General features: G+C 50.7%; 99 protein-coding genes and 1 tRNA gene (1 of these 100 running past the window's edge). 46 read left to right on the top strand and 54 right to left on the bottom strand.

All coding sequences use genetic code 11. The features are described from left to right. Positions 1–170, top strand: partial view of a hypothetical protein gene (locus A0G03_RS03210; RefSeq protein ID WP_048260745.1) — the 3' end only. 772 nt of this gene lie to the left of the window's left edge; 170 of the gene's 942 nt are visible here — the last part of the coding sequence; its start codon lies off the left edge, out of view; the stop codon is at positions 168–170. Between the two features lie 801 nt (positions 171–971). Here the strand turns inward: A0G03_RS03210 and A0G03_RS03205 are convergent. The 9 genes from A0G03_RS03205 to A0G03_RS03170 form a co-directional block, all read right to left on the bottom strand. After that, on the bottom strand, positions 972–3,578 hold the full coding sequence (locus A0G03_RS03205) for a TOPRIM and DUF927 domain-containing protein (RefSeq protein ID WP_048260743.1): 2,607 nt from the start codon (positions 3,576–3,578) through the stop codon (positions 972–974). Then, positions 3,575–3,742, bottom strand: a complete 168-nt coding sequence (locus tag A0G03_RS21835; RefSeq protein ID WP_167389291.1) for a hypothetical protein — start codon at positions 3,740–3,742, stop codon at positions 3,575–3,577. Before A0G03_RS21835 ends, A0G03_RS03205 begins: the two co-directional genes overlap by 4 nt. Continuing rightward, positions 3,735–3,932, bottom strand: a complete 198-nt coding sequence (locus A0G03_RS03200; RefSeq protein WP_072062040.1) for a host cell division inhibitor Icd-like protein — start codon at positions 3,930–3,932, stop codon at positions 3,735–3,737. Before A0G03_RS03200 ends, A0G03_RS21835 begins: the two co-directional genes overlap by 8 nt. A 475-nt stretch (positions 3,933–4,407) precedes the next feature. Next, complete coding sequence (locus A0G03_RS03195; RefSeq protein WP_010286533.1) at positions 4,408–4,623, bottom strand: helix-turn-helix transcriptional regulator; 216 nt, start codon at positions 4,621–4,623, stop codon at positions 4,408–4,410. 105 nt (positions 4,624–4,728) lie between these two features. After that, positions 4,729–5,613 (bottom strand): hypothetical protein, encoded by an 885-nt coding sequence (locus A0G03_RS03190; protein ID WP_048260739.1) that lies wholly within the window; start codon positions 5,611–5,613, stop codon positions 4,729–4,731. 147 nt (positions 5,614–5,760) lie between these two features. Next, on the bottom strand, positions 5,761–7,011 hold the full coding sequence (locus tag A0G03_RS03185; protein WP_048260737.1) for an integrase domain-containing protein: 1,251 nt from the start codon (positions 7,009–7,011) through the stop codon (positions 5,761–5,763). 187 nt (positions 7,012–7,198) lie between these two features. Beyond that, a tRNA-Pro gene (locus A0G03_RS03180) sits at positions 7,199–7,275 on the bottom strand. Between the two features lie 78 nt (positions 7,276–7,353). Further along, positions 7,354–9,102, bottom strand: coding sequence for an LPS biosynthesis-modulating metalloenzyme YejM (gene yejM, locus A0G03_RS03175; protein WP_048260736.1), 1,749 nt, complete (start codon positions 9,100–9,102; stop codon positions 7,354–7,356). A gap of 14 nt (positions 9,103–9,116) precedes the next feature. Continuing rightward, positions 9,117–9,347 (bottom strand): YejL family protein, encoded by a 231-nt coding sequence (locus A0G03_RS03170; RefSeq protein WP_039300958.1) that lies wholly within the window; start codon positions 9,345–9,347, stop codon positions 9,117–9,119. Positions 9,348–9,564: 217 nt separating this feature from the next. Here A0G03_RS03170 and yejK point away from each other — a divergent pair, with 217 nt between their 5' ends. Beyond that, the gene (gene yejK / locus A0G03_RS03165) at positions 9,565–10,575 is read left to right on the top strand and encodes a nucleoid-associated protein YejK (protein WP_048260734.1); all 1,011 of its coding nucleotides are present in this window, start codon (positions 9,565–9,567) and stop codon (positions 10,573–10,575) included. 83 nt (positions 10,576–10,658) lie between these two features. Here the strand turns inward: yejK and A0G03_RS03160 are convergent, their stop codons facing one another. From A0G03_RS03160 to A0G03_RS03145, 4 genes are all read right to left on the bottom strand, one after another. Next, positions 10,659–11,807 (bottom strand): acetyltransferase domain-containing protein, encoded by a 1,149-nt coding sequence (locus tag A0G03_RS03160; RefSeq protein ID WP_048260732.1) that lies wholly within the window; start codon positions 11,805–11,807, stop codon positions 10,659–10,661. A 99-nt stretch (positions 11,808–11,906) separates the two neighbouring features. Next, positions 11,907–12,191, bottom strand: coding sequence for a 50S ribosomal protein L25 (gene rplY / locus A0G03_RS03155; RefSeq protein WP_048260731.1), 285 nt, complete (start codon positions 12,189–12,191; stop codon positions 11,907–11,909). 135 nt (positions 12,192–12,326) lie between these two features. Next, entirely contained in the window at positions 12,327–14,087 is a 1,761-nt protein-coding gene (gene radD / locus A0G03_RS03150; protein ID WP_048260730.1) for a DNA repair helicase RadD, read from the bottom strand. 2 nt (positions 14,088–14,089) lie between these two features. Next, entirely contained in the window at positions 14,090–14,329 is a 240-nt protein-coding gene (locus tag A0G03_RS03145; RefSeq protein ID WP_048260728.1) for a YecH family metal-binding protein, read from the bottom strand. Positions 14,330–14,554: 225 nt separating this feature from the next. Between A0G03_RS03145 and rsuA the strand changes: the two genes are divergently transcribed. The 3 genes from rsuA (at position 14,555) to A0G03_RS03130 (ending at position 17,211) form a co-directional block, all read left to right on the top strand. After that, positions 14,555–15,250 carry a 16S rRNA pseudouridine(516) synthase RsuA gene (gene rsuA, locus A0G03_RS03140; RefSeq protein ID WP_048260726.1) on the top strand — a complete coding sequence of 232 codons (696 nt, stop codon included), beginning with the start codon at positions 14,555–14,557 and terminating at the stop codon, positions 15,248–15,250. Between the two features lie 41 nt (positions 15,251–15,291). Continuing rightward, entirely contained in the window at positions 15,292–16,482 is a 1,191-nt protein-coding gene (locus A0G03_RS03135; protein ID WP_048260724.1) for a Bcr/CflA family multidrug efflux MFS transporter, read from the top strand. Between the two features lie 384 nt (positions 16,483–16,866). Beyond that, positions 16,867–17,211: a YejG family protein gene (locus A0G03_RS03130; RefSeq protein ID WP_048260722.1), complete on the top strand. Its 345-nt coding sequence runs from the start codon at positions 16,867–16,869 to the stop codon at positions 17,209–17,211. A gap of 40 nt (positions 17,212–17,251) precedes the next feature. Here the strand turns inward: A0G03_RS03130 and yejF are convergent, their stop codons facing one another. From yejF to yeiP, 8 genes are all read right to left on the bottom strand, one after another. Further along, entirely contained in the window at positions 17,252–18,868 is a 1,617-nt protein-coding gene (gene yejF, locus A0G03_RS03125) for a microcin C ABC transporter ATP-binding protein YejF (RefSeq protein ID WP_048260719.1), read from the bottom strand. Position 18,869: 1 nt separating this feature from the next. Beyond that, a complete protein-coding gene (locus tag A0G03_RS03120) occupies positions 18,870–19,895 on the bottom strand; it encodes an ABC transporter permease (protein WP_048260717.1) in 1,026 nt (341 codons plus the stop codon). Then, positions 19,892–20,989, bottom strand: a complete 1,098-nt coding sequence (locus A0G03_RS03115; RefSeq protein ID WP_048260715.1) for a microcin C ABC transporter permease YejB — start codon at positions 20,987–20,989, stop codon at positions 19,892–19,894. The genes A0G03_RS03120 and A0G03_RS03115 overlap by 4 nt, the downstream gene beginning before the upstream one ends. A 9-nt stretch (positions 20,990–20,998) precedes the next feature. Then, positions 20,999–22,807 carry an extracellular solute-binding protein gene (locus tag A0G03_RS03110; protein WP_048260713.1) on the bottom strand — a complete coding sequence of 603 codons (1,809 nt, stop codon included), beginning with the start codon at positions 22,805–22,807 and terminating at the stop codon, positions 20,999–21,001. A 369-nt stretch (positions 22,808–23,176) separates the two neighbouring features. After that, positions 23,177–23,758: a bifunctional murein DD-endopeptidase/murein LD-carboxypeptidase gene (mepS, locus tag A0G03_RS03105; protein ID WP_005967268.1), complete on the bottom strand. Its 582-nt coding sequence runs from the start codon at positions 23,756–23,758 to the stop codon at positions 23,177–23,179. 325 nt (positions 23,759–24,083) lie between these two features. Then, positions 24,084–24,785: a phosphatase PAP2 family protein gene (locus A0G03_RS03100; RefSeq protein ID WP_048260711.1), complete on the bottom strand. Its 702-nt coding sequence runs from the start codon at positions 24,783–24,785 to the stop codon at positions 24,084–24,086. 34 nt (positions 24,786–24,819) lie between these two features. Next, positions 24,820–25,806: a CobW family GTP-binding protein gene (locus A0G03_RS03095; RefSeq protein ID WP_048260710.1), complete on the bottom strand. Its 987-nt coding sequence runs from the start codon at positions 25,804–25,806 to the stop codon at positions 24,820–24,822. An 88-nt stretch (positions 25,807–25,894) separates the two neighbouring features. Further along, positions 25,895–26,467, bottom strand: a complete 573-nt coding sequence (gene yeiP, locus A0G03_RS03090) for an elongation factor P-like protein YeiP (RefSeq protein WP_039291233.1) — start codon at positions 26,465–26,467, stop codon at positions 25,895–25,897. 284 nt (positions 26,468–26,751) lie between these two features. On the opposite strand from yeiP, the gene A0G03_RS03085 reads away from it, so the two are divergent. Continuing rightward, positions 26,752–27,006, top strand: coding sequence for a hypothetical protein (locus tag A0G03_RS03085; protein ID WP_005967276.1), 255 nt, complete (start codon positions 26,752–26,754; stop codon positions 27,004–27,006). Between the two features lie 10 nt (positions 27,007–27,016). On the opposite strand, the gene setB is transcribed toward A0G03_RS03085, so the two are convergent. After that, positions 27,017–28,195: a sugar efflux transporter SetB gene (gene setB / locus A0G03_RS03080; RefSeq protein WP_048261139.1), complete on the bottom strand. Its 1,179-nt coding sequence runs from the start codon at positions 28,193–28,195 to the stop codon at positions 27,017–27,019. 333 nt (positions 28,196–28,528) lie between these two features. On the opposite strand from setB, the gene fruB reads away from it, so the two are divergent. From fruB to fruA, 3 genes are read left to right on the top strand one after another with little or no spacing between them, the layout of a single operon-like run. Further along, on the top strand, positions 28,529–29,662 hold the full coding sequence (fruB, locus tag A0G03_RS03075) for a fused PTS fructose transporter subunit IIA/HPr protein (protein WP_048260708.1): 1,134 nt from the start codon (positions 28,529–28,531) through the stop codon (positions 29,660–29,662). Then, positions 29,659–30,597 carry a 1-phosphofructokinase gene (gene fruK, locus A0G03_RS03070; RefSeq protein ID WP_005967280.1) on the top strand — a complete coding sequence of 313 codons (939 nt, stop codon included), beginning with the start codon at positions 29,659–29,661 and terminating at the stop codon, positions 30,595–30,597. Before fruB ends, fruK begins: the two co-directional genes overlap by 4 nt. Positions 30,598–30,615: 18 nt before the next feature. Then, the gene (gene fruA, locus A0G03_RS03065) at positions 30,616–32,307 is read left to right on the top strand and encodes a PTS fructose transporter subunit IIBC (RefSeq protein WP_048260706.1); all 1,692 of its coding nucleotides are present in this window, start codon (positions 30,616–30,618) and stop codon (positions 32,305–32,307) included. Between the two features lie 428 nt (positions 32,308–32,735). Here the strand turns inward: fruA and nfo are convergent, their stop codons facing one another. Beyond that, complete coding sequence (gene nfo / locus A0G03_RS03060) at positions 32,736–33,581, bottom strand: deoxyribonuclease IV (protein WP_048260704.1); 846 nt, start codon at positions 33,579–33,581, stop codon at positions 32,736–32,738. 78 nt (positions 33,582–33,659) lie between these two features. After that, positions 33,660–34,733 carry a YeiH family protein gene (locus A0G03_RS03055; protein WP_048261137.1) on the bottom strand — a complete coding sequence of 358 codons (1,074 nt, stop codon included), beginning with the start codon at positions 34,731–34,733 and terminating at the stop codon, positions 33,660–33,662. 118 nt (positions 34,734–34,851) lie between these two features. Between A0G03_RS03055 and yieE the strand changes: the two genes are divergently transcribed. From yieE to A0G03_RS03035, 4 genes are all read left to right on the top strand, one after another. Then, positions 34,852–35,724 (top strand): DNA-binding transcriptional regulator YeiE, encoded by an 873-nt coding sequence (yieE, locus tag A0G03_RS03050; protein WP_048260703.1) that lies wholly within the window; start codon positions 34,852–34,854, stop codon positions 35,722–35,724. 135 nt (positions 35,725–35,859) lie between these two features. After that, entirely contained in the window at positions 35,860–37,335 is a 1,476-nt protein-coding gene (locus A0G03_RS03045; RefSeq protein ID WP_048260700.1) for an amino acid permease, read from the top strand. Positions 37,336–37,675: 340 nt separating this feature from the next. Further along, positions 37,676–39,787, top strand: coding sequence for a TonB-dependent receptor domain-containing protein (locus A0G03_RS03040; RefSeq protein ID WP_048260698.1), 2,112 nt, complete (start codon positions 37,676–37,678; stop codon positions 39,785–39,787). A gap of 470 nt (positions 39,788–40,257) precedes the next feature. Continuing rightward, positions 40,258–41,247, top strand: a complete 990-nt coding sequence (locus A0G03_RS03035; protein WP_048260697.1) for a 2-hydroxyacid dehydrogenase — start codon at positions 40,258–40,260, stop codon at positions 41,245–41,247. 385 nt (positions 41,248–41,632) lie between these two features. On the opposite strand, the gene A0G03_RS03030 is transcribed toward A0G03_RS03035, so the two are convergent. Both A0G03_RS03030 and A0G03_RS03025 read right to left on the bottom strand, forming a co-directional pair. Next, positions 41,633–42,553, bottom strand: coding sequence for an ABC transporter permease (locus A0G03_RS03030; RefSeq protein ID WP_207193806.1), 921 nt, complete (start codon positions 42,551–42,553; stop codon positions 41,633–41,635). 71 nt (positions 42,554–42,624) lie between these two features. After that, entirely contained in the window at positions 42,625–44,136 is a 1,512-nt protein-coding gene (locus tag A0G03_RS03025) for a sugar ABC transporter ATP-binding protein (protein WP_048260696.1), read from the bottom strand. A gap of 266 nt (positions 44,137–44,402) precedes the next feature. On the opposite strand from A0G03_RS03025, the gene A0G03_RS03020 reads away from it, so the two are divergent. Further along, a complete protein-coding gene (locus A0G03_RS03020) occupies positions 44,403–45,491 on the top strand; it encodes an oxidoreductase (RefSeq protein ID WP_048261134.1) in 1,089 nt (362 codons plus the stop codon). A gap of 61 nt (positions 45,492–45,552) precedes the next feature. Here A0G03_RS03020 and A0G03_RS03015 read toward each other — a convergent pair whose 3' ends face one another. The 5 genes from A0G03_RS03015 to ptrR form a co-directional block, all read right to left on the bottom strand. Beyond that, entirely contained in the window at positions 45,553–45,765 is a 213-nt protein-coding gene (locus A0G03_RS03015; RefSeq protein WP_048260694.1) for a KTSC domain-containing protein, read from the bottom strand. A 361-nt stretch (positions 45,766–46,126) separates the two neighbouring features. After that, entirely contained in the window at positions 46,127–46,771 is a 645-nt protein-coding gene (locus A0G03_RS03010; RefSeq protein WP_048260692.1) for a glutathione S-transferase family protein, read from the bottom strand. 164 nt (positions 46,772–46,935) lie between these two features. Continuing rightward, entirely contained in the window at positions 46,936–47,796 is an 861-nt protein-coding gene (gene fghA / locus A0G03_RS03005) for an S-formylglutathione hydrolase (protein ID WP_048260691.1), read from the bottom strand. Between the two features lie 39 nt (positions 47,797–47,835). Beyond that, positions 47,836–48,957 (bottom strand): S-(hydroxymethyl)glutathione dehydrogenase/class III alcohol dehydrogenase, encoded by a 1,122-nt coding sequence (locus A0G03_RS03000; RefSeq protein ID WP_048260689.1) that lies wholly within the window; start codon positions 48,955–48,957, stop codon positions 47,836–47,838. Between the two features lie 110 nt (positions 48,958–49,067). Continuing rightward, complete coding sequence (ptrR, locus tag A0G03_RS02995; protein WP_048260687.1) at positions 49,068–49,940, bottom strand: putrescine utilization regulator PtrR; 873 nt, start codon at positions 49,938–49,940, stop codon at positions 49,068–49,070. A 703-nt stretch (positions 49,941–50,643) separates the two neighbouring features. Here ptrR and A0G03_RS02990 point away from each other — a divergent pair. The 3 genes from A0G03_RS02990 (at position 50,644) to yeiB (ending at position 54,657) form a co-directional block, all read left to right on the top strand. Continuing rightward, the gene (locus A0G03_RS02990) at positions 50,644–52,326 is read left to right on the top strand and encodes a methyl-accepting chemotaxis protein (protein ID WP_048260686.1); all 1,683 of its coding nucleotides are present in this window, start codon (positions 50,644–50,646) and stop codon (positions 52,324–52,326) included. 355 nt (positions 52,327–52,681) lie between these two features. Beyond that, positions 52,682–53,344: a GTP cyclohydrolase I FolE gene (gene folE, locus A0G03_RS02985; RefSeq protein WP_011094252.1), complete on the top strand. Its 663-nt coding sequence runs from the start codon at positions 52,682–52,684 to the stop codon at positions 53,342–53,344. Between the two features lie 137 nt (positions 53,345–53,481). Then, the gene (gene yeiB / locus A0G03_RS02980; protein ID WP_048260684.1) at positions 53,482–54,657 is read left to right on the top strand and encodes a DUF418 domain-containing protein YeiB; all 1,176 of its coding nucleotides are present in this window, start codon (positions 53,482–53,484) and stop codon (positions 54,655–54,657) included. A 9-nt stretch (positions 54,658–54,666) separates the two neighbouring features. Here the strand turns inward: yeiB and sanA are convergent, their stop codons facing one another. Next, positions 54,667–55,446 carry an outer membrane permeability protein SanA gene (gene sanA, locus A0G03_RS02975; RefSeq protein ID WP_048260682.1) on the bottom strand — a complete coding sequence of 260 codons (780 nt, stop codon included), beginning with the start codon at positions 55,444–55,446 and terminating at the stop codon, positions 54,667–54,669. A 182-nt stretch (positions 55,447–55,628) separates the two neighbouring features. Continuing rightward, positions 55,629–56,942, bottom strand: coding sequence for a 30S ribosomal protein S12 methylthiotransferase RimO (gene rimO / locus A0G03_RS02970; RefSeq protein WP_048260680.1), 1,314 nt, complete (start codon positions 56,940–56,942; stop codon positions 55,629–55,631). Between the two features lie 222 nt (positions 56,943–57,164). Between rimO and A0G03_RS02965 the strand changes: the two genes are divergently transcribed. Further along, positions 57,165–58,331 carry a PQQ-dependent sugar dehydrogenase gene (locus A0G03_RS02965; RefSeq protein ID WP_048260678.1) on the top strand — a complete coding sequence of 389 codons (1,167 nt, stop codon included), beginning with the start codon at positions 57,165–57,167 and terminating at the stop codon, positions 58,329–58,331. 208 nt (positions 58,332–58,539) lie between these two features. Here A0G03_RS02965 and A0G03_RS02960 read toward each other — a convergent pair whose 3' ends face one another. Beyond that, positions 58,540–59,157, bottom strand: a complete 618-nt coding sequence (locus A0G03_RS02960) for a glutathione S-transferase family protein (protein WP_048260677.1) — start codon at positions 59,155–59,157, stop codon at positions 58,540–58,542. Between the two features lie 141 nt (positions 59,158–59,298). Between A0G03_RS02960 and A0G03_RS02955 the strand changes: the two genes are divergently transcribed. From A0G03_RS02955 to A0G03_RS02940, 4 genes are all read left to right on the top strand, one after another. Next, on the top strand, positions 59,299–60,144 hold the full coding sequence (locus A0G03_RS02955) for a MetQ/NlpA family ABC transporter substrate-binding protein (protein ID WP_048260676.1): 846 nt from the start codon (positions 59,299–59,301) through the stop codon (positions 60,142–60,144). Between the two features lie 81 nt (positions 60,145–60,225). Continuing rightward, on the top strand, positions 60,226–61,242 hold the full coding sequence (locus A0G03_RS02950) for a methionine ABC transporter ATP-binding protein (protein WP_048260675.1): 1,017 nt from the start codon (positions 60,226–60,228) through the stop codon (positions 61,240–61,242). Further along, complete coding sequence (locus A0G03_RS02945; protein WP_048260674.1) at positions 61,235–61,894, top strand: methionine ABC transporter permease; 660 nt, start codon at positions 61,235–61,237, stop codon at positions 61,892–61,894. Before A0G03_RS02950 ends, A0G03_RS02945 begins: the two co-directional genes overlap by 8 nt. Positions 61,895–62,179: 285 nt before the next feature. After that, positions 62,180–63,385 carry a serine hydrolase gene (locus A0G03_RS02940; protein ID WP_048260672.1) on the top strand — a complete coding sequence of 402 codons (1,206 nt, stop codon included), beginning with the start codon at positions 62,180–62,182 and terminating at the stop codon, positions 63,383–63,385. A 48-nt stretch (positions 63,386–63,433) separates the two neighbouring features. Here A0G03_RS02940 and deoR read toward each other — a convergent pair whose 3' ends face one another. The 3 genes from deoR to A0G03_RS02920 all read right to left on the bottom strand — a co-directional run bounded on the left by deoR (position 63,434) and on the right by A0G03_RS02920 (position 67,194). Beyond that, the gene (deoR, locus tag A0G03_RS02935; protein ID WP_048260670.1) at positions 63,434–64,207 is read right to left on the bottom strand and encodes a DNA-binding transcriptional repressor DeoR; all 774 of its coding nucleotides are present in this window, start codon (positions 64,205–64,207) and stop codon (positions 63,434–63,436) included. 32 nt (positions 64,208–64,239) lie between these two features. Then, positions 64,240–64,908, bottom strand: a complete 669-nt coding sequence (gene deoC / locus A0G03_RS02930; protein WP_048260667.1) for a deoxyribose-phosphate aldolase — start codon at positions 64,906–64,908, stop codon at positions 64,240–64,242. A gap of 597 nt (positions 64,909–65,505) precedes the next feature. Further along, positions 65,506–67,194, bottom strand: coding sequence for an aspartate:alanine antiporter (locus tag A0G03_RS02920; RefSeq protein ID WP_048261133.1), 1,689 nt, complete (start codon positions 67,192–67,194; stop codon positions 65,506–65,508). Positions 67,195–67,569: 375 nt separating this feature from the next. Between A0G03_RS02920 and A0G03_RS02915 the strand changes: the two genes are divergently transcribed. Continuing rightward, positions 67,570–67,941, top strand: coding sequence for an inner membrane protein YbjM (locus tag A0G03_RS02915; protein ID WP_048260665.1), 372 nt, complete (start codon positions 67,570–67,572; stop codon positions 67,939–67,941). Between the two features lie 71 nt (positions 67,942–68,012). Here A0G03_RS02915 and A0G03_RS02910 read toward each other — a convergent pair whose 3' ends face one another. Further along, positions 68,013–68,279 carry a GrxA family glutaredoxin gene (locus tag A0G03_RS02910; RefSeq protein WP_010277298.1) on the bottom strand — a complete coding sequence of 89 codons (267 nt, stop codon included), beginning with the start codon at positions 68,277–68,279 and terminating at the stop codon, positions 68,013–68,015. 367 nt (positions 68,280–68,646) lie between these two features. Between A0G03_RS02910 and nfsA the strand changes: the two genes are divergently transcribed. From nfsA to rlmC, 9 genes are all read left to right on the top strand, one after another. After that, positions 68,647–69,366, top strand: a complete 720-nt coding sequence (nfsA, locus tag A0G03_RS02905) for an oxygen-insensitive NADPH nitroreductase (protein WP_048260664.1) — start codon at positions 68,647–68,649, stop codon at positions 69,364–69,366. A 16-nt stretch (positions 69,367–69,382) separates the two neighbouring features. Continuing rightward, the gene (rimK, locus tag A0G03_RS02900; RefSeq protein ID WP_048260662.1) at positions 69,383–70,294 is read left to right on the top strand and encodes a 30S ribosomal protein S6--L-glutamate ligase; all 912 of its coding nucleotides are present in this window, start codon (positions 69,383–69,385) and stop codon (positions 70,292–70,294) included. A gap of 246 nt (positions 70,295–70,540) precedes the next feature. Then, positions 70,541–71,020 (top strand): type III secretion system chaperone family protein, encoded by a 480-nt coding sequence (locus tag A0G03_RS02895; protein ID WP_048261131.1) that lies wholly within the window; start codon positions 70,541–70,543, stop codon positions 71,018–71,020. A 373-nt stretch (positions 71,021–71,393) separates the two neighbouring features. Continuing rightward, the gene (potF, locus tag A0G03_RS02890; RefSeq protein WP_048260660.1) at positions 71,394–72,503 is read left to right on the top strand and encodes a spermidine/putrescine ABC transporter substrate-binding protein PotF; all 1,110 of its coding nucleotides are present in this window, start codon (positions 71,394–71,396) and stop codon (positions 72,501–72,503) included. A gap of 270 nt (positions 72,504–72,773) precedes the next feature. After that, positions 72,774–73,907: a putrescine ABC transporter ATP-binding subunit PotG gene (gene potG, locus A0G03_RS02885; RefSeq protein WP_011094218.1), complete on the top strand. Its 1,134-nt coding sequence runs from the start codon at positions 72,774–72,776 to the stop codon at positions 73,905–73,907. Positions 73,908–73,921: 14 nt separating this feature from the next. Next, on the top strand, positions 73,922–74,887 hold the full coding sequence (gene potH / locus A0G03_RS02880; protein WP_048260659.1) for a putrescine ABC transporter permease PotH: 966 nt from the start codon (positions 73,922–73,924) through the stop codon (positions 74,885–74,887). Beyond that, the gene (gene potI, locus A0G03_RS02875; RefSeq protein ID WP_039300752.1) at positions 74,884–75,729 is read left to right on the top strand and encodes a putrescine ABC transporter permease PotI; all 846 of its coding nucleotides are present in this window, start codon (positions 74,884–74,886) and stop codon (positions 75,727–75,729) included. Before potH ends, potI begins: the two co-directional genes overlap by 4 nt. Positions 75,730–75,936: 207 nt before the next feature. After that, the gene (locus tag A0G03_RS02870; protein WP_048260658.1) at positions 75,937–76,389 is read left to right on the top strand and encodes a YbjO family protein; all 453 of its coding nucleotides are present in this window, start codon (positions 75,937–75,939) and stop codon (positions 76,387–76,389) included. A gap of 125 nt (positions 76,390–76,514) precedes the next feature. Beyond that, complete coding sequence (rlmC, locus tag A0G03_RS02865; RefSeq protein ID WP_048260657.1) at positions 76,515–77,657, top strand: 23S rRNA (uracil(747)-C(5))-methyltransferase RlmC; 1,143 nt, start codon at positions 76,515–76,517, stop codon at positions 77,655–77,657. Between the two features lie 291 nt (positions 77,658–77,948). On the opposite strand, the gene artJ (A0G03_RS02860) is transcribed toward rlmC, so the two are convergent. The 5 genes from artJ (A0G03_RS02860) to artP all read right to left on the bottom strand — a co-directional run bounded on the left by artJ (A0G03_RS02860) (position 77,949) and on the right by artP (position 81,959). Next, a complete protein-coding gene (gene artJ, locus A0G03_RS02860) occupies positions 77,949–78,680 on the bottom strand; it encodes an arginine ABC transporter substrate-binding protein (protein ID WP_048260656.1) in 732 nt (243 codons plus the stop codon). Between the two features lie 402 nt (positions 78,681–79,082). Beyond that, positions 79,083–79,751: an arginine ABC transporter permease ArtM gene (gene artM, locus A0G03_RS02855; protein WP_048260655.1), complete on the bottom strand. Its 669-nt coding sequence runs from the start codon at positions 79,749–79,751 to the stop codon at positions 79,083–79,085. Then, complete coding sequence (gene artQ / locus A0G03_RS02850) at positions 79,751–80,467, bottom strand: arginine ABC transporter permease ArtQ (protein WP_048260654.1); 717 nt, start codon at positions 80,465–80,467, stop codon at positions 79,751–79,753. The genes artM and artQ overlap by 1 nt, the downstream gene beginning before the upstream one ends. Before the next feature lie 11 nt (positions 80,468–80,478). Further along, positions 80,479–81,210 (bottom strand): arginine ABC transporter substrate-binding protein, encoded by a 732-nt coding sequence (artJ, locus tag A0G03_RS02845; protein ID WP_048260653.1) that lies wholly within the window; start codon positions 81,208–81,210, stop codon positions 80,479–80,481. Positions 81,211–81,230: 20 nt separating this feature from the next. Continuing rightward, positions 81,231–81,959, bottom strand: a complete 729-nt coding sequence (artP, locus tag A0G03_RS02840; protein ID WP_167389290.1) for an arginine ABC transporter ATP-binding protein ArtP — start codon at positions 81,957–81,959, stop codon at positions 81,231–81,233. Positions 81,960–82,116: 157 nt separating this feature from the next. On the opposite strand from artP, the gene A0G03_RS02835 reads away from it, so the two are divergent. Both A0G03_RS02835 and A0G03_RS02830 read left to right on the top strand, forming a co-directional pair. Beyond that, positions 82,117–82,440 carry a heavy metal-binding domain-containing protein gene (locus A0G03_RS02835; RefSeq protein ID WP_048260651.1) on the top strand — a complete coding sequence of 108 codons (324 nt, stop codon included), beginning with the start codon at positions 82,117–82,119 and terminating at the stop codon, positions 82,438–82,440. Between the two features lie 67 nt (positions 82,441–82,507). Beyond that, entirely contained in the window at positions 82,508–83,335 is an 828-nt protein-coding gene (locus tag A0G03_RS02830; protein WP_048261129.1) for an N-acetylmuramoyl-L-alanine amidase, read from the top strand. On the opposite strand, the gene A0G03_RS02825 is transcribed toward A0G03_RS02830, so the two are convergent. The 4 genes from A0G03_RS02825 to A0G03_RS02810 all read right to left on the bottom strand — a co-directional run bounded on the left by A0G03_RS02825 (position 83,332) and on the right by A0G03_RS02810 (position 88,832). Then, positions 83,332–84,768 (bottom strand): DUF2867 domain-containing protein, encoded by a 1,437-nt coding sequence (locus A0G03_RS02825; RefSeq protein ID WP_048260650.1) that lies wholly within the window; start codon positions 84,766–84,768, stop codon positions 83,332–83,334. The two genes, A0G03_RS02830 and A0G03_RS02825, sit on opposite strands and share 4 nt — an antisense overlap. 158 nt (positions 84,769–84,926) lie before the next feature. Then, positions 84,927–85,952 (bottom strand): NADH oxidoreductase, encoded by a 1,026-nt coding sequence (gene hcr / locus A0G03_RS02820; RefSeq protein WP_048260647.1) that lies wholly within the window; start codon positions 85,950–85,952, stop codon positions 84,927–84,929. Positions 85,953–86,091: 139 nt separating this feature from the next. Beyond that, positions 86,092–87,744, bottom strand: a complete 1,653-nt coding sequence (gene hcp / locus A0G03_RS02815; RefSeq protein WP_048260645.1) for a hydroxylamine reductase — start codon at positions 87,742–87,744, stop codon at positions 86,092–86,094. A gap of 188 nt (positions 87,745–87,932) precedes the next feature. After that, a complete protein-coding gene (locus A0G03_RS02810; RefSeq protein WP_048260643.1) occupies positions 87,933–88,832 on the bottom strand; it encodes a LysO family transporter in 900 nt (299 codons plus the stop codon). A 310-nt stretch (positions 88,833–89,142) separates the two neighbouring features. Here A0G03_RS02810 and A0G03_RS02805 point away from each other — a divergent pair, with 310 nt between their 5' ends. Further along, positions 89,143–90,807 (top strand): ATP-dependent endonuclease, encoded by a 1,665-nt coding sequence (locus tag A0G03_RS02805; protein ID WP_048260641.1) that lies wholly within the window; start codon positions 89,143–89,145, stop codon positions 90,805–90,807. 122 nt (positions 90,808–90,929) lie between these two features. Here the strand turns inward: A0G03_RS02805 and cspD are convergent, their stop codons facing one another. Continuing rightward, positions 90,930–91,151 carry a cold shock-like protein CspD gene (gene cspD, locus A0G03_RS02800; RefSeq protein ID WP_039300708.1) on the bottom strand — a complete coding sequence of 74 codons (222 nt, stop codon included), beginning with the start codon at positions 91,149–91,151 and terminating at the stop codon, positions 90,930–90,932. Between the two features lie 422 nt (positions 91,152–91,573). Between cspD and clpS the strand changes: the two genes are divergently transcribed. Both clpS and clpA read left to right on the top strand, forming a co-directional pair. Further along, the gene (gene clpS / locus A0G03_RS02790; RefSeq protein WP_048260639.1) at positions 91,574–91,894 is read left to right on the top strand and encodes an ATP-dependent Clp protease adapter ClpS; all 321 of its coding nucleotides are present in this window, start codon (positions 91,574–91,576) and stop codon (positions 91,892–91,894) included. Between the two features lie 29 nt (positions 91,895–91,923). Beyond that, positions 91,924–94,197 (top strand): ATP-dependent Clp protease ATP-binding subunit ClpA, encoded by a 2,274-nt coding sequence (gene clpA, locus A0G03_RS02785; RefSeq protein ID WP_048260637.1) that lies wholly within the window; start codon positions 91,924–91,926, stop codon positions 94,195–94,197. A gap of 157 nt (positions 94,198–94,354) precedes the next feature. On the opposite strand, the gene infA is transcribed toward clpA, so the two are convergent. The 5 genes from infA to trxB all read right to left on the bottom strand — a co-directional run bounded on the left by infA (position 94,355) and on the right by trxB (position 100,129). Next, positions 94,355–94,573 carry a translation initiation factor IF-1 gene (gene infA / locus A0G03_RS02780; protein WP_002211347.1) on the bottom strand — a complete coding sequence of 73 codons (219 nt, stop codon included), beginning with the start codon at positions 94,571–94,573 and terminating at the stop codon, positions 94,355–94,357. Positions 94,574–94,686: 113 nt separating this feature from the next. Beyond that, positions 94,687–95,391, bottom strand: a complete 705-nt coding sequence (gene aat / locus A0G03_RS02775; protein ID WP_048260635.1) for a leucyl/phenylalanyl-tRNA--protein transferase — start codon at positions 95,389–95,391, stop codon at positions 94,687–94,689. 33 nt (positions 95,392–95,424) lie between these two features. Next, positions 95,425–97,164 carry a heme ABC transporter ATP-binding protein/permease CydC gene (gene cydC, locus A0G03_RS02770; RefSeq protein WP_048260634.1) on the bottom strand — a complete coding sequence of 580 codons (1,740 nt, stop codon included), beginning with the start codon at positions 97,162–97,164 and terminating at the stop codon, positions 95,425–95,427. Continuing rightward, complete coding sequence (gene cydD, locus A0G03_RS02765) at positions 97,164–98,930, bottom strand: heme ABC transporter permease/ATP-binding protein CydD (protein WP_048260633.1); 1,767 nt, start codon at positions 98,928–98,930, stop codon at positions 97,164–97,166. Before cydD ends, cydC begins: the two co-directional genes overlap by 1 nt. Positions 98,931–99,166: 236 nt before the next feature. Next, a complete protein-coding gene (trxB, locus tag A0G03_RS02760; protein WP_048260631.1) occupies positions 99,167–100,129 on the bottom strand; it encodes a thioredoxin-disulfide reductase in 963 nt (320 codons plus the stop codon). A 590-nt stretch (positions 100,130–100,719) separates the two neighbouring features. Between trxB and lrp the strand changes: the two genes are divergently transcribed. The 6 genes from lrp (at position 100,720) to A0G03_RS02730 (ending at position 109,828) form a co-directional block, all read left to right on the top strand. Continuing rightward, on the top strand, positions 100,720–101,214 hold the full coding sequence (gene lrp, locus A0G03_RS02755) for a leucine-responsive transcriptional regulator Lrp (protein ID WP_005967536.1): 495 nt from the start codon (positions 100,720–100,722) through the stop codon (positions 101,212–101,214). Positions 101,215–101,328: 114 nt separating this feature from the next. After that, the gene (locus tag A0G03_RS02750) at positions 101,329–104,784 is read left to right on the top strand and encodes a DNA translocase FtsK 4TM domain-containing protein (RefSeq protein ID WP_048260629.1); all 3,456 of its coding nucleotides are present in this window, start codon (positions 101,329–101,331) and stop codon (positions 104,782–104,784) included. Between the two features lie 213 nt (positions 104,785–104,997). Beyond that, positions 104,998–105,609, top strand: coding sequence for an outer membrane lipoprotein periplasmic chaperone LolA (gene lolA / locus A0G03_RS02745; protein ID WP_048260627.1), 612 nt, complete (start codon positions 104,998–105,000; stop codon positions 105,607–105,609). Between the two features lie 7 nt (positions 105,610–105,616). After that, positions 105,617–106,960: a replication-associated recombination protein A gene (locus A0G03_RS02740; RefSeq protein WP_048260625.1), complete on the top strand. Its 1,344-nt coding sequence runs from the start codon at positions 105,617–105,619 to the stop codon at positions 106,958–106,960. A 103-nt stretch (positions 106,961–107,063) separates the two neighbouring features. Continuing rightward, a complete protein-coding gene (serS, locus tag A0G03_RS02735; RefSeq protein WP_048260623.1) occupies positions 107,064–108,359 on the top strand; it encodes a serine--tRNA ligase in 1,296 nt (431 codons plus the stop codon). A gap of 314 nt (positions 108,360–108,673) precedes the next feature. Next, positions 108,674–109,828 carry an MFS transporter gene (locus A0G03_RS02730; protein WP_048261127.1) on the top strand — a complete coding sequence of 385 codons (1,155 nt, stop codon included), beginning with the start codon at positions 108,674–108,676 and terminating at the stop codon, positions 109,826–109,828. Here A0G03_RS02730 and A0G03_RS02725 read toward each other — a convergent pair. Continuing rightward, positions 109,814–110,755, bottom strand: a complete 942-nt coding sequence (locus A0G03_RS02725; RefSeq protein WP_048260621.1) for a LysR family transcriptional regulator — start codon at positions 110,753–110,755, stop codon at positions 109,814–109,816. The genes A0G03_RS02730 and A0G03_RS02725 overlap by 15 nt on opposite strands. A gap of 273 nt (positions 110,756–111,028) precedes the next feature. On the opposite strand from A0G03_RS02725, the gene A0G03_RS02720 reads away from it, so the two are divergent. From A0G03_RS02720 to A0G03_RS02710, 3 genes are read left to right on the top strand one after another with little or no spacing between them, the layout of a single operon-like run. After that, positions 111,029–112,336: a cytosine permease gene (locus A0G03_RS02720; protein WP_048260619.1), complete on the top strand. Its 1,308-nt coding sequence runs from the start codon at positions 111,029–111,031 to the stop codon at positions 112,334–112,336. Positions 112,337–112,388: 52 nt separating this feature from the next. Next, the gene (locus A0G03_RS02715; protein WP_048260617.1) at positions 112,389–113,498 is read left to right on the top strand and encodes a DUF917 domain-containing protein; all 1,110 of its coding nucleotides are present in this window, start codon (positions 112,389–112,391) and stop codon (positions 113,496–113,498) included. A gap of 10 nt (positions 113,499–113,508) precedes the next feature. After that, the gene (locus A0G03_RS02710) at positions 113,509–115,077 is read left to right on the top strand and encodes a hydantoinase/oxoprolinase family protein (protein WP_048260615.1); all 1,569 of its coding nucleotides are present in this window, start codon (positions 113,509–113,511) and stop codon (positions 115,075–115,077) included. Positions 115,078–115,343: the final 266 nt, after the last annotated feature.

Genomic DNA, 115,343 nt, shown 5'->3' with positions numbered 1-115,343 from the left:
ATAGGGGGTGGACCGAAGAACGAATAGTTGGAAGAATAATTGTCTTCTACTCTACAATCCGAAGTGTTGGAACCGGTTATTGGACTCCGACTGATTTATGCTGGGGGGAGGTTGCCGTTCTTCCTAGAAAATATAATGAATTTATACTAAATACTCATAAATCTATATAAAATTATTTTCAGGAGCCTTGTCGATAAAGGCTCCTGAATAAGAACCGACAGATGCGATAATATCTATTACGACTCTCATTCACTTTGACCTGCTTCCTATTGATTAATGTGAGGTGAGCAATGTTCCCTTCTGGTACATAACTGAGTGTCATAGCTGGTTGTGGTCAGTATATTTAAAGAAACTCCAGCAAACTCTGATAATCGTTCATAGATAGAAATCACATCCCCAACTTACCATTTCAAGCAAATTCCCCATACCACTCCCCGCCGCGCCGACTGCGCAAAAAACCTTAGCATTTCTATACATGCGTACCGACCAAAAATTTGATTTCAAATTGAATAAAATGAGGTGTGGTACGGGTTTCAGCGAGGTACAAAGTTCGCACAGTAATGCGCACAACTGCGTACCATATTGCGCATTTTTCCGTACCTGTTCAGTGTCGTTTTGCGCACTTACTTGCTGGTAATGGTTTAACCCATCATGATTTTTGTGTGTGCAAATTCTTATAGATAAGCAAAAGTGGGTAGGTTCGGTAGGTTCAGTCGGTTCACGTAATCAACTGATTGATAGATAGGGTAATTATTTTCAGAATTGAACCGACCTATGGGTAGGTTCAGGAGGTATGTAAGTCGGTTCACCAAGCCAGCCAGAAAAGGGGCGTTTGGTTAGGTCGGTTCAAAATGGCTAAAGTCGGCTCAGGGTCGGTTCACTATTCAAATAAAAACAACCATAAATCAATGTATTAAAATAATGAACCGACTGAACCTACCGAACCGACCTTATTTTACCTTACGCGTGATTTACTCTTCCTCGTCGTCGAGCGTCATGAGCACCACAAAGCGCGGCTGCTTGCCGTCAATGCGCAGTGATTTACGTGTAATGCCTTTGGCTGGTTTATCCAGCATTCCGGCATCGGCCAGCACCTGCGCAAATGCTGCGGCATTCGCACCAGTGGCAATCTCGTTATTGAACACGGCGGGGAAGGTGTGAAACATCAGCGTATCGGCTCCCGGCTTTTTCACCCTATATCCTGCCAGATCCTTGATAGGTAAATCGCGTGGATCTGGATTGGGATGGGGTAAATAGCGGCTGTAGCCAAACTGGTGCAAAAAGGCGTCGGCCTGTTCTACCCAGGCTTTGGCTTCACGGTTGCCCATGCCAAATTCATTTACCCAGGCATAGAAGCTGTGTTGTAGCGCATCGTGGCATTCTTGCGCCGTCCAGCCGGTAAAAGAAGCAGAAAGTAATAAAGCGGCTTCCAGTACGGCAAAACGTGATGCCACCCGCCGCACTTGTTCGCTGGCATCATCGGGTAAGAGTGACAACCAGCGTCGCTCTGTTTCGCGGTAGGTTGCCAGTGCGTTTTCTTTCTGGCTGGCAAGGTAGGCGATCCACGCTCGACCGACCGCGCCATAATGGGCGTTGCTGGCATCACGGATCGCGTCGGCATGGGCTTTGCCGTCTTGATAGCCATGAAATACCGTCGCTTTGGTGATCGGGACGTTGAGCAAGCGCACCAACTGACCGGCATTCACTCGCCCGCCATCAGCGCGAATATAGCTTTCCAGGTCGATCTCGCCGGTACTGAACGCCATTGCCCGCCAGCGTTTTAGCTCTCGGTTGCCGCCTTCTCTGGCTCCCTGAATCTTACCCACGCCGTTAAACAGAGCATAGGCGGCATCGGCCACGGCTTTACGATTGCTGCCTTGCCCGATTTCATCCAACGGCATAAAGCCGTCATTGTGGGCGGCGGCTTCGTTTACCAGCCCTAGCGCGGTGGAATACCACGTTAGTTTAAGCGCGTTAGGATCGCCGTAAACGGAAGAGGCGATATTGCCGGTGGTGGTTTTGCCCGCAGACGAACCGCCAAACAGGTGGACGCCGAACCCGTCCGCGTTTACCAGCCCGATAAGTGGTGCGGCAAAGGCGCAGGCGATCCCCAGCATCATGGAGGAATTACCCTGTGCCAATGCTGCGACGTTTTCGCACCAGCTTTGCGCTGTTCCGCTGGTGGCATAACCTTTGGCCGCGCCCGATTTACCGTTGAACAAGACGGGAATGCTAGGTGTACCGATAACAGAACCGTCCGGCATCAGGTAAGCGCCATACTGCCAGCCGGTGGCGCTGGCGATTGCCCAGCGACAACCCGCATGACTGCGACACAAGTGATCGGCCAGTATTGCCCGTAATCCGCCTTTGGCCGTGACTGCCAGCCCACCCGCACGTAATCGCGCCCAGCCTTCACGTTCGCCAATATCTCGCATTGGAATGGCTTCGGTACGGGATTGGCTCTCACCACTTGGCGTCCAGCTTAAAACCAGATAACGCTCTGACTCATCCGATCCGATACCCGCTACCGTAATAGGATCAGACAGCCAGCTTTCACGCTCGATAATGTCGCCGCTGTCATGGTCAGTCTTCGGCTCTACCCAATACAGCCCACCATGACGAATATCTGCGTAAGGTTTTAAGGGGGAAGCGGAAGATGGCTGCTGTTTTTGTCCAGGTTGATAACGTGAGGCAGCAAAGGCCGATATGGATACCGCCGCGCCATGCTGCTGGTAGTAATCATTCCAGTCGGCTTTTTCAGTTGTCGGCGGGAGTGTCACCCAACCATTTACCGCCAGTGCCGCTTTTTCAGCCGCGATTTTTCCCGTGTTGTTACCGTCGGGTTTACGGTCATTGTCCGCAGCAAGGATGATTTTTGCGTCCGGCCAGACAGCACGGCAAGACCGCGCAACGTGAATCAGATTCCCGCTGTCTAACGCGCTGATAGCGACACCTTGCATCAGTAACGATGCCGTAACTGCCGTGGCGTAACCTTCGGCAATGATCACTGTATCCGTGTGTTCAGGTAGGGTACTAACGGGAATGAATGCGCCTTTCTTGCGGCTACCGGCAATCAGCTTTTTCTCACCATTAGGTTTGATAAGCTGTGCGCCGGTGGGAGTGCTGTCCATGTTTTGCAGCACTAGCAACAGGGAACCATCATCTAAGAGTAGTGAGGGGCGTTGCACCCCCTTATTCAGTAGATAGTCAGATTGGCCGGATACCGCTTTTGCCACCAGCGAATTTACTCGTTCGGTGATTAGACGATGATCAGGCTTTTCACTGGCAGGGGTAATGACGGGCAACGGAAGCGCCAGCACCTCGGCGACCTGTTCCGCTGCTTGCCACGCATCACACTTATTCACTTTCATCACCAGATCCAGTCCGGTTCCTGCGCCGCAGTGAGAACAAAAATAGGTGCCACGACCTTCTTTATCGTCAAAACGGTAGCGGGTATTCCCGCCACAGTTGGGGCATTCACTTTCCTGCCGATTGGTCGGGATGCCTAATCGCTGCAAAATCCCCTCCCAATGGCCGTTGGCTTTTGCCCGCACGTCTTGAATAAACGTGTTGCTCATGCGGCTTCGTCCTCCTGCGTACGATGCAGCGTATCAAGCCGTTCGGCAAGAATGAACATCAGGATCTCTTTTGCCTGTGGCTCCCTTAACTCCACGATGGCATAAGCCAGCGCACGACACTGATCGATCAGTTCTTCCTGTTCCAGCGGTGTGTTATCAAACATGGCGCACCTCCTGCACGGGAAGGCGACCAGCAAAGAACAGAATAAAATCAGGCTCAAAATACTGACGAGCGGATCGCTCATTTGGGGCAACAATGGCTTTACGGTGCGGTTTTTCGTGCGGCGTTGTGCGGTAGACCGCCAGAAAGAGAAAGGTGAAATGAGGGTGAGACGGGGTAGGGGTAGCAACCATAGCGGTGGCCTCTTGTACGGGTTTGAAAACCTCACCACACCGCTGTCAATCGGGGTGGTGAGACGTAACAGGGTTGACAGACCGGCGTACAAGAAACCGGCGAGCCCGAAGGCTCCCCCATTACGCCCCACCATAATTTGGGCATAACATGGTTTACGGACGTAAAAAAACCGCATGAAACTAAAGCGGTCGTCCGCTTGTACATTCAGGCTGTCAAACCTGGTCGCCGATTTTGCGGCAACGGCGAAACGATAAGCCAGATGCCCCGCCAGCGTCAATACGTTTTGTATTGGTTTTGCCAAGCGTTGCGCATTTTTATGAGTAATAAAAATAGACTTTCTATTGTGCATGAATAGGGCTGTTACCTGATTTTGGGCGTAATAATTCCCGTTCCAGCCAGTGCCAGATTTTTGGAACATCATATTTTTTGATTCCGATATGCCGCTATCGCGGCAATAAAAATGGATGTGTCGGCTTATGCGGTTTCGGTTTGCTGGTCACGTTCGGCAATACGTTGCCTTAACCAGTCGCTAACTTCATCCTCGAACCAGCCTACGCGCCGTAAGCCAACCCGAAACCCTTTGGGAAATTCTCCGGCATTGATCATTTCCTGAAAGCTGCTGTCCGAGCTAACGCGCAGAATGGCTTTCACTTCTTTCTTTAATAGGATTTTTCTGTCTAACAGGTTCATAGCGATATACCTCATCAATGACCGGTCGTATCCGGTCGATGAGGCTATTCAATAACAGAGTGAGGGAATTGGCATCGCAACGAAAAATTGATTTTCGCTGCAAACTTAACAGTTTGATTTATAGAACTTATTCGCTTCTGAAAAGTAGTTGTCCAGAGTGCGGTTTTTGATGTTCTCCGTATTCTCGACTATTTCCAGCTTCAGGCTATCTTGTGTCCATCTTTTTGATTTGGTCGATGTATTTTTTAGTGCATCAATAATCGCGCCAATGACGAAAAGGCTTTCATTCAGATTGAGATCGGTATATTCATCCAACTGCTGCTTTTCAAACTGCTCAATATTTACGCGCCGAAATACAAATTCGACATCATGTAATCCATCTGCGGGATAAAACGATGAGTGATAATTATCTGGTGTTACGAATTCTTTTCTTTTTTCATCAAATAATCTTAGCTTTCCTGCGTCATCCATTTTGTATCCAACAGCTTTCTCAATGAAAGGTTCGACTATGCTGATATATCGTTCGTCATCAATTAAAAACGGTCCATCCAGATTAATAAAGGTTGCTGGCTCTCTTCCTTGGTGAATAGAACAAAGGTGCAAAACATCTAATACTTCAGCCCCTATCATCGGTAGATCATAGATGCCTGTTTCAAGGCGAAACACTTCCCCATATCGAGACATGCGTATAGGCAGCCTATTTGATATTGCCTCAACTGCATCATCCAGCACGTGAGGATTTTCTTTAAGCATTCCTTTCTCTAATAAGAATTTGTTAAACCCAGCTAAAAGATCTTTGCTAAGAGGGCTCTTTTTTTCAGCCCACATACCATAGCGGTTTTTTTCTATTAGCGCTGAAATGATGATGTGACCATCAAGTGCAAGTTGAAGACAGTCTGCAATGGATACTTCTTCTTGAAAGCTGGTGGTCAACCTGCGGGCGGTTTCTTCTAATGTTAACCACTCTTTGAGCTTAAATAGCTTCTTCATGATTCTCCCTATCAGTGAATTTTGTGTCGGTTGACGGAGAAAAGCATTCAGGTATGGGGTTCTCGGTTCTGCCTGTTTTCACCGGATAAGTGCATTTTAGGAGGGCAACTAACAGGAATCAATAAATAACTGTATATAAATACAGCATTAACTATTGGCGATGCGTAATCCTCTGGCTCCTTCCGACGCCATCACTTTCCCCGTTGCGGCTGTTTCGACAAATTCACCCCACCAGCACATCAATACCTTGCGCTGTTCCAGATAGGTGGAGCGGTTATAGGCCCGTCGCACTTCGTTGGTGTCAACGTGGGCGAGGGCGGCTTCGATCACATCTGGCGGGAAGCCTTCTTCATTGGCGGCGGTACTGAATATGGCGCGTAGACCGTGGGATACCAGTACGCCTTTGTAACCCATACGGCGCAATGCGGCGTTAGCGGTTTGGCTGTTCATCGGCTGTTTCGGATCTTTACTGGATGGAAACAGGTATTCTCGATGGCCGCTAATGGGCTTCATAGCGTCCAGAATGGCTAATGCCTGCGGGGGCAGGGGAATAATGTGATCGCGGCGCATCTTCATGCGGCCAGCGGGGATCGTCCAGGTGTTATCTGTAAGGTTTATCTCGCTCCAGCGGGTTTCAGCCGCTTCGGCAGGGCGGGTAACGGTCAGTAGCTGCCATTCAATCAATAAGCGGGTCTGTAGCTCGATGCTGGCGACCGATAGCGTTTTCATCAAGCCAGGTAATGCCTCTGGCCGAATGGTCGGCATATGGGTTTTCACCGGCGTCTGAAAGGCTTTGCGGATCTTGGCGGCAGGGTTAGCGGGAATCAGGCCGGAGTTAACTGAATAATCCATTACCTCGTTGATTCGCTGGCTTACCCGTTTGACGGTTTCCAGTTTTCCGCTGGCCTGTATCGGTTCTAATGCGGTGATGAAGTGACGAGCGGTAAGCTGGGTGATCGGTAGGGTTCCGATGAACGGGAACACGTATTTTTCCAGCGAACGCCAGATATCTTTAATGGTGTTCTCGGCTAGCGGTTGAGACTTTTTTAATTCGTACCAATCAGCGGAGACTTTAGCGAATGTGTTTAGGTTGATGGCTTGTTCTTTTTCGCGCTGCTGTTGCTGGTGGAATTGTGGGTCGATACTTTTTTCTAAGAGTGCTTTGGCTGCTTCCCGCATTTGCCTGGCATCAGCCAAAGAAATTGCCGGATAGCTACCAAACGTCAACGTAGTGCGTTTTTTAGTTTGTGGCTGGTAATAGCGAAAACGCCATGTCTTTGTGCCGGAAGGTTTGACGAACAATAGCAGCCCGCCTCCATCATGCAGTGACAATTCTTTGTCTATTGCTTTAGCGGCTTTGACTTCCGTGTTTGTGAGGCGCTTTGTCTGAATTGCCATGATCGTTACCTTTGGGACTACGGTTTTATGGGACTACGCTAATATAGTCCCAAATGTAGTCCCAAAATTTCCGGCTGTAAACGGGGTATCCCGATAGATAACAGGCAACAAAAAACCCGCAGACTCAGTGAGAATGCGGGTTTATGTGGGATTTCCGGTAGTAAACGATACTTACCGAATAGGTATTTGGTCGGCACGAGAGGATTTGAACCTCCGACCCCCGACACCCCATGACGGTGCGCTACCAGGCTGCGCTACGTGCCGATACTATAAGCATTTATACTACATTTTCCTGACCTTATTGCAATAGCCAGCTAGAACGACTGCTTTAGATTTAGTCAGTTAGTTAGCAATAAAGCGCCTTTCGTTTGTTAGTACCTGCAAGAGCAGGGCAAGCTGCGGTTTTTCATCATTCAGCCGATTTCCCGCCATATCGTAAGCCCGGTAGTTGCCGTTGCTTTCCAATACGATGATTTGTTCCGGCGTTGTGATTAGCAATGTGCCGCCATTACCGTTAATCAACCACGGATAGCGTCGTTGGGCAGAGAACAGATCTTCACCTTGTGAATAATCATCCGTACCATTTTTAACATGAAGCAGGCGCTGCATCAGCGTGGTCATGACGTCTTTATTGTCCGTCATTTTCGTAATGGTCTGTGCCGGCGTATTCGGCCAGTGAACGATAAGCGGTGTTTGCCACTGCGTGCGAGTGAAACGTGCCGCGTTGCTGGTATTGGCATTCTGGTTTTGTGCGGTTGTCACGATGATGACCGTGTTATCCAGAATGTTCTTTTCCTGCAACGTACGAATGATTTGGCCAATCTGGCGGTCAACGTCCTGAATATTCATTCGGCTACTTGGCTCTGCATCTTTGCTGGAGGCATTTTTCGGCGCACTGCTCAACTCAACGTAAGAGAACCAAGGCGCGGGATTATTATCGCGATTGAGCCACTCTTGCCACTGCGCGATGATGGCATCACCGCTTTGCTGTTGTGGTGCGGGTAAGGAGAAATCAGAAAGCAGTGCCTGACGATAGAGCGGACTGTCGAAGCCGTTCGCTGAAAATAATCCGAACTGATAACCCTGCTGGCTTAATGCGGCAATCAACGTTGAGGGTTTACGTGCACTCAGGATGCCGTCCATATAGGTTGTCGAGAGGCCGTAAAACAGATTAAACAAGGCGGCATCTGGTTGAGAACCCGAATCGTAGTGATCGCTGAAGCGCACGTTTTCTGAGGCGAAACGCGACAGGTTTGGCATACGGTTTTGTATGGCATCAGGCTGCGTATCGTCGATCATCACCATCAGCAGGTTATAGCCGCTGCCGCTATCGCGGAAGGTGAGGTTATTGAGCGGATACTCTACCGTCATCGCCTCAGGATTACCCTGTTGCGTCAACCGGCGCTGATATTCTTGTGCATCCAGCAGGCCATGTTTTTCCAAAAACCGACGTGCTGTCATTGGATAAGATAGCGGTAGATTGGCGCGCTGCATGGTAATCGGGCGATAGAAGTTCGCATCGGCCCAGATGTACATCAGGTGTGAGGCAAAGAACGCTGAAATGAAAACGCTCGCCAGTGGTTTACCAAAGTTGCGGCGATTCAGGCTGCGTAATTTTTGCCAGCACCACGTGCCGAACAGCATCTCCGCCATGAAAATCAACGGAATACCGATAAACATCCACTGCCAGTCGCGGGCAATCTCCCCTTGTCCTGGGTTGACGACGAGCTCCCAAACGGTGCTGTTGAGGTGCAAGTGAAAACGCGTAAAGACTTCCACATCGACTAACAGTATCGTCAGCCCAGCTGTAGCCAGCGCCGCAGACAGGAACCGCAGCAGGCGTTGCGACATCACGATGAATGTTAGCGGGAAGATGACGAGCAGATAGGCCGCGAAAACGATAAAACTGAAATGGCCGAGCCAGCTAACCAGCGCGTAAATTCGACCGAACAGGGAGGTTGGCCAATCGGCAACAAACAGATAGCGGCTACCCAGCCCCAGAGTGAGCAAAATGTTGAATAAGGCGAACCAGTGTCCCCAACTGATCATCTGGGAGACTTTTTCGCGGTAGCGCTGACGGTTGGTTACCATACGTTGGTCAAAACTTAGTGAGCTTTATCGGCTTTTTTAATCGAAGCCTGTAGGGCTTCAGCGAAAGAACGCGCCAGAATCTGACGTTGAGTCGGTGCGACGCTGGTGTTAATCAAGTTCGTCACCATATTACCGAGCACCATCAAAGCAAGATCGGTCGGAGCGTGGTGCTTTTCCAGCACGTTGACCATCTCAGAAAGCAGTTGTTCAACGTGTTCGTCACTATAACGGGATGATTGTGGCATAAAATGGCGTATCTCAAGCTGATAAAGTCGCTTATCTTACCGTATAGGCTTATGCTTTTCCGCACTTTTATCATTAACGTACTTTTATCTCTGATGTGTTTTCATCAATAACTAGTGTAGACGCTCAGCGCGTACTGGTGCGAAGGGGCGGCTTTATGTATTGCGAGTGGTCCGTATCAGTGTTTGAATACGCGCCTTGCCAAAAGGAGAGTTTATCATGAGTCTGGATATTGCCCAGATTACCCTGCATCAGCTAATTAAATGTGACGAACAAACGCTGGAAATGGTGTTGCGTGATTCCCTATTGCCGACCAATGCGGCAGTAGAAGATATGATGGCTGAACTGCATCGCGTTTACAGCGCCAAGAGTAAGGCTTACGGGCTGTTTAATGAGCAAAGCGAGTTGGCGGATGCGCTGCGGGCTTGTCGCAAAGGGGATGAGGACTTTCTGAGTTTCTCACGCGCCGCGACTGGGCGTCTGCGTGACGAACTGGCTAAGTACCCTTTTGCCGAAGGTGGCATCGTGTTGTTCTGCCAGTACCGCTATCTTGCCGTCGAATATTTGCTGATATCGGTGCTTAATAGCTGCAACAGCATGCGGGTTAATGAGCAGTTGGATATCAGCACCACACACTATCTGGATATCAATCACGCGGATATCATTGCTCGTATCGATCTGACTGAATGGGAAACTAACCCTGAATCTACACGCTATCTGACGTTCCTGAAAGGACGCGTGGGGCGTAAAGTGTCTGACTTTTTCATGGATTTTCTGGCCGCGTCAGAAGGGCTGGATACCAAAGCACAAAACCGTGGCCTGCTGAAAGCGGTTGATGAGTATTGTGATGAGGCTCAGTTGGATAAAAACGAGCGCCAGAATTATCGCCAGCAGGTGCATAGCTACTGCACTGAGCAGTTACAGTCCGGTGAGGAAATCGAGCTGGCATCGCTGTCGCAGGAATTGCCACCACTGGGAGAGAAAACCTTTCAGCAGTTTTCAGCCGATCAGGGCTATGAGCTGGAAGAGAGCTTCCCCGCCGATCGCGGGACGCTGCGTCAGTTGACCAAATTTGCGGGCAGCGGTGGCGGCATTAGCCTGAACTTTGATGCGTTATTACTTGGCGAGCGGATTTTTTGGGATCCGGCGACAGACACGTTGACGATTAAAGGCACACCGCCGAATTTGCGCGATCAGCTACAGCGTCGGACGAGTAGCGGTAAGCAGTAGCAATTGCGTCAAAAGTCGATGTAGCCCTTTTTCTTATCGTCAGGAAAAGGGCTGCAATTGATCTCGCTTGGAAATGAGAATAATTAGAAGTATTTGAGCCAGCGGATGTCTCTGCGGCGAGCCTTTAAACGGGCAAACGCACGAACAGGCGAAAATAACACGACCATCAGGACCAAGGTACAAGCCCACAATTGCCAAACGGCGGAAAAGCCGAACCATTCACCTTGATTTTTCCCCCAGATCGCAACAGCGGTTAAATACATGCCTTTTAAAACATAAAGATGCAATAGGTAGAAAAACATCGGTGCGGCACCGAAACTCGCCAATATAACAAGCCAGCGCTTTTGTTGCTGACGCTCAAATAGGGCGAGCAGGCCAAACCCGATGCCAAGCGTCAGGCAGAGGAACAGCAGCGACGGCGGGTATTTCGTGATGTTGAAATAGCTCATGAGTGTCTGTGTGATGGTTTCACTCTGCTGCCAGGGTTTATCGCCATACAGATTGATGCTACGTAGTATGAAAAACAGCGTTAATGTGATTCCGGCGAGCACGAGCAAGACTTTCTGGCGCTGAAGTGGAAAGATGTCTTTTCGGTATAGTGCTCCTGCCGCGTAGCCAAGTGAAATGACACCAATCCAGGGAAGTACCGGATATGAAGTACGCATACGGAACGTTTCGCTGATTGCTATCCAACCGCGATCGTGCAGAACTGCCCAGGGAATGGACCAAATGGAACCTGCTGAAGCATGCAGAGGGTCCAGCAGATTATGTCCACCCACGATAACAATTCCCAATAGGAAAACCAGACTGGCAGGTAGCCAGATCAGCGCGCTGAGAGCGAGCATACTCATGCCAATTGCCCAAATCACCTGCAAATAGATGACCTGCGGTGGGAATTGGAACGTCCACGCAAAGTTGATCAACGTGACTTCAAGAAGAATGAGAATTAAGCCGCGTTGGAACAGGAAGAGGGTAGTTTGCCGACGATCTTGTACTTTCCGATGATAAAGTGCCGCAGAGAGCCCGGTTAAAAAGACAAACACGGGAGCACACAGGTGCGCCAGCGTGCGGTTGATGAATAGCATAGGATCGGTGCTGGTGACATCAATGGGATCGGCGAGTTGCAGGTGCAAATAAAAGGTTTCTCGCACATGATCTAGTAGCATAAGTACCATCACCAGACCGCGTAGAGCATCGATAGCGAGAAGTCGCTGAGAGATATCTCGAGACATGTTCACATTCCTTTGTGAATGAATAAATTTTTATAAAAAAAACGCCGCATAAGCGGCGTTCTTCTTTCCCGGCGTCCCGGAAAACGACTTCAGCGCAAACTAAACGCGAACGAAGTCGATATGAGTCAGTTTAGGCTTGTAAACGTGACGTTGTACAGCCTGAACTTTAACTTGAACTTCTTTGCCATCGATAGACAGGATCAGTGTTTCACCGTAGAAGCCTTCTTTCACTTCTTGGTTTTTTACTGAATCGTGTTCCAGTTCGATAGATACTGGTGCTTCTGAACCACCGTAAACGATGGCTGGGAATTTACCAGCGGAACGCAGGCGGCGGCTCGCACCCTTACCCTGATCTTGACGTGCTTCTGCTTTGATAGTAATCATTTTCTTCTCTACTTATATAAAGTAATCCTGCTACAGGCGACCCAGCAGCAGGTTGGGTTATTCAGCTTTTGCGAACAAAAGCGGGCTAAATTCTAGCGGAATATGGCTTCGTGGGCAAATGAATCCCAACATTACTTAGCCGCGGAGCTCATTGGCGCGGCGAAAGCGTCCCTGATAATCAAAGAGCTTTTCGCGTATTTGCCAGAATTTCCCGTTTTTACGAGCGACGACAAAGTCGGGTGCGCGTAATACGTCCTGTTGTGCGATGACGTCGGCGGCATTCTGCCAGTTAAACGGCGTTCCCGGTGCGCGCTGGTGAACACGTAAAAATTGTTGCAGGAAAACGTGGCGTTGTGCGGTGGAATGCAGGCGAAAACGTTCACTCACTTCGGCACCGTCTTCATCGTGGTAGGTGATTTTTAGCCACTCACCTTTTGCATCCTGCCCTCGTTCGAAGCTCATGCCGCTACAGCGAAAAACCAGCGAATCTTTCAGTTTCAGCGCGGCTTTCAACATGTCATCGGGATCGACTAATACCTCGTCACACTGGTGGCAGCGCCGCGCGGCAATGTCGTTTTCTGCCCCGCAGTGTGGGCAGACTTTAAACCGAAAGCGGAAATCACACTGTTGGCGTTGGCCGCTTTCCGTCATTTCCCAGCCCTGACAGCGGCGGCCATAGTGTTCGATGATATCGCCGTCCGGGGTGGTTTTTCCCCAGAACAGATTGGCAAAGCCGCACTCTGGGCAGAAAACCTGCACGGGCTGGCTACCAGCATGGGGTTTGCTGTTACCGACTTCTGGTGTGTAGAGGTCGTGTGGGTTACCCGCGTAATCTAGTATCAGACAGTCTGTTTTTCCGGGATATAAACGTAAACCGCGCCCGACAATTTGCTGATAGAGACTCACGGACTCCGTTGGTCGTAGAATGGCAATAAGGTCGACATGTGGTGCGTCGAAACCAGTTGTTAAGACCGCTACGTTGACCAGGTATCGCAATGACTGCTGCTTAAAGGCATCAATCAACGCATCACGCTCGGCTGGTGGCGTATCGGCGCTGACCAGCGCGGCCTGACCTGCGGGCAATAGCGCTGCAATTTCTTTGGCATGCTCGACGGTGGACGCAAAAATCATCACGCCGCGCCGCGTTTGTGCATAATCGACAACCTGGCTGATGATGTGGGGCGTGATGCGTTGCTGGCGTTTGAGTTCGAGATTCAGATCTGCTTCGCTAAATAGCCCGTTGCTGCGGGCGACCAGTTTACTGAAATCATATTGCACCACCGGCATATCCAGCCGATCTGGCGGCACCAGAAAACCATGCTTGATCATATAGCGCAGTGGTAGTTCATAGATGCAGTCGCGGAACAAACAACGCTCGTCGCCGCGCATCATGCCGTGATAGTGATACTGATATATCCAGCCTTTGCCAAGGCGATAGGGCGTTGCAGTCAGGCCGAGCAGCCGCAGCTGTGGATTCGTCTTTTGCAGATGCTGGATGATTTGTTGATATTGGCTGTTATCGTCGTCGCTAATACGGTGGCATTCATCGATGATCAGCAGGGAGAAAGCGTTATCAAACTGGTCGAGGTTTCGTGCGACGGATTGCACGCTGCCAAAGACTACTTTTCCCTGACTTTCGCGCTGTTGCAGTCCTGCGGCGAAGATATCCGCGTCCAAATCCCAGGCGCAGTATTTGGCGTGGTTTTGCGCGACCAGTTCCTTGACGTGCGCGAGCACCAGAACACGTCCACGAGCAAGCCGCGCCAGTTCGGCGATCACCAGACTTTTCCCTGCACCGGTAGGCAAGACGATGACGGCAGGTTGGGTATGTCGCCGGAAATAGTCGAGTGTGGCAGAAACAGCCTCACGCTGGTAAGGCCGTAGTGTGAATGACATCGCTAGTGCTGGCAGATTTTACTGGCGCTGGTGGTGAAACCAGCATCGTGTGGAATAAATTTCCCGCGTTCAGACAGAAATTGCACCAGCATTGACGCCGTCATGTTTTCGGCGGAGCAGGTATGAAAACGTGCTGCGCTGCCGAAGCGGGTTTCTATGGTGGTAACCAGCTGTTCGGTGGTAAATGATTCACCGGACGCGATCATCATTTGCAAAACTTCATGACCGTGAATAGATGACATAGGGTTGTCCTTAAAATGTAAAAAATTGCCCTTATTATGCCTGTTGATAATACCCAGTGCGAGGGATAAGCAAGGGGCGTTCAAGTTGACGGTCGGCTAAAAAGAGCAACTCACAGGCAGTGAATTGCAGGACGGGCGGACAAAGCCCCGTTATACTATCCTCCTCACAATTTAGGGCCTCACGATTTGAGACCGGCAGTTCTTTTAAATAGGTAGTCAGTTTTAATGCGATTGGACAAATTTTTATCCCAGCAGTTGGAAATTAGTCGTTCACTGGTGGCGCGCGAGCTCCACGCACAGCGTGTTACCGTAGATGGTGAAGTGGTAAAAAGCGGTGCGTTCAAGCTATCCCCCGAGCATAACGTTGAATTTGATGGTAACCCGTTGAAACAGCAAAACGGCCCACGTTATTTCATGTTGAATAAGCCTCAGGGCTACGTCTGTTCAACGGACGATCCCGATCATCCGACCATTCTTTATTTTATGGATGTGCCGGTGGCGTACAAGCTGCATGCGGCCGGGCGTTTGGATATCGATACCACGGGATTGGTGCTGTTAACTGACGATGGAAAATGGTCGCACCGTATTACTTCACCTAAACATGAGTGTGAAAAAACCTATCTGGTGACGTTGGAACTGCCGCTGGCCGAGGACACCGCAGCGCAATTTACGGTGGGCGTACAACTGCATAACGAGAAGAATCTTACTAAACCCGCTACGCTTGAGAAGATAACGGATCATGTCGTGCGACTGACGATTAGCGAAGGTCGTTATCATCAGGTGAAAAGGATGTTTGCGGCGGTGGGAAATCGCGTTGTGGAGCTACACCGCGAGCGTATCGGTGACATCTGTCTGGATAGCGAGCTGGAACCGGGGGAATTCCGGGAGTTAAATGCTGAAGAGGTCGCCAGCGTAAAATAATACCGTTCAGAACGACCTTATTTCTAATCTGGAGTTAGTTAGTGCAATTACGCCGTTCTTCTCATCTCGGGCTGATTTTTATTCTTGGCCTGATTTCGATGCTAATGCCGTTAGCTATCGATATGTATTTACCTGCGTTACCGACCATTGCCAACGAGTTTGGCGTAGGGGACGGGCATGTCCAAATGACGCTCAGCACCTATGTGCTGGGTTTTGCTATCGGTCAGATGTTCTACGGTCCGATGGCGGATAGTTTGGGGCGCAAACCTGTTATTCTCGGCGGCACGCTGGTTTTTGCGTTCGCAGGCGTGGCCTGTGCGCTGGCGCAAACGGTAGAGCAACTGATCTATATGCGTTTTCTGCACGGTGTTTCTGCCGCTGCTGCTGCGGTCGTTATTAATGCTCTGATGCGCGATATGTTCTCGCGGGATGATTTTTCTCGCATGATGTCGTTTGTCGTGCTGGTGATGACGGTTGCCCCCTTAATTGCACCGATTGCCGGTGGCTGGCTCTTGCTGTGGTTTAGCTGGCATTCCATTTTCTGGACGATCTCTGCCGCGGCTTTTTTGGCATCAGCGCTGATTTTCTTTTTTATCAAAGAAACCTTACCGCCAGCGAAGCGACAGAAATTTCATCTACGTACCACCATCGGAAATTTCGCCATACTTTTCCGCCACAAGCGCGTGTTTAGCTATATGGTGGCGAGCGGACTTTCGTTCTGCGGCATGTTTTCCTTCCTGAGTGCCGGGCCGTTTGTGTATATCAATCTGTATGGCGTTTCGCCTCAGAATTTTGGCTATTACTTTGCCCTGAACGTCGTTTTTCTGTTTGTGGTGACGCTGTTTAACAGCCGTAATGTACGGCGACTGGGTGCTATGGCGATGTTCCGCACCGGGCTGGTCATTCAGTTTGTGATGGGAATATGGCTGGTGATTGTCTGCCTGCTCGATCTCGGCTTCCTACCGCTGGTGTTCGGTGTAGCGCTGTTTGTCGGCTGTATTGCGATGGTCGCGTCGAATGCGATGGCGGTTATTCTCGATGATTTCCCTCACATGGCAGGGACAGCATCATCGTTGGCTGGCACGCTACGCTTTGGTCTTGGTGCGATTGTGGGTGTTGTCCTCTCACTGGTTTCATTCAACAGCGCCTGGCCGATGGTGCTATCGATGGCGCTCTGTTCGGTTGGTGCATTTCTGCTGTATCTGTACGCGCATCGCTCCCCCGCGTCATGATTTTTCCCTTCTTTCAGATGCAGGTAAGTGTGCCTGCATCTGAATCTGTTCTTCTCTTTCCGCATTTTCCATTTGATAACGATAGATAGCCTGCAATTCCTTTTTGTTTTGCTAATGTAAAATATTTGACCCAAAAGTGAATGGGTGGGCTAAAAATGGTTGAGATGTTGAATGGAAAAGGTTACATATAACCGGAAAAGAAGAGCGATTCGTGATCAATTTGGCATTAATAGCGCTTGCAATCAGGCTCTTTAGCCACTATCACGATGTGAAAAAGGTGTGTTTGTTGTTTTTTTGTTCGCGAAAAGTGGCGGGGAATGGTGTGAACACGCTACTATGATAAATATGTTACTATTTTGTGAATTATTACCTGAGGGAAGAGTAGTGGACAGTTTTCAACTTTCGGTAGTTCATCGTTTGCCGCAAAGTTATCGCTGGTTATCGGGTTTTACAGGTATCAATGTTGAACCGATTCCGCTGAGCGGCAGAGAAGAAGACAATAACCTGATTGGTCTCAAGCTATTGAGCCATGATGGCGATATCGCATGGGAAATCATGCGCCAGCTGAATCAATCCCTGTCTGAAATACAGGTTGATTGCGCCGTTCTGGAATGGGAAGGCGAACCGTGTCTGTTTTTGCATCGCAATGATGAAAGTACGGCAATGTGCCGTCTGAAGAATGTCGGTGTCGCTATCGCCGAATCCGTATCGGCACAGTACCCTTTTTAAACCGCAGCGTCAGCAAACTGGCGCTGCGGTACTTCCTCGTTTATGCCGATTGCGTTTCCGTCATTCCGGATGAAAACTGTAGCAACTCCCGCGTGTAATGCTCGGCAGGATGCGTGAATACCTGTTGACACTCTCCTTGTTCGACCACTTCACCCTGTCGTAACACAATAACCTGATGGCATAGCGAGCGGATAACCTGCAAATCATGGCTGATAAACAGGTAGGCGATTTTGTGCTTTTCTTGTAATGACTTCAGCAGCGTCAGGATTTGCGCCTGAACGGTTCTGTCCAGCGACGACGTTGGTTCATCGAGGATCAGCAGTTCCGGTTGCAGTATCAGTGCCCGAGCGATAGCGATACGCTGGCGCTGGCCACCGGAAAATTCGGATGGATAGCGGTAGCGGGTGGAGGGATCCAGTCCGACTTCCTGCATCACCGCCACCACGCGTTGCTCACGCGCCTCTTTGCTCAATTTGTGATGAACGGTCAGTCCTTCAGCAATAATTTGTTCCACATTCAGCCGTGGGTTCAACGCGGAGTTGGGATCCTGAAAGACAACCTGAATCCGATGACGGAAGGGCAGCATTTGCTTACGGGTTAGCCCTTGCAACGGCTGGCCGTCAAACCAAATATCGCCGCGCGATTGGATCAGGCGCAGTAGCGCTAACCCAGTTGTGCTTTTCCCTGAACCGGATTCCCCCACCAGACCCAGACTTTCACCGCGGCGTAAGGTGAAACTAATATTATTAACGACGTGTTTTTCGTCAATGGTACGACGCAAAAGACCGCGTTTGATAGGAAACGAAACGTGCAGTTGTTCTACCCGCAGGAGCGGTTCACCGTTATCCTCTACCGGAAGCGGCTCGCCTGACGGTTCTGCGTCCAGCAATTGGCGTGTGTAAGGATGCTGAGGTGCGCTGAAAAGCTGCTGACAGCTATTGTGTTCCACGGCCTTACCCGCCTTCATCACCGATACGTTATCTGCTAACTGACGGACGATATTCAGATCGTGGGTGATGAACAGTAAGCTCATCCCCAATTCCTGCTTCAGCTCGTTCAGCAATTTCAGGATTTGCGCCTGAACGGTAACGTCCAGCGCCGTTGTAGGCTCATCGGCAATCAGTAAGTCGGGTTGGGTCAGTAACGCCATGGCAATCATGACGCGCTGGCGTTCTCCACCTGAAAGCTGATGTGGGAAATCATTCAATCGACTTTTAGCCTGCCGAATACCCACGCGATCCAGACAGGTGATCACTTCGCTACGAGCGGCCTCAGTACGCATACCCCGATGCAGCGAAAGCACTTCAATCAGCTGTTTCTCAATGCTTTGCAGGGGATTGAGCGACACCATCGGTTCCTGAAAGATCATCGCAATTTGGTTGCCGCGTATCTGACGCAGCGTTTTTTCATCGGCATGCAGCAGCGATTGCCCCGCAAAGCGAATATCGCCTTCGGGATAAACCACGGGCGGGGAAGGGAGCAAGCGTAAAACTGATAGTGCGGTGACGCTTTTCCCCGAACCTGACTCACCAACCAGCGCCAGCGTCTCACCAGCGTTCACCGCCAGTGAAAGCTGGTCGACAACACGCTGCTCCTGATCGCCTTTGCGGAAGGCAATGCTGAGATTATCTATCTGCAATAAAGGTGAACTGGACATATTAATGCGCCTTGCTGGGGTCAAAGGCGTCGCGCACCGCTTCGCCGATAAAAATGAGTAAGGAAAGCACGATGGAAAGCACCATAAATACGGTAATACCCAGCCACGGTGCCTGAAGGTTATTTTTCCCTTCCAGCAATAAAGTGCCTAATGATGGTGAGCCCATCGGCAGACCAAAGCCGAGAAAATCCAGCGATGTCAGAGTGGTAATTGAGCCACAGAGAATAAAGGGCAGATAGGTCAGCGTCGCGACCATCGCATTTGGCAGCATGCAGCGGAACATAATGGCACGATCGCTGACGCCCATTGCCTGCGCGGCGCGAATATAGTCAAAGTTTCGCGTACGCAAAAATTCTGCCCGAACCACGCCAACCAGACTCATCCAGCCGAAAAGTACGGTAATGCCTAATAGCCACCAGAAGTCCGGTTGAATCACGCTCGACAGCAGAATAATGAGAAACAGCGTCGGCATGCCGGACCAGACTTCGATGAAGCGCTGGCCCCATAGGTCAAGGCGTCCGCCGTAATAGCCCTGTGTCGCCCCTACGATAATGCCAATCACGCTGGACAGAATGGTGAGCGCCAGACCGAACAGCAGTGAGATACGGAAGCCATAAAGTACCTGTGAGACTACGTCCTTCCCCTGGCTGTCCGTGCCCAGCCAGTTCTGCCAGGAGGGTGCCGACGGAAAGGATGCTGTGGTGGCATAGTTTATCGTGTCGTAGCTGTAGCGAATCAGTGGCCAAATAGCCCAACCGTTGCTGCTGATACGTTCGGCTATGTAAGGATCACGGAAGTCAGCGGCGGTATCTAACTGTCCACCGAACGTTCTTTCACTATGATCAATCAATACTGGCGTATAGAGCTGACCGTCATATTTCACCAGCAACGGTTTGTCATTGGCGATCAGTTCGGAAAATAGGCTGAGGATAAACAACACCATGAAAATCCACAGCGACCAGTAACCGCGACGATTACTTTTAAAACGCGCCCAGCGCGCCTGATTAATCGGGCTTAAGCGGCTCATTGGCGTCCCTCAAAATCGATACGCGGGTCAACCAGCGTATAGGTTATGTCGCTGACGATATTCAACAATAAACCGATCAGCGTGAAGATATACAGCGTGCCGAACATGACGGGATAATCACGTTGCAGTGTTGCGTCATAGCCCAACAGACCCAACCCGTTGAGGGAAAACATCACCTCAATCAGCAGCGAGCCGGTGAAGAACATGCTGATAAAGGTGGCGGGGAAGCCTGCAATCACCAGCAGCATGGCATTACGGAACACGTGGCGGTAGAGAATGCTTTTTTCATCCAGCCCTTTGGCGCGAGCGGTCACGACGTATTGTTTGCGAATCTCATCCATAAAGGAGTTCTTGGTGAGCATGGTGAGGGTAGCAAAACCGCCAATCACGGAAGCGATAACGGGCAGCGCGATATGCCACAAATAGTCGGTAATTTTGCTGTACCACGGCAGGGTGTCAAAATTGCTGGAGACCAGACCTCGAAGCGGGAACCAGTCCAGATAACTGCCGCCCGCGAATAGCACAATCAAAATAATCGCAAACAAAAATGCGGGAATAGCATAGCCGATAATGATTAGCGTGCTACTCCAGGTGTCGAACGGCGTGCCGTTCTTCACGGCCTTCTTGATGCCAAGCGGAATGGAAATCAGGTAGACAATCAGCGTACTCCACAGCCCCAGCGTAATCGAAACCGGCATGCTCTCTTTAATGAGCTGCATCACCGAAGAACCACGGAACAGGCTGTCGCCGAAGTCAAAGCGTACGTAATCCCACAGCAGTTTAAAATAGCGCTCATGGATCGGTTTATCGAAGCCATAGCGTTTAGTGATTTCCTCGATGACTTCAGGGTCAAGCCCGCGTGAGCCGCGGTAAGCGTTCTCGATATTGGGCGCGCCGCTGGTGCCCGTGCGCGCCATTCCTGCATCCATTCCGCTATTGGCGGTATAGCCGCTGCCGTGTCCCATTTCGATCGCTGCGATAGCTTGATCGACTGGGCCGCCGGGAGCAATTTGTACAATGAAGAAGTTAATCGTAATAATCGCCCACAGGGTTGGAATGACCAGCAAGAGGCGGCGTAACAGATACGTTCCCATTTTGATTCCTTAACGTCGCTCTGCGGGCAGCGTGGCCGCCTGTTTGGTATCGAACCACCAGCCATCAAAACCAAGTGAATAGGCTGGGCGTACCGCTGGCATGGCAAACTTGTTCCAATAGGCGAAACGGTCATGGTTGGAATACCACATCGGAATCATGAGCTGATTCCAGGTCAATACTCTGTCCAGCGCGCGGCCTAATGACAGCAGGGGGACTTTTTGCCCTTGATGCTTGACGATGTCTTCAATGAGCGAATCGATAGCGGGATCGCTGACTCCCGGCCTGTTGTAGGTTGAGTCTATATACTGCGAACTCCAGCGAATTTGCAGGTCAGCACTGGGGTAGAGAGACGCGCTGTATACTGTTGCCAGCATATCGAAATCCCGCTTACGGAGGCGGTTATTGAACTGCGTGCTGTCGATGTTACGCACGTTCATGGTGATGCCCAGTTTTTTCAAGCTCTGCTGGAAAGGTAAGACATATTGCGAATTACCAGCGCTTGGCAACAGCAATTCAAACATAAATGGTTGCCCGGTTTTGCGATTAACCAGCTTCTGATCTTTCAATTCCCAGCCAGCCTCTTCCAGCAGTTTGATCGCCTTAAGCCAGTTTTGTCGGTCATACCCGCTGCCGTCGGAGGAGGGCGGTTTGTAGGCCATGCCAAAGACTTCGGGGGGGACTTTGTCCTTCAGTGGCGTCAGCCAGGCCAGTTCCTCTGCGCTGGGTTCGCCTTTAGCGGCATACTCAGTATTCTGGAAATAGCTGTCGGTACGTTGATAGGCGTTGTAATACAGCGCCTTGTTCATCCAGTTGAAGTCAAATGCCAGAGATAACGCCTGACGAACGCGACGATCCTGAAACAGCGGTCGTTGGATATTGAACGCTAACCAACGCGTATCCTGAGCGGATTGATTGACCTGATCCTGCTTAATGATGTAGCCACGCCCAAAGTTGCCCCCCTGATATTGGGTTGCCCAATTTTTTGGCGATCCTTCTTCACGCAGATCGAAGGCGCCCGCTTTAAAGGCCTCGAGTGCGACGCTGTCGTCCAGATAATAGTCGTAGCGGATTTTATCGAAATTGTACTGGCCTTTATTGACTGGTAGATCGGCACCCCAATAATCGTTCACGCGAGAATAGGTGACATATTGCCCCGTTCTATAGGCAGTGATGCGGTAAGGACCACTGGCCGGTGGTGGATAGGATAGCGGCTCGCTGAACTTATGATTCTTCCAGAATTTTTCCGGCATGATGGGCAGGGTCAGCAGGCTGAACATGCGGTTTTTGTCGGACACGGGAAAATCGAAGCGCACGGTCAGCGGTGCAACGGCCTTGGCGGTAACATCTTTAAAATAGATGCGAAACTGCGGCACGCCTTGCGTCATAAACATATTGTAAGTGAACGCCACGTCGGCCGCTGTGATCGGGGTGCCGTCATGAAAGCGGGCTTTGGGGTTCATCTCTATTTCAATCCAGCGGAAATCTGCCGGATGGCGTGTCGTCAGCGCGACGAGTGGATAATAACTGCCGGGTTCGTCATCAGAGGAAGTGAAAAGCGAATCGTAGAGACGTTCAGTACGTGCCGCCGCCGTGCCACGTAGCGCGAAACGGTTGAAATTGTCAAAGGTACCCAGTGCGCTGAGGGTGATGCTGCCGCCCTTGGGGGCGTCAGGATTGACATAGTCAAAATGGCTGAAATTCTCGGCATATTTGGGTTCCCCCAACAGTGCGAAGCGGGTGCTGTTTTCAATCGTTTCGGCATGCAGCCCAAAATGGGTCGTGCAAAGCAATACGGCAGCGATAACGCGTTTTAACATCTGACGGCAATCTCCTGCGAGCGGACGTTATCTGATAGGCGACAGGTGTGGACATGCCATACCGTAACGTCGGCGATACCGATTTCTTCGGCATAAAGTTCTTGAAATAATTAACATTCCCATCGGGAAGTTACGTGTTTTCTTTTTATCATGAAATTAGGTGATAAACCTACCTTAATCACGGCCTGTTAATGTTTCAGGTTGTTGAGTCAGTCATATTTTGCGCAATATGCCGCAGAAGGGGAGGAGCGTAGTGGTATTCGGGGGAAGAGCAGGCATAAAAAAACGCCGCTTAGGTTATAAGCGGCGTTAGTGTCATCTCGTTTCGTCGGCTAACTAAACAGTATCACAGCAAGGGACAGATATTGTTTAGCTGGTTTTTCCTTTACTCAGAACGCGGCGTCCTTCTTGATAGCGCTTGTTCCAGTAGTCTTCTGTCATTTTGGAGATAATGACGCCACTGCTGGTTGATGCGTGGACGAACTGATCGTTGCCGAGGTAAATGCCAACGTGGCGCCCGGTTGAACCTGCACGGAACAGAACGAGATCGCCAACGCGCAGTTTGTTGCGCTGAATTTGTTGACCCATCTCTTGCTGTTCATAGGTTGAACGCGGTAAATCCATGCCAAATTGTTCGCGGAAGGTGCGCTGAACGAAAGCTGAGCAGTCAATGCCACGGCGACTATCACCGCCTAAACGGTAACGAACACCTTTCCAACTGGCATATTGGTTAAGCAACTTGGACTTGATGTCCACGTTACGGACCAGCGCTTCAAATTCATCCTGAGAGGCTTGCAGTAAAAGACCATCTTTATCATTAACTGCATGCATATCAGTTTGAGCTTTATGGTTATATGCACTATTACTTCCACATGCGGAGAGCATCATTGCTACCGCTACGGCAGGCACTGCCCGCCAGATATATCTCAGAATCGGTTGAGACTTGACCATTATTGTTATGTTCCCTTGCTGTCCTTAACGATAAATATCGCTATGTAGTGTCCCCATTTCACTGGGGCATAATAAATGCCAAACGAAAACGAGAGTCAGACTAAATCAGAGTTTCTTCCTAGCCAAATACTCATCAGCGAAAGTGTGCCAGAATGCACATTATTTCTCTTTCTGCTGCTAGTTCAGTATGCGCTAAAAAGCAAACCTGAACGAGACTACCGCAACAACAGCAGGATTGCGAGAAGTTTTAACTAATTTATTTATAAGATTTAATGATGTATTCAGCTAAAAAATGGCGATGTAAAAAATCTGAAATCATAGGGATTTATACTGTCGATTTCTTAGGTAATAGTCGGTTTAACAGCGTAATAGCGGCATCGCTTGCTGGTGTTAATAACCACCAACTCAGGCCGACCAGAACAACCGAGAGCGAACCAACAGCAATATCGGTAAACCAATGTGCGCCGATCATGATGCGAGGCAATGAGAAGATGATTGTGATGGCCACGCCGATAGCGAAAGCGGTGCGGGTAAAATAGCGGAGCATAAAGGCAGCGAAGATCATCAGCATCATGCCGTGGTCGCCGGGGAAACTGTCCGATGAAGCATCTTTGGTAGGAATACCCGTTAAGTCTGAAACGCGGTTGACGTCACTAAAATAGAGTGTCGGGCTGGCGTGTTGAACCGGCAGTAAATGTCCAGCCTGATTCAGCACCACGGCAGTTAACAGCATGATAAAGCCAATGATCAACAAGCGGCGGCGCTCTGTGGGAGTGGCTTTCAAATAAAACGACAAATATAGTAATCCCATCGCAATGAGCGCACAGCCGTCAAAAGCTCTGTTATTGGTAATGGCGACGACATGTAAAAATGCGGGGCTATCGACCAAAAGACGGTTGAAATAGAAAAAGATGTTACTGTCGAGCGTGAGCCAAAAACCATGATTTTCTGGCAGGTACCAGGATAAAAACAAGCCTATACCCAATACATTGAGCACTAAAATAGAAGAAAGACGAGCAAATGACATAAGGTAAAGCATCCAAATACGAAAAAACTCCAGTCTAGTCCACGTTAGCTAAACGAGCCTTTAACAGCGAGGCTTGCAACGTATTCCATTCTGCCGGCGTTTCATTGATGATTTCGATACGGCTATCAATCGGTGCCGCCGAACGCGTTTCTATATGAAGATCGTGTCCCTGACGGTTGACGACGAGCGTCCCTTCTTTTATACGCATCACCCCTTTAACCCGGTTCACGGGGGAAAGGCGGACCCAGTCCAGCAGGGCGGCGGTGTCAAAAGCGGTTTCAGGTTCAAATATCCAACCGCAGGCATGGTAGCCCTGTCCCTGATTAAGAGAGCGTCGCCAGGATTGCCCACCCGGTAGTTTCAGTGCGGCCAAACCATTTGTTGGTTTGTGTGAATGGTGATGGGCTCCATCAGGTAATTCGCGTACGTTATGTCGCGGTTGATCGAGCTGTTGTCGGTCAACATTTCCCTGACTGACTTCGATAATTTGTCGTCCCTCGCTGCTTACCTGTTGCCATTGTTGTAATGCCGCGAGATCGTCGGGGGCATAGGTATCACGCTTGTTGGCGATAATAATGTCAGCGGCGGCAAGTTGATCGCGGAAATTCTCATTTTCCGTGTAACGTGTGTCGCTTAACTGACGCGCATCCAGCAGACACAGTGTGGCCTGCAATGTCAGCCAAGGCTGATAGATGTCGCTCGTCAGCAATGAGAGAATTTGTTTCGGGTGGCCGAGCCCTGTGGGTTCGATGAGTAATCGATGGGGTTTTTTCTGTTGCAGCAGCATGTTCAGACCAACCTGCATAGGCAGGCCGTTCACGCAGCACATGCAGCCGCCGGGAATTTCTTTCAGGACGGCACCGGTGTCCGCCAATAAGGCGCCGTCAATGCCTACTTCGCCGAATTCATTGACCAGCACCGCCCAGACTTCGTCCTCAGGCTTTTGCGACAGAAGGTGGCGAATCGTAGTGGTTTTTCCACTACCCAGAAACCCCGTAATCAAATTGACTTTCGTTAGCATGGCAGGTTCCTATGTGAATGGAAGAGTAAGATGTGCCGGATATGTCATCCGGCGACAGGTATCGTGCCGATGGTGCAGAGGTATGTTGTTAGTCTGCGCGGCCCATGTAGCGGCGTTCTGGAATGTGAATGCGGATTTTTTCACCTGCGCTCAAGTATTCTGGAACTGGGATGACCAGACCGGTGCTCATGGTGGCGGGTTTGTTGCGTGAGCTGGCTGACGCGCCTTTAATGCCCGGTGCCGTCTCAATGATTTCAAGGTCTACCGTCTGTGGCAGTTCCAGCGCGATGATTTGGCCGTCCCAGCTTAATACCTGAATGCCTGGCATGCCACCTTCAGGGATAAACAGCAATTCATCTTCTATTTGATCTTTTTTGAAGAGGTAAGGCGCGTAGTCTTCATCATCCATAAAAACGTATTCGTCGCCGTCAATATAAGAGAAGGTGACGGTACGGCGCGTCAGCGTAATGGTATCGATGATGTCGTCGCCTTTAAAACGCTCTTCCACTTTCAAACCCGTGCGGACGTCAGAAAAACGCATTTTATACAATGTGCTGGCACCGCGGGCGCTGGGGCTCTGGACGTCGATGTCCTTTACCAGCAATAACTTGTCGTTATAGTTAACGACCATTCCGCGTTTAATCTCGTTCGCTCTTGCCATAAAAATTACCTGCTATAAGGAGTGTGATTTTTGTGGCGACACGTTACTCGCGCCGGAGAATTCAGGCAAGTAGATACTCGTCATACTTCAAATTTCATGTGCGTTGGCTGCGTTCAAATACTCGCCCTAAAGGGCTAACGCTTTGTGTTGTTCAAAACGAATACGTTTTGTCCTGAAACTCGAATTATTTAGAGTATAAGATGAATGGGTCTGATTGGTTTTTTGCTATCGGGCTGCTATCGTGGCGATCCCTATCTCTTGTCAGCCCACCGGAGAGCTTACTGATGGACTGTCGCCCCCACTGCGGTGCTTGCTGCATTGCAGCATCGATTTCAACGCCTATGCCGGGTTTGCCGCACGGCAAACCTGCAAACACACCCTGTATTCATCTTGATGAGGCGATGCGCTGTGGGTTATTCCATTCCCCTCTGCGACCTGCGGTTTGCGCGGGGCTAAAGCCGCGCGCGGATATGTGTTTCAGCCATCGAGATGAGGCGATGATTTACTTGCTCAAACTGGAAGCCGACACCGCGCCTTGAATTGCGGTGCTCAGACGTCTTTGATGCGCCACATACAATAGATAGAACCGACGATCATCAGCAGTGCGAAAAAGAAAACGGCGTGGTAGTCCCAAATTTCAGCAACAATCCCAGCCAGCGAGCCGGAGATGATCCAGCCAACGCGCGTGGTATTGGTAAACAGGGTCGTCGCAGCCCCTGCCTGTCCAGGCATTAAATCCTGAAAGTAGAGCATACCGATTCCAGCCAGAATCCCGATGAAAATGGCGTTCAGCACCTGTAACGCTAGCAGCGCGGCTTCTCCGTTGAAGAACAACAACCCACCGAAAAACAGCAGGCCAGATGCAACGGCAAGTCGCATCAGGAATCGCTTACCGAAGCGTTTGGCAACGTAACCAGCAATCAGCATCACCGGAATTTCCAGCCCAGCGGCAACACCCATCATGATACCCGCCAGTTTTTCCGGCAGATGGAGCTCATGCACCAGATACAGCGGCATATTAATGAGGTAAATCCCGTTGCAGGTCCACATCAAGGTACACGCGATGAATAGCAACAGCGTGTCACGACGGTTGCGACGAGGTGATTCCAGCGTGGAGGTGGTTTTTTCCACGGCTTTAGGCATGGAGGGCAGAAAGAATTTGACCAGGATGCCGCACAAGATAAAGACGACGGCGGCGGTCAGATACATTGTGGTGAAGCCGAATCCTAGTGCCAACGCAAAGGCGATGGGCGGGCCGACAACCCAAGCGAGAGAGATTTGGGCGCGGAGGATGGAGCTGAACATGGCCGCTTCACGACCGGTTTTATCCGCGTGCTCGCGTGCCAGCGCAAAAAGTTGCGGGTTTGCGGTTGAGCCAAAGCTGCTCAGCAAGACGCCGATAAAAAGCAGAATAAAGTAGTTACGGTTCCACGCAAACAGCATGCAGGCCAGTGCGCCTAGCAGACAGCAGACGAAGATCAGCGATTTACGATCGCCTTGACGGTCCGAGCGCGTTGCCAGCATTTGGCTGACGACGATACCAATAACCGCGCTGCCGGTATAAAACATGCCCACCATAAAAGGACGAGCCTGTACTTCGTTGGAAAGAAAGAGGCTGAGTGTGGGAAGTTGCAGGGCACCGGCCGTTCCAGTCAGAAAGGCAATAACCAAGAAGGCTGAGGATGTCAGGTCAAGTGGACGTCTAGTTGTGTTTGCAGGAGTGAACATAAATTGATAGCGCTTGGAAAATAGGCAGAGGCTGTCGAGCGCGACATAGTACTCGGGTTTATAATGAAACAGAAATCTTGTTTCATTATTTTTCGTCAGCACGGCTTCAGCCATTTGATGATTTTTGTTGGCGGGCAGTGTGCTATCCACGTTAAAATGTGCGTTATGTCAAAATTCTGTTACGTCAGCAGTGTAGAAAGCTTGCATAAATGACGTAATAGAATGAGACTTTTGAAACGTTTCAGCGGGATTTTTTTTGAAACGCCCTAATAATCGACACATTTTTTCTCATAAAAGCTGAAACGATTCAACATTCAGCAAGAGAGGAGAGCCATGTTCCAGTTGTCACAGCAAGATATTCATTTGGGCGCAGCGGCCAGTAATAAGCAGGAAGCTATCCAGCTTGTTGCTTCAGCACTGACCGATGCCGGGTGCGTTAACGCAGGGTATGTCGACGGCATGCTACAGCGCGAACAGCAAACATCTACCTATTTGGGAAGCGGCATTGCTATCCCTCACGGCACAACCGATACCCGCGATCTGGTATTGAAGACCGGTGTTCAAGTATTTCAGTTTCCTCAGGGTATCGCCTGGGGAGAAGATCAAACCGCTTATGTGGTGCTAGGTATTGCCGCTCGCTCTGACGAGCACTTGGCTTTGCTGCGTCAGCTGACTCACGTTTTGAGCGACGATCGCGTAGCGGCTCGTCTGGCAAGCACTAGCTCAGCAGAAGAGCTGCGTAGCTTGCTGATGGGCGAACAGCAATTGGCTGAATTCCGTTTTGACACCTCGTTGATTGCGCTGGATGTGGCGACCGATAATCTGCTGACACTTCAGGCGCTGAACGCCGGTCGTCTTCAGCAGGTCGGTGCGGCTGATGCCAGCTTTGTCAGCACGACCGTCAGCAATAAACCGCTGAATCTGGGACAAGGTGTGTGGTTCAGCGATAGCGCCGTCGGTAACCTCAGCAGCGCGGCTGCGGTGGCACGTCCGGCTGCGCCTTTCAGCGTTGACGGTGAAAACGTGGCCTTGTTGGTGACGGTCGCGGCGGCTGACGATCAGGCTTTTGCGCCTATCGATTACCTGAGCAACTTGCTGATTACGCAAAAAGCGGAACGCCTGCTGACAGCTGATGCTCCGACGCTGCTGGCGCTTTTGACCAGTGACGTACCGGAAGAAAGCGAAGTGCTGACGGCAGAATTTACCATTCGTAACGAACACGGTCTGCACGCTCGTCCGGGCACCATGCTGGTGAACGTGGTTAAACAGTTCACCAGTGAGATTACGGTGACCAATCTGGATGGCACAGGCAAACCGGCAAATGGCCGCAGCCTGATGAAAGTCGTCGCGCTGGGCGTGAAAAAAGGCCACAAACTGCGTTTCACCGCCAGCGGTAGCGATGCGGAGCAAGCACTTGCCGCTATTGGCGACGCGATTACGTCCGGTTTGGGCGAGGGGGCAGCATGAGCAGGAGAGTAGCCACAATCACCCTGAATCCAGCTTACGATCTGGTTGGCTATTGCCCGGAAGTTGAGAAAGGCGAAGTCAATCTGGTTCAGACAGCGGGTCTGCACGCCGCAGGTAAAGGTATCAACGTTGCCAAGGTGCTGAAAGATCTCGGGATTGATGTCACGGTAGGTGGCTTTCTGGGTAAAGACAATCAGGATGGTTTTCAGCAATTGTTCAGCGAGCTGGGCATTGCCAACCGTTTCCAGGTTGTGCCAGGACGTACGCGTATTAATGTCAAATTAACGGAAAAAGATGGTGACGTAACTGACTTCAACTTTTCCGGTTTTGAAGTGACACAGCAAGATTGGCAGCGCTTCGTCAATGATTCGCTGAGCTGGCTCGGGCAGTTCGACATGGTCGCGGTGAGCGGCAGTTTGCCTGCTGGCGTCGATCCTGATGCATTTACCGACTGGATGTCTCGTCTGCGCACGCAGTGTCCTTGCATTATTTTCGACAGCAGCCGTGAAGCGCTGGTGGCGGGACTGAAGGCCTCTCCTTGGTTGGTGAAACCAAACCGCCGGGAGCTGGAAATATGGGCTGGGCGTAAATTACCTACGCTGGCTGATGTGGTGGATGCCGCTCACGCACTGCGTGAACAGGGTATCGCGCACGTTGTGATCTCACTGGGCGCGGAAGGCGCACTGTGGGTGAATGCATCTGGCGCGTGGCTGGCAAAACCACCGGCCTGTGATGTGGTAAGTACGGTAGGGGCGGGCGACTCCATGGTTGGGGGGTTGATTTATGGCTTATTAATGCGTGAGTCCAGTGAGCACACTCTGCGTTTGGCTACGGCGGTTTCGGCTCTGGCCGTCAGCCAAAGTAATGTAGGTATTACCGATCGTCCTCAGTTGGCCGCAATGATGGCGCGTGTCGACCTGAAACCCTTTAACTGATACAGCAGGAGACAAACAATGAAAACGCTGCTGATTTTGGATAAATCACTGGGCCTGGCGAGAAGCCAACTGGTGAAGAACCTACTCGGCGCTGCCGCTGCGAAAGCAGGGGTGACGTTTACAGAACACGCTAACGACGCTGAACTGGCGATCGTTCTGGGTGCATCCGCCGCGGCGGACAGCGCACTGAATGGCAAGCAGGTTTATGTCGGTGATATCGAACTGGCTGCTTCACAGCCGGAAGCCTTTTTAGCGAAAGCGCAGGCTGAAGCAACAGCGTACCAAGCTGTCGCGTCAGCTTCCGTTCAGCAACCCGCGGCTGCCAAGCGCATTGTGGCGATAACGGCGTGCCCGACTGGCGTCGCGCACACGTTTATGGCAGCAGAAGCGATTGAAAGCGAAGCAAAAAAACGCGGCTGGTGGGTTAAGGTTGAAACACGTGGCTCCGTTGGCGCGGGCAATGCGATTACTCCAGAAGAAGTGGAACAGGCCGATCTGGTGATCGTCGCTGCGGATATTGAAGTCGATCTGGCGAAGTTTGCTGGTAAGAAGATGTATCGCACCTCGACTGGGCTGGCATTGAAGAAGACGGCGCAGGAGTTAGACAAGGCGCAGGCTGAGGCCAAAGTGTATCAGCCATCTGGACAATCCAGCGCGGCAAGCACGAGCGAGTCTGGTCAGAAAGGCGGAGCAGGCCCATATCGTCACCTGTTGACCGGCGTGTCTTACATGCTGCCGATGGTGGTAGCGGGTGGTTTGTGTATCGCACTGTCGTTTGTCTTTGGTATTGAAGCCTTTAAACAGGAAGGTACTCTGGCTGCTGCGCTGATGAAGATCGGCGGTGGTTCTGCCTTTGCGCTAATGGTGCCGGTGCTCGCGGGCTATATCGCTTTCTCCATTGCGGATCGTCCGGGTTTAACGCCGGGTCTGGTTGGCGGGATGTTGGCGGTAAGTACAGGGGCGGGCTTCCTTGGCGGGATTATCGCTGGTTTCCTGGCAGGTTATATTGCCAGAGCGATCAACAATAAACTGATTCTGCCGCAAAGTTTGACTGCGCTAAAACCGATCTTGATCATTCCGCTAGTTGCTACGTTGATCACTGGTCTTATCATGATTTACGTCGTCGGTACGCCGGTTGCGAAAATCCTGACTGGCCTGACAGGTTGGCTGCAATCCATGGGCACGGCGAATGCGGTGATTCTGGGGGCGATTCTGGGCGCGATGATGTGTACGGATATGGGCGGACCAGTTAACAAAGTTGCCTACGTATTCGGCACGACCTTGCTCAGTAGCCAGATTTACGCACCGATGGCCGCCGTCATGGCTGCGGGTATGGTGCCACCGTTGGCGATGGGTCTGGCAACCGTGCTGGCAAGCAAGAAATTTAACCCGACCGAGCGTGAAGGGGGCAAAGCAGCATTTGTGCTGGGCCTGTGCTTTATTTCCGAAGGGGCGATTCCTTACGCCGCGCGTGATCCAATGCGCGTTCTGCCTTGCTGTATCATTGGTGGGGCACTGACCGGTGCACTGTCTATGGCTGTGGGCGCTAAGTTAATGGCACCACACGGTGGTCTGTTCGTACTGTTGATTCCTGGTGCGATTACCCCGGTCATCGGCTATCTGTTAGCGATCATTGCGGGAACGGCGGTAGCTGGCGTGCTGTACGCCTTGCTGAAGCGCTCTGATGAACAACTGGCGAAAGCCGCGTAAGTCTGATTATCGTTATAAATTTCACGATGCAGGCGGGGCGGGAAAGTTAACCGTCATGCCTACAAATTGAAGAAAGCGTAATGCCATACCACAAGGATGTGGATGAGATAGCGCCAGTTGGTATTCACCAATTGGCGCTTTTTTTATGGGCTCTACCCCAGACGCAAGAAAAGCGATCCGAGGAACTGAAACGGGGGAATGGGATAGAAGAGTAAAGCGTTTGCGCCATGGACAAAAGCGTCAGGAACGCTTTTGAACGTCGCTTGCGACGGCCCGGTAGGGTGAATCATCAGGGATGAGATTCATATCTGCGCAATCCGAGCGTACAAGGATGTATTCACAGCGTCTTTACGATCTACCCATTATCCCCGTCCAGCACACTCTACTAGTAACGTTAAAAACACACCTGCGCTTGGGATAAAAACTAATTAGCATAGGGCTTCGGATTTGAGCCAGGCGATTTCGTCGGCCCAGATGTCGGGATTGACCGTTTCCAGAATCATCGGTATACCGTTAAAGCGTGGATCTTTCATAATGTAGCTGAAAGCGGTTTTGCCGATGTTGCCTTCTCCTAGGCTGTGGTGTCGGTCAACCCGGCTGCCGAACGCGCTTTTCGCATCATTCAAATGCATTCCGCGTAGATAGCGGAACCCAACAATGCGATCGAACTCAGCAAAGGTTGCTTCACAATCCGCTTCTGTTCGCAGATCGTAACCGCCAGCGAAAGCGTGGCAGGTATCTATACAGACGCCAACACGGCTTTTATCTTCCACGCCATCAATGATGGCCGCCAGATGTTCAAAGCGAAAACCCAGGTTGCTGCCTTGTCCGGCCGTATTTTCAATCACTGCGGTAACGCCAGTTGTTTCCGCCAGTGCGATGTTAATGGATTCGGCAATACGTGCCAGACAGTCCGCTTCCTCGATCTGTTTCAGGTGGCTACCGGGGTGAAAGTTCAGCAGGCTCAGCCCAAGCTGCTGGCAGCGGAACATTTCATCAATAAACGCGATGCGAGATTTCTCTAGCGCTTCGCCGTCCGGATGACCCAGATTAATCAAATAGCTGTCGTGGGGCAGAATCTGTGCCGACGTATAGGCGTACTGTTCACACGCGGCTTTAAAACGGTCAATGACCTCTGCACTGAGTGCAGCAGCCTGCCATTGACGCTGATTCTTGGTAAATAAAGCGAAAGCGGTCGCCTTTATCTCATGCGCGCGAATCACGGCCTGATCGACACCGCCTGCTGCGCTAACGTGCGCTCCGATGTATTTCATGTTGGTCTCCTCGATAACGAAGACATTATGGCACCGCCATATGGGTTAATGAGACGTTAATGGATAAATAATTTATCGTTAGCTGAATAAATGCTCGAAGAACAGGTTGATTCCCGCGCCACCGATCACCAGCCAGATAAATAGAATAAGTGCCAGCAGCAGAGGTTTTGCTCCTGCCTGACGGATGGCACTGAATCGGGTAGTCAGGCCGAGTGCAACCATCGCCATCGTCAGTAGCACATTATCAAGTTGAACTAACTGGGTGACGAGTGTCGGAGAAAGTAGCGGGAAAGAATTGAAAGCGGCGACGGCAATGAATCCTACGGCAAACCACGGGAACATCAGTGGAACAGTGTCTTCCGTATCAGTTTTTTGCGTCGTTTTTTTCAGAAAGAATCCGAGTATGAGAAGGAAAGGGGCCAGCATCATTACGCGCAGCATTTTGCTAATAACGGCGATGTTTTCCGTCGCGCCATCGACGGCATGTCCAGCGGCAACGACCTGAGCAACTTCATGTATCGTTGAGCCAAAATACAGGCCGACGATCTGCGGTGTGACCTCAATCCAGTGATGTTCGAGATTGAGCTGATAGATCCACGGATACAAAAACATGGCCGTCGTACCGAAGATCACCACGGTGGAAACCGCGACAGCAATGGTATTGCCAGAGGCTTTGACAACAGGTGCTGTTGCCATTATCGCCGCCGCACCGCAGATGCTGCTGCCAGCACCAATGAGAATCACCGTCTCATTGTCGAGCTTCAACCAGCGCTTGCCAATCCAACAGGCGAACAAAAACGTCAGTGTGACGACGGTAAGATCGACGGCGATACCGGTAAAGCCAACGGCAGCAACTTGCTGAAAGCTGAGCCGAAACCCATAAAGTATGATGCCCCAGCGGAGTAAATGCTGCTTAGCCCACTGTACGCCGGGATCGCACAGAGGATGAATTCGCGGATAAACGCTATTCCCCAGCACGATCCCGATCAGGATCGCTAATGTCAGTGAGCCGGGTCCCCAGTGGGCGATTTTCGGAATATTTGCCAGCCAGAGAAGTGAAAAAGTTATTAAACTTACTAACAACAGGCCAGGTAATCGCGCTTTTGCTCCATTGTGGGGTGCTATCGCTTGTAATGTCGCAGGAAGAGCCATGGGTTTGGTGCCTATTCTGACCGTACCGAATTGAGAAGCCAGCTTATAATCCATGAGATTAAAAGAGAAATTGATTATATATTTATAACCTATAAGTATTTCAGATAAAGAGCGCACTATGCATATCACGTTACGTCAACTGGAAGTCTTTGCCGAAGTCCTGAAAAGTGGTTCAACGACACAGGCCTCCGTTGTGCTTTCACTTTCCCAATCGGCAGTCAGCGCCGCTCTGGCGGATTTAGAAGGGCAGTTGGGTGTTCAGCTTTTCGACCGCGTGGGTAAACGTTTGGTTGTTAATGAGCATGGCCGTCTGCTGTATCCCAAGGCGCTGGCATTGCTTGAACAGTCGATAGAAATTGAGCAGCTTTTCCGGCGTGATAATGGTGCACTGCGTATTTATGCCAGCAGCACTATCGGCAACTATCTATTGCCCGCGATGATTGCCCGCTATCGCCATGACTACCCTGAAATTCCGCTGGAACTCCATGTCGGTAATACGAAAGATGTGATCACCCGCGTGTCTGAATTCAGTGTCGACTTGGGGTTGATCGAAGGGCCTTGCCATCACCCTGATTTGATTACGCAGCCCTGGCTGGAAGATGAATTGGTGGTATTTTGTTCTCCCGAGCATCCGTTCAGTCGAGGGACGGTATCATTAGCGGCGCTGGCGGATGCGCACTGGATCCTGCGTGAACGCGGTTCAGGCACGCGCGAAGTGCTGGATCATCTGCTGCTGACGCACCTGTCGCATTTTCATCTGGTGATGGAGTTAGGTAATTCGGAGGCGATTAAACATGCGGTTCGCCACGGGATTGGTATCAGTTGCCTGTCGCGGCATGTGATTGCTGAACAGCTAGCGTCAGGCGCGCTGGTGGAACTGAAGGTGCCGTTGCCTAAACTTACTCGGACGCTGTATCTGGTACACCACCGCCAGAAACATCTTTCAAATGTGCTGCAGCGTTTCCTGAGTTATTGCTGTGAAACGCCATAGTAAAAATATTTTCTGCTGCTAATAATCGGGCGCGAGTTATTAACCTCTCTTATAACTCGACGATCTTAACTATCCAGTGCAACGCTATTTGCTACAATCCCGCCTCGATTTTTAGCACGAGCACGCAGGATAACAATGGCTCAGCACGATATTCAACAACCTACACAGGGCGCACCGACCCTGCGCCGTGAACTAAAAGCGCGGCATTTAACGATGATCGCCATTGGCGGATCGATAGGAACCGGGTTATTTGTCGCTTCTGGTGCGACGGTTTCACAAGCGGGTCCTGGTGGCGCACTCCTGTCTTATGCCCTGATTGGGCTGATGGTTTACTTCCTGATGACCAGTCTGGGCGAACTGGCTGCGTTCATGCCGGTTTCCGGCTCATTTTCTACCTACGGTTCCCGCTATGTTGAAGAAGGTTTCGGCTTCGCACTGGGCTGGAACTATTGGTACAACTGGGCGGTGACCATTGCGGTCGATCTGGTTGCCGCGCAGCTGGTGATGGGATATTGGTTCCCCGACGTCGCCGGCTGGATCTGGAGTGCCCTGTTCCTGGCGCTGATGTTCCTGCTTAACTACATTTCCGTGAAAGGGTTTGGTGAAGCCGAGTACTGGTTCTCACTGGTTAAAGTGACGACAGTCATTATTTTCATTGCCGTTGGCGTGATGATGATTACGGGCATCCTGAGCGGCGCGGAAAATGCCGGATTCCACAACTGGCAGATCGGCGATGCACCGTTTGCTGGGGGCTTTTCCGCGATGATTGGGGTCGCGATGATCGTCGGTTTCTCTTTTCAGGGAACCGAACTGATCGGCGTGGCTGCAGGCGAGTCTCAGGATCCGGGTAAAAACATACCCCGCGCGATTCGTCAGGTTTTCTGGCGCATCCTGTTGTTTTACATCTTCGCGATCCTGATTATCAGCTTAATCATTCCCTATACCGACCCGAACCTGCTGCGTAATGATGTAAAAGACATTACGGTGAGTCCGTTCACGCTGGTGTTTGAGAATGCAGGTCTGCTGTCTGCCGCTGCAGTCATGAATGCGGTCATCCTTACGGCGGTGCTGTCGGCGGGTAACTCCGGGATGTACGCCTCGACGCGTATGTTGTTTACGCTGGCATCGGAAGGTAAAGCGCCGCGTATTTTCGCTAAGCTGTCAAAAGGGGGCGTACCGCGTAATGCGCTGTATGCAACAACCGTGGTGGCGGCGTTATGCTTCCTGTCTTCTCTGTACGGTAACCAAACGGTTTATCTGTGGCTGCTGAATACCTCGGGTATGACCGGCTTTATTGCCTGGCTGGGGATTGCGATCAGCCATTACCGTTTCCGTCGCGGCTATGTAATGCAAGGCCACGATCTGAACCGCTTGCCTTATTTATCGCGTTTCTTCCCGCTTGGTCCGATCTTTGCGTTTGTGCTCTGCCTGATTATTACGCTGGGGCAGAATTATCAGGCGTTTCTGCAAGACAACATCGACTGGTATGGCGTCACGGCGACGTATATCGGCATTCCTTTGTTCTTTCTGATTTGGTTCGGCTATAAGCTGTATCGTGGAACGGGTTTCATAAAATATCAGGATATGACGTTCCCGGATCATAAAGATTAGATCGTAAGAATGCAGTAACGGGCGACTCCCTGATGGGCGTCGCCTTTTTTATTACTTTTTTTCTGTTTCATCCTCGCGCTTCACGCTTCCCTTCATGTTGATGTGTTGATTTAAATCAAATTTATTCACCTTGATTTGTCGGGTTATTTTTCATTAACTCGATTTAATAATTGTTTTTTTAATTTAATTATTTGTTTTTAATGAATAAATAACTACGTGGTTTTGATTTTTATTGCGCATGTAAATGATTTTAATTTTCATTTACAATTATTATTTGCTCATTACAATGTGTTAAACAAAAAAACTCAATGTAAATTATTCGTTTTGAGGACACAGACGCATGGCAATAAATATAAGAAAATCGGTGGCATTGGCGCTGGTTACCATGGCAACGACACCCGCTATCGCCGCACAGGACGATACGATGGTCGTGACGGCTTCAGCAATTCAGCAGAGTTTGAAAGATGCCCCAGCAAGTATCTCTGTCATTACCGCTGAAGACTTACAGCGTGACATCGGCAAGTCCGCCACCGATCTGGCAGACGTGCTTGACCAAGTTGCAGGGATATCAAAAGGAATTGGCACCGATGTCAGTTCTGGCATCCAGATAAGGGGTATGCCAGCTGCTTATACATTGCTATTGGTTGATGGAAAACGTGTTGGTTCAAGTAATGGCGTCAAAACGACTCAGCAAAACTATTTTGACGATATTAACTGGATCCCCGTTGAATCCATTGAACGTATTGAAATCGTCCGTGGCCCGATGTCCTCTCTTTATGGCTCCGATGCTATGGGTGGGGTGGTGAATATCATCACCAAAAAGAATACCCAAGATTGGAACGGTTCCTTGACGGTAGGCACCCGCCAGCCGGAAGAATCGAATCGTGGTGATACCACTAGCTACACCGCGACGCTTGGTGGGCCGCTGGGCAATGGTTTTTCCATGCGATTAAATGGCTCATGGAATAAGAGAAACGCCGATCATACTGATACCTCCGCCCTGCGTTTTGGCTCTGGCCTTGAAGGAAAAAAACGCTATAACTATGGCGCTGAACTGACATGGGACATTAATGACAACCATCAAATCAGCGTCGGTGCGATTAAAGGTAAGGAACAAGGGATTCAGGGCACGACGGCATCGGGGAATGTTGTGAATTTGCGTGGTATCAGCGAATTGGAACGTGAAAACTATTCTTTTGATTATCGCGGGCTGTTTGATTTTGGCAGTGCGAAATTCTCCGCGTATCAGAACAAATACGAAAACTTTGCCAGCAATGTGCCTATCGTCTCGAACAACGTAACCATTGGCTCGCAAGATACTAATTTGTGGAATAAAGACCAGATTTTTGAAGGAAGTATCAGCATTCCTTTTGAGCTGCTTTTCACCCAGAACATCACATTTGGTGGGCAGTGGATGAAGGAGGAAATGTATAATCCTCGCTCCCTGGGTTCGACAGCAGGAACGTCAACTTACGGTTCACATTCTGGCCGTGCCATCAGTAAAGGGGCATTTGTTGAAGATCAGATCGATCTGATGGATGACCTGTCTCTGACATTGGGGTTGCGTTACGACGATACTAAGTACGGTAGTCAGACTACCCCTAGATCCTACCTGGTCTATCAAGCCACGGATCATCTCACGTTGAAAGGGGGCTATTCAGAAGGCTTCAAGGCACCGTCAATTCGTCAAGCGAGCTTAGGCTTCATTGAAACGTCGCAAGGCGCAGGTTGTAATGGGTATGCGGATTATACGGGCGGTGGATGCTACACCACGGGGAACGACAATCTGCAACCAGAAACATCAGAGAACTGGGAAATTGGCGCATTATTTGATTATAACAATTGGAATGCTGGGCTGACGTTCTTTGATAGCCGTTTTAAGAACAAGCTAGCTACTGCACCTGTTGGTTATATCGCGGGTGACACCTCCGGACGCTATTGGTTAGAGCGTGTTAACCTCGATTCTGCTCGTACTCAGGGTATTGAAGGGAATCTGGATATTCCTCTGGTTAGCGAACCTGTAAGCCCTTGGCTGAACAAATTAACGCTGCGCAATAGTTTTACGCGCATGATTAAAGCGGAAGACGGCAAAGGTGTGATGCTGGTGACAACACCTAAATTGACCACGTATTCCTCTCTGGATTGGGCGGTTGATGAGAAGTTGAGTTTTGCGTTATCTGCGCATTATTACGGTAAAATGCTGGGGCTTAACAGCGCTGCGGATCAGGCGTCGCGTAGCTCGACAGCGACTGCCAGAATCCGTAATTCCTACTTCATTTATGGTTTGTCCGGCCAGTACCGTGCGACTAAGAACCTGAAATTTAACGCTGGAGTGGATAACTTGTTTGATAAAGACCCAGTGTCAGCAAGCCCGTCAGGTAACGCAACGAGTGGTAATAATTATTATGTCCCAGGAAGGACATTCTATGCGTCTATGACGGCATCGTTCTAAGTTGAAACACGGTTAAACCTGTCAGTTCTTCCTTGCCGGCCAGTTGGCCGGCATTGTTTGTTAGGGCTGATATTCCTGCAATAAACTCCGTAATACATCGACAAAACCAACTGTCTATGACGCGTTTTACCGAGTCTCTGTTCTACACTACCTCTTTCTAAGCACCCTGACCTTATATCCATCAATATATATCGATACGACTCGATTTATTTTTTGTGATATTTCTGAATATTGACGATAACAATGTCGATGAATGAAATTCATTATATTAGGTATTGTTAATTGCTTTAATGCTGACTACGCTTCAGGTTACGGAGTGATGGATTTCCGATGAGGCAGGAAGTGTAACGTTATTAATACGTTCGTTGTCTTGTGTCATACAGAGAATTTAATGCATTATTTTTGTATGAGAATACCTGTCGTGATTGCCGACTGCGGAACCCTTGATATCTGCAATCGGAGATCAGTGTATGAATAGCAACCAGGGCGCGATGATGTTAAAAATTACCTTTTTGGATAAGGGCTCACTGCCTGAAACCATTTTCCTGAAAAAGACAAGTTTTAGGCGTCCACAATGTCGCCATGAATGGATTGAATATAGCTATACTTCACCCGATCAAGTTATCGCCCGAGCAAAAGACACCCACGTTATCATCACAAATAAAACGCTATTAACGCGAGAGACCTTAGCCGCGCTGCCTGCGCTGAAGTTGATTGCCGTGACGGCAACAGGAACCGACAATATCGATCTTGCGGCGGCTAAAGAACTGGGGATCACGGTCAAAAACGTACCGGGCTACTCGACGCAAGCTGTGTCCGAGCACGTTATTGCCATGATGTTCGCGTTGAAGCACAGCCTTATGGCATGGTATCGCGATCAGTTGGGCGATCGCTGGGCCAGCCAGTCGCAATTTTCTTACTTTGATCATCCGGTCAAGGATATCGCAGGCGCTACGCTGGGCATCATCGGTGCAGGTACGATTGGACGGGAAGTTGCGCGTCTGGCTCAGGCGCTGGGGATGAAGGTGATTTTTGCCGAACACCGAGGGGTATCACAGTGTCGTGCTGGATATCTGCCGTTTGAGGAGGTTCTGCGGCTGGCGGATGTGATTTCGCTCAACTGCCCGCTAAATGCGAGCACGCAGCATTTGATTAATTCAGAGACGCTCGCGTTGTGTAAGCCAACCGCGTTTATTATTAACACCGCTAGAGGCGGGCTGATTGACGAGAACGCGCTGGCAGCTGCATTGCACCAGCGTGGTATTGCTGGCGCAGCGCTAGACTGCCTGACGCAGGAGCCGCCGGAAAAAGACAATCCGCTGATGGTCGCGGCGAAAACCCTGCCTAATCTTCTGATTACTCCGCATATCTCCTGGACGTCCGCCTCATCGCTGCAATTGTTGATGGAAAAGACGGTTGAAAATATTGATGAGTATGTTCAGCAGAACGGACATAAATAATAAGGTGTAATTTGATTTCGCCGGGTATAGGGGAATATTGCCCGGCAGCGAAAGTATGATATTCATCAATTTTAATTCATTACTAAAATTGAACGTTTCATCAGGTTGAGCCTTTCACTATCGATGGTCTGCGTCATTCTCACTATATCTACCGTGAATAAAAGTGTTTCAGGTCATATGCAAAGCCAACGTATTCTCATTTGTGATTATTCCGATTCATCTCTTTGTTGTGTGAGGGAGTATTTATTTATTAATAATAACGTCAGGAAATAATAGAGCGAATGCAGTGATAGTTATTGGTGGCACAAAACGATTTAATCAGGGACGGCGTGGATGGGGGGGAATCCGCCCCGAATTCGGATGAATGGGGCGGAAGTGAGACGTGTCAGCGTTTCTGGATATACGTCATTGCTAGGGCGAGCGCCAGAACCAGACCTTTTATGATATCCATGGCGTAATAAGGCACGGAGAGCATCACCAGGCCATTCTGCAATACGCCAAGAATGACGGCACCGAGCAGTGTACCCAGTGCGTTTGGTTTTCCGGATCCCGCTAGCGAGAAACCGATGTAGGCTGCGGCAACGGCATCCATTAAATAGCCGCCCCCAGCATTGACCTGTGAGGAGCCAATGCGTGATGCGAGTAAGATGCCACCCAGCGCCGCGAGTAAGGAAGAGAATACATACGCCTGTACTCGATAACGCGCGGTGCGAATGCCCGCCAGTCGAGCGGCTTCCGGGTTGCCACCGATGGCATACATCCGGCGGCCGTGCTTGGTAAGTGACAGATACAGCTGCACCAGCACCGTTACCGCCAGCATGATGACAACAATCACTGGCACCTGGCCCAATGTGGCAAAGAACTCAGGAATAACACCTTCCGCCATTTCGCCGCTGGGCAACACCATGTTTTGCGTGATGGAACCGCCATAGCTGTACGTCATCGCCACGCCCTGAATAACGAACAGACTGGCGAGCGTTGCGAGCATGTCAGGAATCTTCAGCACGACGATGAGAAAAGCGTTGAATAGCCCGACCAGCGTACACAGCAGGAGCGTCAGGACAATTGCGCCGGTGGTGCCGAATCCATGCCAGACAAAAAGGGAAATAACCAGTGCATTGGCCAACGAGGCTGTTGATCCTACGGAAAGGTCAAATCCGCCTACGGACAGTGAAATGGAGACGCCAATCGCAATCACCGTGACGATGGCGATAGAGCGCAAAATATTGATGATGTTATAGGGGTCGAGAAAATTTTCCGACGCGAGTCCAAAGAGTGCAATCAGCGCGACGACGGTAATCAGCATGCCCCACTTATAGAGAAACTCGAAAACGTGGTGACGGAAGGGGATCGCCCCGTTAGATGAAAGTGGGTGACTCACGCGGGAGTTCCTCCAGTTGAATATAAAAGTAGGGTTTCTTCGTCAATCTCAGCAGCGTTCAGCTCTGCGACAATCCGGCCATCCCATAGCACGCAGATGCGATCGCAAAGCCCGACAAGTTCGGAGAACTCGCCCGACGCATAGATGATGCCTTTGCCTTGTCGGGCGAGGCCGTCAATCAGCGTGAACAGATCCTGCTTGGCCTTGATATCGACGCCTTTGGTGGGTTCATCAAAAATCAGAACATGTGCTTCACTGCGTAGCCACTTGCCGATGGCCACTTTTTGTTGATTCCCACCCGACAGACGTGCGAGCTTTTGCGCTGGGCCGGTGGTGCGAACGGCAAGCCGCTCAACAATCTGTTTCGCCCAGCGCAATGCCTTGCCACGGCTGAATACACTCCAACGGGAAAAGCTGTCGGTGGCGGTGATGCTGAGATTCATGGTGACAGATTCATCAATAAAAATGCCTTCCTTGCGCCGCTCTTCAGGCACTAGCGCCAGACCTTGCTCGACGGATTGGTGAGGCGAATGCGGTTGCCAGGGTTTGCCGCGATATTCTCCCTGCGCGATCTGGCAAGGTTCTGCGCCGAACAGCGCTTTGCACAACTCGGTTTTACCCGCACCGGCCAGCCCGGCAATGCCCAGAATTTCCCCTTTGCGTAGCGTGAGCGAGATATTGTGCAGCAGCGTCTCGTCGTGTAAACCGGTGACCTGAAGCAGCGTCTCTTCTGAAGGTGCGGTACGGCGTGGTGGGAAGATATCGTCAAGCCGATGCCCCAGCATTCTCTCTACAATCTCTTCGCCGCTTAGCCCCTGCATCGCGCCGCTGCTGACAAACTCGCCGTCACGTAAAACGGTCAACGTATCGCAGATTTCACTCAGTTCATGAATACGGTGGGAAATAAACACGATCCCGATGCCATCGGCCTGTAAGCGACGAACCACTTGAAAGAGACGCGCGCTTTCAGCCTGATCCAGCGGGGCGGTGGGTTCATCTAAAATCAGGAAGCGACACTCGTGGGATAGTGCGCGGGCGAGCAGGATTTGCTGTTTCTCAGCTAACGAGCAGGTATCCAGACGTTGCCGAACATTAAGGTGAACGCCGAGCTGGTCAAGCAGTGCCTGTGCTTGACGGTATATCTGCGGCCAACTCAGTAGATGTCCATCCTGCGCCAGCGTATCCAACATAATGTTTTCCGCCACGGACAGCGTGGGAACCAGCGCGACATCGACTTCCTGTTGCACCAGATGAATGCCGTACCGCTTGGCATCGCGTGGCGAATGGACATCGACCTGCTTGCCATTAATCAGAATATCGCCCTGATAGTGATCGTAAGCACCCGACAGGATCGTCATCAGCGTGGATTTACCTGCGCCGTTTGCGCCAGTCAGAGCATGAATCGAACCACCTTCCAGTGTGAAATTAACCTGCTTGAGGGCGTGGAAACCAGAAAAGGAGATGGAAATGTTGTGCATTTCCAGTCGGCTTTGGGAGGTAGCGGTCATGGTCGGTGATGCTCTTGGCGGTCAAGGTCATGAAATAACGGAAAAGAAAGGTAGCATACATCCCAGAGAATTTAATACAGCTTCACGTGTTTGAGAGTCGTAGGCTATGAACGAAAAGGCATAAATTAAATAAAAAAGTTCTTAATCAGCCGCAGGCAAGTGAATAAGATGGGATTATCAACACGGTAACGCAACAGATTCAACTACCAGGCAAACATAAGATAAGAGCCGTGCTCAAGATGAAAGGCGGCGAGGAATATTCAAACATGCACACAACGACAGTTCGCGTACAGGTTGGCCCTGCCAACTATTTTTCCTTCCCCGGCGCTATCGATAAGTTGCTGGAGTTTTACCCGCCAGAGGTGCTGAAAAACGCGCTGTGGATTTACGGTGAGCGGGCGATCGCCGCGGCTCGGCCCTATTTACCAACCGAATTCGAGGCACCTTCAGCCCGACGCGTTCAGTTTAGTGCGCATTGCAGTGAGGGAGAAGTCGCAAAACTGGTGGCGCAAGCGGGCGATGAATGTCAGGTCGTCATTGGGGTCGGCGGTGGGGCCGTGCTGGATACCGCGAAGGTCGCTGCGCGTCATATCGGCGTGCCGCTGGTGGCCATTCCGACTATTGCGGCAACCTGTGCAGCCTGGACGCCGCTGTCTGTCTGGTATAACGATGCTGGACAAGCACTGCGCTTTGAAATTTTCACCGATGCCAACCATCTGGTGTTGGTAGAGCCGCGGGTTATGCTGGCGGCCCCGGTGGAATACCTACTGGCAGGGGTCGGTGATACGCTGGCGAAGTGGTATGAGGCTGTGGTTCTCAGCCCCCAGCCTGAAACGCTGCCTCTTTCTGTGCGTCTGGGCTTACAGACTGCACTGGATATCCGCAATGTCTTGTTGCAACAAAGTGCGTCCGCGTTAGAAGCCGTCAAACGTGGCGAGTTGACGCAGGATTTTCTGGATGTGGTGGATGCGATCATTGCCGGGGGCGGCATGGTCGGCGGGTTGGGTGAGCGATACACTCGCGTGGCGGCGGCGCATGCGGTTCATAACGGTTTAACGGTGTTGCCGCAAACCGAACGCTTTCTGCATGGTACCAAAGTGGCTTATGGCATTCTGGTGCAAAGCGCCTTGTTGGGCGATAGCGAAACATTGCACCAGTTGAAAGCGGCGTTTAAGGTGTTTGGTTTACCTACATCGCTGGCTGAGTTGGATGTGGATATTCACGACCGCGCTGCGCTTCAGGCCGTGATTGCTCGTACTTTGCAAGCGGGGGAATCCATTCATTATCTGCCACTGGCGCTAAATGAAGACGTCTTGCTGGCAGCGTTTAACACCGTTGAGTCGAGCAGGGAATAACTCGTAGGGAAGAGGCGGAGAGAATTCTCCGCCCTTAAAGACTATTCTTTATCTTTAAAAACTACTGTGTTTTCTCGTAGGGGAATGAATTTTTGATATAGCTGGCGTAGTAACGGTACTTCGTTTTGCTTGCCATCAGCTCTTCATAAATCATGCGTGCTACACCGTTGTACAGATAGATGCTTCCGTTCAGTAACTCGACTTCTAACTGACTCTTTTCTGCATCGTATCCGACTGAAAACAACTCTGTTGATGAAACTCGTTTTCTCTGCAAAATTAATCACTCCCAACGTATCAATACCGCATCCTGACGATATACCACCTTTCGAGCCTTCTAGCCATATCGTGTTATATACCCGTAATACTTCAAGCTGCATGTGCGTTGGCTGCGTTCAAATACTCGGCCCGTCGTGGGCCTCGCCCTAAAGGGCCAACGTTTTGCGTTGTTCAAAATGCTAACGCTTGATCCTGCAACTCGAGTTATTTGGGGTATAGCTCGAAATATATCTGTGTTAGATAGCAGCATATCTTTATTAGATCATGAATAATCAGTAAACGCTCACAGAATTTCTGCTCTGTCGCTTATCAGGTGGCCTGTTGTTCGTTGTCGATAAGGGGACATCCCGATCGCACTATTAATCCTGAGCAAGCGCTCGTTGAAATGCGGGCTGGCTTTCTATCCGCTCAATGTATTGCTGAATGTGTGGGTAGCGGCTGAAATCGAGACGCGTTTTCGCCAAAATCAGCGGCACGGCCATTTGGATATCGGCACCGCTTAATGACTCTCCTGCAAACCAATCTTGTTGACTCAGATGCTGTTCGATGAACTGAAGCTGAATAGTCAATCGCGGCACAATAAAGGCATGTTCAATGCTTTGCACAATTTTGCGTGCTATCGGGCGGATGAAAAACGGCATCGGTGCGGATTCTGTTTTCGCCAATACCAGACGCATCACCAGCAACGGCATGAACGAACCTTCAGCAAAATGCAGCCAAAAGCGATAATCCAGCAGCGCTTGCCCGCTCTGTGGGCGAAACCTGCCATTGCCATAAGTCTCAATCAGGTATTCCACAATGGCTCCGGATTCGGCAATGGTCAATTCGCCATCGGTAATCACTGGCGATTTCCCTAGCGGGTGAATCTGCTTGAGTGATGCTGGAGCGCTAAACGTTTTGGGGTCACGCGCGTAACGAATGATTTCATAGTCAACGCCTAGCTCTTCCAACAGCCAGGTCGCGCGAGTTGAACGGGATTTCTCGAGGTGATGAACGTGTATCATCCGTTGCTCCTTTTTGTTTGTCTTGGTTCCGGTAATGGGGGCGGGGCAGGTGTGTAATCGAATATTTTAATGCGACTGCGTTCTAACAGGAAAGAGAAACAGCGCTCAGGGCGTACCTGAGCGCTGTTCTCAACGAGATAAGCATAGCACCATAATTCGAACAACTATCGTGCGGACAACGCTTCTTCAAACAAATACTGAGCGTGGAAGCGCAGGTGATCTTCGATGAAACTGGCGATGAAGAAATAGCTGTGATCATAGCCGGACTGTGTCCGTAGTGTCAGCGGCCACGCATACTGGCTTGCCAATTCTTCCAGTTTTGCGGGTTGTAACTGGTCGGGGAGAAACTGATCGCAATCGCCCTGATCGACCAATATTGGCAGTTTCTTCTGACTATTTGCCAGCAAATGGCAACTGTCATACTGCAACCACTGTGTTTCATCCTCGCCGAGGTAAGCGGTCAGCGCCTTACGCCCCCACGGAACCTGGCTTGGGTTAACGATCGGTGCGAACGCCGATGCAGACAAGAATTGCTCTGGGTTACGTAGCGCCAGCATCAGCGCACCGTGGCCGCCCATCGAATGTCCACTGATGGACTGGCGGTTATTCACGTTAAAATGCTGCTGGATCAGCGCTGGCAATTCCGTGCTGATGTAGTCATACATCCGATAGTGTGCCGCCCAAGGAGCCTGAGTGGCATTCACATAGAATCCCGCCCCCTGTCCCAGATCGTACCCAGCATCATCCGCGATGCCATCGCCGCGTGGGCTGGTGTCCGGCATCACCAGAACCAGACCCAGCTCGGAGGCAACGCGCTGTGCGCCTGCTTTCGTCGTAAAGTTTTCGTCGTTACAGGTTAACCCAGACAGCCAGTAAAGCACGGGCGGTGGGGTGTCATCCTGTGTCGGTGGCAGATAAATGCTGAACGTCATGGCGGTGTTCAGCGTTTCTGACACATGGCGATAGCGCTGTTGCCAGCCGCCAAACATACGGTGTTCTTCCAGCAGTTCCAGTGATGAGTTCATCGCTGTACAGCCTCCTTTTTATTCCTGACAGTGGCTCAATTAACCGAAATGAATCACAGAGCGAATCGATTTGCCTTCGTGCATTAAATCGAATGCGGTGTTGATGTCGTCCAGCCCCATGGTGTGGGTGATGAAGTCATTCAGCGGGAATTCGCCTTTCAGGTAACGATCGACAATGCCCGGCAGTTCGCTACGGCCTTTCACGCCGCCGAAAGCAGAACCGCGCCATACGCGACCGGTTACCAGTTGGAATGGACGTGTTGCGATTTCTTCGCCTGCACCTGCCACACCGATGATGATGGATTCACCCCAGCCTTTATGGCAACACTCTAGTGCGGAACGCATGACGTTAACGTTACCGATACACTCGAAGGAGAAGTCCACGCCGCCATCGGTCAATTCAACAATGACGTCCTGAATAGGCTTATCGTAATCTTTCGGGTTAAGCAGATCGGTGGCACCCAGTTTACGTGCCAGATCGAATTTGCTGGTGTTGAGATCGATACCAATGATGCGACCTGCACCAGCCATTTGCGCGCCGATAATCGCCGACAAGCCAATGCCGCCGAGGCCAAAAATAGCAACCGTATCGCCTGCTTTAACTTTTGCGGTATTCAGCACGGCACCCATACCGGTGGTGACGCCACAACCCAGTAGGCAGACTTCTTCCAGTGGCGCTTCTTTATTCACTTTCGCCAGTGAAATTTCAGGCACGACAGTGTGCTCGGCGAAGGTGGAGGTTCCCATGTAGTGGAAAATCGGCTGACCATTTTTAGAGAAACGGGTGGTGCCGTCTGGCATCAAGCCTTTTCCCTGCGTGGAGCGAATAGCCTGACACAGGTTTGTTTTGCCGGATCGACAGAATTTACATTCGCCACATTCCGGGGTGTAAAGCGGAATGACGTGGTCGCCAACGGCAACGCTGGTCACGCCTTCGCCAATCGCTTCCACAATCCCGCCGCCTTCATGGCCGAGAATTGCTGGGAATACACCCTCAGGATCTTTACCTGACAGCGTATAGGCATCCGTGTGGCATACGCCAGTGGCGACGATGCGTACCAGTACTTCACCTTTCTGAGGTGGCATTAGATCCACTTCTTCAACCGACAGAGGTTGGTTTGGACCCCAGGCGATGGCGGCGCGGGTTTTAATCATTTGCATGGTGGTGGCTCCTAATGGCATACCGTTATGGATTGTAAGTTGACTGATAGGACGTCGATGTTCATCACTATGTCGTCTCTATTAAATGGTGCTTTGCTGAAAATAAATGTTCATTCCGACTGAGCGGATTGCTCAATAATGAGCTTTTTAAGCGCCTCGACATTCGGGCCGAAAGCGTCGCGCCGCCATACCAGCCAGGTTGATGCGGTTGCGATATCGGGTGGTAATTCATGTACCTGAACGCGTGCGCTTGCGGACAGTGATTCGAGGACGGCATAGGGCAGCATAGCCAGTCCAGCACCGCTGGCTACACAGGCAAGCATGGCGTGATATGAGTGGATTTCCATGATGGTGCCGGGCACCACGCCATCCTGGCGGAACCAGTTTTCTAAGCGTTTTCTGTAGGAACAGCTGGGGCGAAAGGCAAACAGCGTATCGTGACTGGCATCTCGTGCATGGGTAATCGGCGAGTGCGAAGGATCGGATATCAGCACTAATCGTTCCGCAAAACATGAACAACCATTCAGTTCATCGTACACGACGGGGCCATCGACTAACGCCGCTGCCAACGTTCCTGCCCGAACGCGCTCAATGATTTCCCCTGATGTACCGGTATTCAGGGACAGAGAGACATTAGGGTAGCGCTGATGGTAAGCCGCTAATAGCGTGGGCAAGCGGGTTGCCGCCGTACTTTCCATCGAGCCTAACGAGAAATTACCTGCGGGTTCACCCGTGCGCGTCATGCTGATCGCTTCCTCACTGAGCGCCAAAATGCGCTGTGCATAGCACAAAAAATTGTGCCCGATCGGCGATAAACGCAGGCGCTGTTTCTCCCGAATAAATAGGTCGGTGCCTAGTTCCAGCTCTAGCTGGCGTAACCGCGTTGTCAGATTTGAGGGCACCCGATGAAGCTGTTCAGCGGCGCGTGCGACGGATCCCGTTTCGGCGACGAGACAGAACATGCGGAGTTGGGTCAAATCCATAGCTTTCTCTTTTTGTAATGAACTGATGTTTGATTATTCACTTTTTGTGAAGTGTAGCGGCAAGCTGTGCATTTCGCAACTGGTGTGGAACACGCAGATAGCGAACGCAACCTAAATCTGGCGCGTTGAAACATGCCTGAATGATGAAAATTACGGGCGTAATTATCATCAAGATTAATATCTGGATTTAGAAAATGTAGAAAGCGATAAAATGATCGCGGCCTGAATTAATAGCACCACAATCAACTATTGCAGCGAATAGGGGCATATTTCCTAGCAGAAGAGACTCGAATGAAAAAATAAGAATAATCACAGAAAAATAAAATCGTATTTCCTCCTGACACAATAGCGAAGGAGGGAAAATAAATAGACAATTAAAATAAACAGTTAAATGTATAAGTAAATAGTTGTAACTGAGCAATAGCCAAAAACTATCGCAATTCTTCATTTTGATCGCATTTGTTGATGCAAGGGCGTAAAGTGCCCGGCTAAAGTGCCGATAATGTTAATGTATGGTAGGAATACCTTATCGTTATTGTAAGGAAGTGTATCTTTTGGTCATTAAAGGAAAATAACTCTAACTAATGAGAGTCTTAGCTCTTCATTAAATGACGTAACACCCGGCGTATTTCCAATTAAAAATGTGCAGCCATCTTGTAGAAAGCGCAGAGGAAAATCGCCAGATAATTTATAGGAGTCTTCTGTGAATTTTTTAAAAAATATCACCATCAGGGCAATGCTTTTAACAATATTGGGGCTGTTTTTGGTTGTATGGGGTGGAGCATCTTTCTTTACCTCTACCTCATTAAGCAGCATGACTAAACTATTGGAGTCCGGCGAAGCTCAGCGTAAAAACGTAGAGATGCTGGTAAAAGGCAATGACCAGTATTTTCGTACGGTTACTCGCTTGTTGCGTTCGATGGATTTTCAGCAAACGGGCGAAACTGCGGAAGCAGAAAAAGTATTTACGTCAGCAACAGCGGCGTTTAAAAACACATCAGATCAACTGGCTGTGTTTAAAGCTGCTGGACATGTCGGCGTCGATAAAGAAACAGCAGACAATATGATCGCGGCGTGGGCACAATTGCTGGATAACGGGTTGACGCCAATGCTGAATGCCGCGCGTGATAATCGTCAGGAGGAGTTTCGTCAGCTTTTCCGCAAAGCGTACCCGCCGCTGAGTGTGGCGTTTGGCGGCAATATGGAAAAATATCAGACTGCGATTATGTCGTCGTCAGAGACGTCAATGGATGAGGTCTACGGCCTGGTTGATTGGAGTAATCGTATTCTGCTGGGCGCGGCGGTTCTTGGGCTGCTTATCCTGCTGTTGACGGATCGCTATCTGGTTCACTATCTGGTCAAACCGTTAAATATGATCAAAGGCTATTTCCAGGTTCTGGCAGCCGGGCAGCTCGGTCACCCGCTTGACGAGTTTGGTCGTAACTGTGCTGGGCAATTGATCCCTTATCTGAAAGAGATGCAGGGAAGTCTGGTTAATACGGTTTCCATCATCCGCGACAGCTCTGCATCGATTCATCAGGGCTCGAGTGAGATCAAAAGTGGCAACAACGATCTGTCCGCACGCACCGAACAGCAGGCAGCCGCACTGGAACAGACTGCTGCCAGTATGGAAGAACTGAGTGCGACGGTGAAACAGAATGCCGATAACGTTCATCAGGCGACGAAGCTAGCGCAGGACGCTTCTGTAGCGGCGAAAAAAGGCGGTGAGGTCACGGCAGATGTAATGGCGACGATGGCGAGTATTACGACAAGCTCGAAGAAAATTGCAGACATCACCAGCGTGATCAACGGTATTGCCTTCCAGACCAATATTCTGGCGCTGAATGCGGCAGTAGAAGCAGCCAGAGCGGGTGAACAAGGTCGCGGCTTTGCGGTCGTTGCAGGTGAAGTCCGTAATCTGGCGCAGCGCAGTGCTCAGGCGGCGAAAGAAATTGAAAGCCTGATTGCGGAATCGGTTCAACGCGTCAACATGGGATCCAATCAGGTCACACAGACTGGCGAAGCGATGGATTCCATCATTTCTGCGATTACTCGTGTGAACGATCTGATGGGTGAAATTGCATCGGCGTCGGATGAACAGAGTCGCGGTATTAGCCAAATTGGTCTTGCTGTTACCGAGATGGATGGCGTTACGCAACAGAACTCCGCGCTGGTTCAGGAATCTGCCGCCGCCGCTGCATCTCTGGAAGATCAGGCTCGTCAGTTGACTGAAGCCGTATCGGTGTTCCAACTGTCGGCCGCAGAGGCACCTCGTCGTCCTCAACAGCATCTGGCGGAGAAAGCGCCAGCAGCGCAGAAACCGATGTTACTCGCGGCCGCTGGCGGTAAGAAAGGCAACGCCAACGACAACTGGGAAACCTTCTGATAATTTCATGACAAACGGCATCGGGACAATGACGGCCGCAAAAATCAGGTAATTCATCGTTAAAAGCACTGGGATGATTTTCTCAGTGCTTTTTTATTTATCGCTGAACATTTATTACTGAACATTGGTGACTGGGGCATCTATTCACTACTGAGTGGGGTTTCTGAGTGTATACGAGCCGGTACGTGTTACTACGCACGGGCAGCACCCGCTGCGTTTGATAACTTGAATCTATTTCAACAATCATGACATACAATCGCTGGATAATCGTTACTCTCTCAACTAGAGTGTTGACGGCGCTAGGGTCTGACCGAGACCGAGCGATAGGCATAGCTACACCTGCAGGAGAATAATAATGTCATCACTAAGTAAAGAAGCCGTTATGGTGCACGAAGCGTTGCTGGCTCGCGGTCTGGAAACGCCGCTGCGCGGGGCGTTGTTGGATCGGGATACGCGTAAGCAACGTATTGCCGAGCATATGACGGAAATTATGAATTTGCTGAGCCTCGATCTGGGCGATGACAGTCTGGCTGAAACACCGACGCGTATCGCCAAAATGTACGTTGATGAAATATTCTCCGGTTTGGACTATGCCAACTTCCCCAAAATCACCATCATTGAAAACAAAATGAAGGTCGATGAAATGGTCACCGTGCGCGATATCACACTGACCAGCACCTGCGAACACCATTTCGTGATGATCGATGGGAAAGCTACGGTGGCGTATATTCCAAAAGATGGCGTCATTGGCCTGTCGAAGCTCAACCGAATCGTTCAGTTTTTCTCTCAGCGCCCTCAGGTGCAGGAGCGCTTAACTCAGCAGATTTTGGTCGCACTGCAAACGCTGTTGGGAACCAACAATGTTGCGGTCTCGATTGATGCGGTGCACTACTGCGTGAAGGCTCGCGGTATTCGTGATGCGACTAGCGCCACGACCACGACATCGCTCGGCGGGTTGTTTAAATCCAGCCAGAACACGCGTCAGGAATTCTTGCGCGCGGTACGTCACCATAATTAAGCCCCTCTTATTGGCGATGATGAAGGAAATACACGTTGTCATCGCCACATTGATCGCCGCTAAATCAGTAAGCATCTTCGCTTTTTCCCCGTCTGTGCATACAATCGCTACTTCGATGCTTTGAAAATGTAATTTGTATGCCTTCTCACACTACACCGTCACCTCAGTTGCCACCCTCGCGGATCGTTGCGCTAGATTTCGCGCGTGGCATCGCTATTTTGGGCATTCTACTGCTGAATATTACGGCGTTTGGTTTACCGCACGCGGCATACCTGAACCCGGCCTGGCAGGGACAAGCGACATTATCTGATGCTTTAACCTGGGCGGCGATGGATCTGATCGCGCAGGCGAAATTCCTGACGCTATTTTCTCTTCTTTTTGGTGCGGGGTTACAGCTTCTACTTTCGCGGGGGAAGCGCTGGGTACATGCACGCCTGTTCTGGTTGATGGTCATCGGGCTGATTCACGCCATTTTTCTGTGGGATGGCGACATTTTGCTCGACTATGCGCTGATTGGGCTGGTGTGCTACGGCATGATTCGCCATGCGGAGAGCAGCCGATTGCTAATGCGTACTGGGGCGGTTCTGTATCTGGTGGGGATCGGCGTGTTGTTTGTGCTGAGCCAGATTCTGAGTCTGCAACCGGGGAGGTTCTGGCTGCCAGGTATGGCGGATGTCACCTATGAGGCTTACTGGCGGGCGTTAGGTGGACCGGTAGCGTGGGGAAATCGCGTTGATCTGCTAACAGAAAGCCTGTTATCACTTGGCGTACAGTACGGCTGGTTACTGGCGGGATCGATGTTGCTAGGCGCAGGGTTGATGCGCAGCGGCTGGTTGAAAGGTGAGTTCAGTACAGCCCATTATCGTAAGGTTGCCCTGTGGCTGATCCCGCTGGGCGTGGCAATTAACAGTATCGGCGTAGTGGGACAGTGGCTGGTGGGCTGGGAGTATCGCTGGAGCGGGCTGTTATTGCAGATCCCACGTGAGTTGAGCTCACCCTTACAGACGATAGGGTATCTTGCGCTGTGCTATGGATTTTGGGCCACGCTGTGTCAGTGGCGCATCACATATTGGATTACAAATATCGGGCGTATGGCGCTAACCAACTATTTGCTGCAAACGCTGATTTGCGTGGCGTTGTTTAACCAGCTTGGCCTGTTTATGGCCTTCAGCCGCCTGCAACTGCTGGCGCTGGTTCCCGCTATCTGGGTCGTCAATCTGGTCTTTTCCCATTACTGGCTACGTTATTTCCGTCAGGGGCCGCTCGAATGGCTGTGGCGTAAACTCACCAATGCGATAGGGAAAGCCGCGTAGAAAAATACGCTACGGAGTGACTTTCTCGTTCTGCGGCGTAGGTTCCGATGCGGTTCTCGTCGGTTGGTAAGGTTTAGTCTGATTCACTGGCGAGGTCAGCACCTGTTCCGGCAGAACGGCAGGGTAGTCTGGTGCATCTTCAGGGATCTTATGTTCTGCTGGAATCGGCACCTGCGGTCCTAAAAAGCGCGGCTCGCGTTTGAGAATATACAGATCGAACAGCGCACCCAGACGAGCACCAAATTCACGAACTCGCACGGTCATCATATTTTTGGGGGAAGGTACGGCGTAACACTGGGCCTGAATACCGAGGTGTAGCGCGATAAATAGCGCACGCTCGCAGTGGAAACGCTGGGTGATGATGGTGAAATCATTGGTATCAAAGACCTTGCGCGTCCTGACGATGGAATCCAGCGTGCGGAACCCCGCGTAGTCGAGCACGATGTCTGAAGGTGGGACACCCGCAGCAATCAAATCACGGCGCATCGTCATCGGTTCATTGTAACTTTGCAGCGCGTTATCGCCGCTTAATAGCAGATAGCTGACTTTACCGCTGTTGTAGGCGTTAATCGTCCCTTGCATACGGAACAGATAATACTGATTGATCACGCCAGTACGGTAGTATTTCGCTGTCCCCAATACGACGCCAACCTGACGTTTCGGCAGGGTCTGAAGCTCATCGTAAATAAAGGGCGCGGTTTTCCAACTGATCCAACGATCGAGGGCAAAAGCAGAGAGCAGCAGCACGCCAATGAGGGCTAACAAACCGAATGTCAGGCGTTTCCACATGCTTATGCCTCGGGTAAGGCTAGTAAATTAATCATGCCTCAAGGCTACTTTACCTGACAGGGGGACGCAAGATGCAGGCGAGGAACGGGCGGTTTGTTGATTGAATTTTCAGCATTCAGCCCGATATGGCATGAAAATAAAACGCCAGCCTTTCGGGCCGAAAAGCTGGCGTGATAAGCGTATTAAACGCGACTACCCCACAGATCGTATTCATCTGCGTGTTCGACTTTCACTTTGACGATGTCACCGACTTTCACGCTAGTTTCGCCGTTCAGATAAACTGCGCCATCAATTTCAGGGGCATCAGCCATACTGCGACCAATTGCGCCTTCTTCGTCGATTTCATCGATCAGCACTAGCACTTCACGGCCAATTTTATCCTGCAAGCGTTGAGTAGAAATCGCCTGTTGAAGCTGCATGAAGCGGTGGAAACGTTCTTCTTTAACCTCTTCCAGCACCTGACCTGGCAATTCATTTGCCGCTGCGCCTTCGACTGGGCTGAATTTGAAACAGCCTACACGGTCAAGTTTGGCTTCTTTCAGGAAGTCGAGCAGCATCTGGAAGTCTTCTTCCGTTTCGCCGGGGAAGCCGACAATAAAGGTCGAACGCAGCGTTAAATCAGGGCAAATCTCGCGCCAGCGCTTAATGCGCTCCAGCGTTCTTTCTACCGCGCCCGGACGCTTCATCAGCTTGAGAATCTTCGGGCTGGCGTGTTGGAGCGGAATGTCCAGATAAGGCAAAATTTTACCTTCTGCCATTAATGGGATCACATCGTCTACGTGCGGGTAAGGGTAGACATAGTGCAGGCGTACCCACACGCCTAGCGATGCCAGTTGCTCACACAGGCTGACCATACTGGTTTTGACCGGTTGGCCGTTCCAAAAGCCAGTGCGCTGCTTCACATCTGCGCCGTACGCCGAGGTATCCTGAGAAATCACCAGCAGCTCTTTTACGCCAGCATCGACCAGACGTTTCGCTTCATCCAGTACTGAACCGATTGGGCGGCTATCCAAATCGCCACGCATAGAAGGGATGATGCAGAACGTACAGCGGTGGTTACAGCCCTCTGAAATTTTCAGATAAGCGTAATGACGCGGCGTGAGTTTCACACCCTGCTCGGGAACCAGACTGGTAAATGGGTTGTGCGTCGGTTTAGGGACATATTGATGTACGTGTGACAGTACTTGCTCGTAGCTGTGCGGACCGGTAATTTCCAGAACCTTGGGGTGCACTTCGCGTATTTGATTTTCTTTGGCACCCAAACAGCCCGTCACGATGACTTTGCCGTTCTCATTCAGCGCTTCGCCGATGGCTTCCAGCGACTCTTGTACGGCGCTGTCAATAAAACCACAGGTATTGACGATCACCAGTTCAGCGTCGTCATAACGTGGTACGACCTGATAACCTTCAGTACGCAGTTCGGTCAGAATCCTCTCGGAGTCGACGAGGTTTTTCGGGCAACCGAGGGAAACAAAGCCGATACGGGGTTGTTGCATATTATTCGCTCACAAAATAAACAGAAAATAAAAACCGGAGGATTCTACACCATAGTTGATTATCCTTATAGTCAGTGGTGTGAAACTCAGCATTTTATCGCTGTGACTAAGATGTTTTGACTGACGGATTTCTTCAATAAATGTAAACCTCGCCCCGTTTTTTTGCACAAACACCGCCTGCCGCCTAAATTTACAGGACTTTTGTTGGATGGAGACAACGCTATGTCCGCTTGCTTGATACCTCGCAATTCTGCTTCACACACCGTGTTACGACGATTTTCTGCTGCGCCACACTGGTTGCTGCTTAGCGCAACGCTGCTGTTTTCCAGCCAACTGTTAGCGGCGGAACCGAAGGTGATAGAATTGCAAGATAAACTGGATCACCCGTGGTCATTAGCGTTTTTGCCGGAAGAACAGGGAATCTTGATCACGGAACGTGCCGGGAATTTACGCTTATGGAAAGCGGGTAGCGCGTTATCAGCTCCCATCGCTGGCGTGCCGAAAGTCTTTGCCAAATCACAGGGGGGGTTATTGGAAGTCGCATTATCACCGGATTTTGCGCAGAATCGGCGTATCTACCTGAGCTTTGCCGAAGAGGGGAGCGATGGCAAAGCGGGAACCGCTGTCGGGTATGGCAAACTTTCTGAAGATAATAAACGGTTAGAGAATTTCACAGTCTTCTTCCGCCAGGAACCCAAGCTGTCGACGGGTAACCATTTTGGCGGCAAGCTGGCCTTTGATCGACAGGGGCATCTGTTTATCGCACTGGGTGAAAACAACGAGCGCCCGACTGCACAGGACCTGGATAAATTACAGGGTAAAATTGTTCGTCTGACGGCAGATGGCAAGGTGCCGTCCGATAACCCGTTTGTTAACACACCTAACGCGCGGCCGGAAATCTGGTCTTATGGGCACCGTAATCCACAGGGATTGGCGATTAACCCTTGGTCTGGCGTGCTGTGGGAAAACGAGCATGGTCCGAAAGGTGGCGATGAGATCAACATTCCCAAAGCGGGCGAAAATTACGGCTGGCCGATTGCAACACATGGCATCAATTATTCCGGGCTGAAAATCCCAGAAGCGAAAGGAAAAGAGATCGCAGGGATGGTGAATCCCGATTTCTACTGGGAAAAATCACCGGGCATCAGTGGAATGGCGTTCTATAACAGCGATCGTTTCCCGCAGTGGAAAAACTCGGTCTTTATCGGGGCGCTTGCAGAGAAGAACCTGATTCGTCTTACGCTTGAGGGTGACAAGGTCGCGTCACAAGAGCGTTTGTTGACCGACCGGGGTGAACGCATCCGCGACGTAAGGCTGGGGCCTGATGGTTACCTCTATTTGCTGACCGATCACGACAATGGCAAATTGTTGAAGGTCGGGCTGGAGTAAAAAATCAGACACCGCGTGGTGTCCTGTTGACAAATCTATTTACGGAACGAGAACGGGGGTAATGGGATAGAAGAGTAAAGCGTTGCGCCAGGGATGGCGCAATCCGAGCTTACAGGGATGTACTTGCAGCGTCTTTACGATCTACCCATTATCACCGCTCTGCATACTTTGTCAGCAAAATCAGGCACCTTGCGGTTCCTGTATTCACTTAAGACAGCGGGATCATGACGTGCTTTTGATAAGCCGGACGCTCGGTTAGCTGCTGATACCAGCGCTCCAGATGAGGATGTGTCTGACGTTCAATCGGCATATTCAGCCAGCCGTAGACAACGCAGCCTAACGGAATATCACCAACGCCAAACCGATCGCCGGATAGCCATTGTTGACGAGCCAGAACCGTATCGACAATACCGAACAGACGTTCGCATTCGGCCATGCCTTTCTGTACCAATGCCATATCGCGTTTTTCCGGCGCGACACGCACCATATTAATGAACACGGGGCCGAAAGAAGCCGCAAGCGAGCTCGTCCAGTCCATCCACTTTTCTGCACCCGCACGTTCGCCCGCATCAGCGAAATACAGCGAATTCTGGCCGTACTGTGCCGCCAGATAACGCACGATAGTGTTGGATTCCCACAGCACCAGCTCATCGTCCTGTAAACAGGGGATGAGGCCATTAGGGTTCATCGCCAGATAATCGGCATCATGGTTACGGCCGAATTGCCCGCCAGCCACAATATGCTGATAAGACAGCGCAAGTTCTTCCGCGCACCACAGGACTTTCTTGACGTTGGTCGAATTGTCACGACCCCAAATCGTTATCATACCTACCTCTTTCTGCATAAAGGATGTTCAGATGTTTGCGACAGTCGATGAGAAATAATGATATGCCTTTTTAGTCTTTATGATTTAACTTGTCATTCTTAATAATGACAGCAAGTTACATTCAGACAGGAAAGTTACACAATGAAATTGACGCATTCTGTTCGCGCCGCTCTGGGCATCACGCTGTTTGCTGCCAGCATGCAACTTGCTATGGCCAGCAGCGATCCGCAGACGATCACGTTTGGCGTGGCACCGGGGCCGTATGGTGACATGGTGAATCTGGCGATTAAACCTGAGTTGGTGAAAAAAGGCTACAAAGTCGTCGTGCGTGAATTCAGTGATTACGTTCAGCCCAATCTGGCACTGGCCAACGGCAGCATTGACGCCAACCTTTTCCAGCATACGCTGTATCTGGAGAAATTTGCCGCCGATAAAGGGTTAAAAATTTCTCCACTGATCGTTGTGCCGACAGCCAGCATGGGCTTCTATTCGAAGAAGGTCACATCACTGGGTGAGCTGAAAAAAGGGGACGTCGTCACGCTCTCTAACGACGCGACCAATCTGGCGCGTGGCCTGCGTTTCCTGCAATCGATGGGGCTGATTACGATTAAGGCCGATATCGATCCAACCAAGGCTTCTGAGAAAGATATTCTTGAAAACCCACGTGGGTTGGTTTTCAAACCGATGGAAGCGGCACAGCTGCCTCGTACGCTGGATAGCGTGACAGCATCGCTGGTTAACGGCAATTTTGCGCTGGCGTCGGGCATGAAACTGTCATCGGCCATCAAGCTGGAAACGCTGGATGAAAATCTGAAGAATATTATTGCTGTGCGTACCGACGATCTCGATAAGCCATTCGTGAAAGACACAAAAGCGATCGTAGAATCGCCGGCCTACGCCGCTGTGATCAACGATCCAGCGTTGATGTATAGCCAGTTCCAGAAACCTGAGTGGATGCAGGCGAAAACGCCAGCGCCTGCCCAGTAAGCATCAAGCTGCACAGAATATCATTTGGCCGGTCTATGACCGGCTTTCTTCTTTTCCGCTCAGGCCAGGAGTTTGCGGATAATGATTCAGTTAGAAGGGGTAAGCGTTGACTTCTCCCAAGGGAAGCAACCATCAAATCTCGCGGTAGACAACGTGTCGCTGCACATTCAGCGCGGAGAGGTTTACGGGATTGTTGGCACCAGCGGCGCGGGGAAAAGTACGCTACTGCGAACCATCAACCTCTTGCAGCGACCGACCTCCGGCCGTGTGCTTGTTAATGGTGTGCTTATCAGCGAATTAGCAGGGCAGCTGCTACGGGAACAGCGGCAAAAAATCGGCATGATCTTTCAGCATTTCAACCTGATGCAGATGCGTACCGTGACAGAAAACGTCGCGTTTAGCCTGAAAGCGGCTGGCAAATCCAATGCGGAAATTGCTCTGCGCGTGCCGGAAATTCTAAATCTGGTCGGGCTATCAGATAAAGCGTCGTCTTATCCGGCACAGCTTAGCGGTGGTCAGAAGCAGCGGGTAGGCATCGCCAGAGCGATTGCCAACGATCCCGAAGTGTTGCTGTGCGATGAGCCGACCTCGGCGCTCGATTTAGAAACGTCAGCGGCCATTCTGACGCTATTGAAAGAGATTAACGAGAAACTGGGTATCACCATCGTGCTGATCTCCCATGAGATGAGCGTGATTAAGGCCATCTGCGATCGGGTCGCGGTGATGACGGGCGGTCGAGTTGTGGAAGAGGGCGATGTTTTCGATATCTTCGCTACACCGCAGCACGCGTTTACTCGCCAACTGGTGTCCCATACGCTGGATCTCGCCTTGCCGCCTCGTTTGCTGGAGGATTTACAGGGCACATTATTGAAGATTCTGTTCGTCGGTGAATCGGCGGAGCAGCCGGTGCTGTCGGACGTGGCGACGCGCTTTGGTGTATCCGTCAACATCCTGCACGGTAAGATTGAATACATCGGTAATCGTGCGTTGGGCATACTCGTGGCGCTATTGACTCATCCATCCGACCCCGAAAAAGTGGCGGAAGCAGTGGAACATATTCAGGTAAGAACGGCGAACGTGGAGGTGCTACATGGCTGATTTATGGAGTGATCTGCTCGCGGCGTTCGGTGAAACGTTCCAGATGGTGGGTATTTCCACGCTGTTTGCTGTGAGCGGTGGTTTACCGCTGGGGTTGCTGATTTACGTTACGGACAGGAATCTGTTCTGGCAAAACCGCGCCGTTTATCTGTTTGGCACCGTGTTGGTGAACATCATCCGTTCTATTCCTTTCGTTATTCTGCTGGTGTTGCTGCTGCCGCTTACGCAGATTCTGTTGGGCAATACCATTGGACCTGTGGCGGCAGCAGTGCCGATGTCTGTCGCAGCGATTGCGTTTTATGCCCGTCTGGTGGATAGCGCACTGCGTGAGATCGATCCCGGCATTGTGGAAGCGGCCGAAGCTTTTGGTGCCAGTCCGATGCGCATTATCGGCACGGTGCTGTTGCCAGAGGCGAAAGCAGGGCTATTGCGTGGCCTGACGATTACGCTGGTGAGCCTCATCGGCTATTCGGCGATGGCGGGCATTGTCGGCGGCGGTGGCGTGGGCGACTTGGCGATTCGCTTCGGTTATTACCGTTATGAAACCGAGGTCATGGTGATTACCGTGATTGCGCTGGTTATTTTAGTGCAGGTGGTGCAGACGCTGGGTGACTGGTTGTCGAAACGCGCCGATAAGCGCGAACGGCGCTAGAGGCTAGGCTCAGGCACGAGGGGAGGCTGTACTGCCATGGCTCCTCGTGCCATTCTCTATTTTTTCTGATTGTGGCGTGCTGCTAGCATTTTCAGATATTCCTTATTTCCCCTAAGTCCTTTCTTTATCTGCATTTTTTTAGAGACTTTCATTTCTTTGACTATCTTTACAGAAACGATGGTTTTCATCCCAGAGATGACGCGTTACCTTTGTATGTTACTAAAGTTTTCAAAACATATTGAAAATTAATAATTTTTAACGACTGATGGATATTGCGGCGAACTCATGAAAACAACTCCTTTCCTGACCAAACTCACGTCTTTCTCTATAGGTACGGCATTGCTTGTTGGTTTGGTGCCTCTCACCTATGCGGAACAGTTGCCAGCCGTGCCGCAGATTGACGCCAAAGCCTTTATCCTGATCGATCACGATAGCGGTAAAGTGCTAGCGGAGAGCAACGCCGATGAGCGACTTGATCCTGCCAGCCTGACAAAAATCATGGCGAGTTATGTGATTGGGCAGGCGCTCAAATCCGGTAAAATTCGCCCGACGGATGAAGTCACGGTAGGAAAAGATGCTTGGGCAACGGGCAATCCGGCGCTGCGCGGTTCGTCGCTAATGTTCCTTAAGCCGGGCGATCGCATCCCCGTTTCTGAGTTAAACAAAGGGATTGTCATTCAGTCGGGCAATGATGCCAGCATCGCGCTTGCGGATTACGTTGCGGGCAGCCAGGATGCGTTTGTCAGCCTGATGAACAATTATGCGAAGGCGCTTAACCTGACGAATACGCATTTCCTTACTGTGCACGGCCTCGATGCGCCGGGGCAGTACAGCACCGCGCGCGATATGGCGCTGTTAGGGCAGGCGTTGATTCGCGACGTGCCGGAAGAGTATGCATTGCACAAGGAAAAAGAGTTCACCTTCAACAATATTCGCCAGCCTAACCGCAACCGTCTGCTATGGAGCACGAATCTGAATGTGGACGGCGTGAAAACCGGCCATACCAACGGCGCAGGACACAATTTGGTGGCTTCGGCAACGGAAGGCAATATGCGCCTGATTTCCGTAGTGTTAGGGGCGCAAACGGATGCCATTCGTTTTCGTGAAAGCGAAAAATTGCTCACATGGGGCTTCCGCTTTTTTGAAACGGTAACGCCTATCAAGTCAGATTCCCCTTTTACCACGCAGCGGGTGTGGTTTGGCACTGAGAAAGAGGCGCGGCTTGGCGTCGCACAGGATGCTGCACTGACCATCCCAAAAGGGCAGATGAAGAACCTGAAAGCCAGTTTCACGCTCAATCAGCCGCAGCTTTCTGCACCGTTAACCAAGAATCAGGTTGTTGGCACCATCGATTTCCAACTGGAGGGTAAAAGTATCGGACAGCGTCAACTGGTAGCGATGGATGATATCCCCGAGGCGGGTTTCTTTAGCCGCCTCTGGGATACGGTGATGATGAAGGTACAGCAGTGGTTCGGTGGGCTGTTCGGTTAAGCCTCTATTCTATTAACGCTATCAATCACGCTGACTATAGAACAGATGCTACTTCCCCGGATGGATTAACTGAATGCCGTTGTTGGAGAAGTAGCGTAGGTAAGGTTCGCTCGGGGCGCCGTCGGAAATCACCGTATCAAACAGCGTCATCGGGCCGATACAGGCGCGTTTTATCTGACCGAATTTGCTGTTGTCTGCCACAATAATGATGCGCTGTGCGGTTGCCATCGCGCGTTGCTTCATGCCTAGTTCGGCAAAATTAAAGCAGGTTGCACCTGCGTTAAGTTCGATACCTGCCGCAGAGATAAAAGCTTTATTCGGGCAAACGTTGTCCAGCTCGCAGCGTTGGTTGAGCGGGGTAAAGATCGCGTTATCTGGATGGTATTCCCCGCCGCATAAAATCACTCTGCATGCCTTTTTCTCCTGTAACGCCAAAAAGGTGTTCAGGGAATAGCAAATCGCGGTAAAAGACAGCTCATCAGGAATGGCATCGATGATGAAAGGAATAGTTGTGCCACAGTCGAAAAAAACGGTATCGTTTGCTTCCACCAGATAGGCGGCAGCGGTACCGATAGCCTGCTTTTCTCTTACGTGTTTGGTCTGCTGGTCGGAGACAAAATAGTTTGTGACACCGTTATTCTTCAGATCGCTAACGACGTAGCCGCCGAGCAGCATAACGCTGGTGGAATCTGCATTCAGATCGCGGCGCACGGTCATCTCGGACACACCGAGTAGCTGTGCGGCGTCCTTAAGATGGAGTTTATCGGTTTTCTTTAATGCCTGAGCCAGTCTGCCGATTCGTTCGTCGCGCCGCGTTTCCATAAAATTCCCTGCGAGTAAGCTATTTTTTGTTGTTAGTAGTTTCCTGCTGCGGCTGCGTCACCTGAAACGATAGCAACGCCTGAACTGGTGCCAATACGCGTGGCGCCTGCTTCAATCATACGTTGTGCCGTTTCGCGATCGCGAACCGCGCCGGAGGCTTTTACACCCATCTCGTTGCCGACGGTATTGCGCATCAGTCGAACGTGTTCTTCGCGTGCGCCGCCGGTGCTGAAACCGGTAGATGTTTTAACGAACGCGACATCCAACTGACTACACATTTCACACACCAGCACAATCTGGTCGTCATCAAGCAGACAGGTTTCCAATATTACCTTCAACGGTATAGCGGCGCAAACCTCACGCACGGCCTGGATATCCGCTTTGACGGCGTCAATCTTCCCGCTTTTCAGCCAGCCGACGTTAATCACCATATCGATTTCCTGGGCGCCAGCATCAATCGCCGCTTTCGCTTCAAACGCTTTGCTGGACGTCAGGCCTGCACCGAGAGGAAAACCGATAACGGAGCACACCTGCACCGTTGAATCTTTCAGTTTTTCGGCCGCTAAGGGAACGTAACCGGAATTAACACAGACGGCATAAAAATGGTGCGCTATCGCTTCATCACACAGCGTAATGATTTGTTGTTCGGTGGCATTTGCTGCCAGCAGAGTGTGGTCGATATAGCGTGCGTAGTTAGTCATGGTAAATCCTTGGTTGTGTCGATAAAAAATCAGATAGCGTGATTATGGCACTCAATGATTTTAATGTCACAAAAATAACAAAAAAATTAATATTTGTTATTTTAATAACAAAAAATGAAGCAAATGTGATAGCGGATGTGTGGATATCGGGAAATAGGGAAGAGGTATACTCTAAATAATTCAAATTTCAGGACAAAAACGGCAAGACGTTTTTGAACAGCGCTTGCGCTGACCCCGGAGGGGAGAGGCCATAAGGCCGAATAACGCGGCAAGCGAGGGCATCCCGATGAGCTTACTCAGGTAAGTGATTCGGATGACAAATCTGCCAGAGGCAGGTTTGAACGCTGCTTGCAGCGGCCCCTGCGGGGCGAGACACACGCAAGTGTGCCGAGTAGCGTAGCCAACGCACATGCAATTTGAAGTATGACGAGTATAAGGCAGAAAAGAAAACGCCCATCGCTCTTGAACCTGAAAGGCGGGAACGATGGGCTTCCTCAATAAGGGGAATCAAAGAAAAGCAGTGGCACTTATTCAGACTGTGGGTCAAAGAAAAAGTTCTGAGTTTTCTAGAAAGAATTCACGTTTTTTTACATTTTTTTAGCCGGGCAATTCAGGCCAGATAACCACGATAAGTGAACCTGCTAATGTGAGCAGCACGTTAGCGATAGCGTAGGTACCCGCATAGCCGAGAGCAGGAATATTACTGCGTGCGGTATCGCTGATGATCTCCATGGCTGGTGCACAGGTCCGCGCGCCCATCATGGCACCAAACAGCAGCGCTCGGTTCATTTTCAGTACATACGCGCCGAACAGAAAACAAATCACCACCGGCACGAGGCTGACAATCAGCCCTGAAGCCAGCATCTGGATACCCACTTCTCCCAGGCTACTGTTGATGGTGCTGCCAGCACTCAGGCCCACGCCCGCCATAAAGACCATCAGGCCAAACTCCTTAACCATGTTAAGTGCGCCTTGCGGAATATAGCCGAAGGTCGGGTGGTTGGCGCGTAGGAAGCCCAGCATGATACCGGCGAAGAGCAACCCAGCTGCGTTACCGATGCCAAAGGTGAAGTTGCTGAACTGGATGGTGATCAGCCCGACCATCACGCCGATAACAAAAAAGGCGCAGAAGGCCAGTAGATCGGTGACCTGACTGTGAATAGAAATGAACCCGATTCGGTCAGCAATGCTTTTTACCCGACGGGCGTCACCGCTGACCTGTAAGACATCACCTTTATTTAGCACAACGTTATCGTCAAGCGGCATTTCTATTTGGCTACGGACAATACGGTTAAGGAAGCAGCCGTGGTCAGTCAGTTTCAATTGGCTTAGGCGTTTGCCGACGGCGTTGTGATTCTTGACGACAATCTCTTCCGTCACAATGCGCATGTCCAGCAAATCACGGTCAAAAACTTCTTTGCCATCGCGGAAATTGGAATTCAGACGAGAGTGTGCGTCGGGGTAGCCGACCAATGCGATCTCGTCACCGATTTGCAAAACGGCATCGCCGTCGGGATTGGCCAGAATTCCGTTGCGTCGAATACGCTCGATGTAGCAGCCGGTCTGACGATAGATCCCCAGTTCGCGCAGATTTTTTCCCGCCGCCCAGTCAACCAGCTCAGGTCCGACGCGGTAGGCTCGAATCACGGGCAAATACACTTTTCTTTGGCTGTCGACATCCAGCCCGCGCTCGCGTGCAATTTGCTGCGCGCTGGTGGGAAGATCCTGATGCTGGAGTTTAGGCAGATAGCGTGCACCAAAAATGAGACTCACCAGCCCGACCAGATACGTCAGCGCATAGCCCAGACTCAAATGATCTTGTTCAATACTGAGTTGACCACCCAAACTGGCGGTATTGCGCAGCGTGTCACCTGCACCGACCAGCACGGGCGTAGATGTCATCGATCCTGCCAGCATCCCCGCTGTCAGGCCGATTCCCCAACCAAAGAGTTTGCCTAAACCTAATGCCAGTAACATGGCGCTGCCGACCATCACCAGCGCCAGCATGAAATAATTTTTCCCGTCGCGGAAGAAAATAGAAAAGAAATTCGGCCCGGCTTCCACCCCTACGCAAAAAATAAATAACATAAAACCGAGGCTAAGCGCTTCGGTATTAATCGAAAAATGTTGTTGGCCGAGTAATAAAGAAACAACTAAAACGCCAATAGAATTACCGAGTTGTACTGGCCCGAGGCGCAATTTCCCCAGACATAGTCCTAATGAAAGAACCACGAATAAAAGCAGAATGTAATTCCCGTTTAACAAATCAGCGACGTTTATATTCATGGAATGTAACTTGTTGTTTACCAGTAAGTTCTTGATGTTATTCATTATAGCGGCTAGATTTAGCCATGAAATGCATGAATTCCCGTGACGGTATCAATACGCGTCAGCTGAAAGGAATCAGCCTCATTCAGTATAATTTATCCGATAAAAATTGTTCAGTGTAATTATTGTTTAATTTAATGATTGTGGTGTCGCTGTTGACGAAATACGCAGACCATCGTCTTTTTTTGCTGACGACCTATGCGTCGAATAAATCATAGCGAAGCCTCATGTTTTTCATATCGGGGAATAGATACACCGATCATGTTTACCATACCGAACGCTTTCGGTATCTGGTCGATGGAAATTGGGAGGCATATTGATAGGGGGCGATTTATGGCAAAAAATAAAGGTTGGGTCGGTGCGACCTGCTGTTTTCTATTGTTCACCGTGGTATTTCTGAGTCAAAAGATTGAAGTATCGGATGTCGCGGTGAATGACGGGTTGCGGGGCAGTCCGGGTATGTTGCTCTTTCTGCTGCCCGGTATGGTGGCGTGTTTTCTTTCCGCACGCGGTCGCCTGCTTTACCCGCTGTTTGGCGCGCTGGCAGCGATGCCGGTGTGTTTACTGGTGCTTCACCTGTGGAACACGCCGATGCGGTCTTTCTGGCAAGAACTGGCCTATGTGATGAGTGCGGTCTTTTGGTGTGTGCTGGGAGCGCTGGGCGTGATGTGTTTACGCAGTCTGTATCGACGCTATTTACGCTGAGTGGGTTCTGGACAAGGGCCCATAAAAAAAGCGCGGACTTTCGCCGCGCTCTTGTCTCGCCAGTCTAGGGATTATGACTGGAACAGCGCCAGATGCTCTTTGGCATAGGCTTCAAAATCAGTGCAGCCACCGATGTGTTTTTCATCCAGGAAAATCTGCGGCACGGTTTCAACCGGCTTTCCTACTGTCTTGGACAAATCTTCTTTCGAGATGCCTTCTGCGTGAATGTCTACATAGCGGAAGCTGAAGTCATCACGTTGCTCGGCCAGTTTCTCTGCCAGTTCTTTCGCACGTACACAATAAGGGCAAGCTGGGCGCCCGAAAATTACAGCGAACATGTAAACTCCTTCGTAAAATTAGAAAAATGTTCTCATTCTTGGAAACGCATAGCGTGACGCCTGTTGCAGACAAGGTCACGGCTTAAAATGTTACGGTTAATGAGGTTACTGCGAATCGCGCTACTATGCCCGTATTCATTGATGAAAAAAAGTAGTCATTACCTGTTACAACGATTTGTTGAAGCTATTATACCCGTCATACTTCAAGCTGCATGTGCGTTGGCTGTGTTCAAATACTCGCCCCGTTGTGGGCCTCTGCCTGCGGGCCAACGCTTTGCGTTGTTCAAAACGCCAATGTTTTGTCCAGCAGCTCGAATTATTTAGGGTATAGATAACGAAATAATTTTACCGACCCAAGGATGCCAGTGTGACACCAACCATTGATTTGCTACAACGCCACCGTTCCATCCGCGCGTTTACGTCTCAGCCTGTAACGGATGAACAACGCCACGCGATCATTACCTCCGCACAAAGTGCGTCCAGCTCCAGCTTTTTACAGTGCAGTTCGATTATTCGTATTACCGATCCTGCCGTGCGTGAAACATTGGTTCACTATACCGGCGAGCAAGCCTATGTGGCGCAGGCGGCAGAATTTTGGGTCTTTTGTGCCGATTTTCACCGCCATGTTGAGATTTTCCCACAGGCAGAAACGGGGCTGGCCGAGCAATTGCTGATTGGCTGTGTTGACACCGCGATCATGGCGCAGAATGCGCTGGTTGCTGCTGAATCGCTGGGGTTGGGCGGGGTGTTTATCGGCGGTATCCGCAATCGCATTGCTGATGTGACGCAGTTACTGCAATTGCCAACGCTGGTGATGCCGCTGTTTGGCCTGTGTCTGGGGCACCCGGACGCCGAACCGCAATTGAAACCGCGTATGCCAGCCGCCATGATGCTGCATGAAAATGTCTATCAGTCGCTCGACCGCGATGTGTTGGCACAATACGACCAGCACATGGTGGAATATTATCTGCAGCGTACCGGTAGCCGCCGTGAAAGCTGGAGTGAGCATGTTGAACTGACGCTGAAAAAAGAGCTACGTCCATTCATGCTGGACTACTTACATCAACAAGGATGGGCGATACGCTAGTATCTGTAGGATATTTATGAAGATAGCCATTCTGTCTCGTGATGGGTCGTTATATTCCTGCAAACGTCTGCGTGAAGCTGCTGAGTCGCGCAAGCACAGCGTTGAGATTATTGATCCGCTTTCCTGCTATATGAATATCAATTCGGCGGCACCGTCGGTGCATTATCGCGGACGCCGATTGGATAAATACGATGCGGTTATTCCTCGCATCGGTTCACAAATCACCTTTTACGGCACGGCAGTGTTGCGGCAGTTTGAAATGCTGGGAAGCTACCCGCTGAATAATTCTGTTGCGGTGATTCGTGCTCGTGACAAACTTCATTCATTACAATTGCTTGCCCGCGAGGGAATTGACCTGCCGGTCACCGGATTCGCTCACTCGCCGGATGATACAGGCGATCTGATTGCGATGGTGGGTGGTGCGCCGTTGGTCGTGAAATTGGTGGAAGGTACGCAGGGGATTGGCGTGGTATTAGCTGAGACGCGGCAGGCGGCGGAAAGCGTGATTGATGCGTTTCGCGGGTTGAATGCCCATATTCTGGTGCAGGAATATGTGCACGAAGCTCAGGGTAGGGACATTCGCTGTTTTGTGATTGGCCATCGGGTTGTGGCAGCCATTGAGCGGCAAGCGAAAGCGGGAGAATTCCGTTCAAACCTGCATCGCGGTGGTACAGCGAACAAAGTGAAAATTACGGCACAGGAGCGTGCGATAGCCATCAAAGCGGCGAAAACATTGGGTCTGAATGTGGCTGGTGTTGATATTTTGCGTGCCGACCGAGGGCCGCTGGTGATGGAAGTGAATGCTTCGCCGGGGCTGGAAGGGATTGAAACAACGACTGGGCTCGATATTGCTAACATGATGATTGAATTTATTGAGCAAAATACTCAGAGGCGCGTCGCAACATCGCCAACAATAGGAAAAAGTTAGTTTTCTGAAACAGATACTGCGCCGTAAAATAGGGCGCTATCCCTTGGCGTGTGGGCATCGGCGTCAGGTTGGGTGAATGTGTCGCCGCATTGCGGAGCGATGAATGCGCATAGTGAGGTACTTTTATAATGGCATCGTCGCACAATATTCCGTAAGCTATGGGCCGTTTTTAACATCGTTTTTGCGTGAGCGGTGTTCCCTTTTCAACAACGCTGTCTTTATGGTGGCAGGTATGAGGCAAACATGATGGATTCACTCATCGTCCCGGATTTGGCTATGCTACGGCGGTGGCTGGATCAACTGAATATTCTGTATTTCGAATGTGATTCTTGTCAGGCACTCCATCTTCCTCATATGCAAAATTTTGATGGCGTGTTCGATGCGAAAGTTGATCTGGTAGACAATGTGATCCTGTTTTCGGCACTTGCTGAAGTGAAACCCAGCGCACTTATTCCTCTGGTCGGCGATCTGAGCCAAATCAATGCCAGCTCGTTGACCGTCAAAGCGTTTATCGACGTTCAAGACGATAACCTGCCAAAACTGATTGTCTGCCAGTCATTCAGCGTTTCCGCAGGAATGACGTTGGAACAATTCAGACATTTTATGCAGCAATCCGAAGAACAGATCTCGATGGTGATTCTTGAAGCCGGTGCTAATAATCTGCTGTTTATCGGTGAGGAAGAAGAGGGCTCTGCTGTCGTAGTCACGACCTCACATTTGCATTGATACGATTGCTGCCAACGGCAGCAATCGGTTTTACTTATTTTCCTTTCGCCGCCATTTATTCTGGTTATTTCGCATTATTGCCAGATATTTCTCTTTGTTTGTCGCTAAACGCCTTCATCACATCGATAAAATGTGAATAAATAATCGTTAAAACCCATTTTTTACGTTCAAGTATGGTACGTACGATGTTGTGGGGTTATGCTTTATTCCTGTAAGGGACAGACTGCCTAATCAAGGCTATGTCTGTGTCTGAGCGAATAAAAAACCGGTGCATACTCATTCACCAGTTGGATGGCGCGACAGGACATATTTTGTATCGGAACGATACATATTCATTTTTATGAATCACCCCCTTGAATGGAGGAAGGAACGGATGTTCACCCAACGTAAAAAATGGCTATCGGGTGTTGTTACCGGCTTGCTGATGGCCGCGTCCGTCACCGCATCTGCGGAAGAGAAAACGCTGCATGTTTATAACTGGTCCGACTATATCGCACCGAACACGTTAGCCAATTTCCAGAAAGAAACCGGCATTAAGGTTGTCTATGATGTGTTTGACTCCAACGAAGTGTTGGAAGGCAAGCTCATGGCGGGCAGCACGGGTTTTGATCTGGTGGTACCTTCTGCCAGCTTCCTTGAGCGCCAACTCTCAGCGGGAGTGTTTCAGCCATTAGACAAGAGTAAGCTGCCGAATTACAAAAATCTGGATCCTGAGCTGATGAAGCTCATTGCGCAGCACGATCCTGATAATAAATATGCGTTGCCTTACCTGTGGGCGACCACCGGCATTGGCTATAACGTTGATAAAGTTAAAGCCGCGCTGGGTGCCGATGCGCCAGTTGACAGCTGGGATCTGGTATTGAAGCCAGAGAATCTGGAAAAGCTGAAAAGCTGCGGTGTATCCTTCCTGGATGCACCAGAAGAGATTTTTGCCACGGTATTGAACTATCAGGGTAAAGATCCGAACAGCACCAAACCGGGTGATTACACCACGTCAGCGACCGATCTGTTGCTGAAATTACGCCCAAGCATTCGTTACTTCCATTCATCGCAGTACATCAACGATCTGGCTAACGGCGACATCTGCGTTGCAGTCGGCTGGGCTGGCGATATCATGCAGGCGGGGAACCGTGCGAAAGAAGCGAAGAACGGGGTAAATATCCAATACAGCATTCCGAAAGAAGGTGCATTGGCATTCTTTGATGTCCTCGCCATTCCGAAAGATGCTAAAAATCTGGATGAAGCCTACGCGTTTCTGGATTATCTGATGAAGCCGGAAGTAATGGCTGAGATCAGTAACCACACGTATTACGCCAGCGGTAATCTGGCATCCTTGCCTTTTGTGAACGAAGAGATTCGTAACAACCCAGGCGTTTACCCGCCAGCTGATGTCCGCGCTAAAATGTTTACGCTCAAGGTACAATCTCCTCAGATTGACCGCACGCGTACTCGCGCTTGGACCAAGGTTAAGAGCGGCAAATAGCCTTTTGGATCTGAATAGTTACCCAAGCGCTTGACGGTTGCTGGTTTCGGCAACCAAAGAATGGATGGGTATAAAATACTCTAAATAATTCAAGTTTCAGGCAGCTAACGCACATGCAATTTGAAGTATGACGAGTATTAATGTGGCAAAGAACAGGCGGAGATACCGCCTGTTCGCGCTCTATATTGTGTCACACCGCTGAATGTAAAAGTGCCTACTGGCAACATCAGCGGTGTGACTTGTTCTGCTTTTGCCGGAGAGCAATGCGAAGTGAATGACGCAATCCCCCGCCCTCAATCAAAACCTCAAAAAGCGGCCACGCCGCTGCTGGAAGTACGTAACCTGACGAAGTCGTTCGATGGTCAGGCCGCCGTCGATGATGTCAGCCTGACGATTTATAAAGGCGAAATTTTTGCTCTGCTGGGTGCATCCGGTTGTGGGAAATCCACGCTGCTGCGCATGCTGGCAGGTTTTGAGCTCCCCACGCAGGGGCAGATTGTTCTGGATGGTCAGGATTTGTCATTGGTGCCGCCTTACCAGCGTCCCATCAATATGATGTTTCAGTCTTACGCGCTGTTCCCACACATGACGGTGGAAAAGAATATCGCGTTTGGTTTGAAACAGGACAAGTTACCGCGTGCAGAAATCAAAGATCGCGTGGAAGAGATGCTATCGCTGGTGCACATGCAGGAGTTCGCCAATCGTAAACCGCATCAACTTTCCGGCGGTCAGCGTCAGCGTGTTGCGTTGGCACGTAGTCTGGCGAAGCGTCCAAAGCTGTTGCTGTTAGACGAGCCGATGGGGGCACTGGACAAAAAATTACGCGACCGCATGCAGCTTGAAGTGGTCGATATTCTGGAGCGCGTGGGGGCGACCTGTGTGATGGTGACGCACGATCAGGAGGAAGCCATGACTATGGCTGGTCGTATTGCCATCATGAATCGCGGCAAGTTCGTACAGATTGGCGAGCCTGAAGAGATTTATGAGCACCCGAATACGCGTTTCAGCGCGGAATTTATCGGCTCGGTCAATATGTTTGAAGGGATATTGCAGGAACGTCAGGACGATGCACTGATCATCAAAAGCCCTGGGCTGGTGCACTCGCTGAAAGTCGATTCGGATGTCTCGGTGGTTGATGGCGTTCCGGTTTACATCGCGTTGCGCCCTGAAAAAATCATGCTGTGCGAAGAGGTTCCGGCTGACGGCTGTAATTTCGCGGTGGGCGAAGTTGTGCACATCGCTTATCTGGGCGATTTGTCGATTTACCACGTCAGGCTCAATAGCGGGCAAACTATCAGCGCGCAGTTACAAAATGCCTACCGCTATCGCAAAGGCACACCGACCTGGGGAGATGAGGTTCGGCTGTGTTGGGATGCGGATAGCTGTGTGGTTCTGACGGTGTAACGAGGAAGAATGCCATGACTTTATTTCCTGAACATCACACGGCGGAACCACCGGGCAAGGCCAAACTCTGGCTGCGAGTGTTGATGGCGCGTTGGCGTCAAAAACATGGGCGCAAGCTGGTTATTGCGCTGCCGTATCTGTGGCTGCTGCTGCTATTCATGCTGCCGTTCCTGATCGTATTTAAAATCAGTTTTGCTGAGATGGCGCGGGCTATTCCGCCCTATACCGATCTGGTTTCCTGGATGGACGACAAGCTGGATATTTCCCTGAATCTTGGGAACTACCTGCATTTGTTAGATGATCCGCTATATTTCGATGCCTATATGCAATCGCTTCAGGTTGCTGCGGTGTCGACGCTGTGCTGCTTGTTTATTGGCTATCCGCTAGCCTGGGCGGTGGCGCACAGTAAACCCTCAACGCGTAATATCCTGCTATTGCTGGTGATTCTGCCGTCATGGACGTCATTTCTGATTCGCGTTTATGCCTGGATGGGGATACTGAAAAATAACGGTATCCTGAATAATTTCCTGCTGTGGCTGGGCGTGATTGATGAACCGCTGATCATTCTGCATACCAATCTGGCGGTTTATATCGGCGTCGTCTATTCCTATCTGCCGTTTATGGTGTTGCCTATCTATACCGCGCTGACGCGGCTGGACTATTCGCTGGTGGAAGCCTCGTTGGATCTGGGTGCGCGGCCGTTAAGAACCTTCTTCAGCGTGATCGTCCCGTTAACGAAAGGCGGAATAATTGCGGGCTCGATGTTGGTATTCATCCCCGCGGTGGGGGAATACGTGATTCCAGAACTGCTTGGCGGGCCGGACAGCATCATGATTGGCCGTATTCTGTGGCAGGAATTCTTCAATAATCGCGATTGGCCAGTGGCATCCGCTGTCGCCATCGTCATGCTGCTGCTGTTGATTATGCCGATTATGTGGTTCCACAAACATCAGAGCAAAACCGCGGAGGGCGAAGCGTGAATAATTTACCTGTTGTTCGCTCACCGTGGCGTATTGTGATTTTGGTGCTGTGCTTTACGTTCCTCTATGCGCCGATGCTGATGTTGGTAATCTATTCGTTCAACAGCTCCAAGCTGGTTACCGTATGGGCGGGGTGGTCGACGCGCTGGTATGTCGAGCTGTTCCACAATACGGCGATGATCAGTGCGGTGCTTCTGAGCCTGACGATTGCGGCTGCCTCGGCGACAATGGCCGTGATTCTCGGAACGATCGCCGCCGTGGTGATGGTGCGTTTTGGCCGCTTCCGTGGCGCTAATGGGTTTGCGTTTATGCTGACGGCACCGCTGGTGATGCCGGATGTGATTACTGGTCTGTCGCTGCTGTTGCTCTTTGTGGCATTAGGGCATGCCATTGGCTGGCCAGCGGAAAGAGGGATGTTCACCATCTGGCTGGCACACGTCACGTTCTGTACTGCGTATGTCACCGTGGTGATTAGCGCGCGTCTGCGTGAACTGGACCGTTCGATTGAAGAAGCCGCGATGGATCTGGGTGCAAACCCGCTCAAAGTTTTCTTCATTATCACGGTGCCGATGATTGCCCCTGCGCTGCTTTCAGGCTGGCTGCTGGCGTTTACGCTGTCGCTGGACGATCTGGTTATCGCCAGTTTCGTGGCGGGGCCGGGATCGACAACGCTGCCAATGCTGGTGTTCTCCAGCGTCAGAATGGGCGTTAATCCACAAATTAACGCATTGGCTTCCCTGATATTGTTAGTCGTTGGTATTATTGGGTTTATCGCCTGGTGGTTTATGGCGAGAGCAGAGAAGCAGCGTTATCGCGATATGCAAAAAGCGAGACGTGGCTGATTCGATTTCTCATCGTAATTTGTTAGCCTAGCGAAGATTTCCAGCAACGCCGCCAGAGGATGGGGGCGTTGTTGTTTTATATGACTATCAAGTTTTATATCCGTATCACGTTTTATATTGGCATCGAATTTTATCGTGGTGCTGTATTTTTGGCGGATAAATACCGCATGAAGGGAGAGCGTTGAAATTCTGTACACGAAGAAGGAAATGACACAACGCAAAGTTTATGCCCCGGTGCCAGTTATGGTGGCGGGGATTGCTATTATAGCTACCCGTTTTTTGGGGATTTTGCTGCTAGTGTGGGAGTTAGGGCTCAGCGATTTAAGCGGCTGGATTGGTAGCAACGCGGAAGCCTGGGATTCGACGCTGGTGTTACTGTTATCGCTCGTTATTGTCGGCATTGAGATCCGCTGTGGCTTTGCCGTTTTGGCCGGAGTGAACTGGGGGCGTTGGGGCTATATAGCCTGTCAGGGCATCGTTGTGTGTTATCTCCTGCTGGCGTCGCTAAGTGAATTTATGCCAGCGATATTCCATATTTCAGGAGAGAACAACGCCGCTGTACTGCATCAACTCCTGCTACAAAAAATCCCAGATCTTCTGGTGATTGTTTTACTGTTTCTGCCACGGCGCAGTAAGCGCTTTTTTCTGCGCCAGAAATAGACATTTCTATCTCCTGAGCCAATCGGCTTCTGGTGTCGCCCATGAACAAGCGGAAAGTTCGCGGGCTGACGCCGTCAGGGTGATATAATCCTCTCATTCTGTATTATTTTAATAGTTAGATTTTTATGCATTGTGCCCGCTACAACACGGGAACCTGTCGTTCCTGCCAATGGCTGGAAAAAGCCTACCCACAGCAATTGTCTGATAAGCAGCAGCACCTTGAAGGCTTGCTGCAACCGCACGCCGTGCAGCGCTGGATATCGGTGCAACCTTCTGCGCAGACTGCATTTCGTAATAAAGCCAAAATGGTGGTGAGCGGCAGCGTGGAATGTCCGCTATTGGGGATGTTACACCGTGATGGAACTGCGGTGGATCTCTGTGATTGCCCACTTTATCCGACCAGCTTCGCGCCAGTTTTCGATGTGCTTAAAGTCTTTATCGCCCGTGCGGGGCTGACGCCTTATAACGTGGCTCGACGCCGTGGGGAACTGAAATACTTACTGCTGACTGAGAGTACGCAGCGCGGTACGTTCATGCTGCGCTTTGTCTTACGCTCGGAAACGAAGCTGGCGCAGTTGCGTGCCGCATTGCCTTGGCTACAACAGCAGTTGCCCCAGCTTGAGGTGATATCCGCTAACATCCAGCCCGTGCATCAGGCGATTATGGAAGGGAAAACGGAGATTATCCTGAGTGATGCTGCGGCGCTGGCAGAGCAGTTCAATCAGGTGCCGTTGTATATCCGTCCGCAAAGCTTTTTCCAGACTAACCCACAGGTAGCGGCTGCGCTGTATGCGACGGCGCGCGACTGGGTGGCAGAACTGAAGATTACCAGCATGTGGGATCTGTTTTGCGGCGTTGGGGGTTTTGGCCTGCACTGCGCATCACCCGACATGCGTTTGACAGGCATTGAAATCAGCGCCGAGGCGATAGCCTGCGCGCGTCGCTCCGCAGAACAGCTGGGGCTAAAACAGGTGGAGTTTCAGGCGCTGGATTCAACGCAGTTCGCGACGGCAAAATCAGAAATACCCGATCTGGTGCTGGTTAACCCGCCGCGTCGCGGTATCGGCAGTGAACTGTGCGCCTACCTGAGCCTGATGGCACCGGACTATATTCTCTATTCCAGCTGCAACGCTGAAAGCATGGCAAAAGACATGACTGAACTGTCGAACTACCGCGCGCTGCGTGTACAGCTGTTCGACATGTTCCCGCACACGGCGCACTACGAAGTACTGACGTTATTGAAGCGTGATGACATAGAGAAAATTTAGGTCATCTGTGTTCTTTGTGGAGTTATGCTCTACCTGGCGTAAAAAATTGAACCGTAGAGCCGTTTGATAATGTGAGCCTTAAGACCGTATTAGATTTTTTGGTAAAACCATTTGCAGAACGAGAACGGTGATAATGGGATAGAAGAGTAAAGCGTTTGCGCCATGGATGGCGCAACTCGAGCGTACAGGGATGTATTCACAGCGTCTTTACGATCTACCCATTATCACCGCTCTGTGTTCGTTCTCTACGCATTAACGCGGTGCATCACACCGCGCTAAGTGAAGCGAACCTTATTGCGGGAACCACTTGTCATTGATGGTTTTGTACGTGCCGTCGGCTTTGATGGCATCCAGCGCTTTGTTCAGTTTTTCCAGCAGCGCCTTGTCATCGGGACGAACGGCGATACCTAACCCGGTGCCGAAGTATTCAGCGTCAGTCACATGTTCACCAACTGTCGCCAGTTCTGGGTTCGTCTTAATCCACTCGTTGACGACAGCGGTATCGCCGAATACGCCGTCGATACGGCCATTCTTGAGATCCAGCACTGCGTTCTGATAGCTGTCATAAGAGACGGTTTGTACTTCCGTGTGCTTATCGTGCATGTATTTCTGGTGTGTCGTGCCATTTTCCATACCGATACGTTTGCCTTTCATCGCGGCAAAGTCACTGAATTTCCCTTTTTGCACGATAATCACGGCTGAGTTGGCATAGTAAGGCTGCGTGAAAGCGACCTGCTTGCTGCGCTCCGGAGTGATATCCATACCGGAAATCACTGCGTCATAGCGACGGAATTTCAACGCAGGGATCAGGCTGTCAAACGCCTGATTGGTGAACGTACAGGTGGCTTGCATTTGTTTACACAGTGCTTTCGCCAAATCCATATCGAAACCGACAATTTCGTTGCTGGCATCCAGTGACTCAAATGGCGGGTAGGTGGCTGATGATGCAAAACGGATGGTGTCTGCTGCGGTGGCGCTGAAGGCGATTCCTGCCAGTAACGTGGCGAGCACTAACTTTTTCATTACTTACTCCTGTCTGTTTTTCTTATAGTGCATACCCGTCATACTTCAAGTTGCATGTGCGTTGGCTGCGTTCACTCACCCGAATCACTTACTTATGTAAGCTCATCGGGATTCCTTCTCTTGCCGCCTTCCTGAAACTCGAATTATTTAGGGTATGAATATATGTGCGGAGGGTTCCGACGTCATGGCGATTACCATGCCAGCTATTGAATTTGTATGCAATTAAAATGATTAATAAATCGATTTATTGCATGTTTTTACATCAGCAGACAATAAAAAATTTCTGGGAGAAATTTTTAACGTTCTGTCAGCAACGGCCCTAAGGGTAGCGGCCAGGGATGGCACGCCATAAAAAAGCAGGCTATAAAAGCCTGCTTTCTAAGTCGGTAAGTGCGTTAAGGATCAGTTACGGCGTTCGAATACCAGTGAACGACGTTCAACCCAGCGCATCAATAATGTCAGTAACCCATTGACGCACAGATAGATAATTCCAGCCGCGCCAAACACCATCACATCATATGTCCGGCCATACATCAGTTGACTGTAACCCATGACTTCCATCAGCGTGATGGTATAAGCCAGCGACGTGCTCTTAAATACCAGCACTACTTCGTTTGAATAAGAAGACAGCGCACGTTTAAACGCGAACGGCAGCAAAATGCGTAATGTCTGCTTCTGATTCATTCCCAGAGCCGCGCAGGATTGCCACTGTCCAGCAGGAATGGCTTTTACTGCACCGTAGAAAAGCTGTGTGGTATACGCCGCGCTATTGAGTGCCAGCGCTACCATCGCGCATAGCCACGGTTGTGACAGCAAGCTCCACAGCCAGGGGATTTGCTGGATAGAGGTAAATTGCCCGGGGCCGTAGTAAATCAGGAAGATTTGCACCAGCAGCGGCGTACCGGTAAACAGCGTAATGTAGCCTTTCGCCAACAGTGATACGACAGGCGTTTTTAGCGTCAGCACGACAGTCAGCAGCAGTGACAGCACCAGCGCCACGACAATCGAGACGGCGGTCAATGTCAGACTGGTATGCAGACCTTTTAATAGCTCAGGTAAATAAGCGAGCATCAGGAAGGTCTCCGCTCAAAACGCGTGGTGTGCAGATCAATGCGTTTCAGCACATACTGACTTAATAGCGTGATAACCAAATAGATTGCTGCTGCGACGACATACCAGGTAAAGGGCTCCTGCGTCCGTGTAGCAATGCTTTTGGTTTGCAGCATCAAATCGTTAACGCTAATTAGGGAAACCAGCGCGGTATCTTTCAGTAATACCAGCCACTGATTACCTAATCCCGGCAGCGCGTGACGCCACATCTGCGGCATAATCAAACGGAAAAAGATCGCAGATTTGCTGAGCCCCAACGCTTGTCCTGATTCCCATTGTCCTTGCGGTACGGCTTTCAGCGCGCCGCGCAGCGTTTGGGATGCGTAGGCCGCATACAGCAGCGCCAGCGCAATCACGCCACACAGGAAGGGACTGATTTCAAACATGCCGATGTCCAGTTTTACCGGAATCTGCACAATGAAAAGATTCAGAGTAAAGCCATCCGCCAGCATCATCAGCAGTTGGGAGGAGCCGAAATAGATAAACAGCACCACCAGAATTTCTGGCAGACCGCGCAAGAGTGTGACTACCGCTGTACCTGTCCAGCTAACGGCTTTCCAGCGAACGGTTTCCCAAACGGCAAACAGCATAGCCAGCGCGAGGCCGAGCACCAGTGCACAAACGGCAAGGCCGACGGTCATCCCGGCGGCGCTTGCAAGAGGTTGAAATTCAATCATTGAGCGTCAGATTACTGCTGGAACCATTTTTTGTAGATGGTCTCGTAAGTACCATCCTGCTTGATTTTGCTGAGCGCATCGTTGAATTTTTTCAACAGCTCATCGTTATTCTGGCGTACCGCGATGCCTAGACCGACACCGAAGTAACCTTTATCCGTTACGCTTTCACCGACGGAGGCCAGCGTATCGTTTTGCTTCAGCCATTCGTTAACCACTGCAGTGTCACCGAATACGGCATCCAGACGGCCACTTTTCAGGTCCAGCACCGCATTCTGGTAGCTGTCGTAAGGTACGGCGGTAATTTCAGGATGTTTTTCCAGCAGGTATTTCTGGTGGGTACTACCATTCTGCATCCCTACACGTTTGCCTTTCAGTGCAGCGACATCGGCGACTTTCCCTTTCTGGGCGATAAACAAGGCAGCGTTATCATAGTAAGGCTGGGAGAATGACACCTGCTGCTGGCGCTCTGGGGTAATATCCATTCCCGCGATGACGGCTTCAAAACGACGGAATTTCAGACCAGGGATCAGACTGTCGAAAGCCTGATTGCTGAACGTGCAGTTTGCCTGCATTTCTTTGCACAATGCGTTAGCCAGATCGATATCAAAGCCCTGAATCTGGTTATTGGCATCAACAAATTCAAACGGAGGATAGGAGGCTTCTGTCGCGAAACGGATGGTATCCGCGGCGTTAGCAGAGGCGGCACCCACAGCGAATAAGGCTGCAACAATCAATTTTTTCATTGTCATTTTCCTGATAGTAATCAATGTGATAAATAACCAGCGAACTCAGGCGTTTGCGGCTGAGCAAAGTGCGTCGCATCTCCTTGTTCAACGATGCGGCCGTTTTCCATATAAACCACTCGGCTGGCCGTTTTACGGGCGAACTCGACTTCGTGGGTTACGATCACCTGCGTAATGCCAGTTTGCGCCAATTCACGGATGATGTTGACGACCTGAGCGGTAATCTCTGGATCTAATGCGGCAGTCGGTTCATCAAACAGCAAGACCTGAGGTTCCATCATCAGCGCACGAGCAATCGCCACGCGCTGCTGCTGCCCACCAGAAAGATGGAGAGGAAAGCGATCGGAAAAATCATTGAGACGCAGGCGAGTCAGCAGCTTGTCTGCACGCGCTTTCGCTTCTTCCTTACTCAGCCCCAGCACGCGGCAGGGCGCTTCTATAAGGTTTTGCACCACGGTCAGATGCGGCCATAAATTATATTGCTGGAAGACCATCCCAACGTTCTGACGCAGTTCACGTATCGCGTTGTCGGATGGCGTGCGCTGAAAATCAAACTGATTACCAGCGATGGAAAGTGTGCCTGAGCGCGGCATTTCGAGCAGGTTGAGAACGCGTATCAGCGAACTCTTTCCTGCCCCGCTAGGACCAAGAAGCACCAGCGTTTCACCCGCAGGACAATCAAGGGTGATATCAAATAGCGCCTGGTATGTGCCGTAGAAACAGTTAATGCCGTTTAGTTGAATACTCATGCGTAATAATTGAATAGACATTGATGCGGCGAATGTTAACGTTGGCAGAATAGTTATGCAATCACCGTGGGTTAAAATTTGCCAATAAGCGATTTATTGGTTAAATAATAGCACAAAATAGTGGTTTACGGCTTGAGGCCTGCTTTAGGAGAAACGAATGCAATTATCCACCACGCCCAATCTGGAAGGCTTCACCATTACTGAATATTGTGGCGTCGTGACCGGCGAAGCTATCCTGGGCGCGAACATCTTCCGTGACTTTTTCGCCAGTATCCGCGATGTGGTCGGCGGCCGTTCCGGTGCCTATGAGAAAGAGTTGCGTAAGGCACGGCAGATTGCATTCAAAGAGCTGCAAGAACAAGCTGATGATTTAGGTGCGAATGCGATTGTAGGCATTGATCTTGATTATGAAACCGTCGGGAAGGATGGCAGCATGCTGATGGTGACCGTCAGTGGCACCGCAGTGAAGGTTCGCCGCTAGTAAGGAGAGTTGCCTCTATAGAGGGTCAAGCGATATGGCGAAAAAGGCACATAACAGTGGAATAACGATGTTGAAATGGATGGTCTGCATAGCGTTGGGGCTGTTGGCGGGTTGTCAGGCTTCTCCCTCGTTGCAGGAACAGAATAATTATGTGCTTGAGACTGCATTGCAGTCTCGGGCGCAGGAGTCCCGTATTCGTTTTTTGGTGATTCACTACACGGCGGAAGATTTTGCCACCTCGCTGAATATCTTGACGGACGATCACGTCAGCGCCCATTACCTTATTCCGGCACATCCGCCGTTGCAGCACGGCAAGCCGCTTGCCTGGCAACTGGTGCCTGAATCTCAGGCCGCATGGCATGCGGGAGCGAGTAGCTGGCGCGGATTTAGTCGACTGAATAATTCCTCGATTGGTATTGAGATCGAAAATGCAGGTTATCAGCGTACGCTAACGGGCTATACGTGGGAGCCGTTCACCGCTGCACAGATTCAGCTCGTGACCGCAATCGCTCATGATATTGTCGAACGTTATCAGATTGCACCGCAGAATGTGGTGGCGCACAGTGATATTGCTCCACAGCGGAAACAAGACCCTGGGCCGCTTTTCCCCTGGCAGGCGTTGGCACAAGCGGGCATTGGTGCCTGGCCGGATGCGCATCGGGTGACGTTCTATTTGAATGGGCGTCCGCCGCTACAGCCCGTTGATGAAGCGGTTCTGCTAGAAAAGCTGGCGCGTTATGGCTATTCGGTGCCGGAAACGATGACGGCACGCGAAAAGCGGCAGGTGATTGCCGCTTTCCAGATGCATTTCCGATCTGATAACTACCAAGGTCAGCCAGATGCGCAGAGTGAAGCGATCGTTGATGCGCTGCTGGAAAAATACGGCAGCCGCTAAACTGCGTTCTTCTCCGCCAGTTTCGCAGTACGTGCCGCCATGCCACGGAAGATAAACAGGTGGGCGGGCATCATCAAAAACCAGTAGACGAGTCCGTTAAACCCTGAAGGGTGCCAGCGGGCGCGAACATCGATGGTGCGGTGAGTGCCTTTGTCTGTGATAGTAAAATTGAGTTTACCCAGCCCGGGTGCTTTCATGCCGAATAGCAGCACCAGCTGACGCTGTGGCTTGATAGAAATGACCTTCCAGCCGTCAATCTTGTCGCCGACTTCCAGCGTCGGGCGTTCGGGGCGTCCATAAGTCACACCGTTGCCGCAAAGATCGTCCAGTCGGGCACGGATTTTCCATAGCGTATTGGCGTAAAAATAGCCTTCTTTGCCACCAACCTGCTGGATAACCTGCCAGAGTGCTTGGTTGGAGGCTGATGTCTCAAGCGTGTGACCCGCCTGTTTGGGATAAAAACCGTAATTCGGCTTCCAGCGTGCACGTACCTCGGTATCATCTCCCCAGTCAGCCTGCTGTACGCTCTCCATTTCGCTTTGCAGCGTGAGGCGCACAGCATCATCAAAGCTCATCAGCTTTTGTGGAATCAATGCCTGTAGTTCGCGTCCATCGGCCTGTAAATCGTGCTTTAACCCCTGAATCAGAGCGCGGGCGATGGAAGGGGGCACCGATGTCACCAGATGCAAGAACCAGACAGACACTAGATGCGTCGGCATGGGAACTGGAATTAGCAATCTGCGCTTGCCGCTGATTTGAATGAAGCGCTCGAACATCGTCTGGTAGCTGATGTATTCGGGGCCTGCGGCATCCATGATGCGATTTTCTGTCGCGGGGTAATGCGCAATGTCGATCAGATAAACCAGCAGGTTTTCCAGCGCAATAGGCGACGATTTAGAGCGCACCCAGCGTGGCGGCGTTAATATCGGCAGGTTATAGACCATATCGCGCATGATCTCGAACGCTGCCGATCCGGTACCGATAATAATACCTGCACGCAGCTCTGTGACGGGAATACCACTACTACGTAAGACATCACCGGTGATCTGGCGCGCCAGCATATGCGGCGAGGTGTCATCCTTCGCCTGAAGCGATCCCAGATAGATAATCTGTTTTACGCTGCTAGAGGCCAGCGCTAGCAGAAGATTCATGGCAGCCATGCGCTCTCTGGCGACGAAATCCGCACCGTCGCCCATGCTGTGCACCAGATAATAGAGCGTTTCCGCCCCCCACAGGCCACCAGGTAGGCTTTCTGGTTTGGTGAGGTCAACCTGCTGGCAGTCAACGCCCGGCCAGTCCCTCGACGCGAGGGACTCAGTATTTCGACCAGCAGCAATCACCCGGTTGCCCTGCTTGCTCAAGCGTTCGGTTAAATGGCGGCCAATGTAGCCAGTTGCGCCCAGAATTAGGATCGGGGCTAAGGGGGATGTCATGCGTCAGCGGCTCCACAGCAAAATATAACCATGGCTTACTATAACGGGGAAAAGAAAGAAAGTGAGGAAAAGTGTGCGATAACAAGGCGTAATTTAACATGGCCTACCTGCCCGATAGCTGTGCTACCGAGCAGAAGGGGGTAAAGCGGGGGAGAATATCAGGCCAGAACGGTGTTGCCTTGTAGCTGGCAGCTACAGGCCAGAACATAGCCTTGCTCGATCTCGGCAGGCGTCAGTGTCATGGTGCTGGTAGTGGTGTATTTACCGGACAACACGCGAGTTTTGCAACTCCCGCACACACCCGCGCGACAGGCGGCGAGAACCTGCACCTTATTGGCCTCCAGTGCAGCCAGTAGGCTGATACCCACCGGCACACGTAGATTCTTCAGCGGACGGCTGATGGTCAGCGTGATCTGATCGGCGTCTTCATCCACGACTTCATCAGTCGGGCGGAACTGCTCTTTAAATATGCGATTTGACGCCACGCCAAGCTGCTGACTCAGCGTTTCAATCTGGTTCATGTATGGCGCAGGGCCACAGGTCATCACGGTGCGGTTGGTGATATCCGGCACGCGTTCGACGAGCAGATCGCCGCTGATGCGTCCGGCGAGGAAACCGGGCACGGCGTCAAACTCCGCCATCAGCGTCAGATGTAATTGCTGCGGGTAGCGTTGCACCAGATCTTGCCATTCGTTGGCGAAAATCACCTGCTGTGGATTGCGTACGTTGAAAATGACGTGGATATCGGTTTGCGGTTTATTCGCCAGAAGCCAGCGGCACATCGACATAATCGGCGTGACGCCGCAGCCTGCTGCTGCCATCAAGTAACGATCGCTGATCGCGTTGGCGCAGGTAAATTCGCCCTGTGTATCGGACAGCCAGAGATAATCACCGACCTTCAGCGTTTGAGTCAGCCAGCGGGAACCGACGCCGTCGTCCAGCCTTCTTACTGTCAAGGTAATGAAGCGGCTGAGGCCCGGCGAAGAAGAGATGGTATAAGCCCGTAGCGTCTCCTCGCTGTTAGCAATGCTGACGAGCGCATACTGACCCGGCTGATACGGATAAAAGTCATGATTAACCAGTGATATCGTCCAGACATCCGGCGTTTCCTGGGTAATCGAGTGCACCTGCATGCGGTTAGAACAAAGCGGTGTCGGCCCAGCGTGTGGTACTGGCATCGTCATAGTCAATCTCCATAACAAACGGATACGGTGAAGCGTGTAAAAATAGCGGCCCATGAAACGATAGGCTTAGCGTGAAGCATCAATGCCGACACTTCACGCTGCGTGACGAGGAACGCGCTCCTCCGTCCGCGTTGATTCATCAAGCGGCCAGAATGGTGTTCATGTCCTGTTCAACGGTGGTAATCGCCCGCATACCGAATTTGTCGTTCAGAATGGCAAGCAGGTTGTCCGTCAGGAAGCCCGGTGCAGTTGGTCCGGTGTAGATGTTCTTCACGCCGAGGGACAGCAGGGTCAGCAGGATGACAATCGCTTTCTGCTCAAACCACGACAGTACCAGACTCAGCGGCAGGTCGTTGACGCCACAGCCCAGTTTCTCTGCCAGTTTGACGGCCAGAATAATGGCTGCGTAGGCATCGTTACATTGGCCGACATCTAGCAGACGTGGAAGACCTTCCAGCGTACCGAAGTCCAGTTTGTTGAAGCGGTATTTACCGCATGCCAGCGTCATGATCAGACAGTCTTGTGGGACGCTCAGCGTGAAGTCAGTGAAGTAGCTACGTTCTTCACGGCTGCCGTCACATCCGCCAACGAGGAAGACGTGGCGCAGTTTTTTCTGTGCAACCAGGTCGATGACGGTATCGGCGGCGCTCAGCAGCGTTTCACGACCAAAGCCGACGGTGATCATGTGTTCGATTTCGCTGTATGGGAAACCAGCCAGACCTTGTGCCTGTTCGATAACCGGGCTGAAATCGTCGCCTTCCAGATGGTTCACGCCCGGCCAGCCGACGATGCTACGCGTCCAGATGCGATCGCCGTAGTTGCCTACGTTTGGGTCAATAATGCAGTTAGACGTCATGACGATCGCGCCAGGGAATTTGGCAAACTCAGTCTGTTGATTCTGCCAACCGCTGCCGTAGTTACCTGCCAGATGTTTGAATTTTTTCAGCTCTGGGTAACCGTGTGCAGGCAGCATCTCGCCGTGCGTATAAATATTCACGCCGGTGCCGTCGGTTTGCTCCAGCAGCATGCGCAGGTCTTTCAGGTCATGACCAGAAATCAAAATGGCTTTACCGGCAATAGGGCGCACGTTAACGGAGGTTGGCTGTGGGTGACCGTAAGCATCAGTTTCGCCATGGTCGAGGATTGCCATGACGTTGAAGTTCATTTTACCGATGCCCATCGCGTTGTTCAGCAAGGTATCGACATCGGCTGGCTGTGTGCCCAACCACGCCATGAAAGCATGGTATTCAGCATAGAGTGCGTTGTCATATTGACCGAGAACGTGGGCGTGTTCCATGTAGGCCGCCGCACCTTTCAGGCCGTAGAGGTTGAGCATACGCAAACCGTGAACGTCATCACCGATAATGGCTTTATCGCTGTCCAGTGCAAAATCCTCTGCCTGTTGCAGCAAGGTCGGAATATCGTTGCCAGCCAGTTGCAGCGCGGCCATCGGGTGATCTACTGTCGTCGTGGCATCGTGCAGGCGGCAGCGAACTGCCAGCGACTCACGCAGTGTGATAGCTTCCTGCGCGTAGCCAATAATACGTTGGGAATCGAAGTTAACGTTGGTCAGCGTAGAGAAGAAGGCGCGTGGCGCAAAGCTATCGACATCGTGATCGATAATATCCAGCTCGCGTGCTTTCAGCGCCCAGGCAGAAAGCCCTTGTAGCACAGCCACCAGTAGGTCTTGCAGATCGGAGGTTTCTGCGGTTTTGCCGCACATGCCCTGCGCGTAAGAGCAGCCGTTTCCAACAGGGGTACGAATCGTTTGTTCACATTGCACACAAAACATAATGACTTCCTTTTTTAAGTTGCATTTTAAATGCTTGTTTAAAGCATAGTGTCAGCCGAGGCAGGTAAAAAGGCTTTTTTAATGCAACTTTAGGTAAATTTGATTTAGCGCAAGTTTGGCGATGGGCAATGAAAATCACTCTCAATCACAGCCCATAAACGAGGAAGAAAACGATGAGGCTAGCGTTCTTAGGAGGTAAAGAATGCCATCAATATTGGCGCCGCGAGGCTTAATAAGAAACCATGTACGATGGCAGCGGGTACGATATCGACACCCGCGCTGCGTTGTAAAACAGGTAGCGTGAAATCCATCGACGTTGCGCCGCAGAGGCCTAATGCGCACGAGCGATTGCGCTGTGCCAGCGCAGGAATCAGCATAATCGCCAGCAACTCGCGAGTCAGATCGTTGAAAAATGCGGTACTGCCGATGACAGGGCCGAGGGCGTCGGTCAGCAGAATGCCTGACAGTGAATACCACCCATAGCCGGATGCCATCGCCAGACCGGTTTTCAGCGGCAGACCCAGAATCCATGCGGCGAGTAGGCCGCCACCGAGTGCGCTAATACCCACGATGAGTGCAATAATCAGACCGCGACGGTTTAATACGATCTGGCGTAGCGTCATCCCGCTGTTACGCAACTGAATGCCCACCAGAAATAATAGAAAGATCAGGGCATATTCGCTGCCTTTGCTGGCGTAAGTGAACCCCGACCATTGCGTTAAGCCGAGCGAAAAGCCTCCGAATACTACGCCGCAGAGTTTGGACGATTCAACGATCATACGCAGTCGGGAAGGCGGTGCAGCCTCCCTAAACTTGCTGTGCCACACGCTGCGTTTTTCCCATAGCCACAGCGCAATACCGTTTGCCGCGACAATACAGAATGCAAAAACGGCGGTGTAGCGAAAGATCAGTAACAAATTGCTGCTGAGATCTTCCAGAAAGGCCAGACTCATCCCCATTAAAAACAGAATAACGTACACCATCCAACTCAGTAGTTGGTTAATCAGCTGTAATGCTTTTTTGGCGCGCAGTGGTACCAGATAGCCAATGATGAGCGGTAATAAAATAATTAATAATCCTGAATACATCACAGAATTGATGTCCTTACGCGAGAAAAACGGCGCTAACCCGTATTTTAGGATTGGTAGGGGTGGCCGTAGTCAAACAATGAGGTTTTTCTTCTTCATTTCTACCTCGATGGGCGTGACACGGCGGAAACACAAACCGTGCGTTAACAACATCGCGGGATTCATCGGCTACACTTGGCGGGAAGAAAAACGATAATCTATTAAAATTAAACAAATTATCGGAGCGAGTAAAGCGCTGTCTGGCAGGATATTCTACTCGGTGGGGATCTTGTCAGCAGAAACCCGCAGGCAGTCGTTACAGGAGAGAAGAATGCATCTGGAAAGTATTGAAATCCTGGGGTTTCGGGGAATCAATCGTCTGTCGTTGCTACTGGACGAGAATAACGTGCTGATTGGGGAGAACGCCTGGGGTAAATCGAGCCTGCTGGACGCACTTTCGCTGCTGCTGGCACCGACGTTGCCGCTTTATCACTTTGATATGCAAGATTTTCACTTCACTCCGGGGGATGAAAACAGTCGGGAAAAGCACCTTCAGATTATTTTCACTTTTTGCGAGACGGCACCCGGTCACCATTTGTCTCCTCGGTATCGTTCGCTTAGCCCCGTTTGGGTGGAGGGAAACGAGTCGCTATACCGCGTTTTTTATCGGCTGGAAGGTGAAGTGGACGAAAGCCAGTCAGTCTTCACCTGGCGCAGCTTTCTGGACGCCGATGGGCATCCGATACCGCTAGATGATATTGACGAACTGGCCAGAGAAATCATCCGCCTGCATCCAGTGTTGCGGCTGCGTGATGCGCGCTTTATGCGGCGTCTGCGCTCCGGGACGCTGGCGGCGACGTTAGATAACAGCAATGAAAAGCTGGCTCAGCAGTTTGAGCAACTGATGCGTGAGCTGGTGCAAAATCCGCAGAAGCTGACGGATAAAGAGCTGCGTCAGGGCTTGGTGGCGATGCGGCAACTGCTGGAGCACTATTTTTCCGAACAGAACGCCACGGGTAATGATCGACGTCATCATCGTCATGCGCGAACCCACAACGGTAAATCGTGGCGATCGCTGGACAACATTAACCGCCTGATTGCCGACCCAAACAGCCGCAGTCGCCGAATTATCCTGCTAGAGCTGTTCTCCACGCTGTTACAGGCGAAAGGGTCTGTAGCGTTGGATCCCCACGCTCGTCCGCTCTTGCTGATTGAAGACCCAGAAACTCGGCTGCACCCGATTATGCTGTCTGTTGCCTGGGGACTCCTGACGCAACTGCCGCTCCAGAAAGTTACGACAACCAATTCGGGAGAGCTGCTGTCGCTGGTGCCCATGGAGCAGGTGTGTCGCCTGGTTCGGGAATCCTCACGGGTTGCGACGTACCGCATTGGTCGTCAGGGCATGAATGCGGAAGACAGTCGGCGTATTGCGTTTCATATTCGTCTGAATCGACCCGCTTCTCTCTTTGCTCGCTGTTGGCTGCTGGTGGAAGGGGAAACCGAAGTCTGGATGCTGAATGAACTCGCGCGTCAATGCGGCCATCATTTTGAGGCGGAAGGGGTAAAAGTGATTGAATTTGCCCAGTCGGGTCTCCGGCCTTTATTGAAGTTCGCGCGGCGTATGGGGATTGAATGGCATGTGTTGGTTGATGGTGACGACGCGGGGAAAAAATATGCTGCGACGGCGAAGAGTCAGTTAACGGTACAGGATGAAAGTGAGCGAGATCATCTGACGGTGTTGCCCGCATCGGACATGGAGCACTACATGTATCGTGAGGGGTTCAGTCAGGTTTATCACCGTATCGCACAATTGCCGGAGAAAGTGCCGCTATCGATGCATAAAGTCATCATCAGGGCTATCCATCGTTCATCCAAACCCGACCTGGCGATAGAAGTGGCGATGGAGGCCGCGGCGCTGGGCAGTGATGCGATCCCGCCACTCATTCGCAGCATGTTCTCTCGCGTGCTATGGCTCGCTCGCGGACGTGCCGATTAGATGAATGTGACGAGTATAAATAAAAATGCCGTTCAGTGTGCTGAACGGCATTTGTCGCATTATATTAATTTTTACTGTTTAGCGTCGTGTGTTCTGAGTAGAAGTGTAGGGTGTAGAAGGGGTCAGGATACGGCCTCGACGATTTGCGGGACGATCAGGCAGGCATGATTGCCTTTCGGCCCTTGATGAACATCAAACCTGACAACCTGTCCGGCTTTTAGAGTCCGGTAGCCATCCATTTGAATCGTTGAGTAGTGCGCGAAGATATCGTCACCGCCCCCTTCTGGACAGATAAAACCAAACCCTTTGGCATTATTGAACCATTTAACAGTACCTGTCTCCATGCATTGACATCCTTCGCAAGAGTATTCTTTTCAGTAAGGTGTGGTTATTTGGTTACTACGAATACGAATTGATTAAAACCCCATCAATTCATCCGTACACTTTAGTGAAATCGATCCCGGCGTCAAGCGATCCACCGCGTGGTGGCAAGGGGAGTTTGTCAAAGTTTGATGCAGATAACGCTATTGATGAACCAACAATCGTGTTGCGTAATCAAGATATCGGATGCAGGCCTTGAATTTTGCTTTCCGGGAACCATTTCATTCCTCAGGTGGTAAAATAAAAAGTAGACGTGCTACTGTAAATGTAGAGATACCCGTCATCTTTCAAGTCGCAGGCACGCATTTCCTGCTGCTCGGATTTATTGGGAATAAACAGACCAATGTCGCGAGTCGCGATATTCGTTACATGATGTGGATAGAGAATGGGAAACAAAAGTACGTGGTCACAATCGGAAAGCCTGACCGCCGATCAACAGAAAGAAAAATTGCAGCCGCCATCCATGTATAACGTGGTGTTGAATAACGATGATTACACCCCGATGGAATTTGTTATTGACGTTCTGCAAAAGTTCTTTTCTTATGATATTGAACGTGCCACACAGCTTATGTTAACTGTGCATTATCAGGGTAAAGCAATTTGTGGCGTATTCAGCGCTGAAGTGGCTGAAACCAAGGTCGTACAAGTCAATCGTTATGCCAGAGAAAACGAGCACCCGCTGCTCTGTACGCTGGAAAAAGCCTGAAGTCAGGCGATTTATTGGGAGAGGTGCCTATGCTCAATCAAGAACTGGAACTCAGTCTCAACATGGCTTTCGCCAGAGCGCGTGAGCACCGACACGAGTTTATGACCGTGGAGCACCTGCTGTTGGCTCTGCTCAGTAATCCAGCCGCCCGTGAAGCACTGGAAGCCTGCACGGTAGATTTAGCCGCGCTGCGTCAAGAGCTGGAAGCCTTCATTGAACAGACCACACCAACATTACCGCAGAGTGACGATGAGCGAGAAACTCAGCCGACGCTCAGCTTCCAGCGCGTACTACAACGCGCCGTCTTCCACGTGCAGTCTTCCGGCCGCAGTGAAGTGTCTGGCGCCAACGTTCTGGTCGCGATTTTTAGCGAACAGGAATCTCAGGCCGCCTACCTCCTGCGCAAGCACGACGTTAGTCGTCTGGATGTCGTGAACTTTATTTCTCACGGCACACGTAAAGAAGAATCCGATCAGGCACCTAGCGCTGAAAGTCCCGTCAATGAAGAACAGGCAGGAGGGGAAGATCGTATGGAAAACTTCACCACCAATCTGAATCAACTGGCTCGCGTCGGCGGTATTGACCCGCTCATTGGCCGGGAAAAAGAACTGGAGCGCACGATTCAGGTGTTGTGCCGCCGCCGTAAAAATAACCCGCTGCTGGTCGGTGAGTCCGGTGTCGGTAAAACCGCGATTGCCGAAGGGCTGGCCTGGCGTATTGTGCAGGGCGATGTACCGGAAGTGATGGCGGAGTGCACCCTGTACTCACTGGACATCGGCGCGTTGCTGGCCGGTACCAAATACCGCGGTGACTTTGAAAAACGCTTCAAGGCGCTGTTGAAGCAGCTAGAGCAGGATAAAAACAGCATCCTGTTTATTGATGAAATCCACACGATTATCGGCGCTGGTGCAGCGTCCGGTGGTCAGGTTGATGCGGCTAATCTGATTAAACCGCTGCTTTCCAGCGGCAAGATCCGCGTTATTGGTTCCACCACGTATCAGGAATTCAGCAATATATTCGAAAAGGATCGGGCGCTGGCGCGTCGTTTCCAGAAAATCGATATCACTGAACCTAGCGTAGAAGAAACGATACAAATCATTAATGGCCTGAAGCCGAAGTATGAGGCTCACCATGATGTTCGCTATACGTCAAAAGCGGTTCGCGCAGCGGTAGAGCTGGCAGTGAAATATATCAATGACCGACATCTGCCAGATAAGGCCATCGATGTGATCGATGAAGCGGGTGCGCGCAGCCGTTTGATGCCTGTCAGCAAGCGCAAGAAAACGGTTAACGTGAGTGACATCGAATCGGTTGTCGCCCGCATCGCCCGTATTCCAGAAAAAACCGTCTCCGCTAGCGATCGCGATGTGCTGAAAAACCTCAGCGATCGCCTGAAAATGCTGGTGTTTGGGCAAGACAAGGCTATCGAAGCGTTGTCTGAATCTATCAAGATGAGCCGTGCAGGGCTGGGTCAAGAGCGCAAGCCAGTAGGTTCTTTCCTGTTCGCAGGCCCTACAGGTGTTGGTAAGACGGAAGTGACGTTGCAGCTGGCAAAAGCGTTGGATATTGAACTGCTGCGCTTTGATATGTCCGAATACATGGAGCGTCATACCGTCAGCCGCTTGATTGGTGCACCTCCAGGCTATGTGGGCTACGATCAGGGCGGCCTGCTGACGGATGCGGTGATCAAGCATCCTCATGCCGTGCTGCTGCTGGATGAAATCGAAAAAGCGCACCCGGACGTCTTTAATCTGCTGTTGCAGGTGATGGATAACGGTACGCTGACGGATAACAATGGCCGTAAAGCGGATTTCCGCAATGTCATTGTCGTCATGACCACCAATGCGGGCGTGCGGGAAACACAGCGTAAATCCATCGGTATCATCCATCAGGACAACAGCACGGATGCGATGGAAGAGATCAAAAAGGTGTTTACGCCGGAGTTCCGCAACCGTCTGGATGGCATTATCTGGTTCAACCATCTGTCGACCGATGTTATTCAGCAGGTTGTCGATAAGTTTATTGTTGAACTCCAGGCACAGTTGGACGCGAAAGGCGTGTCGCTAGAAGTGAGCGATGAAGCGCGTGACTGGCTGGCAGAGAAAGGCTACGACAAGGCGATGGGTGCCCGACCAATGGCTCGCGTGATGCAGGAAAGCCTCAAGAAACCGCTGGCCAACGAGCTGCTGTTTGGTTCGCTGGTGGATGGTGGCTCTGTGACGGTAGAACTGGATAAAGAGACGCAACAGCTGACGTACGGCTTCCAGAGTGCGCAGAAGCGGAAAGCGGAAAGCGTTAATTAATCGATACCGTGTGTTACCTAAAAGGGATGCTAATGCATCCCTTTTTTACATCTCGTGCACGAGCCCTTCCAAAAAACAAAGCCCTTGCCATGAAGGAAAGGGCTGGAGAGGGAGTCACATCCTCATATACCGCTGGTATCAGCGATGAGCTAACCGGTTAACGGCTGCGGAAGACAATGCGGCCTTTACTCAGGTCGTACGGGGTTAACTCTACAGTGACTTTGTCACCCGTCAGGATGCGGATATAGTTTTTACGCATTTTACCGGAGATATGAGCGGTAACCACGTGCCCGTTTTCCAATTCAACGCGGAACATGGTGTTGGGCAGCGTATCAAGCACGGTGCCTTGCATTTCAATATTGTCTTCTTTGGCCATCGAATCCTCTAGGTCTAACTACCTTTATTTTTTAACCGCAAGATAATGCCGAAAAACCGACATTATGTAAAGAAGCGTTCACGTTTGGGGTGTTATTTACCCGTTTTTCTCTATTAAAAAGTGGGTTCTGCGAGCTTTTGTGGTAGCCAACAACCCTCATCGACAGCGATATCCTGCCATTGGGAAAGCTGTTGCAGAAAATGATCTCGTGGAATTTCACTCACGCCAAGCGAAGCCGTATGGGAGTTTAACACCTGACAATCAATCAGATTACCGCCGTGGCGAATAAAATGCTGTTGAAACGCCAGCAGCGCGTATTTTGAGGCATTATCCATGCGGCTGAACATTGACTCACCACAAAATAATCGCCCTTGTTCAATACCATATAACCCACCGACCAGTGCGCCATTGTGCCACACTTCGACGGAATGTGCTTTCCCAACCTGATGAAGCTGGCGATAAGCTGAAATTATGTCTGGCGTAATCCAGGTGCCATCATGGTGTTCATGCGCGCAGGCGTGAATAACATCATCAAATGCCTGATTCAGCGTGGCATGAAAAGTATGGCGCTTCAGAAATTTTTTCAGGCTGCGGCTAAGATGGAGTTCACCGGGAAACAGAACCGCACGTGGATTCGGAGACCACCATAAGATAGGCTCACCGGGGGAGAACCAAGGGAAAATACCTTGCCGGTAAGCCGCTTTCAGCCAGGCAACGGAGAGATCGCCGCCAACGGCCAGCAGGCCGTTGGGGTCATCCAGTGCATGATTCGGGTCAGGAAACTGAAGTGATTGAGACGATAACTGATATAGGCGCATGTTTTTCAAACGTTATGTTTCATTGAAATTGCCTTAAACGTGTTGGCGAAATTGCCAATAACGCCCTTGTTGTGCCATCAAAGCCTGATGGCTGCCTTGTTCGATCACTTTACCGTCATCCAGAATGCAGATGCGATCCATCGATTCTAAACCGTATAGCCGATGAGTGATGACAATTAAGGTCTTATCGGCACAGTGTTGGCGGAGCAGCAGCAGGATACGTTTTTCGGTTTCTGCATCCAACCCTTCAGTGGGCTCATCCAACAGAACTAACGGCGCATCGTGTAATAAGGCGCGCGCTAAAGCGATACGACGCTGTTCTCCACCGGATAGCTGACGGCCGCCTTCTCCCAGCCAGGCATTCAGCCCCTCATTTTCCAGCAGTTTTTCTAACCCGACCTGCTGTAATACCTCGGCCAGTTTTTCGTCCCGTGCTGTCGGCGCTGCCAGCAGCAGGTTATCGCGCAGCGTTGCGCTGAATATATGTGCGCGTTGTGGTACCACGCTCATCATGGCGCGGAGATCGTCTTCGCGCCAATCGGCAAGAGCGTGGCCGTTAAGTGCAATATCCCCGTATTCAGCATTCCATGCTCGAGTCAGCAATTGTAATAGCGTCGATTTTCCACACCCAGTACGACCCAACAGCGCCAGATGCTCTCCAGGTTGAATGGAAAGGGAGATATTTTGCAGCACAGGCTGTGGCTGACCAGGATAAGTGAAGCCGACATGTGAGAGTTCAAGCGAAGCCGCGCGCGAGGTTTCCGGACCATGTTCTGGGAATGTGACGTCAACGGGCTGACGAATGATTTGATCGACCCGAGCTGCGGACGCAATAACTTGCCCCATGTGCTGGAAGGCTACCGTGACGGGAGCCAGCGCCTCGAAGGCTGCAAGCGAAGCGAACACGAAGAGGGCGATCAACGCGCCGGGCTGTGGGTTACCGCCAACGCCATCGGCTGCCAGCCACAGAATCAGAGTAACAGTCAGCCCACTGCATAAAATCATCACCGCCTGAGACAGACCAGTAAGATTGGCCTGTTGGCGCTGGCGACGCAGCCAGTTAATTTCCACCAGTGCCAACTGTTGACGGACGCGATCGAGTGCACCGAAGACGGTTAACTCCGCCTGACCTTGGAGCCAGGTCGTTAACTGAAGGCGGTATTGTGCACGCAGCGCGGTCAAGTCCTGTCCGATGCCGTTCCCCGCCCGATAAAAGAGAACAGGCAGGCACAGGAGTAACGCCAACATAATGGCACCCAGCGTCAGAGCCAGTGAACTATCAATGAAGCTTAAACCGTAACAAACGATAAGAATGACGGCGAAGGCGCTGATGATGGGAGAAATAACACGAAGATAAAGATGATCGAGCGTATCAACGTCCGCTACGAGCCGGTTGAGTAGCTCGGCCTGACGAAATTGTGCTAGCCCTCCGGGGGAGAGCGGTAAAATGCGGGAGAATGTGAAAACACGCAAGCGCAGCAGAACGCGGAATGTGGCATCGTGGCTGACGACTCTTTCGCCATAGCGCCCAGCTGTACGCGCGATGGCTGCACCCCGCACGCCAGCGGCGGGCAGCATGTAGTTAAAGGTCAGTAGCCCGACGATCCCAGCCAGCGAAGCACCTGCCAGAAACCAGCCAGATAGCGCGAGCAGGCCAATGCTGGCCAGCAGCGTAGCAATCGCTAGCACTACACCCAGACTTAAATACCAGAAGTGCTGACGATAAAGCGCCAGAAACGGTTTTAATACCCGCATCGTTTTCACCTGAGCCATTACAGTGCCTCCTGTCGTTGTGCCAGCAGCGCCGCGAAGGGGCCTGTTTCAGCTCGGAGTGTTTGATAATCACCTTGTTGAACTAACCGACCGCCTTCCATCACCCAAATCGCATCATACTCGGTGATATCAGTGAGCTGATGCGTGACGAGCAGAGTGGTCTGGGAACGTGCAGCTTCGTTCAGCGCTGTCATAACGAGCTCCTCGCTATGAGCATCTAGGCTGGCTGACGGTTCATCCAGCAGCAGTAAATTACAAGGGTGAATGAGCGCACGGGCAACGGCGACGCGCTGTGCTTGCCCGACAGATAAACGTGCCGCTCCGTCACCGATCGTGGTTTCTAGCCCCTGTGGAAGCTGTGGTAAGAACTCTTGCACATAAGCGCGTTCAATCGCCTGTTGCAGCTCAATCATACTGGCTTGCGGGTTGCCCAGTAGAATATTGCTGCGCAGCGTCTGTTCCGGCAAATGGGGATTTTGTCCAACCCAGCTCAACTGTTTGCGCCATGATTCCGGCGTAAGCGCGTTCAACGCCTGACCATTCACGGTTAATGAACCGCGGTAAGGCAGGAACCCCAAGAGCGCATTAAGCAGTGAGCTTTTTCCTGCTCCGCTGATACCGACCAGCGCGATACGTTCGCCTGCGCGAATATCGAACGTCAACGGTTGAGTCAACGGTGTGCCATTCGGTGCGAGGACCACCAGGTCTTCTGCCCTAATGGCAATAGCGCTATCGCTGCTGAATTCGTGTGTGCCGAAGCCGACTGTCTCGCCTTCCTCTGCCAAAAAGGTCACTAGCGATTCTGCCGCGCCAATAGCTTGGGCCTTGGCATGATAGAACGTGCCGAGATCGCGTAGAGGCTGAAAGAATTCCGGTGCCAGAATCAGCACGAGAAAACCGGCGAAGAGCGTCACGCCCATGCCATAATGTCCAAAGTTCAGCTCTCCGAGATACGAGAAACCAAAATAGACGGCGACAACGGCGATCGAAATGGAGGCAAAAAATTCAAGCACACCCGAGGAGAGAAATGCCATGCGCAGCACTTCCATAGTGCGGCTACGGAAATCTTCAGAAGCCTGCCGGATTTGTTCGGTTTCAGCCTTGCCACGATGAAACAGACGTAGCGTTTCCATCCCGCGGAGACGGTCGAGGAAGTGTCCGCTTAGGCGCGCCAACGCCAGAAAGTTACGTCGGTTGGCATCCGCTGCACCCATACCGACCAGCGCCATAAAAAGAGGGATGAGTGGTGCTGTCAGAAACAGAATCAGACCTGCTGCCCAGTTGATCGGAAAGATCGTGATCAAGATAAGCAGCGGGATCAGTGCAGCAAGATACATTTGCGGCAGATAGCGGGCGTAATAATCCTGCATATCATCAACCTGCTCAAGAATCATCGTTGCCCAACTGCCAGCGGGTTTACCCTGTACCCAGGCTGGGCCAAGCTGTTGCAATCGATCCAGTACCAACTTACGAATTTGCTGCCGAACGGCTTGTCCGCAAAGAAAACCAACACGCTCGCGTACCACACTATTGAGAGCACGTAGAATAAATGTAGCGATCAGAAGGAGGAAGGGCGAGATCAGGCATTCTCGTGGAGCATGATCGATGATCAAGGCATGAAGCAAAGTGGCTAACAGCCAGGCTTGTGCCACGATTAACGCGCCGCTCAGGAATCCAAGCAGCAGTGAAAGCCGTAGCCAACGTTGCGCCAGTTTACTTTGCTGTTTCAGCCAGGCGGTCAGTTCTTGCTGTCTGGTTTTTTTCATCAGGCACCAGTTCGTTATGTTGCAGAAATGGACTTAACAGAAAACAACTCTCATGTAACTGTTAGGTAACAAAATTATCTTCTATCATGCAGAATGACGCCATGTTACCGCGACAGAGACGCGCTGCAAATGAAAAGGAGAAGGGAAATGGGGGAGACGATCAATTTTTGTGTCGCGGGAGGCAAACCGGAAGGAAGAAAACGGAACGGCAGTTGCCGCTCCGTTTCAGTATCGTATTACTTATTGACGGTCAGTCCGTCCAGGTAACGTTCTGCATCCAGTGCAGCCATACAGCCTGTACCGGCTGAGGTAATAGCCTGACGATAAATGTGATCCATCACGTCACCTGCTGCAAAAACGCCAGGAATGCTGGTCTGTGTCGCATTGCCGTGAATGCCGGATTGTACTTTGATATAACCGTTTTCTAGTTCCAACTGACCACCGAACACGGCCGTATTCGGGCTGTGGCCGATAGCAATAAATACGCCAGCCAGTTCCAGTTCTTCTGCGACATCGCTTTGTGTATCGCGGATACGCACACCCGTTACACCCATGTTATCGCCCAGCACTTCGTCCAGCGTACGGTTGGTATGCAAGACGATGTTGCCGCTTTTGACTTTATCCATCAGACGGTCAATCAGGATTTTCTCTGAACGGAACGTCTCGCGACGGTGGATCAAATGCACTTCCGCAGCGATGTTAGACAAATACAACGCCTCTTCTACGGCTGTATTCCCACCGCCAACAACGGCGACTTTCTGATTACGGTAGAAGAACCCGTCACAGGTTGCGCAAGCGGAAACGCCTTTGCCTTTAAACGCGTCTTCAGATGGCAGGCCAAGATAACGCGCTGAGGCGCCTGTGGCGATGATCAGCGCGTCACAGGTGTACTCGGCGCTATCACCGAATAAACGGAATGGACGGTTCTGCAAATCAACGCGCTCAATATGATCGAAGATCACTTCGGTATTGAACTTGGTCGCGTGTGCGTGCATACGCTCCATTAACAGCGGGCCAGTTAAATCATCGGCGTCGCCCGGCCAGTTTTCTACTTCGGTCGTGGTCGTCAGCTGACCGCCTTTTTCCATACCAGTGATTAATACTGGCTGTAAATTCGCCCGTGCAGCATAAACTGCGGCAGTATAGCCAGCAGGGCCTGAACCCAGAATCAATAACTTGTGATGTTTAACGGTACCCATGCTTTCCTCATTTCATGACGGCGGATAATGCTCATACGGATGGTTCCTACGACAACGGACGTCCTTACTATGAACAATTTATAACGATGAACATATCTACCACGAACAATGAGAACGATTGTAAGGAAATTACAGGAGTAAAAAAAGTATGCAGAAAAGTTACTGGCTATTTGTTTAATCGTTAATGACGATGATGATGACAAATCGCTGAAAAATCAGCCACATTCATAAGTAAAATGATTGAAGTCACCTTGGTGAATGGCTCTGGCTTATCCAATCTGGCAGTTTCTTCTGATTTTCATTGTTTTGCTTTGACAATCGGCTGTGCATTTGCGAAAACATCTGGGTAAGAGGAAATTTTTTGTATGTGGACAGTTAAAAGCTCGGCTTTTTATTCGTTTTTGCGCAGATAGGCCTTTGGGCTACGGATATGACGTGATGGCCTTCTTCGCGGTGAGTGAGGCGATAACGAGAAGTTAATGACTGTTGATATACAAAATAGGCAGCGTGTCTTCTTTAAGGGTAACTCTGATACATGAGGTCTATCGGGGTAAAGCGTGTGCAGGGAAAAGTGAAGAGAGACAATAATAATGGTAGACACTAAAAAACGGCCAGGAAAAGATCTCGATCGTATTGATCGTAACATCCTGAACGAATTGCAAAAAGATGGGCGTATTTCCAATGTCGAGCTTTCCAAACGGGTTGGGCTGTCACCAACGCCTTGTCTGGAGCGTGTGCGTCGTCTGGAAAGACAGGGTTTCATTAATGGCTACACAGCGCTGCTAAACCCGCATTATCTGGATGCGTCATTGCTGGTTTTTGTTGAAATAACGCTAAACCGTGGTGCGCCTGATGTGTTTGAACAGTTTAACTCTGCGGTGCAGAAGCTGGAAGAAATTCAGGAATGCCATCTGGTTTCCGGTGATTTTGACTACCTGTTAAAAACACGCGTGCCGGACATGTCCGCTTACCGTAAGCTCCTGGGCGAAACGCTGCTGCGTTTGCCGGGTGTAAACGACACCCGTACTTACGTGGTGATGGAAGAAGTGAAGCAAAGCAATCGTCTGGTCATTAAGACGCGCTAAACGTGTGGGTGCAAAACCCGATAAATTCAGCTACACTCCTGTGAATTTATACAGTCCCAGCGCCGGGTTTTCTCGGCGCTTTGTCATAAACCTTACAGGCCCCTGGAGAGACTCTTGAGCCAGGAATATACAGAAGATAAAGACGTTACCCTGAAAAAACTCAGCGGAACACGTCGTTTGCTTGAAGCGATTTTAATCGTTGTGGCACTTTTTGCGGTTTATCTCGGTGTCGCACTACTCAGTTTCAGCCCCTCGGATCCCAGTTGGTCGCAGACTGCGTGGCATGAGCCTATCCATAATTTTGGTGGTGTGGCAGGTGCCTGGCTGGCTGATACGCTGTTCTTCATTTTTGGCGTTTTAGCTTATGCCATTCCGCCGATTATGCTATCCCTGTGCTGGGCGGCTTTCCGTCAGCGTGATAACCACCAATCTATTGAGTATTTTACCTTTTCACTTCGCCTGATTGGAACATTGGCGCTGATCCTCACCTCTTGTGGTTTGGCTGCGTTGAATATTGACGATCTCTACTATTTCGCTTCCGGTGGTGTTTTGGGAAGTCTGTTGAGCAGCTCAATGATTCCACGTTTCAATAGCATGGGTGCGACGCTAATTCTGCTGTGCGTGTGGGGCGCAGGGTTGACGTTGTTTACCGGCTGGTCATGGTTAACGATTGCCGAAAAAATAGGTGCTGGTGTATTGGGCTGTCTGACATTTATGTCAAACCGTTCGCGTCGCGATGAAGAGTATCGTGAAGAAAACGAGCGTGAAGACGATGAGCATAATGCGCTTAACATTCAGCACGATGAAGTATCAGGCGAACCAATACCGCAACAACGTGATGACGATGGTGTCCTGTTTTCTGCGCCTTCCGCTGCTGATGCCATAAACGGCACGACGACGGATAATAGGGCAGAAGAAGCATTATTGCCTGCTGTCGAAAATGCGCCAGTCGCTACACAACCGACCTCGTTAGCAGAAACATCAGTAGTGGATTCGACATTATCTGATATAGCGCCACCCCTAGCGCTATCAGCGATTGATGCGACTCCGTCACTGAACCCGCCGTTGTATTCGTTTGAAGTCCCTGAAACGCCTGTAGCGATGCCGGAGAATGTTACTACGTCGGAGTCTCATAGCAGCGCGTATACCCCATTCGGGAATTCTTATGGGAACAGTTCTTATGAGAATAGTGTTGTACCGCCGATCGTAACGTCATCGGTCGTTCAACCGTTTGCTGAGTCACCACAGCCTGCACAAGAGACGGATTTCAACGCGAATAACACCTTTATGCCTGCGTTCAGTGCTGATGGGGATGATAACCCGCAGATTAAACGCGGCGTAGGGCCGGAACTACCGCGTCCTAATCCGGTTCGTATTCCTACGCGCCGTGAACTTGCGTCATACGGAATCAAGTTACCGTCACAGCGTTTGGCCGAAGAACAAGCAAGGCTGCAGGCGCAGAATGGTAGTGCAGAAACGGAATTGACGAACGACGTGTATCAGGAAGAGACGCCGGATGATATCGCCCAGCAAGAAGCTGCGTTGCAGCAAGCGTATCTGGACCAGCAGCGCCAGCGTTACGGTGATGAGTACCCGTTACAGGAAGACGATGAAGACGCGCTTCTGCAAGCGCAGCTAGCCAGAGATTTCGCTGCACAGCAGCAGTCACGTTATGACGCGAGTACGTCGTCGCGCGATGAAGAAATTTCTGCTCCGATAGCATCGCCTGCGACCCGTGAGCCGATTCAGTCAAACCCTGTGGTGTCACATAACTCCTTTTCATTCTCACCATTTAGCGCCGAGAGTGAGCGAGAGCCTGAATTTGAGCCACGTACGTTTAGCGAGCCGACGTATTCGCCGCCGGCTTATAACACTGAGCCCGATCTTCCGCCGATGCATGCTGGCGAAGATAAAGACGACAACGATGAGCGCAACCCGTTGATGTTTGAGCAGCCAGTACAATCGACACCTGCGCCTGTTGACGTTACGCGACAGGAAAATGCAGCAGCGCCAACGCATCATCCGGCAATGGATGGCCTAATTCATCCGTTCCTGATGCGTAATGAACAACCGTTGCAGAAGCCGACCACGCCACTGCCAACGTTGGATTTGTTGACTCCGCCACCAGCAAGCGAAGCGCCTGTAGATAATTTTGCACTGGAGCAAACGGCGCGACTGATTGAAGCGCGGTTGGCTGATTTCCGGGTAAAAGCGGATGTGGTCGATCACTCTCCAGGGCCCGTAATCACGCGGTTTGAATTGGATCTGGCTCCGGGTGTTAAAGCCGCGCGTATCTCGAATTTGTCGCGTGATTTGGCGCGTTCACTGTCAGTCGTTGCCGTACGTATTGTTGAGGTTATTCCCGGTAGGCCATATGTCGGGCTGGAGTTGCCGAATGCACACCGTCAGACGGTTTATCTGCGAGAAGTGCTGGACTGTGATGCATTCCGGGATAACCCTTCACCGCTGGCGATCGTGTTAGGGAAAGATATTTCTGGCGAACCTGTCGTTGCCGATTTGGCGAAAATGCCACACCTGCTGGTTGCGGGTACGACGGGGTCGGGTAAGTCGGTCGGCGTTAACGCCATGATTATCAGTATGTTGTATAAAGCCACGCCAGAAGACGTGCGCTTTATCATGATCGACCCGAAAATGCTGGAGCTTTCCGTGTACGAAGGCATTCCGCATTTGTTGACGGAAGTTGTGACCGACATGAAGGATGCGGCGAATGCGTTGCGCTGGTGTGTGGGTGAAATGGAACGTCGCTATAAGCTGATGTCTGCACTTGGTGTGCGTAATCTGGCGGGATACAACGAACGGGTGATGACGGCAAATGCGATGGGGCGTCCGATTCCCGATCCGTTCTGGAAGCCAGGCGACAGTATGGATATGACGCCACCCGTGTTGGAAAAACTGCCGTATATTGTCGTTATGGTCGATGAATTTGCTGACCTAATAATGGCAGTGGGTAAGAAGGTTGAAGAACTGATTGCCCGACTGGCGCAAAAAGCGCGTGCTGCGGGGATTCACTTGGTACTGGCAACGCAGCGTCCTTCGGTCGATGTGATCACTGGGCTGATCAAAGCGAACATTCCGACGCGTATTGCGTTTACGGTTTCCAGCAAGATCGACTCACGCACTATCCTCGATCAAGGTGGCGCGGAATCGCTCTTGGGGATGGGGGACATGCTGTATATGGCACCTAACTCCTCTATACCTATCCGCGTTCATGGTGCTTTTGTGCGCGATGAGGAAGTTCACGCCGTTGTTCAAGACTGGAAAGCGCGCGGTCGCCCTCAATATATCGATAATATTGTCAGCGGTGGCGATGATGCTGAAGGTGGAAGCCTGGGGCTTGATAGTGATGAAGAGCTCGATCCTTTGTTCGATCAGGCCGTGGAGTTTGTGGTCGATAAGCGTCGTGCCTCCATCTCCGGCGTACAGCGCCAGTTCCGTATTGGCTATAACCGTGCGGCGCGAATCGTTGAGCAAATGGAAGCGCAGGGTATCGTCAGTTCTCCTGGGCACAATGGTAACCGCGAGGTCTTGGCACCACCATCAATAGAATAGAACGCGGTATTGATTGAAGTCACTCCCCATAAGGGCTGCGCGAGCAGCCCTTATGCAAAGAAGCGTAAAAGCGGCAATAAGCAGATAATTCACCTATCACCGCTCGAGTGGGTTCAGATAACATAGATCTACGAATAACGTGGGCGCTATGTAAAACGCCCGATCTCGCTAGGCGAGGGCGCGTTATATTTAGAAATTCAAAGGATTATGCGTATGAAAAAGTGGTTAGCTATCAGTTGCCTGATTGCAGGTGTTACCTCAACCGCTGTCTATGCGGACGCGGCAAAAGATTTGCAAGGTCGTCTCAATAAAGTAAACAGTTTCCATGCAAACTTCAGCCAGAAGGTAACCAGTTCCGATGGTGCAGCGGTGCAGGAAGGGGAAGGCGAACTGTGGCTGAAACGTCCTAACTTATTTAACTGGAAAACCACATCGCCTGATGAGAGTGCATTGATTTCTGATGGTAAAACACTGTGGTTCTACAACCCGTTTGTTGAGCAAGTCACGGCAACCTGGTTGAAAGATGCAACGGGAAATACGCCGTTCATCCTGATTACGCGTAACGATACCAGTGACTGGAATAAATACGATGTGCGTCAGAAAGGCGATGATTTTGAACTTACGCCGAAGTCAGCGAGCGGAAATCTGAAGCAGTTCGCGATTAATGTGACGACAAACGGCACGATCAAGCAGTTTACCGCGACGGAACAGGATGGGCAGCGGAGCACTTATGTGCTGAAGAACCAGCAAAATGGCGCGGTGGATGCGGCGCAATTCACTTTCACACCGCCGAAAGGCGTTACGCTGGACGATCAGCGTCAGTGAGGTAAGAGTGAGCAATCTGTCACTGGACTTTTCCCGTAACGAATTCCAACCGCTGGCCGCGCGTATGCGGCCAGCGACATTGGCGCAGTATATTGGTCAACAGCACCTACTCGGTGCTGGTAAGCCGTTGCCACGAGCCATCGAGGCGGGGCAGTTGCACTCAATGATTCTTTGGGGGCCGCCAGGAACGGGGAAAACCACGCTGGCAGAACTGATTGGGCATTATGGGCAGGCCGATGTTGAACGCATTTCCGCCGTGACGTCTGGCATCAAAGAAATTCGCGAAGCGATTGAGCGTGCCCGACAAAATCGTAATGCAGGACGACGCACCATTTTGTTTGTCGATGAAGTTCATCGTTTCAACAAAAGTCAGCAGGATGCATTTTTGCCGCATATCGAAGATGGAACGATCACCTTCATTGGTGCGACAACGGAAAACCCTTCCTTTGAGCTTAATTCAGCCTTGTTATCTCGTGCCCGTGTCTATTTGCTGAAAGCGTTGACGGCGGAAGATATTGAGCAGGTTTTACTGCAAGCAATGAGCGACAGCGAGCGTGGCTATGGTGGGCAGAATATTGTTCTGCCTGTTGATACTGGACGAATGCTAGCTGAATTGGTCAATGGCGATGCCAGACGTGCGCTGAATAGCCTGGAAATGATGGCGGATATGGCGGAAATTGACGCGCAGGGCATGCGCATCTTGACGCCAGCACTCCTCAATGAAATCGCTGGCGAACGCAGTGCCCGCTTTGATAATAAGGGTGACCGCTATTACGACCTGATTTCAGCCTTGCATAAATCGGTAAGAGGCTCCGCGCCGGATGCGGCGCTCTATTGGTACGCCCGAATCATCACCGCCGGTGGCGATCCGTTATATGTTGCTCGACGGCTGTTGGCAATTGCTTCGGAAGATGTCGGCAATGCCGATCCGCGAGCGATGCAGGTGGCTATCTCTGCCTGGGATTGTTTCACTCGCGTCGGCCCCGCAGAAGGGGAACGCGCCATCGCACAGGCGATTGTTTATCTGGCCTGCGCGCCAAAAAGCAATGCGGTATATAGTGCTTTCAAAGCGGCGATGCAGGATGCCCGCGAAAAGCCGGACTATGATGTTCCCGAACATTTGCGTAACGCACCTACCCGTTTGATGAAAGAAATGGGGCTTGGGGCAGAGTATCGGTACGCACACAATGAACCCAATGCTTATGCGGCTGGCGAGAGTTACTTTCCATCTGAAATGGCAGATACGCACTATTATGCACCTACCTCGCGTGGCCTTGAGGGCAAAATTGGTGAAAAGCTCGCCTGGCTTGCTGCTCAGGATCAAAATAGCCCGACAAAACGCTACCGTTGAACTAAGCGTTGCGGTAAGGTTATTCAGGTATTTTCTGAAACCGGCCGCGTAGCGCGCCGTGTACGCCACTATTTCATTTGATAATCATAAGCACAGGATTAGCATGCTCGATCCCAATTTACTGCGTAATGAGCTAGACGCAGTCGCCGAAAAGTTACTGGCTCGCAGAGGCTTTAAGCTGGATGTTGAGACCCTGCGTAAGCAGGAAGAACGTCGTAAAGTATTGCAGGTAGAAACTGAAAACCTGCAGGCAGAGCGTAACTCCCGATCGAAAGAGATTGGTGCAGCGAAAGCACGCGGTGAAGATATCGAGCCTTTGCGTCGTGAAGTTAATACATTAGGCGAAAAACTGGATGCCGCGAAAGCCGAGCTGGATCAGTTGCAGAATGACATTCGCGATCTGGCGTTAACGATCCCGAACCTGCCGGATGATTCTGTGCCGCTAGGTAAGGACGAGACACAAAATCAGGAAGTTACCCGTTGGGGTGAGCCGCGTAAGTATGATTTTGCCGTGCGCGATCATGTTGAACTTGGCGAGATGGCTGCCGGACTGGATTTTGCCGCTGCGGTGAAATTAACCGGTGCGCGTTTTGTCGTGATGAAAGGGCAGATTGCTCGTTTGCACCGTGCGCTTGCTCAGTTCATGCTGGATTTGCATACACAGCAGCACGGTTATCAGGAAGCGTATGTGCCTTATCTGGTAAACCACGCCACGTTATACGGTACGGGCCAGTTGCCTAAGTTTGGTGAAGATCTATTCCATACCAATCCATTAAGTGAAGAAGCGGAAAGCAGCCAATACGCACTGATCCCGACAGCTGAAGTCCCGCTAACGAATCTGGTTCGTGACGAAATTCTGGATGAAGAATCTTTACCGTTGAAAATGACCGCACACACACCTTGCTTCCGTTCAGAAGCGGGTTCGTACGGTCGTGATACGCGCGGGTTGATTCGTATGCACCAGTTTGACAAGGTTGAACTGGTACAAATCGTCCGTCCTGAGGATTCCATGCAGGCGCTGGAAGCGTTGACGACCCACGCCGAAACGGTGTTGCAACTGCTGAACTTGCCTTACCGTAAAGTATTACTCTGCACGGGTGATATGGGCTTTGGTTCTATCAAAACCTACGATCTGGAAGTTTGGTTACCAGCACAAGACACGTACCGCGAAATCTCTTCCTGCTCAAACTGTGGGGATTTCCAGGCGCGTCGTATGCAGGCTCGTTGCCGCAGCAAGTCCGATAAAAAGACTCGACTGGTTCATACGCTGAACGGTTCTGGTCTGGCAGTTGGTCGCACACTGGTGGCTGTTCTGGAGAACTATCAGCAGGCCGATGGCCGCATTGAAATTCCTGAAGTGCTGCGCCCCTATATGGGCGGACTGGAATTCATCGGCTAATCGCTGCTATTTGAATAAAGCGCCTAAGGGCGCTTTTTTTACGCCTTATCTTCGGTAATATTTTTTCATCGTAAAAGTAATTTCTCGACCTAACACCGCTTATATTACTTAATTTTTACGTTTAAAGTTCTTTAAAATCAGCAAGGTATAAACACTTCGTGCTTAAAGGTGACGGCCCTTCTGCGAGTATTGATTAATTCTTTCAATCCATAATTTAAGAAAGGCGTTTTAGCACTTTTTGCCCGGATTGACTTTTATATATGCAGTGGCATGATGCGCTCACTCTTCTCCGGTTGCTTGGTTATCCACTCGCTATGTCTGCTTATTCCCGCCCAGTGCTGTTATTGCTCTGCGGACTTTTGCTGCTGACGGTTTGTATTGCGGTATTAAATACGTTGGTCCCACTTTGGCTAAGTTATCAGTCTCTTCCTGTCTGGCAGGTTGGCCTCGTTGGTTCTTCCTATTTCGGTGGTAATCTGGTCGGAACGCTATTAGCCGGTAAATTAATCAAACTGTATGGGTTTAATCGCAGCTATTATTTTGCGGCTTTATTATTTGGCATCGCGATTGTTGGCCTCGGTATTTCTGCGGATATCGGCAGTTGGCTGTTCTGGCGTTTTTTGGCTGGGATAGGTTGCGCATTAATCTGGGTTGTGGTCGAAAGCGCCTTGTTATGTAGTGGAACCTCGACGCAGAGAGGGCAACTGCTCGCTGCTTATATGATTGCTTACTACCTCGGTAGCGTGGTCGGACAGCTGTTGCTTGGTGTGTTGCCTGCGTCATTATTGGGCGTACTGCCGTGGATGGTCGCATTAGTTATTTTGGCCGTACTACCTCTGTTGTTTACTCGTCTTCCTACGCCGCCAGAACAGCACGAAAAGCATGTCAATATGTGGAAAATGCTGACGTATCGCAGTGCGCGGTTAGGCGTGCATGGTTGTATTATTTCCGGCGCAATTTTAGGCTCGTTGTATGGTCTGATGCCACTGTATCTCTCCCATCAGGGGATGAATGATGCGCAAGTAGGCTACTGGATGGCGCTGTTGATCAGCTCAGGGATTGTCGGCCAATGGCCTGTTGGGCGTATGGCTGACCGTTATGGTCGGTTGTTAGTTCTTCGAGTATTAGTCTTTGTGGTGATTATTGGTTGTGCTGCGATGCTCAGCATTAGTCACTATGCTATGGCACCGTCGCTATTTTTATTGGGGTGCGCAGGGTTTACGTTGTACCCCGTCGCTATGTCGTGGGCATGTGAAAAGGTACGTCCTGAAGAACTGGTGGCGATGAATCAGGCGCTGCTCCTCAGCTACACGCTTGGCAGTCTTTGTGGACCAAGCGTTGCTGCGGTGTTGATGCAGAGTTATTCCGATCGATTACTGTTCGTACTCATCGCCGTTATTGCGATGATCTACCTGATGATGTTGCTCAGAAAAGCCGATCATCATTCAACGCCATTAGCAGCTGCTTGAGTCAGTGGTATCAAGGCCGGCCGATGAACTTTGTCCCGCGTCTACCATATTATTCCACAGCGCCTCGGCTACCGGACTGAGACGTTGTTTTGCGTTTCGCACCAGATAAAATATGCTGGTTAGCTTTAAACGATCTGGAGCAATTGCTGCAAGTTTCCCTTTTTCCACCCAAGAGGCTGCATAATGGTCGGGAAGAAAACCAATATGAGTTCCTGCTAGCAGAAGTAACAAACTTCCTTCTAGATGCCAGGCTGTCTGGTGATAACCTTGCTTTGATACAGACCCTAGCTGTTTAGATATCTCGTTTACGGCATGCCCGCCAATTAGCAGCCTGCGAGGATTTAACTCACCAGCAAGCCATTCACGTTCGATCATTGCAGCATTTTCTGCTAGAGAATAAAAGTAGCTATGTTCAACAAAGACAGGCTGATAGAAAATGTCTGCGGGAATGTCATCGGGCAGGGCGCTTAGAACAATATCGAGGTGCCCATTTTTTAACCGCTCCATGAGCGGAAGATATTCCATAATTTCGATTTCGACGTTGACGTCTGGGCTTTGGTCATAAAGATGAGATATCGCTTGTGATACAACGTTGTTGGGGTGAGTGGCGATATTATCCAAGCAGCCTAGTTTTACTTTACCTATAAGTTGATGTTTGATGCGGGCTAGCCTGTTAGCGAAGTCATCGAGTGTGGAAATGACAGATTTTGCTTCCTGGTAGACAACTTCTCCTTCAGTTGTTAAGGCAAAGCCCCCACGGCCACGTTCACACAAAACAAGTCCAAGTGTATCTTCAAGTCTAGACAGATAGTGGCTTAGGACGGGTTGACTCAATCCAGTTGCAGTTTGTGCGTTAGTAATTCCTTGTTTTTCAACGATTTTACAAAAAAGTTTTAACCAGCGAATCTCCAGTTTATCTAAGCGCATAGCATTTCCTTCGCATACATTACATATCTGAATGTTAACATCAAAATATATCTGTATTAATCGATATGAAACCAATTTATCTTGTTGTCACGCCACATTATTGATGTGGTCGCCACAAAAATCGTGGTTTATGCGTCACATCAGGGTTTCTCATAAAGCATAATGGTGTTGTTAGCTTGCTGACAACACCATTGTTCTATACGTCGCCAGACAACCTCTATAAAATATCACAACGATACAATAATTATTTGCTGCTTATTTGATGGAGGAGTTATGTCTCAAGGGAATGCTGTACCTGAAAAAGAAAAACAGGAGCGGCAAATCTATGATTACGAATACGAACCTGTCCCTGCTGAAGCTCGAAAGCGCTGGTATGTAATTACGTTAATATGGCTGGCAATTGGGATTGATATTTCAGGTTTATTCCTTGGTACTTTTTTGAGCGGTGGGTTGCCATTTTCTCAGGCCGTTAGTGCCACGCTTATTGGTTCTGCTTTGCTCGGTGTGCTTGCCGCGCTATGCGCTAATGTGGGTTATGGCTGTGGGCTATCAACGACTCTATTAAGTATCTCGGTGTTTGGCAAATTTGGCGGCAAAGTTATCGGCATATTCTCTGCGATTTCTTTGGTCGGTTGGTTCGCTTTCCAGCTTGATTTCTTTGGTGCCATGCTACAAAAGGCATTGCTTCATTATCATTTTGAACCTGGCCGTTTTCCTATCTTACTATTCGGCATGATACTGATGGCATTAACCGCTATTTGGGGGGTCAGATCATTAGGAAGGCTCAGCATGTTTAGCGTCCCTTTAATGCTGATTCTGATAGTAACAGGGATTTATTTGGCTGCAGTTGATCATTCTACACCACCAATAATAGCTATCAAAAACCCCATTAGCATGGGAAGCGCAATCTCTTATGTTGTTTCTATCTGGATTGTTGCGGCCAGTATTATGTCGCCTGATATTGCACGCTACGCCAAAACACGCAAAGACGCTATCTTGGGTGCTGGATTAGGCTTTTGCTTCGGTAATAGCGCGACAATTTTAGTTGCGCTTTTACTAACCCATCTGGTCGGTAGCGATGATCTTGTCGAAATATTCTTTAGTATTGGACTGGGTATGTCAGCCATTGTGATTTTAATCTTTGCACAATGGACAACAAATAGTTCAAATCTAATCTCCGCATCGTTAGGACTCTCTGTGGTCATTCGGGCATTGTCCCGTCCTAAATTAGTGATTTTGATGGCTTTTGTTGGGTTGTTTTTCGCCTACAATGGGATGATTAATAATTTTACCCAATTTCTCTCATTATTGGGGGTGATAGTCTCACCAATCGCTGGTGTATATCTGGCTGAATATTACTTTTTTGATTTATCACCCTCAAAGATCGATATATCAGAACCGAAGAATCTGAACATTGGCGCAGCTGTAGCCTGGATATGCGGAAGTTTGGTTAGCCTTTTGACATCGACAGATTTTTTCAATGTTCTTACTATTAGCTCGATTTCTGCTTTAGATGGAATCATGGTGAGTATGGCGATATATGTCGCATTGCGTAAGGTATTCCCACGAGTTGGGATGTAATTGCTTGGTCCCCTATTTTTAAATAGGGGTTCTTCGTTTTTCTGGACAAATAATGACCCGCTATATTGATTCTGAAACAATAGATGATATTGCTCTGGGAGCATCGGTTCTTGGCACTGGGGGCGGGGGAGATCCCTATCTTGGCTCATTAATTGCCAAGAATGCATTACGTAACACCCAGCCTATTGTTCTGATGAATCTCGATGATATCGAAGATGATTCGCTTTTTGTCCCATGCAGCACTATGGGGGCACCGACCGTTTCTGTGGAGAAAATTATTTCACAGCGCCAGATTGTTTTGGCTTTTGACACAATGGAAACGATGCTGGCGGAATCAGCCTCGGGTACGTTTTCAATTGAAGTCGGTGGTATTAACTCGCTGATCCCCTTTGTTGTTGCGGCTAAGAAAGGGTTGCCGGTTATCGATTGTGATGCAATGGGGCGTGCATTCCCCGAAGCACAAATGGTGACCTTTTTCCTTGATGGTTTATCTTCGGCACCAAACACGTTAGCTGATGAGAAAGGTAACTCGGTTATCCTTAATCCTATTGATGGTGTGTGGTCTGAACGGCTAGCCAGAGCGATTACGGAGCAGATGGGTGCTGCCTGTGCTATGTGTGATTATCCACTTCGTGGACATGAGCTCAAACGTAGCGCCATTAAGGGAACGCTAACCCTGGCACAAAATATTGGAAAAACGCTGCGTGAAGCGCATCAGTCGGGCAGTCATCCTGTGCAGTCTCTACTTACTGTGCTCAATGGCCACGTCATTGCATCGGGTAAAATTGTCGATGTTGATCGGCGCACAACCGGTGGTTTTGCTCGGGGTAAAGTGGTACTGGATGGTATGAGGAGTGATAAAGGCGAATCGTTTACGGTGCTTTTCCAGAATGAACTCTTGCTGGCTTATCGTTCTTCACAGTCAGTAGAACCTACGCAGGATAATCTGCTGGCTGTTGTTCCTGATTTAATCTCCATTGTAGATAGTGAAACCGGGCGTCCGATTATCACGGAACATTTACGTTATGGGCAGCGAGTCGATGTCATTGCCTATCCGTGTAATGAGAAATGGCGAACGCCAAAAGGGATTGACGTCGCGGGGCCGGAATATTTTGGCTATCCGGTGCAGTATGTACCAATAGAACAGCTTGCAAACCGCTGAGGTCTTCCCGATGTTACATAAAAATGATTACCGACTCGGGATTGATGTCGGAGGCACAAACACGGATGCGGCAATTTTAGATGCTGATCTGCGCTGTATTGCGACGGCCAAGTTTCCAACCAGTATGGATATCTATAGTGGCATCGAGCGCGTGATTGCTACGGTATTGGCGCAGTCTGGGATTGCACCGCAGCATATTCGCTACGCGATGTTAGGCACAACCCAATGTACCAATGCGATTGTTGAGCGGAAAGGACTGGATCGCGTTGGATTATTGCGTCTGAGCCTGCCAAGCAGTGATAGCGTCCCACCGTTGTTTGGTTGGGATGACGAGTGGCAAAAGACGTTAGGCGATCATTTCTACCAGCTTCATGGCGGCTATGAATTTGATGGTCGGGAGATTCATCCTGTACGGCGGGATGAAGTGCTGGCGGTCTGTGACACGATGCGTGGCCATGTGGACAGCGTGGCTATCTGTGGCGTATTTTCTCCAGTAAATAGTGAGCAGGAATTGCAGGTTGCCCAGTGGGTGAATGCGGCATTACCTGATGTTTCTCTGTCGTTATCCCACCGGATAGGTAGCACGGGATTGCTGGAAAGAGAAAACGCGACGATCCTGAATGCATCGCTGCAAAGCACCGCAAATCGTTTTGTTAACGGCTTTACACAAGCGCTAATTCGGCACGGAATTAAGGCTACGCCATTCTTCGGGCAAAACGACGGCACCTTGATGTCCGAGAGTATGGTGAAGCAATATCCTATTCTGACGATGGCCTGTGGACCAACAAACTCGATTCGCGGGGCGTGCCACCTTTCGGGATTGGATAATGCGCTGATTATTGATGTCGGCGGTACCACGACAGATATTGGCGTATTAGTGAATGGTTTCCCGCGTGAATCGGCAATTGCCGTTGAAGTGGGTGATGTGCGGACGAATTTCAGGATGCCGGATATTATTTCTATCGGCATTGGCGGTGGAACCTGTGTTCGGCAGTCTCAGGATGGAAAACTCACCCTTGGCCCTGACAGTGTCGGCTATCGCCTTCTTGAGCAGGGCGTCAGTTTTGGTGGAGAGACGTTAACGCTCAGCGACATTATGCTGCAACTTCAGCGTGAGCGATGGACTGCGGATCTTCCTCTTCCGTTGCCCGAGTTGGATAAAGTACTTTGTCAGCAGGCTTATCGTCAGATGATTGATAAAGTGGAAAGTGCTATCGATCGGATCAAATCGTCGAGTGCGGCTATTCCTGCTGTGCTTGTTGGCGGTGGCAGTATTTTACTGCCCGACGTTTTATCCGGTGTCAGCCAGGTCATGCGTCCACTGAATTTTGATGCGGCAAATGCGGTGGGTGTGGCGCTAGGGAAGGTAGGAGCACAGATCGAACGCGTGGTTAAAATGTCAGATAACGATCGTGAAAAGATAAAGAGTGAATTGCAGCAGCAAACCATTCGTCTTGCGGAAGAGACAGGAGCCATGCTTGGCAGCGTTGAAATCATCGATTATCAGGAAATCCCGCTGGCCTATCTGCCGGGAAATGCAGTACAGGTGAAAATCAAAGCCGCAGGGAATCTGGTTTAACTCGGTGCTTGTCTACAATGTAGCGGGTCAAGATCAATCGCGATGTTGATCCGTTGACATGAAAATAGCGCGCTGTGTGAGCGCGCTATTTATTGTGCCCAGAAAACCCCCAGCTAGGCTGGGGGTTCAGTAAAGCTTTCAGCTTTGGGCCAGTTATAAAAACCCCTTTTGATTTGTTAAAACAGTTTGCGGTCTGGCAACTGCAAACGTTCAACAAGAAATCAAAAGGGGGTCCCAATGAGGGACGAAAAGAGCTTAGCGCACAG

Origin of the sequence: Pectobacterium peruviense (assembly GCF_002847345.1) — a bacterium.
In the GTDB taxonomy this organism is placed as follows: Bacteria; Pseudomonadota; Gammaproteobacteria; order Enterobacterales; family Enterobacteriaceae; genus Pectobacterium; species Pectobacterium peruviense.
The sequence above is the reverse complement of the archived record's forward strand: the minus strand, read 5'-3'. Positions and strand labels throughout refer to the sequence as shown.

Coding starts and splice junctions, on each gene's coding strand:
- A0G03_RS02830 (WP_048261129.1), top strand. CDS start 82,508: ATGTTGAAATGGATGGTCTGCATAGCGTTGGGGCTGTTGGCGGGTTGT.
- rlmC (WP_048260657.1), top strand. CDS start 76,515: ATGCATTGTGCCCGCTACAACACGGGAACCTGTCGTTCCTGCCAATGG.
- A0G03_RS02825 (WP_048260650.1), bottom strand. CDS start 84,768: ATGACATCCCCCTTAGCCCCGATCCTAATTCTGGGCGCAACTGGCTAC.
- nfo (WP_048260704.1), bottom strand. CDS start 33,581: ATGAAATACATCGGAGCGCACGTTAGCGCAGCAGGCGGTGTCGATCAG.
- A0G03_RS03095 (WP_048260710.1), bottom strand. CDS start 25,806: ATGCTAACGAAAGTCAATTTGATTACGGGGTTTCTGGGTAGTGGAAAA.
- A0G03_RS03010 (WP_048260692.1), bottom strand. CDS start 46,771: ATGATACACGTTCATCACCTCGAGAAATCCCGTTCAACTCGCGCGACC.
- A0G03_RS03110 (WP_048260713.1), bottom strand. CDS start 22,807: ATGTTAAAACGCGTTATCGCTGCCGTATTGCTTTGCACGACCCATTTT.
- fghA (WP_048260691.1), bottom strand. CDS start 47,796: ATGAACTCATCACTGGAACTGCTGGAAGAACACCGTATGTTTGGCGGC.
- lrp (WP_005967536.1), top strand. CDS start 100,720: ATGGTAGACACTAAAAAACGGCCAGGAAAAGATCTCGATCGTATTGAT.
- yieE (WP_048260703.1), top strand. CDS start 34,852: ATGCATATCACGTTACGTCAACTGGAAGTCTTTGCCGAAGTCCTGAAA.
- lolA (WP_048260627.1), top strand. CDS start 104,998: ATGAAAAAGTGGTTAGCTATCAGTTGCCTGATTGCAGGTGTTACCTCA.
- yeiB (WP_048260684.1), top strand. CDS start 53,482: ATGCCTTCTCACACTACACCGTCACCTCAGTTGCCACCCTCGCGGATC.
- A0G03_RS02710 (WP_048260615.1), top strand. CDS start 113,509: ATGTTACATAAAAATGATTACCGACTCGGGATTGATGTCGGAGGCACA.
- A0G03_RS03030 (WP_207193806.1), bottom strand. CDS start 42,553: ATGCTGATTACCGTCGTCGCGCTGATTGCACTCTTTGGACTCGCGTCG.
- A0G03_RS03020 (WP_048261134.1), top strand. CDS start 44,403: ATGCACACAACGACAGTTCGCGTACAGGTTGGCCCTGCCAACTATTTT.
- A0G03_RS03000 (WP_048260689.1), bottom strand. CDS start 48,957: ATGCAAATGATTAAAACCCGCGCCGCCATCGCCTGGGGTCCAAACCAA.
- artP (WP_167389290.1), bottom strand. CDS start 81,959: ATGAGTATTCAACTAAACGGCATTAACTGTTTCTACGGCACATACCAG.
- A0G03_RS02940 (WP_048260672.1), top strand. CDS start 62,180: ATGAAAACAACTCCTTTCCTGACCAAACTCACGTCTTTCTCTATAGGT.
- A0G03_RS02960 (WP_048260677.1), bottom strand. CDS start 59,157: ATGATAACGATTTGGGGTCGTGACAATTCGACCAACGTCAAGAAAGTC.
- mepS (WP_005967268.1), bottom strand. CDS start 23,758: ATGGTCAAGTCTCAACCGATTCTGAGATATATCTGGCGGGCAGTGCCT.
- A0G03_RS02730 (WP_048261127.1), top strand. CDS start 108,674: ATGTCTGCTTATTCCCGCCCAGTGCTGTTATTGCTCTGCGGACTTTTG.
- folE (WP_011094252.1), top strand. CDS start 52,682: ATGTCATCACTAAGTAAAGAAGCCGTTATGGTGCACGAAGCGTTGCTG.
- hcr (WP_048260647.1), bottom strand. CDS start 85,952: ATGACGATGCCAGTACCACACGCTGGGCCGACACCGCTTTGTTCTAAC.
- sanA (WP_048260682.1), bottom strand. CDS start 55,446: ATGTGGAAACGCCTGACATTCGGTTTGTTAGCCCTCATTGGCGTGCTG.
- A0G03_RS03115 (WP_048260715.1), bottom strand. CDS start 20,989: ATGGGAACGTATCTGTTACGCCGCCTCTTGCTGGTCATTCCAACCCTG.
- setB (WP_048261139.1), bottom strand. CDS start 28,195: ATGTTCACTCCTGCAAACACAACTAGACGTCCACTTGACCTGACATCC.
- cydC (WP_048260634.1), bottom strand. CDS start 97,164: ATGGCTCAGGTGAAAACGATGCGGGTATTAAAACCGTTTCTGGCGCTT.
- A0G03_RS03185 (WP_048260737.1), bottom strand. CDS start 7,011: ATGGCAATTCAGACAAAGCGCCTCACAAACACGGAAGTCAAAGCCGCT.
- yejM (WP_048260736.1), bottom strand. CDS start 9,102: ATGGTAACCAACCGTCAGCGCTACCGCGAAAAAGTCTCCCAGATGATC.
- artJ (WP_048260653.1), bottom strand. CDS start 81,210: ATGAAAAAATTGATTGTTGCAGCCTTATTCGCTGTGGGTGCCGCCTCT.
- potF (WP_048260660.1), top strand. CDS start 71,394: ATGTTCACCCAACGTAAAAAATGGCTATCGGGTGTTGTTACCGGCTTG.
- radD (WP_048260730.1), bottom strand. CDS start 14,087: ATGTCATTCACACTACGGCCTTACCAGCGTGAGGCTGTTTCTGCCACA.
- artM (WP_048260655.1), bottom strand. CDS start 79,751: ATGCTCGCTTATTTACCTGAGCTATTAAAAGGTCTGCATACCAGTCTG.
- A0G03_RS02915 (WP_048260665.1), top strand. CDS start 67,570: ATGGCAAAAAATAAAGGTTGGGTCGGTGCGACCTGCTGTTTTCTATTG.
- A0G03_RS02810 (WP_048260643.1), bottom strand. CDS start 88,832: ATGTATTCAGGATTATTAATTATTTTATTACCGCTCATCATTGGCTAT.
- A0G03_RS02870 (WP_048260658.1), top strand. CDS start 75,937: ATGACACAACGCAAAGTTTATGCCCCGGTGCCAGTTATGGTGGCGGGG.
- A0G03_RS03035 (WP_048260697.1), top strand. CDS start 40,258: ATGAATAGCAACCAGGGCGCGATGATGTTAAAAATTACCTTTTTGGAT.
- fruK (WP_005967280.1), top strand. CDS start 29,659: ATGAGCAGGAGAGTAGCCACAATCACCCTGAATCCAGCTTACGATCTG.
- clpA (WP_048260637.1), top strand. CDS start 91,924: ATGCTCAATCAAGAACTGGAACTCAGTCTCAACATGGCTTTCGCCAGA.
- deoR (WP_048260670.1), bottom strand. CDS start 64,207: ATGGAAACGCGGCGCGACGAACGAATCGGCAGACTGGCTCAGGCATTA.
- serS (WP_048260623.1), top strand. CDS start 107,064: ATGCTCGATCCCAATTTACTGCGTAATGAGCTAGACGCAGTCGCCGAA.
- fruB (WP_048260708.1), top strand. CDS start 28,529: ATGTTCCAGTTGTCACAGCAAGATATTCATTTGGGCGCAGCGGCCAGT.
- A0G03_RS02955 (WP_048260676.1), top strand. CDS start 59,299: ATGAAATTGACGCATTCTGTTCGCGCCGCTCTGGGCATCACGCTGTTT.
- A0G03_RS03145 (WP_048260728.1), bottom strand. CDS start 14,329: ATGTCATCTATTCACGGTCATGAAGTTTTGCAAATGATGATCGCGTCC.
- hcp (WP_048260645.1), bottom strand. CDS start 87,744: ATGTTTTGTGTGCAATGTGAACAAACGATTCGTACCCCTGTTGGAAAC.
- A0G03_RS03170 (WP_039300958.1), bottom strand. CDS start 9,347: ATGCCACAATCATCCCGTTATAGTGACGAACACGTTGAACAACTGCTT.
- A0G03_RS03200 (WP_072062040.1), bottom strand. CDS start 3,932: ATGGTTGCTACCCCTACCCCGTCTCACCCTCATTTCACCTTTCTCTTT.
- A0G03_RS03045 (WP_048260700.1), top strand. CDS start 35,860: ATGGCTCAGCACGATATTCAACAACCTACACAGGGCGCACCGACCCTG.
- A0G03_RS02895 (WP_048261131.1), top strand. CDS start 70,541: ATGGATTCACTCATCGTCCCGGATTTGGCTATGCTACGGCGGTGGCTG.
- A0G03_RS02720 (WP_048260619.1), top strand. CDS start 111,029: ATGTCTCAAGGGAATGCTGTACCTGAAAAAGAAAAACAGGAGCGGCAA.
- trxB (WP_048260631.1), bottom strand. CDS start 100,129: ATGGGTACCGTTAAACATCACAAGTTATTGATTCTGGGTTCAGGCCCT.
- A0G03_RS03025 (WP_048260696.1), bottom strand. CDS start 44,136: ATGACCGCTACCTCCCAAAGCCGACTGGAAATGCACAACATTTCCATC.
- artJ (WP_048260656.1), bottom strand. CDS start 78,680: ATGAAAAAGTTAGTGCTCGCCACGTTACTGGCAGGAATCGCCTTCAGC.
- potH (WP_048260659.1), top strand. CDS start 73,922: ATGACTTTATTTCCTGAACATCACACGGCGGAACCACCGGGCAAGGCC.
- rimO (WP_048260680.1), bottom strand. CDS start 56,942: ATGCAACAACCCCGTATCGGCTTTGTTTCCCTCGGTTGCCCGAAAAAC.
- A0G03_RS03205 (WP_048260743.1), bottom strand. CDS start 3,578: ATGAGCAACACGTTTATTCAAGACGTGCGGGCAAAAGCCAACGGCCAT.
- A0G03_RS21835 (WP_167389291.1), bottom strand. CDS start 3,742: ATGTTTGATAACACACCGCTGGAACAGGAAGAACTGATCGATCAGTGT.
- yeiP (WP_039291233.1), bottom strand. CDS start 26,467: ATGGCAAGAGCGAACGAGATTAAACGCGGAATGGTCGTTAACTATAAC.
- A0G03_RS03120 (WP_048260717.1), bottom strand. CDS start 19,895: ATGAGCCGCTTAAGCCCGATTAATCAGGCGCGCTGGGCGCGTTTTAAA.
- A0G03_RS02715 (WP_048260617.1), top strand. CDS start 112,389: ATGACCCGCTATATTGATTCTGAAACAATAGATGATATTGCTCTGGGA.
- deoC (WP_048260667.1), bottom strand. CDS start 64,908: ATGACTAACTACGCACGCTATATCGACCACACTCTGCTGGCAGCAAAT.
- rimK (WP_048260662.1), top strand. CDS start 69,383: ATGAAGATAGCCATTCTGTCTCGTGATGGGTCGTTATATTCCTGCAAA.
- rsuA (WP_048260726.1), top strand. CDS start 14,555: ATGCGATTGGACAAATTTTTATCCCAGCAGTTGGAAATTAGTCGTTCA.
- A0G03_RS03190 (WP_048260739.1), bottom strand. CDS start 5,613: ATGAAGAAGCTATTTAAGCTCAAAGAGTGGTTAACATTAGAAGAAACC.
- A0G03_RS02835 (WP_048260651.1), top strand. CDS start 82,117: ATGCAATTATCCACCACGCCCAATCTGGAAGGCTTCACCATTACTGAA.
- cydD (WP_048260633.1), bottom strand. CDS start 98,930: ATGAAAAAAACCAGACAGCAAGAACTGACCGCCTGGCTGAAACAGCAA.
- A0G03_RS03085 (WP_005967276.1), top strand. CDS start 26,752: ATGGACTGTCGCCCCCACTGCGGTGCTTGCTGCATTGCAGCATCGATT.
- rplY (WP_048260731.1), bottom strand. CDS start 12,191: ATGATTACTATCAAAGCAGAAGCACGTCAAGATCAGGGTAAGGGTGCG.
- A0G03_RS02805 (WP_048260641.1), top strand. CDS start 89,143: ATGCATCTGGAAAGTATTGAAATCCTGGGGTTTCGGGGAATCAATCGT.
- A0G03_RS02950 (WP_048260675.1), top strand. CDS start 60,226: ATGATTCAGTTAGAAGGGGTAAGCGTTGACTTCTCCCAAGGGAAGCAA.
- yejK (WP_048260734.1), top strand. CDS start 9,565: ATGAGTCTGGATATTGCCCAGATTACCCTGCATCAGCTAATTAAATGT.
- A0G03_RS03040 (WP_048260698.1), top strand. CDS start 37,676: ATGGCAATAAATATAAGAAAATCGGTGGCATTGGCGCTGGTTACCATG.
- A0G03_RS03055 (WP_048261137.1), bottom strand. CDS start 34,733: ATGGCTCTTCCTGCGACATTACAAGCGATAGCACCCCACAATGGAGCA.
- A0G03_RS03160 (WP_048260732.1), bottom strand. CDS start 11,807: ATGTCTCGAGATATCTCTCAGCGACTTCTCGCTATCGATGCTCTACGC.
- A0G03_RS02725 (WP_048260621.1), bottom strand. CDS start 110,755: ATGCGCTTAGATAAACTGGAGATTCGCTGGTTAAAACTTTTTTGTAAA.
- A0G03_RS02945 (WP_048260674.1), top strand. CDS start 61,235: ATGGCTGATTTATGGAGTGATCTGCTCGCGGCGTTCGGTGAAACGTTC.
- artQ (WP_048260654.1), bottom strand. CDS start 80,467: ATGATTGAATTTCAACCTCTTGCAAGCGCCGCCGGGATGACCGTCGGC.
- A0G03_RS03195 (WP_010286533.1), bottom strand. CDS start 4,623: ATGAACCTGTTAGACAGAAAAATCCTATTAAAGAAAGAAGTGAAAGCC.
- A0G03_RS02965 (WP_048260678.1), top strand. CDS start 57,165: ATGTCCGCTTGCTTGATACCTCGCAATTCTGCTTCACACACCGTGTTA.
- yejF (WP_048260719.1), bottom strand. CDS start 18,868: ATGTCCAGTTCACCTTTATTGCAGATAGATAATCTCAGCATTGCCTTC.
- A0G03_RS02910 (WP_010277298.1), bottom strand. CDS start 68,279: ATGTTCGCTGTAATTTTCGGGCGCCCAGCTTGCCCTTATTGTGTACGT.
- A0G03_RS02920 (WP_048261133.1), bottom strand. CDS start 67,194: ATGAATATAAACGTCGCTGATTTGTTAAACGGGAATTACATTCTGCTT.
- aat (WP_048260635.1), bottom strand. CDS start 95,391: ATGCGCCTATATCAGTTATCGTCTCAATCACTTCAGTTTCCTGACCCG.
- infA (WP_002211347.1), bottom strand. CDS start 94,573: ATGGCCAAAGAAGACAATATTGAAATGCAAGGCACCGTGCTTGATACG.
- A0G03_RS03100 (WP_048260711.1), bottom strand. CDS start 24,785: ATGTCATTTGCTCGTCTTTCTTCTATTTTAGTGCTCAATGTATTGGGT.
- ptrR (WP_048260687.1), bottom strand. CDS start 49,940: ATGGATTTGACCCAACTCCGCATGTTCTGTCTCGTCGCCGAAACGGGA.
- cspD (WP_039300708.1), bottom strand. CDS start 91,151: ATGGAGACAGGTACTGTTAAATGGTTCAATAATGCCAAAGGGTTTGGT.
- clpS (WP_048260639.1), top strand. CDS start 91,574: ATGGGAAACAAAAGTACGTGGTCACAATCGGAAAGCCTGACCGCCGAT.
- fruA (WP_048260706.1), top strand. CDS start 30,616: ATGAAAACGCTGCTGATTTTGGATAAATCACTGGGCCTGGCGAGAAGC.